The sequence below is a fragment of the Kitasatospora xanthocidica genome, assembly GCF_014656195.1.
In the GTDB taxonomy this organism is placed as follows: Bacteria; Actinomycetota; Actinomycetes; order Streptomycetales; family Streptomycetaceae; genus Kitasatospora; species Kitasatospora xanthocidica.
Window position 1 is genome coordinate 360,067 of sequence record NZ_BNBY01000006.1, and the last position, 97,648, is coordinate 457,714.

Consider the following 97,648-nt stretch of genomic DNA (forward strand, 5'->3'; position numbering starts at 1 on the left):
CCGAGGCCCTTGTTCACCTGGCGCACCAGCCGGAAGCGCGAGTCCTTGGCCGCGTACGCCTCGGCGAGGGCCGCGCTGTCGTCCTTCGAACCGTCGTCGACCATGACGCACTCGAAGTCCGTGAAGGTCTGGGCGGCGATCGAGTCGAGGCACTCGACGAGATAACGCTCGACGTTGTAGATCGGAACGACGATGGAGAGGCGGGGAGCCATCGGCTACGCAGGCCTTTCTGGGGAAGGAGCGTGGCAGCCCGGTGGGGGCCTGACCGCACTTCGTATCGGTGCGTACGTGCGACCCGATCCTACCTCCGGGCCGGAGGCCGCCCCCGGGGCCACTACGCTGGGCCGGGTGCCCCGCTTCAGCGTCATCGTCCCCGTGTACAAGGTCCAGGACTACCTCGCCGAGTGCCTCGACTCGGTGCTCCGCCAGGACGGCCCGGACCTCGAACTGATCGCGGTGGACGACCGCTCCCCGGACGGCTGCGGCGCGATGCTCGACGAGGCCGCCGCCGCCGACCCCCGGGTCCGGGTGCTGCACCTGCCGGAGAACGTCGGCCTCGGCCGGGCCCGCAACGCCGGCCTGGAGGTCGCCACCGGCGACTACGTGGTCTTCCTCGACAGCGACGACACCCTCACCCCCGGCCTGCTCGACGCCGTCGACCGGCGGCTCGCCGCCACCGGCGACCCGGACGTCCTGGTCTACGACTACGCCCGCACCTACGTCGACGGGCGGATCACCCGGGCCGCCTCCGCGCACGTCTTCGGCGCCGACTCCCCGGACGTGTTCGACCTCACCGCCCGCCCCGACCTGCTCGACCTCCTCCAGGTCGTCTGGAACAAGGCCTACCGCCGCGACTTCGTCACCGAGCAGCGGCTGGTCTTCCCGGCCGGCTACTACGAGGACACCCCCTGGACGTACCCGGCGCTGCTCGCCGCCGCCCGGATCACCCTGCTCGACCGGGTCGGCGTGCACTACCGCCAGCGCCAGGAGGGCGGCAACATCCTGGCCACCGCCAGCCGCAAGCACTTCGACGTCTTCGACCAGTACGACCTGGTCTTCGCCTTCCTCGACGGCCGCCCCGACCTGGACCGCTGGCGCCCGGTCGTCTACGGCCGGATGCTGCACCACCTCAACACCGTGGTCTCCAAGCCCGGCCGGGTCCCGCCCGGCGACCGCCGCGAGTACTTCCGCCGCGCCGCCGCGCACTGCGCCCGGCTGCGCCCGGCCGGCTACCGCCCGCCGGCCGGCGTGGACGGCGTGCGCACCGAGCTGCTCAGCCACGGCCGCTACGGCGCCTACCAGGCCGTCCGCGCCCTCGCGAAGGCCCGCCGGCTCGTCAAGCGCTGAACCCGGTCCTTCGGGGGCCGCGAGCAGGGGCCCGCGCGCAGGGTCCCGCGGGCCGGATCCGGCCCGAACGGCCCGCGCCTGACGGCCGTTCGGGGGACGGGCCGGTATAACCGGTCGGGTGGACTTCCTGACCCGCCTCCCGGTCATCGGCCCGCTCGTCTCCCGGGTGCTGCGCAGCCGCCCGTACCGGGTCTACGAGTACTTCAGCGCCGCCCGCGGCAACCGGCTGGCCGGCGCCGTCACCTTCTTCGGCTTCCTGGCCCTGTTCCCGCTGCTCACCGTCGGCCTGGCGGTCGCCGTCGCGGCCCTCAGCGACAGCCAGGTGAACGACCTCCAGAAACGCATCTCCGACCAGCTGCCGGGCCTCTCGGACGCGCTGAACCTGCCCTCCCTGGTGTCCAGCGCGGGCGCGGTCGGGCTGGTCGGCGGGGCGCTGCTGCTGGTCTCCGGCCTCGGCTGGGTGGACACCATGCGCACCTCGATCCGGGACCTGTGGCAGCTGCCCCAGGAGGACGGCAACCCGGTGCTGCGCAAGGCCTGGGACGTCGTGGTGCTGGGGGGCCTCGGCCTGGTGTCGCTGTTCTCGCTCGGCGCCTCCGCCGCCGGGACGACCCTGGCCGGACGGATCGCCGACGCGATCGGCCTCGGCAGCGGCTACCTGCTGACCGGGGTCGGCGTGCTGATCGCCATAGGGTGCGACACCCTGCTCTTCGCCTACCTGCTGGCGCCGTTCCCCGGGATCACCGGCCAGCGCCGCCGGGACGTCCTGCGGGGCGCGCTGATCGGCGCCGTCGGCTTCGAACTGCTGAAGGTCCTGCTCGCCTCCTACCTCGGCTCGGTCGCCGGGCGCAGCCTGTACGGGGCCTTCGCCACGCCGGTGGCGCTGCTGCTGTGGATCAACTTCGTCTGCCGGCTGCTGATGTACTGCGTGGCCTGGACGGCGACGGCCGACCCGGCGGCCGCCCGGGAGCGGACCAGGGCGCACGGACGGGCGCTGCTGGAGGCGGCCGACAAGGCGGAGGCGCTGGCCGAGCAGGCGGCCGCGGAGGCTACGGGGAAGGCCGCGCCGAAGGCCGACGGCAAGGCCGGGAACGGCGGGGCCCGGCCCCAGGACTGAGGCCGGGCCCGCCCGCTCGACCGGCGGTCAGTCGGCCGAACGGCGCCGCCGCAGGACCAGCGCGCCCGCTCCGGCCCCGCCGCCGGCCAGCACGACCGCCGACCAGCCGACGGGCCCCAGCCCGTCGTCCCCGTCGCCCCCGGCGGCGGGCGCCGCGGCGGGCCCGGCCGTGGCGGGGGAGGGGTGCGGCGGCGGTGCGGGCGTCCCCGCCGCGCCACCGGCCTGCCCGGTCGGCTCGGCCTCGCCGCCCGCGACCTCGTCGACCAGCCTGCCCACCGGCTGGACCTTCCCGGCCGCGGCGAAGCCCCAGTCCAGCAGGGCCGCCGTCTCGTCGTACACCTTCTGGTAGCTCGTCGGGTGCATCACCGTGACCAGCAGGGTGCGCCCGTCGCGCTCGGCGGCGCCGACGAAGGTCGAGCCGGCGTTGGTGGTGGTGCCGTTCTTCACCCCGATCAGGCCCGGGTACTTGCCCAGCAGCCGGTCGGTGTTGGCGATGCCGAAGCTGCCGCGCTGGCCGGTGTTCTTGTCGACCGCGCCCGGGAACATCGCGTCCCGGGTGGCGCAGTACATCCGGAAGTCCGCGTTGCGCAGGCCGGCCCGGGCGAACAGCGACAGGTCGTAGGCCGAGGAGAGCTGGCCGTCCATGTCGTAGCCGTCCGGGGAGACCACCTTGGTGTCCCTCGCCTGCAGCGCCTCGGCGCGGGCCTGCATCTCGGCGACGGTCTGCGGGACGCCGCCGTTCATGTGCGCCAGGACGTGCACCGCGTCGTTGCCCGAGCTCAGGAACACCCCGCGCCACAGGTCCTCGACCCGGTACTCCAGGTTCTCCTTGATGCCGACCAGGCTGCTGCCCGGACCGATCCCCTGGATCTCCTCGTCGGCGACCCGGTGCACCGCGTTGCGGTCGAACTTGGGCAGCACGGTGTCCGCGAAGAGGATCTTCAGGGTGCTGGCCGGAGGCAGCCGGAGGTGCGGGTTGTAGGCCGCCAGCACCTCTCCTGACATCGCGTCGGAGACTATCCAGGACTGGCCGGTGAGGTCCGCCGGCAGTGCCGGGGCGCCCGCCAGCGGGGCGACCTGGACCCCGGGGCTCCCCAGCCGCTCGCCGCCGACCGCGGTCGGCGGCGGCTGCCGCGGGGCCGCGACCGCAGTCGGGGCGACGAGCAGGAGCGGGAGGGCCGCGGTGACCGCGGCGCACAGGCGGGCGAACGTGTGACGGGGTGTGGGCACCAGCAGACCGTACCCATTCCCGGCCCCGGCCGTCCGCCGCACCGGGCCCGTCCTCCGCAGGAGGGGCCCGCCGTACGCCGATCGGCGGCCCGCGCATACTGGGGACGCACACCGCCTTCACACCCCCCCCGCCGAGGACCACCCATGAAGCTCAGCCGCCGCACCTCCTGGTTCCTGACCGCCTTCGGGGTCTGGTCGATGATCATCTGGACCACCTTCGTCAAGAACCTGTGGAAGGACTCCGGCGGCCAGGCCTTCACCAACGGCGACCACTCCCAGCCCACCGCCTTCTTCTGGGTCCACCTCCTGCTCGCCGTCACCTCCTTCGCCCTCGGCATCGCCGTCGGCACCATCGGCCTCCGCGGCCTGCGCGCCACCCGCCGCACCCCGGCCACCGACTGAATCCCGTTGCCCCTGTCAGTCCCCCCTGGCAGGTCCGGGCGACGCCGAAGGCCCCCGGCCGATCCGAGGATCGGGCGGGGGCCTTCGGGCTGTCAGGCGGGGGTCAGAAGCGGCGGGTGACCAGCGCCCGCTTCACTTCCTGGATCGCCTTGGTGACCTCGATGCCACGGGGGCAGGCCTCGGAGCAGTTGAAGGTGGTGCGGCAGCGCCACACGCCCTCGCGGTCGTTGAGGATCTCCAGGCGCTGCTCGGCACCCTCGTCGCGCGAGTCGAAGATGAAGCGGTGCGCGTTGACGATGGCGGCCGGGCCGAAGTACTGGCCGTCGTTCCAGAAGACCGGGCAGGACGACGTGCACGCGGCGCACAGGATGCACTTGGTGGTGTCGTCGAAGCGCTCGCGGTCCTCGGCGGACTGCAGGCGCTCGCGGGTCGGCTCGTTCCCCTTGGTGATGAGGAACGGCATGACGTCCTTGTACGCCTGGAAGAACGGGTCCATGTCCACGACCAGGTCCTTGAGGACCGTGAGGCCCTTGATGGCCTCGATCGTGATCGGCTTCTCCGGGTCGACGTCCTTGATCAGGGTCTTGCACGCCAGCCGGTTGCGGCCGTTGATCCGCATGGCGTCGGAGCCGCAGATGCCGTGGGCGCAGGAACGGCGGTAGGTGAGGGTGCCGTCCTGCTCCCACTTGATCTTGTTGAGCGCGTCCAGGACGCGCTCCTTCGGGTCCATCTCCAGCTGGTAGTCGACCCACACCGGGTCCGGGTGCTCCTCCGGGTTGAACCGGCGGATCCGGAAGGTGACGGTGATCAGCTGGGTACCGCCGGCCTCGGCCGCGTCCAGAGCGGCCGAGTGCTTCTCCATGGTCGGAGTGCTCATCAGTACTTACGCTCCATCGGCTGGTAGCGGGTCGTGACGACCGGCTTGTAGTCGAGGCGGATGGAGGTGCTGCCGTCGGCGGCGACCTCCTGGTACGCCATGGTGTGCTGCATGAACTTCACGTCGTCACGGGTCGGGAAGTCCTCGCGGTAGTGGCCGCCGCGGGACTCCTCGCGGGCCAGCGCGGAGACGGCGAGCACCTCGGCCAGGTCGAGCAGGTTGCCCAGCTCGATGGCCTCCAGGAGGTCCGTGTTGTAGCGGAAGCCCTTGTCCTGGATGGAGACGTTCTTGAAGCGCGCCCGCAGTGCGGCGATGTCCTCGACCGCCTGCTTCAGGGTGGCGCCGGTGCGGTACACCATCGCGTTGGCGTCCATGGTCTCCTGCAGCTCCTTGCGGATCTGCCCCACGGACTCGGTGCCGGTGGACTCGCGCAGCTGGTCGACCATGTCCTGGACGAGCCGCTCCGGGTTCTCCGGCAGCTCCACGAACTCGTTGGCGTTGGCGTAGTCGGCGGCGGCGATGCCCGCGCGCTTGCCGAACACGTTGATGTCCAGGAGCGAGTTGGTGCCCAGGCGGTTGGCGCCGTGCACGGAGACGCAGGCGACCTCGCCGGCCGCGTACAGGCCCGGGACGATGTCCGTGTTGTTGCGCAGGACCTCACCCTCGACGTTGGTCGGGATGCCGCCCATGGCGTAGTGCGCGGTGGGCTGGATCGGGATCGGGTCCGTGTAGGGCTCGATGCCGAGGTAGGTGCGCGCGAACTCGGTGATGTCCGGGAGCTTGGCGTCCAGCTGCTCCGGCGGCAGGTGGGTGAGGTCCAGGTAGACGTGGTCGCCGTCCGGACCGCAGCCGCGGCCTTCGCGGATCTCGGTGTAGATCGCGCGGGAGCAGACGTCACGGGACGCGAGGTCCTTCATGACGGGGGCGTAGCGCTCCATGAAGCGCTCGCCGTCCTTGTTGCGCAGGATGCCGCCCTCGCCGCGGGCGCCCTCGGTGAGCAGGATGCCCATGCGCCAGATGCCCGTCGGGTGGAACTGGAAGAACTCCATGTCCTCCAGGGGCAGGCCGCGGCGGTAGGCGACCGCCTGGCCGTCACCGGTGAGGGTGTGGGCGTTCGAGGAGACCTTGAACATCTTGCCGGTGCCGCCGGAGGCGAACACGACCGACTTGGCCTGGAAGACGTGGATCTCGCCGGTGGCCAGCTCGTAGGCGACGACGCCGGCGGTCTTGCCCTCGTTGATCAGCAGGTCGAGGACGTAGAACTCGTTGAAGAACTCGACGCCGTGCTTGACGCAGTTCTGGAACAGCGTCTGGAGGATCATGTGGCCGGTGCGGTCGGCCGCGTAGCACGAGCGGCGGACCGGGGCCTCGCCGTGGTTGCGGGAGTGACCGCCGAAGCGGCGCTGGTCGATGCGGCCCTGCTCGGTGCGGGAGAAGGGCAGGCCCATCTTCTCCAGGTCGAGGACGGCGTCGATGGCCTCCTTGCACATGATCTCGGCGGCGTCCTGGTCGACCAGGTAGTCACCGCCCTTGACCGTGTCGAAGGTGTGCCACTCCCAGTTGTCCTCCTCGACGTTGGCGAGGGCGGCGCACATGCCGCCCTGGGCCGCGCCGGTGTGGGACCGGGTGGGGTAGAGCTTGGTCAGGACGGCGGTGCGGCTGCGCTGCGTGGACTCGATGGCCGCGCGCATGCCGGCGCCGCCGGCGCCGACGATGACGGTGTCGTACTGGTGAATCTGCATGGGGGGTTAACTCGCCTCTGGCCTCTGCCGATGGTCGATGGTGCTCGCGGCTCAGATGTTGGGGTCGAAGGTGAAGATCACCAGGGTGCCCAGCAGCACGGTGAAGACCGTGGCGGTACCCATGAGCCCCTTGAGCCAGAGCCGGGTCGAGTCCTTCTCGGCGTAGTCGTTGATGACCTGACGCATGCCGTTGGCGCCGTGCAGCATGGCGAGCCACAGCATCAGGAGGTCCCAGCCCTGCCAGAACGGCGAGGCCCAGCGGCCGGCCACGAAGGCGAAGCCGATCTTGGAGACGCCACCGTCGAGGATCAGCATGATGATCAGGTGGCCGAGGATCAGGGCGACCAGGACGACACCGGACAGGCGCATGAAGAGCCAGGCCAGCATCTCGAAGTTGGTGCGGGTGCGGCGCGGGGTCTTGGCCGTCCGCTTGCGCGGCGGCTCGATGACGAACGCGTCGGCCGGGTTGCCGGTGCCGAGGCCCTTGCCGGTGTGCGCCTGCTTCGACGGCACGACGATGGCGTCGGAGTATTCCGTGGTCATGTCTCGACTCACTTCCCGAACCAGGAGATCAGCGTGTGCTGCAGGATCCCGTAGAAGGAGCCGGCCATCAGGAGGACCCAGACGCCGACGACGGTCCAGAGCATCTGCTTCTGGTACTTCGGGCCCTTGGACCAGAAGTCCACCGCGACGACCCGCAGGCCGTTCAGCGCGTGGAACAGGATGGCGGCCACGAGGCCGTACTCCATCAGGTTCACGAGAGGAGTCTTGTACGTCTGGATGACGGTGTCGTAGGACTCCGGCGACACTCGGACGAGGGCGGTGTCAAGGACGTGGGCGAACAGGAAGAAGAAGATGAGGACGCCGGTGACTCGATGAGCCACCCAGCTCCACATGCCTTCCCGGCCGCGGTACAGCGTTCCAGCCGGCACGGAAAAACCCTCCGGAAGCGATTGGGGGCTCGGCCGGCTTCGGTGTCGGTCAGCCCGGCCGGGTACGGTCCACCGGCCGCGAGCATCCTATCGACGCCTTCTCGCGTGCCGCCTCCGGGGGCCCCAGGTGTGATCAATCAGGCACTTCTGGCCTAGTGCGGCGGGAACCGGGGCGGATCAGGTCACTCTGGGTGAGCAAATGACCGCGCCCCGCGCCGGAGGGTGCGGGGCGCGGCGGGTCGGCCTCACCCGTACGGGCGACTCGTTCACTCGGACGGCGTGGGCGCGCGACGCGGGGTCAGTGCGCCCCGGCCTCCGAGTGGGTGGCGACCAGGTGCTCCAGTCGGGTGAGGGCGATCCGGCGGAGTTCGTCGGCCGCGATCAGCCGCTCCTCGTCCGGGTCGTTGGCCAGCCGGGTGCGGATGGAGGAGAGCACGGTGTCGAGCATCTCCTCCGGGGCGACGCCCTCCAGGCAGACCACGAACACGTGGCCGAACCGGGCCTCGTACGCGGCGTGCGCCGCCCGCAGGGCGGTGTGCGCGGCCTGGCTGCCGGGAGCGCGCATGCCGAGCAGCGGCTGCGGCATCCAGCTCTCGTCCGCCAGCGCCTCGGCGAGGTCGGCCGGGCGGAGGTCGTAGGAGGCCTCGCTGGCGGCGGCCAGCAGGGACTCTATGTCGGGGTACGGCCGGTGCGCGGTGAGCCGCAGGGCCCAGCGGTGACTGCCGCAGCAGGCCAGCAGGGCCTCCTCGGCGGCGCCGGCGTCGGCTTCGTTGAAGCGGTGCAACCCGAGGAGGGTCGGCTCTGTTCTGACGTCGAGCCGCTGTGACGGGATGTCGCTGGCCAGCGGGTCCTCCTCGTGAGGGCGGGAAGGTGCCGGTGATGTGGGGTGGTGAAGCACGTGAAGTATGGGGCTGCGGCGGGGCGCTCGGCGCCGGTGGGGCAGCGTCTCCAAGGTAGTTGAGCTGTCATCAGTTGGGGAGGGCGCGCGCCGAATTCATCCGGACGAGCTATCAAGTTGTGACGTTGACACCTGCGTGTCAGCGCCCTCCCCACCTTCTTCTGCTAATCGGCCCAGGTCGGCTCGGCGCCCGGCCCGGCGGTCGGCTCAGTCGCAGCGGGTGCCCGTGGCCGGCATGGTGCCCTCGGTCAGGTAGTCCTCCAGGGCCCGGTCGATGCAGGTGTTGCCCTTGCCGAAGGCGCCGTGGCCCTCGCCGACCCGGGTGAGCAGGGTGGCGTTCGCGAAGCCCTTGGCCAGCGACTCGGCGGAGGCGTACGGAGTGGCCGGGTCGCCGGTGGAGCCGACCACCAGGATCGGGGCGCTGCCCTCGGCCCGGATCGGGTGCGGCTTCTCCTGCGTCTTGAACGGCCAGTAGGCGCAGCCGGGCTCGCTGTAGTCGTCCACCGTGACGCCCCTGGAGAGCAGCGGCGCCTCGGCGAGCAGCCGGTCCACCGCGGCCTTGGCGTGCTCGGGGGTGGGGGCGGGGCGGGCGGCGTCGGCGCAGCCGATCGCGCCGTTGGCCTCCTCCATCGGGCTGTAGTGGCCGTTCTCGTCGCGGCCGTTGTAGTCGTCGGCGAAGGCCAGCAGCAGGTCGGCGCGCTTCATCTGCATCGCCATGCCGAGGCCGACCCGCAGGTACTGCCAGGAGGACTTCTCGTCGCCGTAGAGCATCTGGATGGTTCCGGTCCAGGCCAGGTCGCGGCCGAGCTTGCGGCCGTCCTTGGCGGTCAGCGGGTTGTCGTGGAGGCCGTCGAGGAAGTCGGCGGCCTTCTTGGCGGCCGTGGCCTTGTCCTTGCCGAGCGGGCACTCGGCGGCGTGGTTCTCCACGCAGTCGGCGGCGAAGCGCTCGAAGGACTTCTCGAAGCCGACCTGCTGGTCGACGCCGTGGTCCAGGGTGTCCTGGGCGGGGTCGACGGCGCCGTCCAGGACCAGTCGGCCGGTGTTCTTCGGGAACTCCTCGGCGTAGAGGGCGCCGAGGTAGGTGCCGTAGGAGATGCCCAGGTAGTTGAGCTTCTTGTCGCCCACGACGGCGCGCAGCACGTCGAGGTCGCGGGCGGTGTTGCGGGTGCCGACGAAGGGCAGCAGCCGGCCGGACCTGGCCTGGCAGGCGGCGGCGTGGTCGGTGGACTGCTTGACGTGGGCGGCCTTGCGCTCGGCCGGGTCCAGCGGCTCGTCCTCCTGCTCGGCGGCGTCGTGCTGCTTGTCGTCGTAGCAGACGATCGGGGCGCTCTGGCCGGTGCCGCGCGGGTCGAAGCCGATCACGTCGAAGCGGTTGTGCAGGGTGCCGATGAAGTCCTTGGCGCCGTACTCGACCATCTCGATGCCGGAGCCGCCGGGACCGCCGGGGTTGACCATCAGCGAGCCGACCCGCTGGCTCGGCTTGGCGGCCGGGTACTTGATCAGCGCGAGGTCGATCGCGTCGGTGGCCGGGTTGGCGTAGTCGAGCGGGACGTGCAGCTTGCCGCACTGCAGCTCGGAGGTGTCGATCTTGATCTTCGCGGCCTTGGGGTCGGCCGGGCAGGCGGCCCAGGCGATCTGCTGGCCGTAGAAGGGCTTGAGAGCCGGGTCGGCCTCGCCGGTGGCCTTGGCGGTGGCCGGGGCGGTCGGCGCCGGGGTGGCCGCGGGGCTCGCGGCGGCGGGCGCGGAGGTGCCGGCGGCCCGGTCCTGGGCGGGCTGGGCGGCGCCGTCGCAGGCGGCGGTGAGGAGGAGGGTGCCCGCCGCCACCGCGGTCAGCAGGACTCGTGGGCGGGCGGCCCGGAAGGTTCTCATCGCACGTGTGTACCACTGGGTGGTGACGCGTTCGATCATCGCCCCCGGCCCGCCCGCCGGCCCGGATCAGCCGCGGTGGACCTTGTGGTTGGCGGCCTGCGCCCGGGGGCGGACCACCAGCAGGTCGATGTTCACGTGCGACGGCCGGGTGACCGTCCACGCCACGGTGTCCGCGATGTCCTCGGCGGTCAGTGGCTCGGCCACGCCCGCGTACACGGCGGCCGCCTTGGACTCGTCGCCGCGGAAGCGGGTGATCGCGAAGCCCTCGGACTTCACCATCCCGGGCGCGATCTCGATCACCCGGATCGGCTCCCCGCACAGCTCCAGCCGCAGCGTCGCCGCGATGGTGTGCGCGGCGTGCTTGGCGGCGACGTAGCCGCCGCCGCCCTCGTACGCGGTCAGCGCGGCGGTCGAGGAGAGCACCAGCACCGTGCCGTCGCCGGTGGCCCGCAGGGCCGGCAGCAGCGCCTGCGTCATGTGCAGCACGCCGAGCACGTTCACCTCGTACATCGCCCGCCAGTCGGCCGGGTCGCCGTGCTCCACCGTCTCGGCGCCGATCGCGCCGCCGGCGTTGTTCACCAGGACGTCCACCCGGCCGACCTCGGCGGCGAAGGCGTCCACGGCGGCCCGGTCGGTGACGTCCACGGTGTGGGCGCGGCCGCCGATCTCCTTGGCCAGTGCCTCGATCCGCTCGGTGCGGCGGGCGGTCAGCACCACGTCGAAGCCCTCGGCCGCCAGCCGGCGGGCGGTAGCCGCGCCGATTCCGCTGCTGGCACCGGTGACCACGGCCACCTTCTGCTCGGTCATTGCCACTCCCTGGGGCTCATCGGTCGTTCACCCGATCATCTCAACCGCCTCGGCGTCCCGGCGGGCGGGCCGGGACCCTGGAGCGCGAGGACCAGTGCCCGCCGACCCCGTGGAGGGACCCATGGCCGCCGCGCCCCGCCGGGCCGAGTCGGGATTCGACGTCGAGCCGCTGTACGGCCCCGGGGATCCGGCCGGCTGGGACCCGGCGGTCCGGCTGGGGCGGCCGGGGGAGTACCCCTTCACCCGGGGCGTCCACCCGACCATGTACACCGGCCGGCTCTGGACGATGCGCCAGTACGCGGGCTTCGGCACCGCCGCCGAGTCCAACGCCCGCTACCGGCAGCTGATCGCGGGCGGCGGCACCGGCCTGTCGGTCGCCTTCGACCTGCCCACCCAGATGGGCCACGACTCGGACGCCCCGCTCGCGGCCGGGGAGGTCGGCAGGGTGGGGGTGGCGGTGGACAGCGTCGAGGACATGGCGGTGCTGTTCGACGGCATCCCGCTCGGCGAGGTCTCCACCTCGATGACGATCAACGCGCCGGCCGCGCCGCTCCTGCTCCTCTACCGGCTGGTCGGCGAGGCCCAGGGGGTGGCGCCGGCGGCGCTCACCGGGACGGTCCAGAACGACGTGCTGAAGGAGTACATCGCCCGCGGCACGTACATCTTCCCGCCGCAGCCCTCGCTGCGGCTGGTCGCCGACGTGTTCCGGTACTGCCGGGCCGAGATGCCGCGCTGGAACACCATCTCCGTCTCCGGCTACCACATGGCCGAGGCCGGGGCCGATCCCGCGCAGGAGATCGCCTTCACCCTGGCCAACGGCATCGCCTACGTCCGCACCGCGATCGCCGCCGGGATGGCCGTGGACGACTTCGCGCCGCGGCTCTCGTTCTTCTTCGTGGCCCGCACGACGCTTCTGGAGGAAGTGGCCAAGTTCCGTGCCGCGCGCAGGATTTGGGCCAGAGTCATGCGCGATGGCTTCGGTGCGGAGGATCCCCGCTCGCAGATGCTGCGCTTCCACACCCAGACCGCCGGGGTGCAGCTCACCGCGCAGCAGCCCGAGGTCAACCTGGCCAGGGTCACCGTGCAGGCGCTCGCCGCGGTGTTCGGCGGCACCCAGTCTCTGCACACGAACAGCTACGACGAGGCGATCGCCCTGCCCACCGAGAAGGCCGCCCGGCTCGCCCTGCGGACCCAGCAGGTGCTCGCCCACGAGACCGACGTGACCGCCACCGTCGACCCGTTCGCGGGTTCGTACGCCGTCGAGTCGCTCACCGACGAGGTGGAGGCCGCCGTCCTGGCGCTGATGGACCGGATCGAGGACCAGGGCGGCGCGGTGGCCGCGATCGAACGGGGCTTCCAGAAGGGCGAGATCGAACGCACCGCCTACCGGGTCCAGCAGGAGACCGACTCCGGCGAGCGGACCGTGGTCGGCGTCAACCGCTTCCGGTCGGACACGGAGGAGCCGTACCGGCCGTTGCGGGTGGACCCGGCGGTCGAACGGCAGCAGGCCGACCGGCTGGCCCGGCTGCGGGCCGGGCGCTCGGCCGGCGCCGTCACCCGGACGCTGGACGCGTTGCGCCGGACGGCCGAGGGGCCGGAGAACGTGCTGTACCCGATGAAGGAGGCGCTGGCCGCCCGGGCGACCGTCGGCGAGGTGTGCGACGCGCTGCGGGAGGTGTGGGGGACGTACGTCCCGGTGGAGCGCTTCTGAGATTCGCCTGAACGGCCGTCAACGTCCGGGAGTCGTCAAGACGATGGCGGCCGTGACCGCCGGCCCGGGTGATCGTTGCACAGGGCAAGCAATCCGGGGAAGGCGGCTGAAACGAGATGTCATACCCACCTGTCCGGCCGGTATGCGCCCATCCGGGGACTGATTTTCCGGAAGTCGGGCCAAATCCCCCCAACAGGCCTACGATTGGGGAGATGAACCGTCCTGAGCCCGCTCAGCCGGGCGCCACCCTCGCCGCCGCACGCCCCGTTGTCGAACTGCGCGACCGGGTCAGGGGGCTGGAGCCCGAGCTGATCGCCTTCCGCCGTGATCTGCACCGGCATCCGGAGCTGGGCCGCCAGGAGTTCCGCACCACCGGGTTGCTGCGCGACCGGCTGGTCGCCGCCGGCCTCGAACCCCGGGTGCTGCCCGGCGGCACCGGGCTGATCGTCGACATCGTCCCGGCCGGCACCGCCCCGGGCGCCGAGTTCCTGGCCTTCCGCGCCGACATCGATGCGCTGCCCATCGACGACGCCAAGACCGACGTGCCGTACCGCTCGACCGTCCCCGGCCGGGCCCACGCCTGCGGGCACGACGTGCACACCTCGGTGGTGCTCGGCACCGGCCTGGTGCTGGCCGAGGCCGCCCGCAGCGGCGAGCTGCGCCGCCCGGTCCGGCTGGTCTTCCAGCCGGCCGAGGAGGTCATGCCCGGCGGCGCGCTGGACGTGATCAAGGCCGGCGGGATGGACGGCGTGGGCCGGATCTTCGCGGTGCACTGCGACCCGAAGGTGGAGGTCGGCCGGATCGCCCTGCGCACCGGCGCGATCACCTCGGCCTGCGACCGCCTGGTGCTGCACCTGGACGGCCCCGGCGGGCACACCGCCCGCCCGCACCTGACCACCGACCTGGTGACCGCGGTGGCCCGGATGGCCGCCGAGCTCCCCGGCGCGCTCGCCCGCCGGATGGACCCGCGCTGGGGCGTCAGCCTGGTCTGGGGCCGGATCGCCTCCGGCTCCGCGCCCAACGTCATCCCGCAGCACGCCGAGCTGGAGGGCACCGTCCGCTGCCTGGAGCTGGACGGCTGGCGGGAGGCGCCGGACCTGCTGCACGAGCTGATCGCCAAGCTCGCCGAGACCTACCGGGCCAAGTGGACGCTGGACTACCACCGCGGCGTGCCGCCGGTGGTCAACGAGGCGGTCTCGGTCGCGCTGCTGGACGCGGCGATGCACGCCCGGTTCGGGCTGACCGATCGACACGAGCCCGCGACGGTCGTGGAGGGCACCGAGCAGAGCCTGGGCGGCGAGGACTTCTCCTGGTACCTGGAGCACGCCCCGGGCGCGCTGGCCCGGCTGGGTGTCCGCGCCCCCGGCGACACCGCCGTGCGCGACCTGCACCAGGGCCGGTTCGACGTGGACGAGCGGGCGATCGGCATCGGCACCGAGCTGTTCGCGGCGCTGGCCCTGGAGGTGGAAGGCGACTGACCGGGCGCCGCCCACGGGTCGGGGAGCCGACACGTGGGCGGTTTGTCGGATTCGGGGTTCGGTGGCGGTTCCGTAAACTGGGCCGAACCAACCTCGGACCACCATCCGTGCAGGGGTGTAGAGCCTCGGGACAGGCTTCAGACCACGGTTTGATAACAACCCGAATGCTCTGGCACCCCGTAACACAACCGTGTTCTACGCGCGTTACGGTGGCGTCCGACCACGCCAAACGGTTGCGTGTCAGAAGGAGAAACTCCCTTGCGCCGTTCAATGAAGCTCGCCGCGGTTGTGCTCTCGGGTTCCCTGGGCATGGCCTCGCTCGCCGCTTGCGGCGCAAAGAGCACCGACAACACCTCTTCTTCCGCCTCGGGCGACGGCTCGCTCAAGGTCGGCATGGCCTACGACATCGGTGGCCGCGGCGACCAGTCGTTCAACGACTCCGCCGCGCGTGGTCTCGACAAGGCCAAGTCCGACCTGGGCGCCTCGGTGACCGAGGCCGAGGCCAAGTCCGGTGAGGCCGAGGCCGACAAGGAGACCCGCCTCAAGAACCTGGTCGACGCCGGCTACAAGACCATCATCGCGGTCGGCTTCGTCTACCAGCCGGCGGTCAACAAGGTCGCCAAGGACAACCCGAACGTCAAGTTCGCGATCATCGACTCGAACGACAAGGACCAGCCGTCCAACGTCACCTCGCTGCTCTTCGCCGAGCAGGAGGGTTCGTACCTGGCCGGTGTCGCCGCCGCCAACAAGTCGAAGGCCAAGCACGTCGGCTTCATCGGCGGTGTGCAGTCCGAGCTGATCAAGAAGTTCGAGGCCGGTTACAAGGCGGGTGTGAAGTCCGTCGACCCGAACATCGTGGTCGAGACCACCTACCTGACCACGCCTCCGGACTTCACCGGCTTCAACTCGCCCGACAAGGGCAAGGAGGCCGCGCAGGGCCAGCTCGACAAGGGCGCGGACATCATCTACACCGCCGCCGGCTCCTCCGGCAACGGCGCCATCGAGGCCGTCGCCAACAAGCAGGGCGCCCTGGCCATCGGTGTCGACTCCGACCAGGCCAGCCAGCCGGCCCTGGCGAAGTACAAGAACAGCATCATGACCTCGATGGTCAAGAACGTCGACAACGCGGTCTTCGCGTACATCGACTCGGTCAAGAAGGGCAGCGCCTTCACCGGCATCAAGCTCTTCGACCTGAAGGCCGACGGTGTCTCGCTCGCCACCACCGGTGGCAAGATCGACGACATCCAGGACAAGCTGAAGGCCGCCGCCGACGCCATCAAGAGCGGCGCCACCACCATCCCGACCGCGCCGGTCCAGTAGGACCGCGCGTCTCGGACGCGACAGCGCCTGCCGCCTGCCCGGCAGCGCGATGATCGACACAGTTCACGGGAGGGGCCCGGCAGGGTGCGCTCAAGGCGTACCCCCGGGCCCCGTTCCGTCTCCCCGTTTCCCCCCTTGGCCCTCCGAGCGCAACGACGCGCCTCCAGACCACCAGGAGACCGCCATCACCGCATCCGACCCCGTCCCCCTGCGCAAGGACGGAACCCCCAGCGCGGGGACGGCGACACCGGCCGTCGAACTGCGCGGCATCACCAAGCGCTTCCCCGGTGTCGTGGCCAACCACGACATCAACCTCACCGTCCGCACCGGCACCGTGCACGCCCTGATGGGCGAGAACGGCGCCGGCAAGTCGACGCTGATGAAGATCCTCTACGGCATGCAGAAGCCGGACGAGGGCACCATCGCGATCAACGGCGAGCAGTGCGAGTTCAACACCCCCGGCGACGCGATCTCGCGCGGCATCGGCATGGTGCACCAGCACTTCATGCTGGCCGACAACCTCACGGTGCTGGAGAACGTCGTCCTCGGCGGCGAGAAGATCCACGGCATCGGCGCCAAGGCGAAGGCGAAGATCAAGGAGATCTCCGACCAGTACGGCCTGGGCGTCCGCCCGGACGCCCTGGTCGAGGACCTCGGCGTCGCCGACCGCCAGCGCGTCGAGATCCTCAAGGTGCTGTACCGCGGCGCCAAGATCCTGATCCTCGACGAGCCCACGGCCGTCCTCGTCCCGCAGGAGGTCGACGCGCTGTTCGACAACCTGCGCGAGCTCAAGTCCGAGGGCGTCACGGTCATCTTCATCTCGCACAAGCTGCACGAGGTGCTGGCGGTCGCCGACGCGATCAGCGTCATCCGGCGCGGCACCACGGTGGGCGACGCCGACCCCAAGGCCGTCACCGCCCGCCAGCTCGCCGAGATGATGGTCGGCGCCGAGCTGCCCTCCCCGGAGAGCCGCGAGTCGACCGTCACCGCGACCGAGATGCTCGACGTCAAGGACCTGCGGATCGCCAAGACCGACGCCGAGGGCATCGAGCGCGTCGTCCTGGACGACATCTCGCTGCGCATCCACAAGGGCGAGATCCTCGGCATCGCGGGTGTCGAGGGCAACGGTCAGGCCGAGCTGGTCGAGGCCATCATGGGCATGCTGCCGCTGGACGGCGGCACCGTCACCCTGGACGGCAAGGACCTCTCCGGCACCCTCACCCGGGCCCGCCGCGAGGCCGGCATCGGGTACATCCCCGAGGACCGCCACAAGCACGGCCTGCTGCTGGAGGCCCCGCTCTGGGAGAACCGCATCCTCGGCCACGTCACCGAGGAGCCCAACTCCAAGGGCGTGCTGCTCGACCCCGGCGCGGCCCGGACGGACACCCTGCGGATCGTCGAGGAGTTCGACGTCCGCACCCCCGGCATCGAGGTCACCGCGGCCTCCCTCTCCGGCGGCAACCAGCAGAAGCTGATCATCGGCCGCGAGATGAGCCACCAGCCCAAGCTGCTGATCGCCGCGCACCCCACCCGCGGCGTCGACGTCGGCGCGCAGGCCCAGATCTGGGAGCACATCCGGGTCGCCCAGCGGGCCGGCCTGGCCGTCCTGCTGATCTCCGCCGACCTGGACGAGCTGATCGGGCTCTCCGACACCATCCGGGTCATCTACCGCGGCCGCCTGGTCGCCGACGCAGACCCGGCCACCGTGACCGCCGAGGACCTGGGCACCGCGATGACCGGTGCGGCCAGCGGCCACATCGAGTCCGAGCCGGAGGCCGTCGCCGAGGCGCAGGCCGTCGCCGCCGAGGGCACCGAGGCCGAGCACCCGCCCACCGACACCGCCGACGACTCGCAGGCGGGGGAGTAGCCACATGACCAGTCCCAACCCCGCCGCCAAGGCCGCCAAGCCCGGCCTCGCGCAGCGGATCAGCGGCGAGCGGATCGTGCTCGCACTGGCGGCGCCGGTGCTCGCGGTCGTGCTCTCCGTCGCGATCTGCTCCGTCCTGCTGGCGACCTCGGGCAAGAACCCGTTCGACGCGTGGAACGTGATGATCACGTACGCCACCAAGTCGGACGGCCAGGTGAACATCCTCAACCGGTCCACCACGTACTACCTGGCCGCCGCGGCCGCCGCGTTCGGGTTCCGGATGAACCTGTTCAACATCGGCGTCGAGGGCCAGTACAAGGTCGCGGCGCTGTTCGCGGCCTACGTCGGCGGGCAGGTCGACCTGCCGTCGTTCATCCAGATCCCGCTGCTGCTGGTCACCGCCATGCTGGTCGGCGGCCTGTACGCGAGCATCGCCGGTCTGCTGAAGGTCTACCGCGGCGTCAGCGAGGTCATCGCGACCATCATGCTGAACTCGATCGCGGTCGCGATCGTCGGCCTGCTGCTCGTCCCGGGCATCTTCGCGCCGAAGGTGAGCGGCACCAGCAACTCGATCCAGACCGCGCCGCTCTCGGAGTCCAGCCACTTCTTCGCGCTCGACACGGCCGGCGGCCCGCTCTGGGGCTTCATCTTCATCGCCATCCTGGTCGGCGTGGTCTTCCAGTTCACCCTGACCCGCACCCGCTTCGGCTTCGACCTGCGCGCCACCGGCCGCTCGGAGTCCGCCGCGACCGCGTCCGGCGTGAACGTCAAGAAGATGGTGATCATCTCGATGGCCGTCTCCGGCGCGATCGCCGGTCTGATCGGCCTGCCCGAGTTGATGCAGAACTCCTTCAACTACGGCCAGAGCTTCCAGCCCGGCCTGGGCTTCCTGGGCATCTCGATCGCCCTGCTGGGCCGCAACAGCCCGTTCGGCATGGTCTTCGCGGCCGTGCTGTTCGCCTTCCTGGACGCCACCGGTTCGCAGCTCCCGCTGCAGGGCGGCTTCCCGTCCGAGATCGTCGCGGTCATGCAGGGCACCATCGTCATCTGCGTCGTCGTCGCGTACGAGCTGGTGCGCCGCTACGGCCTGAAGCGCCAGCAGCAGAAGGTCGGCGCCCAGCTCGCCGCCCAGATCGCGGCCACTGAGAAGAAGGAGGTGTCCGCGTGAGTACGGCGACTGCCGCTCGTCCGAAGGCGCCGGGCGCGCCCGCGAAGAAGCGCAAGCTGTCCTGGCCGGTGGTCCTGCTCCTGATCGCGGGCGCCCTGGTCCTGTTCTCCGCCGTGGGCATGGCCACCGGCAACCACTCGCTGACCTCCTCCGGTCAGGTCACCGCCGCGCTCAGCGCCGCCGTGCCGATCGGCATGGCCGGCCTCGGCGGTCTCTGGTCCGAGCGGGCCGGTGTGGTCAACATCGGTCTCGAAGGCATGATGGTCGCCGGCACCTTCTGCGGTGCCTGGGCCGGTTACCTGGTCAACCCGTGGGTCGGCCTGCTGGCCGGCATGCTCGGCGGCGCGCTCGGCGGTCTGCTGCACGCGGTCGTCACCGTCACCTTCGGCGTCGACCACATCGTCTCCGGCGTCGGCATCAACCTGCTGATCCCCGGCATCTGCGCGTACGTCAACCGGATCTACTACAAGGACTACATCTCGGCCGGTGCCGGGGCGAACCAGTCCCCGCCGGCGGATCCGCTGCCGTACATCACCATCCCCGGACTGTCCTCGGGCCTGAAGAGCATCGAGAACCACCACTGGTTCCTGGTCTCGGACATCGCGGGCGTGCTCGGCGGCCTGGTCACCAACATCTCGGTGGTCGTGCTCCTGGCGGGCGCGCTGATCGTGGTCAGCTACTTCGCGCTCTGGCGCACGGTGTTCGGCCTGCGGCTGCGCTCCTGCGGTGAGAACCCGACCGCCGCCGAGTCGCTGGGCGTCAACGTCTACAAGTACAAGTACCTGGCGGTCATCGCCTCCGGCGCCTTCGCGGGCCTCGGCGGCGCGTACCTCTCGCTGGTCGCCGCGCACTTCTACAAGGACGGCCAGACCCTGGGCCGCGGCTTCATCGGCCTCGCCGCGATGATCTTCGGCAACTGGATGCCCGGCGGTCTCGCCATGGGCGCCGGCCTGTTCGGCTTCACCGACAGCCTCCAGCTGCGCGACCCGGAGTCGGTGCACGTGCTGATCCTGATCGTCGGCATCGCGATGATCCTGCTCGCCCTGTGGCACCTGTACCGGCGCAAGTACACCTCGACGGTGATCTCCTTCGTCGTCGCCGGCGGCCTGATCGCCTGGTACTCGCTGACCGACGAGGTGCAGCGTCCGCTGATCGTCGCCACGCCGTACCTGATCACCCTGGTGGTGCTCTCGCTGGCCTCGCAGCGGCTGCGGATGCCCAAGGCGGACGGTCAGATCTACCGCAAGGGCCAGGGCAAGTGACGGCCCCCGTGATCGACTGGGAGCGGCTGCGCGAGGCGGCGCGCGAGGCGATGGGCCACGCGTACGCCCCGTACAGCAAGTTCCCGGTCGGCGCGGCCGCGCTGGTGGACGACGGACGGGTGGTCACCGGCTGCAACGTCGAGAACGCCTCGTACGGCCTCGCGCTGTGCGCCGAGTGCGGGCTGGTGTCCGCGCTGCACGCCACCGGCGGCGGGCGGCTGACCGCGTTCACCTGCGTGGACGGCGCCGGTGAGCTGCTGATGCCGTGCGGGCGCTGCCGCCAGCTGCTGTACGAGCACGGCGGGCCCGAGCTGCTGGTCGACCTGGCCTCCGGCGTGAAGCCGATGAGCGAGGTCCTGCCCGAGGCGTTCGGGCCGGAGCGGCTGTAAGGGCCCATCGGGTGACTCGGGCCGGGCGCGTCGATCCACCCGATGGGCCCTAGCATCTGCATTTGTTACGCGCGTAGAGTGTCGCGAGTGGGCCGGAACCCGGTCATCTCGCGGCACTCTTCGCATTTCACGCTGCATTTCACGTTTTTGGAAACCCCACTGGGAGCACGCATGGACGCCATCTCCGTCATCAGGACCAAGCGCGACCGCGGAGAGCTGAGCGACGCTCAGATCGACTGGGTCATCGACGCCTACACCCGCGGCGAGGTCGCCGACGAGCAGATGTCCGCGCTGGCCATGGCGATCCTGCTGAACGGCATGAAGCCGCGCGAGATCAGCCGCTGGACCGACGCCATGATCCGCTCCGGCGTCCGGATGGACTTCTCCTCGCTGCCGCTGCCCACCAGCGACAAGCACTCCACCGGCGGCGTCGGCGACAAGATCACCCTCCCGCTCGCCCCGCTGGTCGCCGCCTGCGGCGCCGCCGTTCCGCAGCTCTCCGGCCGCGGCCTCGGCCACACCGGCGGCACCCTGGACAAGCTGGAGTCCATCCCCGGCTGGCGCGCCCTGCTCTCCAACGACGAGATGATGGACGTCCTGCGCGGCGCCGGCGCGGTCATCTGCGCGGCCGGCGACGGCCTGGCGCCCGCCGACAAGAAGCTGTACGCGCTGCGCGACGTCACCGGCACCGTCGAGGCCATCCCGCTGATCGCCTCCTCGATCATGTCCAAGAAGATCGCCGAGGGCACCGGCGCGCTCGTCCTCGACGTCAAGGTCGGCTCCGGCGCGTTCATGAAGAACCTCGACGACGCCCGCGAGCTCGCCCGCACCATGGTCGGCCTCGGCACCACCGCCGGGGTCAACACCGTCGCACTGCTCACCGACATGTCCACCCCGCTCGGCCTCACCGCCGGCAACGCGCTGGAGGTCCGGGAGTCCGTCGAGGTGCTGGCCGGCGGCGGCCCCGCCGACGTCGTCGAGCTCACCCTCGCGCTGGCCCGCGAGATGCTCGCCGCGGCCGGCGTGCACGGCAAGGACCCGGCGGACGCGCTGCGCGACGGCTCCGCGATGGACCACTGGCGCCGCATGATCGCCGCCCAGGGCGGCGACGTCGACGCCCCGCTCCCGGTCGCCCGCGAGCAGCACGTCATCCCCGCGCCCGCCTCCGGCGTGCTCACCGAGCTCGACGCCTACGCCGTCGGCGTCTGCGCCTGGCGCCTGGGCGCCGGCCGCGCCCGCAAGGAGGACCCGGTCCAGGCCGGCGCCGGCGTCGAGATGCACGCCAAGCCCGGCGACACCGTGGTGGCCGGCCAGCCCCTGCTGACCCTCCACACCGACACCCCCGAGCGCTACGACTACGCCATCGAGGCCCTCGCCGGCGGCATCACCGTCGCCCCGGCCGGCACGGCGTTCACCCCGAACCCGATCGTGCTGGACCGCATCGCCTGATCACGCCCGGCTCCTGCGGACGTGCGCTCAGGCGTACGTCCGCAGGACGCCGGTGTCGAGGGTCCAGGGCCCGACGGTGATCGTGTCGCCGAACTTGAACTTCTCGCGGGAGGTGTAGCCAGGGCCGTCGTGGATGATTCCGGTGCCCTTGCGGGGGTCGACGAGGAGATACATCGGAATACCCATGGCCGAGTAGTCGCGGACCTTGCCGTGGTAGTCGTTCTCGGGATTGGACTTGGAGACGATCTCCACGACCAGGAGGATCTCGTGGGGTAGGAGGGCGGGCTTGTCGTCGTCCAGATCCGCCTCGGGGAACACCATCAGGTCCGGGTTCCGGAGGCGGCCGAGGCCGACGTCCTCCAAGTCCGCGCCGCCGTGGGCGATGTAGCCGGGATGAGTCTGGGGCAATTGGGAGTTGAGCTGCCGGGCCAGGCGGATGACCGCGAGCTCGTGGCGCTTCACCGGCGACATCATCATGACGATCTCGCCATCGGCGATCTCGACCTTCCCTACGCCCGGCACCTGCGGTAGCTGTTCCGCGATCTCGCGCAGCCGGGCGTACACAGCAGGATCGATGCTCATGTTCCGGAGTGTATCGGCGGGGCCTGACACGCGATGTCAGCTTCAGGTGACCGTCCGTTGCGCCGTGGCATGGGCGCGGTGGGTGGCGTAGAGGGTGACTCCGGCGGCGAGGGTCATGGCGGTGAGGCCGACGGTGGCGGCGCCGGGCCAGCCGGTGGCGTGGTAGGCGTCGGCGCCGAGGGTGCCGCCGAGGCTGTTGCCGAGGTAGTAGGCGATCAGGTAGAGGGCGGAGGCCTGGGCGCGGCCCTCGGTGGCGGTGCGGCCGACCGCGGCGGAGGCGGTGGCGTGGCCGGCGAAGAAGCCGGCGGTGATCAGGACCAGGCCGAGCAGGGCGCAGGCCAGGGACTCGGCGAGGGAGAGCAGCAGGCCGGCCGAGGTCACCCCGATGGCGACGTAGAGGGCGCCGCGGCGGCCGAGGCGGGCGGAGAGGCGTCCGGCCGCGGCGGAGGTGCCGGTGCCGACCAGGTAGACCGCGAAGATCGAGGCGGCGACCGACTCCGGCAGGTGGAACGGCGCGGAGATCAGCCGGTACCCGACGGTGTTGTAGACCGCGCCGAACACGGCCATGAAGAGCAGCCCGAGCGCGTACAGCCGGACCAGCAGCGGGTTGCGCAGGTGCCCTCCGACGGTGCGGGCGAGGGCGCGGGGGTCCACCGGGGCGGGGCTGAAGTGCCGGGCGGCGGGGATCAGCAGCCGGAAGACGAGCGTGGCGAGCAGCGCGAGGGCGGCGGAGGCGGCGAGGCCCCAGCGCCAGCCGAGGGCGGCGGCGGTCCAGCCGGAGAGCAGCCGGCCGCCCATGCCGCCGATGCTGTTGCCGGCCACGTACAGGCCCATCGCGGAGGCCAGCGCGCTGGGGTGGACCTCCTCGGCGAGGTAGGCCATGGCGGTGGCCGGGAGCCCGGCGAGGGCGGCGCCCTGGACGACCCGCAGCACGACGAGGGTGGTCAGGTCCGGGGCGAGGGGCAGGGCGAGGGCGAGGACGGAGGCGGCGAGGGTGGAGGCCGTCATCACCGCGGTGCGGCCGTACCGGTCGGAGAGCGCGCTGGCGGGGAGCAGGCCGAGGGCGAGTCCGAGGGTGGCGGCGGAGGCCGTCCAGCTGGCCTGGCCGGGGGTGAGGTCGAGGTCGGCCGAGAGGACCGGCAGCAGGCCCTGGGTGGAGTAGAGCAGGACGAAGGTGGCGACCCCGGCGGCGAACAGCGCGAGGTTGGCGCGGCGGAAGCCGGGCCGGCCGGGGCGGTGGCGGTCGTCCTCGGCGGGGCGGCCGGCGGGATCGGTGGCGGCGGCATCCGGGGCGGGGACGGATGCCCTGGTACTGGAGGGCTGCATGGCGTCGACCGTAGGCCTGCCCCCGTTGATGCGTCCAATGCATGAAGTGGGGATGATCGATGCACTGGCGTATGAGTCGAGGTGGTGGCGGAATGGCGGGTACGGAACCGGCGGACGGCGGGGACCAGCCTTACCGGGCGGCCGAGTTGGGGCCGGAGGAGCCGGCCGTCCTGCTGGCGCCGCGGCTGGCGCAGTTCGCCGCGGTGGCCCGGCTCGAGCACGTGACGCAGGCGGCCGCGGTGCTCGGGGTGCCGCAGCCGACGCTGTCGCGCGCGGTGGCCCGGCTGGAGGCGGAGCTGGGGGTGGACCTGCTGGCCCGTCAGGGCCGTACGGTCCGGCTGACCAGGGCGGGGCGGCTGCTGCTGGCCTCGGTGGAGCGGGCGCTGGCGGAGGTCGAGCGCGGCGCGCGGGCGGCCCGGGCGGAGGCGGACCCGGAGGTGGGGCTGGTGGCCTTCGGCTTCCTGCACACGATGGGGCCGGACGCGGTGCCGGCGCTGCTGCGGGGGTTCCGCGCGGCGCACCCGAGGGTGCGGTTCCAGCTGGTGCAGGACTACGGCGCGGCGATGCTGGAGCGGCTGCGGGCGGGCGAGTTGGACCTCTGCCTGGTGGCGCCGCCGCCGGACGATCCGGCGTTCGTGGCCCGCCCGCTGGAGGAGCAACGTCTGCACCTGGTCGTCCCGGCGGACCACCGGCTGGCCGGGCGGCGGCGGATCCGGCTGGCGGAGGTGGCCGAGGAGCCGTTCGTCGGGCTGGAGCAGGGGTACGGGCTGCGGGTGATCACGGACGGCTTCTGCGCGGAGGCCGGGTTCGTGCCGCGGCTGGCGTTCGAGGGCGAGGAGGCGGAGACGCTGCGCGGGCTGGTGGCGGCCGGGCTGGGGGTGGCGCTGCTGCCGCCGGCCCTGGTGCCCCGGCCGGGGGTGGTGGAGCTGGAGGTGACGGCGCCGCGCACCCGGCGGGCGGTCGGGCTGGCCTGGGCGGCGGGGCGGCCGCTGACCCCGCCGGCGGCGGCGTTCCGGGACTTCGTGCTGTCCCGGCGCGGCCGGCTGCTCCAGCACGACTGATCCGGGCGGCACGGGCGGCACAGGCGGTGCGGGCGGCCGTTTGGCGGATCGTATGGCCCGGGAGGTGGAATCCGGGGTGGAGTTTGGACCATCCGGCCCTGTGCCCGGTGGTCGGTCTACGCGCGTAGGGGCTATATTTCCGCAATGGAGAAGCAGATCCCCGTCACCACCGCGGGCACCGGCCCGCGCATTCCCACCGCCGACCAGATCCGCCGCGCACCGAAGGTCCTGCTGCACGACCACCTCGACGGCGGACTGCGCCCGGAGACCGTGGTCGAGCTGGCCGCCGCCGTCGGCTACCAGGGCCTCCCCACCACCGACCCCAAGGAGCTCGGCGAGTGGTTCCGCGAGGCCGCCGACTCCGGCTCGCTGGTCCGCTACCTGGAGACCTTCGCGCACACCTGCGCCGTGATGCAGACCCGTGAGGCCCTGATCAAGGTCGCCGCCGACTGCGCCGAGGACCTGGCCGCCGACGGCGTCGTGTACGCCGAGGTCCGCTACGCCCCCGAGCAGCACCTGGAGGCCGGCCTGACCCTGGACGAGGTCGTCGAGGCCGTCCAGGAGGGCTTCCGGCTCGGCGAGGCCAACGCCCGCGCGGCCGGCCACCGGATCCGCATCGGCACGCTGATCACCGCGATGCGGCACGCCGCCCGCTCGCAGGAGATCGCGGAGCTGGCCAACCGCCACCGCGACCAGGGCGTCGTCGGCTTCGACATCGCGGGCGCCGAGGCGGGCTACCCCCCCACCCGCCACCAGGCCGCCTTCGACTACCTCAAGGGCGAGAACAACCACTTCACCATCCACGCCGGCGAGGCCTTCGGCCTGCCGTCGATCTGGGAGGCCCTGCAGTGCTGCGGCGCCGACCGGCTCGGCCACGGCGTGCGGATCGTCGACGACATCACCGTGGGCGAGGACGGCTCGGTCCAGCTCGGCCGGCTGGCCGCGTACGTGCGCGACAAGCGCATCCCGCTGGAGATGTGCCCCACCTCCAACATCCAGACCGGTGCGGCGACTTCGTACGCCGAGCACCCGATCGGCCTGCTCAGCCGGCTGAAGTTCCGGATCACCGTGAACACCGACAACCGGCTGATGAGCGGCACCAGCATGAGCCAGGAGTTCGGCCACGTGGTGGAGGCCTTCGGCTACACGCTGGCGGACCTGGAGTGGTTCACGGTGAACGCGATGAAGTCCGCGTTCCTGCCGTTCGACGAGCGGCTGGCGATGATCAACGACGTGATCAAGCCGGGCTACGCCGAGCTGAAGGCGGAGTGGCTGTTCAGCGCGGGCACCGGCGGCAACTGAGCCGCCGGGCGAACACGTTCCCGGTGGTCGGATGAACGTCCAACTCTGCTACGGAAGTTGGCGTTCATCCGACTACTCACTCCAGTGAGTGAACGGCCTTTGGTTCTCACGCGACCGGCTCACTACGGTGTGCCAGTCATTACCGACCAGGCGCGATGGCGGCCGCCCGGCCGTCGCTCCCGCGCACGTGGCCGGCCACCGACGAGGACCCAAGGGGACGAACCATGAAGCAGGCTCTCAAGGCCGCAGGCACCGCGGCGCTCGGCATCGCCATCGCGGCGGTCGGCGCCGGCACCGCCTCCGCCGACGCCGCCCCGGCGGCCGGCGGCCTCGGGCTGCCCACCGGCGCGGTGACGAACCCCGCGGTGACCGGGGCGGTCACCGACACCGCGGCCAAGCTGCCCGGCGGCGACAAGGTCACCGGCACGCTGGGCACCCTCGCCCCGAGCGTCGGTCACGCCGCCCCGGTCGAGGCGGCCCCGGTCGCCGGCGTCACCCAGCAGCGCGGCGCCGTCCCGAGCGTTCCGGGTCTCGACAAGACCCCGATCGGCGGGCTCACCGGCGCGCTGCCCCTGCCCGGCCTGGGTGGCTGATCAGCGGCAAGCGGCACCACGACGGGCCGCCCGCCCCCGGGATGAACCGGGGGCGGGCGGCCCGTCGTCATGGCGCCCTCCGCAGCTCACGGCTCCTGGGGGAGGAGCAGCCAGAGGGCGAGGTAGAGCAGGAACTGCGGGCCGGGCAGCAGGCAGGAGAGCAGGAAGATCAGCCGGACGGTCCACGGGGTCAGGCCGAAGCGCTCGGCGATCCCGGCGCAGACGCCGGCGATGACGCGGTTGCGGCGGGGACGGGCGAGGCGCGCGCTCATGCCCCCACCTCGCTGCGCTCGGCAGGGGCATTCGCCCATGCGCGCCTTCTGACGACTCGCTCGCTTCGCTCGCTCATGATGGTCTCCTGATCTGTCCGCACGGTGGCGGCCCGGTCCGGCCGGTCCGGCGGGCGTACGTCCATACTCCGCCGTCGACGCCCGGGAATCCTCCGCCCGCCAGGTGATTCCGTACCCCGACGGGTCACCGGGGAGGCGTAGCCGGACGTCGGGGTCCCCCTCAGGGTCACCCTGAGGACGATCGTCCCCGGCGCCCGGGACGAAGGCCTCCACCCTCCCGTCACGGGCACGTGGAAACGGCTCGGTATGATGCCGCAGTCGCTGTTGGTCGGGGGGCAGAACATCGGCGCGCCATCGCCAGGAAATGGCCTCTCTCGCAAGCGATTTCACGTTCCGTTGGGCTCTGTCCGAATTCTCTCGTGGGGTTGAAATTGCGCACTCGGCATCGCAGATTCCTGGCCGCGACCGCCGCCGTCACACTGGCCTCCGGTGTGGCCGTCGTCGAGGCCCCGGCCGTCTCCGCCGCCTCGGGGGCCGTCGCGACGCCCCAGGGCGGCCAGGCCCAGCCCTCGCCGGTCACGGTCGCGCTCGCGGGCCTGCCCGGCACCGTGAAGACGGGCGGCGCGCCGGTGGAGTTCACCGGGACGCTCAAGAACACCGCCGACCACCCGGTGGACGTGGCGGCGGCCACCTTCGTCATCGCGGACACCGGCACCGGCACCAAGCAGAGCCAGTTCAAGCTGGAGTACCAGGCGCCCGGCGGTACGCAGTGGCAGGACGCCAAGGTGAACGCCGCGAGCGTCGGCGGCGTCTGGGAGCTCGGCCGGCCCGCCGTGCCGCACCTGGCGGCCGGTGCCGAGGCCGTCTACCGGCTCCGGCTCACCGTCGCCGCCGACGCCCCGGCCGGGCGGGTGACGCCGGGCTTCACCGCCGTCGTCTCGGACCCCACGCTGCCGCCGGAACAGCGCGTCTCCACCGCGCTGAGCGGCTACCCGGACCTGGTCATCACCCCGGCGGTCGCGCCGACCACCCCGGCCCCCACGCCCGCCGCCACCCCCGACGCCAGGCTCGACGGACTGCCCGCCGCCTTCACCGCGGGCGGCGAGCCGAAGCCGTTCAAGCTGGTCTTCGTGAACAACAGCGGCCGGGACCTCCGGATCCTGCCCGCGATCGTGTTCCAGGGAGCCACCGAACTCCCCTCCGAAGCCGTCAGGTTCGACTTCCGGATGGTCGGCGGGGAGTGGCTGGAGGGCACCCCCGGCGGCAACTCGGAGCACCCGGGCTGGCTCTACTACGGGCTGCGGACCGGGGACAAGAGCACCGACGTGATCCTCCTGGCGAAGGGCGAGACCCGCACGATCGACGTCCGGCTGTCCTTCACCAAGGACGCCCCGGCCGGCGCCCAGTCCCTGGCGGCGCTGGCGGGCAGCCTGCCCGGCGCCGGCGAGAGCGGCGCCGAGGCGTCCAGCCCGAAGGCCGGCTTCACGATCGAGGCCGCGGCGACCACCGCCCCGCCGGCCCCCACCTCCCCGGCCGCCCCGACGCCGACCACCGCCCGGCCGTCCATCGCCCCGGTGGTCCCGGTCACCCAAGCCACCAGCGCGGAGCCCAGCCCGGTGGCGATCGGCATGCCGGTGGTCGCCGCCCCTGCCCCGGCCCAGGCCCCGGCAGCGGGCCCCCGGCTGGCCTCCACCGGCGGCGGCTCCGCCTCGGAGCCGATGGCGATCACCGGCGCGGTCGCGATCGCCCTCGGCGTGGGCACGCTGGTCGTGGCGCGCCGCCGCAAGCACATCTGAGCCCGGACACGCCGGAAGGCCCGTCCGTCCCCGCTGCGTGAGCGGGTGACGGACGGGCCTTCCGGCGTTCGTACGGCGGGCGCGGGCCTGGGCCCTGCCGTCAGCCCGCCTGCGGCGGCTGCGGCTGCCCGGGCTGGGCCGGCGGCGCGGGCTGCGCGTACGGGTTGTCCGCCACCGGCTGCGGCGGGACGGCCGGCTGGTAGGCCGCGGCGCCCTGCGGCGGCACGGGCGGAGCCGCCTGGGGCGCGGCCGGCGGGACGGGCGCGCCCGGCTGGTACGGCGCCTGCGGGGCGTTGGGGTTGTACGGCGCGTTCGGGTTGTACGGCGCCTGGGGGGCGTTGGGGTCGAACGCGGCGGCCTGCGGGGCCGGCAGCTGCTTGGCGTTGCTGCGCTCCACGAGCGCCTTCACCGAGCCGACGATGATCGCGACCGGCAGGATGAACACCTTGAAGAAGATGTAGTACGTGCCGCCCTCGAAGACGAACACGAGGTAGTAGGCGTACCCCAGGAAACCGAGGCCGACCACGACGTTGAGGATCCGCAGGCCGACCTTCAGGCCGCCGGCGACGGCGCCGAGGCCCAGCATGAGCACGCCGCTGACCGCCAGCAGGACGGCGTACCAGGAGAAGAGCGGTTCGGCGCTGAAATCGAGATTGTTCAAGGGGGGTTTCCTGTGAGAGGGAAGAAACAACGGCAGAACCGTTTCGGGGACGAGAGCGCACAGTACTGGAGACGGCCGACATCCGTCGTCGCCTTTACATCACGGTGTCGTTGCGCTCTGCCGCCGCGGCAATTGACGAGGTGGGAAATGACTGATTATGAGGTGCTGCGGGTCTTTTGCGGGCCTGACGGGCGGTACGGGAACGAGCTCGGCGTCGTGCGCGACGGCGCCGCCGTGCCCGAGCGCGCGGACCGGCAGTGGATCGCGGGCGAACTCGGCTTCAGCGAGACGGTGTTCGTCGACGACCCGGAGCGCGGGGAGATCGACATCTACACCCCGACGCTGCGCCTGCCCTTCGCCGGCCACCCGTGCGTGGGCGCGGCCTGGCTGCTCGGCGTGGACCGGCTGGTCACGGCCGCCGGCGTGGTGGGCGTACGGCGCGCGGACGGGCTGACGCTGATCGAGGCCCGGCCGGAGTGGGCCCCGCCGCGGACGCTGCGGGAGTACGGCTCGGCGGCCGAGGTGGAGGCGCTGGAGGTGCCGCCGCCCGGGGAGTGGGTCTACGCCTGGGCCTGGCAGGACGAGGCGGCGGGCACCGTCCGGGCGCGGGGCTTCCCCGGGCGGGGGGACGGCATCGACGAGGACGAGGCGACCGGTGCGGCCGCCCTGTTGCTGACCGCGCGGCTCGGGCGGGCGCTGACCGTCACGCAGGGCCGCGGCTCGCTGCTGCTGACCGGGCCGCGCCCGGGCGGGCTGATCGAGGTCGGCGGCCGGGTGGTGCCGGGGCCGGCTCAGCGTCCGGGCGGCGTCGGCTCCGCGTAGGCGCGCGGGCGGGCGGCGGGCGCGACGGCCGCCACCCTGGCGACGGCGGACACCGGCGGGACGCCCGGCACGGCCGCCCGGGGGGCCCGCGGCCGCCGCTCCCGCAGCAGGTGCCGCAGGCCGGGGACCAGGGCGAGGTGGGCGCCGCCCACGCCGATCACGGCGAACAGTATGTGGTCCACGTTGAGGACGTGCCCGGGCGTCCAGGAGGAGAGGAACTCCAGCCCGGTCGCCAGCAGCGCGGACACGCCGGTGGTGCGCAGGAAGGACGGCAGCCAGGGGGCCCGGAGGCGGCCGCCGGCCAGCGGCAGGAGGACGCCGAGCGGGGCCAGCAGCAGGAACTCGCCGAACACCTGCCAGGCGCTGGAGGAGCGGAGCGAGGCGAACGGGGTCAGGTTGGCGTCGTACACCCAGGCCACCGGCAGCGGTCTCAGGACCAGCCAGAGCACCAGCGCCAGGTGGCAGGCCAGGCCCGCCAGTCCGGCCGACCGGAGGGATCGGTGCACGACCGCCGCCGGGCTGCTCTCGGTCCCCGCGCCGGAACGCTCGTCGCGTGTCCTGGTGCCATCTCGCTGCACGGGGGGAAGGACGTGAGCCGGTGGCGCGGCGGTTCCACGCCGGGCGTGAACATTCCAGGCCGCGCCCCCGGCGCTCGCCGCGCCGGCCCGGGCTACTTGCAGGGGGCGGCCGTCGGCACCGCGCCGAAGACGTTGTCCGGCGGCGGGCTGCCCGGTGTCACCGGGGTGGGCGAGGGGCTCGGGCTCGCGGTGCCCTTGACGGCGCCGCGGGCCGGGGTCACCAGCGGTGCGGGGCCGGGCGGGGTGACCAGGGCCGTCGGTATGTGCGGGGCGGTCGGGCAGGCCGTGCGGCTGGCCGGGGCGCCCGCGTCGACCGGTACGGCGGTCGGCCGGATGCCGCAGCCGGAGGCCAGCGCGAGCAGGAACAGCACGCCGGCGGCGCGGCGCAGGGTGGTGCGGGTGGGGGCGGTCACGTGGCGTCCTTGTCCTCGGCGGCGTCGCGCGCGGGGCCGCCCTCGGCCACGCCCGCGGACGGCGGAGGCGGCGGGGTCAGCGGCAGCGTCAGGGTGAACACCGCGCCGACCTCCCCGTTCGCCGCCGTGATCGTCCCCCCGTGTATCTGCGCGTTGGCCATCGCGATGGACAGGCCCAGACCGCTGCCCTCCGAGCGGGCCCGCCCCCGGTCCGCCTTGTAGAACCGGTCGAAGACGTGCGGCAGCACGTCCTCGGGGATGCCCGGGCCGCTGTCGGAGACCTCGATCACGACCGACTCCCCGGTCTGCCGGACCTTCACCCGCACCGGCGAGCCGCCGTGCTTGAGCGCGTTGCCGATCAGGTTGGCGAAGACCACGTCGAGCCGGCGCGGGTCGACCACGGCGAGGACCCCGCGCGGGGCGTCCAGTTCGACGGCGTCGTACCAGGCCCGGCCGTCGATGCAGGACATGATCAGGTCGGCGACGTCCACCTCGTCGGCGACCAGCTTGGCGGTGCCCGCGTCGAAGCGGGTCACCTCCATCAGGTTCTCGACCAGGTCGGACAGCCGCCGGGTCTCGCTGACCACCAGCCGGACGGCCGGCTCGATCATCGGGTCCAGCGACTCGGCCTCGTCCTCCAGGATGTCGGTGACCGCCGTCATCGCGGTCAGCGGGGTGCGCAGCTCGTGCGACATGTCGGCGACGAACCGCCGGCTCTGCGCCTCGCGCGCGCTCAGCTCCTCGACCTGCTCGTGCAGCTGCTCGGCGGTGCGGTTGAAGGTCCGCGCCAGGTCGGCGAGTTCGTCCGAGCCGTCGACTTCGAGCCGGGTGTCCAGGTGTCCCTCGCCGAGTCGCCGGGCGGCGTCGCCGAGCCGCTTGACCGGCCGCAGCACGGTGGCCGAGGCGGCCTGGGCGAGCAGCGCCGAACCGATCAGCGCGAGCAGGGTGGCGATGGCCAGCGACCAGCCCAGGGTGTTGAGGTCGGCCCGCTCGTTCTCCAGCGACTTGAACATGTACGCCGTCGGGCCGCCCGGCACCACCTTGGTGCCGCCGATCACGAACGGCCGGCCGCCCAGGTTCTGCCGCTGCCAGTACAGGTGGTACGGGTACGGGTTGCTCTCGGAGACCTCGCGCGGCTTGGCGACCGTGGACTGCAGCGCGGCCGGTACGTCGGCGAGCGTGAAGCGGGTCGGGTCGGAGGAGGCCGCGGCGCACTCCGGGTGCGCCGGGTCGACCACCACCACGTCGTAACTCAGGCCGGAGCTGGCGACGTTGGAGGCCAGTGCGGCCAGCTCCGGGCAGGCGGCGTTCAGCGGCAGCTCGGAGACGTTGCGGCTGAGCGAGACCCGGAAGTCGTTCAGCGCGGTGTCCTGGGCGCGCTTGAGCACCGCGTCGCGGTTCAGCCAGTACGCGATGCCGGAGGCCGAGACGGCGGCGAGCAGCGCGACCGCCGCGAACACCGCGATCAGCCGGACCCGCAGGGAGCGCAGCCGGCGCCACCGGGCCGCCGGGAAGCGCCGGGCAGTCGTCTGATGGTCAGTCACAGGAGCCTGTCGTGATGCGGGCGGTCAGGAGTCGGACGGGTCGGGCCGGACGGGTCGGGCCGGGTCGGTCGGCGCCGGTCAGGCCGGCGGGTCCAGCCGGTAGCCGACCCCGCGCACGGTGCGGATCAGGGTCGGCGCGGACGGCACGTCCTCGACCTTGGCCCGGAGCCGCTGCACGCAGGCGTCCACCAGGCGGGAGTCGCCCAGGTAGTCGTGCTCCCAGACCAGCCGCAGCAGCTGCTGGCGGGAGAGCGCCTGCCCGGGGCGCCGGCTGAGCTCCAGCAGCAGCCGCAGCTCGGTCGGGGTGAGCTGGAGGTCCTGCCCGTCCTTGGTGACGGTCATCGCGGCCCGGTCGATCACCACGCTGCCGTACGCGGAGGAGTCGGAGCTCTCCCGCTCGCCGCGGCGCAGCACCGCCCGGATCCTGGCATCCAGCACGCGCGGCTGCACCGGCTTCACCACGTAGTCGTCCGCGCCGGACTCCAGGCCGACCACCACGTCGATGTCGTCCGAGCGGGCGGTCAGCAGGATGATCGGCAGCTGGTCGGTGCGGCGGATCCGGCGGCAGACCTCGAAGCCGTCGATTCCGGGCAGCATCACGTCCAGGACGATCAGGTCGGGCCGCTGCTCCTTGAAGAGCCTCAGGCCGTCCTCGCCGGAGGCGGCGGTGGCCACGCGGTGGCCCTGGCGGGTGAGAGCGAGTTCGAGGCCGGTCCGGATGGCGTCGTCGTCCTCGATCAATAGGAGGAAAGGCACGGCCCCATTTTGGCCCACCCGCAGCCCCGAATCACCCCCCGGGCCGATCACGTCCCGCACGGGAACCGGAAGCACCGCCACCGGCGTCCGGTTCGGAGGGAGGCGGACCGGGACGAAAGGCCCCCGCCTGTGACACCCCTGTGACAGTCGGCGGACAGCGCCATCACAACCGGCGGGCAGGATTTTCCATGTCGCCGCAGGACAGCGGGCCGAAGAGGCCGGCTGGAGGGCGGCTACCGGAACCGCTCGTACCGACCCAGGGGGCGCACGATGAACGCCACGCTTCAGACCCGGACCAACCCGGCTGTCCGCACCGCGCGTTCGTCAGCCACCGCCCACCGGACCCGCTACGAGGTCAGGACCGACGAGAACTCCGGTGCCGTGACCGTACGGGGGTGCGCGCACAGCACCGGTGGAAACCCTGCCGCTCACCGGGTGAGCGGAGGCGGCAGGACGGGGGAGCTGTACGGGATCGGCCGGCTGGGGAGTTCGGCCGACTCCGCCAGCACCCTCACGCTGCGGGGGATCCTCCCCGTGCGCGGTGAGGGCAAGGACACCCCGGGGGGGAACCGGGGGACCGGGGGGAACGGTCTGCGCGCGGTCGGTTCGGGGGAACCGTCCGGGCGCGAGGCCGCCGGTGCGACGCTGCTGCGGCTGAACCCCGCGGCGGCCCGCACCACCGAGGCCGGACAGGGAGGCGCGCAGGGGGAGCACTCGGCCGCCGCGGAGGACCACATCACGGAGTTCACCGCGTACGTGCGCGAGCGCCGCGCCTCCCTGTACGCCACGGCCTACCACCTCACCGGTGACCGCTACGAGGCCGAGGACCTGCTGCAGAGCGCGCTCTTCAGCACCTACCGGGCCTGGGGCCGGATCACCGACAAGGCCGCGGTCGGGGGCTACCTCCGCCGCACCATGACCAACCTGCACATCTCCGCCTGGCGGCGCCGCAAGGTCAACGAGTACCCGACCGAGGAGCTGCCGGAGACGGCCGGCGACACCGACGCGATGGGCGGCACCGAGCTGCGCACCGTGCTCTGGCAGGCGCTGGCGAAGCTGCCGGAGAACCAGCGGACCATGCTGGTGCTGCGGTACTACGAGGGCAAGACCGACCCGGAGATCGCCGACGTGCTGGGGATCAGCGTCGGCACGGTCAAGAGCAGCATCTGGCGCGCCCTGCGCCGGCTGCGCGACGACGAGCACCTGAACAAGTCGGGCGACACCGTCCGGGCGTTCGGCGAGCTGGTCGCGTAACGCGGCCGGACGGCGCGCGGGCGAGGACTCCCGTCGGGGGACGGGAAGCGGACGGTCACGGTCCGGGGGCAGCGGCTCGGGGGAGCATGCCCGTGGGGGAGCCGAGGATCGTTCGGGAAGGCGACGGGCCCGGTGCGGGGGAGACGCACCGGGCCCGTCGTCGTGCCGTGCCGGAGCCGTGCCGGAGCCGCGGCGGCTCGGGCCGACGGGGGATCAGGCCGCGGAGAGCTCCGTCGAGCGGGACGCGGCGCGGATCCGCCGCTCGGCCTCCGGGCCGGCGCACGCGTACGAGCCGAGCTCGACCTGCCGCCCGACGATGGACCGCTCGGCCCGCATCAGCCGCAGGCCCCGGCGCAGCAGCACCGGCAGCGACTTGCGGCCCTCCCGGACGTCCCGGCGCAGCCGGCGCCAGGCCGTGGTGAGCGCGCCGTTGCGCAGGCACAGGGCGTCGCCGAGCAGGCCCTCCGCGGCGCACTCGGCGGTGATCTCGGCGGCGAAGATGCCCTCCGCGATGAACGCGTCGGCGCCGTCCAGCTCCAGGGTGCGGGTGCCGATCCGGCCGTTGTCCGGGATGGAGTACACCGGGACGTCCGCGCGGCCGCACTCGTGCAGGGCGCGGATGGCGGCGACGGCCTGGTCGCGGTGCCAGGCCAGCGGGGTGTCCCAGTCGACGGCGCCGTCCGGCAGCCGCGGCAGCGTGGGGTCGTCCCCGTCCTTGTAGAAGTCGTCGAGCTGGAGCACCGGCAGGCCGCTGCGCTCGGCGAGCGAGGACTTCCCCGACCCGGAGGGCCCGGAGAGCAGGATCACCCGGGCGCGCGCGGCCGGTGCGGGGTTCATGGGGGAGTCACTCACGGGACACCAGTCTGACGCATCCGGGCCCGATGCCGAAACCGTTCGGCACGACTTCGGCGGTGACTCAGGCCACCTGCCGCGAGCGGGGGTCGGCGAGGGCGACATGGACCATCGGGAGGTAGCGGCTGTCCACCTGGAGGTGGACCGGCTGCTCGGCGCCGGGCGGCAGGTAGGCGGTGGCGGCCCAGTCCTGGCTGTGCCAGGTGTCGGGCTCGGGCTCGTGGAAGGTGCCCCCGGCGGGCAGGTCGAGCCGGTCGGTGCCGCGGGCGCGGAAGGCCGCGGCCCGGGCGCCCGGCGTGATGTGCAGGCTGCCGTTGACGTACTCCGGCCGCGGCCCGGACCGGGCGGAGCAGGGAATCCGCACCGGACGGCCGGCGGCCAGCCTGCGCCGGGTGCGGGCCACGTGCCACCTGCGGTGGAAGCCGTCCGCGAACAGTGCGATCAGCTCGCCGATGAACTCGCCCATGCGTCCCCCTCGATCGTCCCCGTCTCCGTCTCCGGCGATTCTGGCCCGGCCGGGCGGGCCCGCGGGATCGTCGAAAGTCGGCGGCGGGGGTGACGAAAGTCGACGGAACGCGGCCGGGGCGGAACGCACCGGAACGCCGACGGACCCGCGCCAGGGGGGGAGAGGCGCGGGTCCGTCCAATGACCGTCCGGGCCCTGGGGGGGAGAGGGCACTGGGGACGGCCAGCTTGTGGAGTTGTGACTGCCGTTCCGCCGGGCGGAACGGGTGGAGCGGTGGAGCTTCGGCGGGTCAGATACCCATCGGGTGCCAGACCGTCTTCGTCTCCAGGAACGAGAGTAGCCGGTCCGTACCGGGCGCATTCGTCCAGTCCTGGGCGAACGGGTCCAGCTCCGGACGGACCACCCTCTTCAGGGTATCCGCGGCGGCCGCTTCCAGCGCCTGCGCCGCGCCGGGGCCGTCGGCGGCGATGGCACCGGTGAGGTCCACCGCGTTGACGTCCTGGTGCGAGGCCAGGGTGGGGGCGATGTCCGCGGTCCGGCCCGAGAGGATGTTGACCACGCCGCCCGGGACGTCCGAGGTGGCGAGCACCTCGCCCAGCGACAGCGCGGGCAGCGGGGCGTCCGCGGCGGCCGCGACCACGACCGTGTTGCCGGTGGCGATCGCCGGGGCGATCACCGAGACCAGGCCGAGCAGCGAGTGCCCGTACCCGGCCTGCGGGGCGACGATCCCGACCACGCCGGTCGGCTCCGGGGTCGACAGGTTGAAGTACGGACCGGCGACCGGGTTGGCGCCGCCCGCGATCTGGGCGACCTTGTCCGTCCAGCCCGCGTACCAGACCCAGCGGTCGATCGCGGCGTCCACCAGCGCGGCGGCCTTCTTCGGGCCGACGCCCTCGGAGAGCGCCACCTCGGCGGCGAACTGCTCGCGTCGGCCCTGCAGCATCTCGGCCACCCGGTACAGCACCTGGCCGCGGTTGTACGCGGTGGTGCCGGCCCAGCCCTTGACCGCGGCGCGGGCGGCCACGACGGCGTCCCGGGCGTCCTTGCGGGTGCCCAGCGGGGCGTTGGCGAGCCACTCGCCCTTTGAGTCGGTCACCTCGTACACCCGCCCGCTCTCGGAGCGCGGGAACTTCCCGCCGACGTACAGCTTGTAGGTCTTGAGGACGTCAAGACGCGCGAAGGTCGTGTCAGACATCGAGGTAGGCCTCCAGACCGTGGCGGCCACCCTCGCGGCCGTAACCCGACTCCTTGTAGCCGCCGAACGGCGAGGTCGGGTCGAACTTGTTGAAGGTGTTGGCCCAGACCACGCCGGCCTTGAGCCGGTTGGCCGTCCAGAGGATGCGCGAGCCCTTCTCCGTCCAGATGCCGGCGGAGAGGCCGAACGGGGTGTTGTTGGCCTTCTGGACCGCCTCGTCGGGGGTGCGGAAGGTCAGCACCGACAGCACCGGGCCGAAGATCTCCTCCTGGGCGATCCGGTGGGCCTGGCTGACGCCGGTGAAGATGGTCGGCTTGAACCAGAAGCCGGTGCCCGGGAGCTCGCACTCGGGGGACCAGCGGTCCGCGCCCTCGGCCTCGCCTGCGTCGGTCAGCTCGGTGATCCGGGCCAGCTGGGCGGCCGAGTTGATGGCGCCGATGTCGGTGTTCTTGTCCAGCGGGTCGCCGACCCGCAGGGTGGACATCCGGCGCTTCAGGGCGTCCAGCAGCTCGTCCTGGACCGACTCCTGCACCAGCAGGCGCGAGCCCGCGCAGCAGACGTGGCCCTGGTTGAAGAAGATGCCGTTGACGATGCCCTCGACCGCCTGGTCGATCGGCGCGTCGTCGAAGACGATGTTCGCGGCCTTGCCGCCCAGCTCCAGCGACAGCTTCTTGCGGCTGCCGGCCAGCTGCTTGGCGATCGCCCGGCCGACCGGGGTGGAGCCGGTGAAGGCCACCTTGTTGACGTCCGGGTGCGCGGTCAGCGCGGCGCCGGTGCGGCCGTCGCCGGTGACGATGTTGACGACGCCCTTCGGCAGACCGGCCTGGCGGCAGATCTCGGCGAAGCGCAGCGCGGTCAGCGGGGTGGTCTCGGCCGGCTTCAGGACGACCGTGTTGCCGGTCGCCAGCGCGGGCGCGATCTTCCAGGCCAGCATCATCAGCGGGAAGTTCCACGGGATGACCTGGCCGGCCACGCCCAGCGGGCGCGGGTTGGCGCCGAAGCCCGCGTAGTCCAGCTTGTCCGCCCAGCCCGCGTAGTAGAAGAACCACGCGGCGACGGTCGGGATGTCGAAGTCGCGGGTCTCGCGGATCGGCTTGCCGTTGTCGATCGACTCCAGCACGGCCAGCTCGCGGCCGCGCTCCTGGATGATCCGGGCGATCCGGAACAGGTACTTGGCGCGCTCGCTGCCCGGCAGCGTCGACCAGTCGGCGAAGGCCTTGCGGGCGGCGGCGACGGCGCGGTCGACGTCCTCGTCGGTGCCCTGGGCGAACTCGGCGAGCACCTGCTCGGTGGCCGGGTTGACCGTCTTCAGCGCCTCGCTGCCGGAGGAGTCGACGAACTCGCCGCCGATGAAGTGGCCGTACGAGGACGCGATGTCGCCCGCGGCGGCGGGGGACTCGGGGGCGGGCGCGTACGTGAAGAGGCCTCCGGCGGGCTTGGCCGCGGGCTCCTCGATGTTCTTCTTCTTGGCCATGGTGATCAGTCCACCGTCACGTAGTCGGGGCCGGAGTAGCGGCCGGTGGCCAGCTTCTGGCGCTGCATCAGCAGGTCGTTGAGCAGGCTGGACGCGCCGAAGCGGAACCAGTGCGGGGAGAGCCAGTCGTCGCCCAGGGTCTCGTTGACCATCACCAGGTACTTCATGGCGTCCTTGGTGGTCTTGATGCCACCGGCGGGCTTCACGCCGATCTGGACGCCGGTCGCCGCGCGGAAGTCGCGGACCGCCTCCAGCATCAGCAGGGTGACCGGCGGGGTCGCGTTGACGGCGACCTTGCCGGTCGAGGTCTTGATGAAGTCGGCGCCGGCCAGCATCGCCAGCCAGGAGACCCGGCGGACGTTGTCGTAGGTCTGCAGCTCGCCGGTCTCGAAGATCACCTTGAGGTGGGCGTAGCTGCCGTCGGGGCGCTTGCACGCCTCCTTGACGGCGACGATCTCGTTGTAGACGTCGAAGTAGCGGCCGGACAGGAAGGCACCGCGGTCGATCACCATGTCGATCTCGTCGGCGCCCGCGGCCACCGCGTCGGCGGTGTCGGCGAGCTTGACCGGGAGGGCCGCGCGGCCGGCCGGGAAGGCGGTGGCCACCGAGGCGACCTGGATGTCGGTGCCCTTCAGGGCGTCCTTGGCGGTGGCGACCATGTCCGGGTAGACGCAGATCGCGGCGACACGGGGGGTGGTCGGGTCGGTCGGGTCGGGGGTCCTGCCCTTGGCGCACAGTGCGCGCACCTTGCCGACCGTGTCCGCGCCTTCCAGCGTGGTCAGGTCGATCATCGAGATGGCCAGGTCGATGGCGTACGCCTTCGCCGTGGTCTTGATGGAGCGGGTACCGAGAGCGGCGGCACGCGCCTCCAGGCCGACCTGGTCGACGCCGGGCAGGCCGTGCAGAAAGCGGCGGAGCGAGGCCTCGGACGCCGCAACGTCCTGAAGGCCGCTGCCCGCAACGCCGGGGGCATTGGCTGCAACAGTGGACATAGTCACCAGACCAGCATATCTACGCGCGTAGTGGGCCGCCAGGGCACCCGCCTTTCGTGGCCGGACCGAGACCTCGGGGTGAGGGCCATGGGGCAGAATCGACGCCATGACCGATTCCGACGGCAAGCCCACCCCGGGCCCGGCCGCCCCTGGCGGGGACCCCGAGTACGCGGACCGCGTGTACCGCTCCGTCCCCGGCGTGATCTCCGGCGTGTTCCTGCTGGCCGTCGCCGCCTGGCTGATCGGCGACGCGGTGGTGACCGGCACCGGGAAGACCCCGTACGTCGCGCTCGCCGCGGCGCCGGTGTTCGCCTTCCCGGTGATCGCCTACACGCTGCGCCCGGTGGTGCGCGCCTCAGCCGACCGACTGGTGGTGCGCAACCCGTGGCGGACCGTCACCGCGCCGTGGGCCTCGGTGGACGCGCTGCGCGCCGGCTACTCGGTCGAACTCCTCGCCGGCGGCAAGAAGTACCAGGTCTGGGCGGTCCCGGTGTCGCTGCGCCAGCGCAAGCGCGCCAACCGGGCGCGGAGCCGGAGCAACGCCGAGCACGCCTCCCGCACCGGGCTGGGGATGGGCCTCGCGGCCCGGACCAACCCGGTCGTCCAGGGCTCCTCGGACCCCACCCGGGCCTGGTCCGACCAGGTGACCGAGGTGCTGACGAGGACGGCCGAGCGCAACGCCGGGCGCCCCGAGGCGGCCGGCCCGGTCGTGGTGCGCTGGTGCTGGTGGGTGATCGCCCCCGCGCTGGCCGGTCTGATCGCCCTGATCGCGGTCATCGCCGCCTGAGACCCGTGACGTGATCGGTGGCCCGCCGGACTCCCCGGCGGGCCACCGTCGTGTTCGGCGCGGGAAGCGGCGGGTCAGTGCCCCAGCTGGGCGGCCAGGAGATCGATGGCCTTCTTCGCGTGGGCCAGGCCGGCTCCGGTCCGCTCGCGGTAGGCCTTGATCGCGTGGATCTGCTTGCCGCGCCGCACGTACTCGACCACCTCCGGCATCGTGCGGGGGTCGAGGGACGCCACGGCCGGGGGCAGGCCTTCGGGGCGGGGGTAGGGGATGCCGAAGTGGCTGATGACGGCGTCGAGCTTGGCCTCGATCGCCGCGAGGCGCTGCTCGGTGCTCACCTGGTCGGAGTAGTCCATGGGCCGAGCCTATGACAGCCGGCCGGCCCGGACACGGCACGAGCGCCCCCCAGGCGGGAGGCGCTCGTGCGACCGGCGGACGAAGCGTCAGCCGTCGATGCCGGCGGCCGCGGCGAGGTCCCGCTTGACGGTGGCCAGGAGCTCGGCGGCGCGGTCGCGGGTGGCGGCCAGGTCGGCGGCCGAGGCGACCGGCAGGACGACCTCCAGGTAGCACTTGAGCTTGGGCTCGGTGCCGGAGGGGCGGACCACGATGCGGGCCGAGCGGACGGCCTCGCCGGCCAGGTAGTAGCGCAGGCCGTCGGTGGGCGGCAGCTCGGCGGAGCCGGCCGCGAGGTCGTCGGCGCGGGTGACGGTCAGGCCGGCCAGGACGGTCGGGGGCTGCTCGCGCAGGCGGCGCATGGCGTCGGCGATCAGCGAGAGGTCCTGCACCCGGACGGAGAGCTGGTCGGTGGCGTGCAGGCCGTGCTCCAGCGCCAGGTCGTCCAGCAGGTCGGAGAGGGTGCGGCCGGACTTCTTGAGGGTGGCGGCGAGCTCGGCGACCAGCAGGGCGGCGGTGATGCCGTCCTTGTCCCGGACGCCCTCCGGGTCGACGCAGTAGCCGAGCGCCTCCTCGTAGCCGTAGCGCAGGCCCTCGGCGCGGGAGATCCACTTGAAGCCGGTCAGCGTCTCGGCGTAGCCCAGGCCCGCCGCCTCGGCGATCCGGCCGAGCAGGGTGGCGGAGACGATGGTGGTGGCGAAGGTGCCCTCGGCCTTCTTCGCGACCAGGGCCGAGCCGAGCAGCGCACCGACCTCGTCACCGCGCAGCATCCGCCAGCCGGAGGTGCCGTTGCCGCTGCCGGCCGCGTTGCCGTTGGTGGGGACGGCCACCGCGCAGCGGTCGGCGTCCGGGTCGTTGGCGATCACGATGTCCGGGCCGACCGAGGCGGCGGTGCGGAAGGCGAGGTCCATCGCCCCCGGCTCCTCCGGGTTGGGGAAGGCCACGGTCGGGAAGTCCGGGTCGGGCTCGGCCTGCTCGGCGACCACGGTCGGCGCGGGGAAGCCGGCCCGGCGGAAGGCGGCGACCAGGGTGTCGCGGCCGACGCCGTGCATCGGGGTGTAGACGACGTCGAGCTCGCGCGGGCTGTGCGGGTCCACGATGGACACGGCGCGGGCGAGGTAGGCCTCGACCACGTCCTCGCCGAGCACCTCCCAGCCGTCCTCGGCGCGCGGGACCTCGTCCAGCGAGCCGATCGCGTCGATCTCGGCGGCGATCCCGGCGTCGGCCGGCGGGACGATCTGCGAGCCGTCGCCCAGGTAGACCTTGTAGCCGTTGTCCTGCGGCGGGTTGTGGCTGGCGGTGACGGTGACGCCGGCGGCCGCGCCCAGGTGGCGCACGGCGAAGGCGAGCACCGGGGTGGGCAGCGGGCGCGGCAGCAGCGCGGCGCGCAGGCCGGCGCCGACCACCACGGCGGCGGTGTCGCGGGCGAAGTCGTACGACTTGTGGCGGGCGTCGTACCCGATGACGACCAGGTCGCCCAGGCCCTGCTGCTTGACGTACGCGACCAGGCCGGCGGCGGCCCGGATCACCACGGAGCGGTTCATCCGCATCGGGCCGGCGCCGATCTCGCCGCGCAGGCCGGCGGTGCCGAACTGGAGCCGGTCGGCGAAGCGCTCGGCCAGCTCGGACCAGGCGATCTTGCTGTCCGACTCGGCCTGCGGGCCCTCGGCCCTGGCCAGCAGGGCGGTGAGCTCCTCACGGGTCTGCGGGTCGGGGTCCTCGGCCAGCCAGGTCCGGGCCCGGGCGAGGAGGTCGGTGGTGGGTGCCTGCGTCATGCCAGCTCCATCGGGAGTGCGTCGGTGTGTCGGCCGGAGGGTTCGCTGAGACCGGGGAATCGCTGAGACCGGGGGTTCGCCGGAACCGGGGTCCGCCGGGACGAGGGTTCCGCCGGGAAGGGGTCGGGCACGCGGACGGGGCCCACGGGACGGTGTGATCAGCGGATCACGCCGCCCCGTGGGCCCCGTCACTCATGCATTCTGCGCCTGGTGGGCGTCAGATCCGCTCAAGGACCTTCGCCAGCAGCTCGCCCATGCGCTCGGCGGAGGCCTTGCCGGCCTCCAGCACCTCTTCGTGGTTGAGCGGCTCGCCGGTCATGCCGGCGGCCAGGTTGGTGACCAGCGAGATGCCGAGCACCTCGGAGCCGGCCTCGCGGGCGGCGATGGCCTCCAGCGTGGTGGACATGCCGACCAGCTCGCCGCCGATCACCCGGGCCATGTTGACCTCGGCCGGGGTCTCGTAGTGCGGGCCGCGGAACTGCACGTAGACGGCCTCGTCCAGGGACGGGTCGACCTCGTGGCAGAGCGCGCGCAGCCGCTTGGAGTACAGGTCGGTGAGGTCGACGAAGTTCGCGCCGACGATCGGGGAGTCCGCCGTCAGGTTGATGTGGTCGCTGATCAGCACCGGCTGGCCGGGGGTCCAGCCCTGGCGCAGACCGCCACAGCCGTTGGTCAGCACGATGATGCCGCAGCCGGCCGCGGCGGCGGTGCGCACGCCGTGGACGACGGTGGCCACGCCGTGGCCCTCGTAGTAGTGGTTCCGGCCGAGGAAGATCAGGGCGCGCTTGTCGCCGATCTTCACCGAGCGGATCTTGCCGGCGTGGCCGGCGACGGCGGGGGCGGGGAAGCCCGGGAGGTCGGTGACCGGGAACTCGGCCACGGTCTCGCCCAGGGCGTCGGCGGCCGGCACCCAGCCGGAGCCCATCACCAGGGCGACGTCGTGCCGCTCGGCACCGGTCAGCTCGCGCAGGCGCTCGGCGGCGGCCTGGGCGGCGGCGTAGGGGTCGGCGGAGACGACCGACTGAGGAGAAGCGTTCACGGGTCCGAGGATAGACGGGAATCGACTACGCGCGTAGAAAATCCAGCGCGGCGTGCCGGATCGTTACCCGGTTGACCCGAAAGCACAGCTCGGTGGCGCTTTCCGGGTGACCCGCCTTGTCGATTTCCACACACCCGCGGTTCTACACCCCGGCGTTCCACACCCCCGGGGTTCCACACCTCCGGGACGCGCACGGACCACGGACGGCTCAGAGCCGCTTCGCGCTGCGCAGCCCCTTCGCGTACATGCCGTTGTCGTCCAGCCGTGCCGTGCCGCCCTTGTCGCCGAAGGTCGGGCCGTCCGCCTCCTCCCGGCTGGAGATGTACCGGGGGTGGCCGTCGGTGTCCAGGCCCAGGAAGATGCCGGTGTGGTCGAGCCGGGCGCCGGTGCGGGCGTCGATCTCGAAGAACACCAGGTCGCCGGGTTGCAGCGGGTCGATCGAGGCCGGGCGCAGGGTGGTGTCGGAGCCGGCGGCGGTGGTCAGCGGGATCACCGGGACGCCGGGGCCGAGCCGGGCCAGGCCGTTGGCGGTGCGCGGCAGACCGGGGCCGGCCGCGTCCTTGGAGAGCAGCGGGTAGCCGGAGCGGTAGCCGTACACCATCCGGACGAAGCCCGAGCAGTCGAAGGCGCCGTAGCGGGCCTTGTCGGGCTGCCGGGTCACCTTGTCGGCGAAGGTGTACGGAACGCCGAGGTAGTCGAAGAAGTCGGTCTGCTCCAGCCGCAGGTCGTTGCCGGCCGAACCGTTGGGGTTGAGCGGGCCGAAGGAGGCGTCGCCCTTGAAGCGCACGCCCTTGGCGTCCTTCTCGGCGGGCGCGCCGGCCACGTACTGGCCGGCCGCCGCCAGGACGTCGTCGGCGGTGGAGCCCAGCGACTGCTGGAACCAGGTGCGGAACCAGCCCTCCTGCTCGGCGCCCGGCTTCCAGGGCTGCGGCATCAGCCGGACCCAGCTGTCGGTCACCACGGTGGCGGTGGTGGTGCCCGGCTCGGCGAAGGTGCGGCTGGGGCCGGCCAGGACGGCGGTGCGGGCGTTGTCGGTCAGCGTGGCGACCACGCCGCCGCGGGCGTCCCGGACCACCGTGCGGTCCGGCCCGGCCAGCCGCTCGTAGCGGTACCGGGCGGGCGCGGCGGCGGCCGCGGCCGTGGCCGAGTCGGGCGCGGCGGCAGCGGTGATCAGCGGCGCCGAACTGCCGGCCGCGGGCTGCCGGTCGCGGTCCCGCAGCTGCACGGTGAGGTAGCCGCTGGCGGCCAGCAGGGTCACGGCGAGGCCGCCGCTGAGCAGGGACTTGCGGGTCACTGGCATGGGGGTTCCCGTCGGGATCAGGTGCCGGGCAGGGCGCCGAGCAGGACGCCGGCGGTGAGGACGACGTAGTTGGCGAGCGTCACCGTGCTGGTGGCCATCAGGGTGGCCGCCCGGGGCTGGCGGACCAGCTGGTAGGCGATCAGGCCGGGGACGATGAAGCCGAGCGTCTGGTTGGCGTACAGGGTGGGCAGCTCGCGCTGCAGGACCAGCATCACGGTGGCCTGCAGCAGCACCCCGATCAGCACCACGGCGGCGAACAGCCGCTTGCCGTACAGGATCACCAGCTTCTGGACCACCCGGATGGCGAGGTAGGTCAGCACCGTCACGCCGATCACGATGGCCACCCGCTGGAGCGACTCGACCAGGGTGAGGGCCAGCCAGCCGGGGGTGATCATGCCGCCGGGGGAGAGGTTGGTGGTCAGGTAGCAGACCAGCGAGAAGACCAGGCCGAGCGCGATGCCGATGGCGGCGATCTCGGGGGTGAGCTCGGTGGGGATCACGGCTGGTCTCCGTAGGGGGCGGCGGTGCGGTGGTGGGGGTCGTACCAGGACTCGGGGAGCGGCTCGGGGCGGTACACGGGCTCGGGGCGGTACACGGGCTCGGCGTACGGGGCCTGCGCGGCGTACGGTGTCGGCTCCGCGTACCGGGCCGGCTCGGGGTACGGCACCGCCTCGGCGTAGTACCCGGGCCAGGGGTGGTCCTCCGGCTCCGGGTAGAGCGGCTCGGGCTCGTGGTACGCGTACTCGGGCGTCTCCGGCGCGTCCGCGGCCTCGTCGGGTTCGAGCCGGGCGAGCTCCTCCAGGAACAGCTCGCCCTGGCCGTGGATGTTGCCGACGGCCACCAGCGAGGAGTCCGGCCCGAGTTCGGCCAGCAGCTCGGCGGTGAGCCGTGCCGGGTCGCGCTTGTCGCCGCCGAGGTCGACCACCCGGCCCGGCCAGCCGGCCGGGATGCCGTCGCGGGCGCTCTTGGTGGGGTGGCCGATCAGGAAGACCGTGTCGGGGTCGAGGTCCGGGACGATCTGGCCCATCTGGCCGTTGCGCTCGACCCGGTCCGGGCGGCAGTTGACCACCACGCTGAGCGGGCGGTGGATCGCGCCGAGGTCCTCCAGCTGGCGGACGTTCATCAGCGTGGACTCGGGGTCGTTGGCGGCGAAGACGTTGGCGAAGCGCAGCCGCTTGCCGTCCTCGGTGCGGTAGCGCTCGACCGAGAGCACGCCCGGGTCCGGCGGGGCCGCCCACATGCCCCGCAGCGCGGTCTCCCGCTCCACGCCGAGGAGTTCGGCGACGGCGAGGGCGATCGCGACGTTCTCCTTGAAGGTGAACCAGCTGAACCCGCGCAGCTCCTCGTCGGTGACCGTCTCCGGGTCCACCACGATCAGCCGGCAGTCCCGCTTCGCCGCCTCCGCGCGCAGGATGTGGGCGCGCTCCCGCTCGGCGGTGACGCACACCCCGCCGACCGGCATCGAACGGGACAGCGAGCGGGCGACGTCGTCCAGGGTCGGGCCCATCTCGGCCAGGTGGTCCTCGCGGACGTTGCACAGCACGCCGACGGTGGAGCGGATCAGCTTGGTCTGGTTGACCTCCTGGAGCGCCGGCATGACGGCCATGCACTCGATCACCAGGGCGTCCGGCCGGTAGGTGGCGGCGCGGCGGACGATGCCGATCTGCTCCACCACGTTGGCGATGCCGAACTTGCGGTAGACCGGCTCCTCGGTGGCGTCGGGGTGGATGAACCGGGCCGCGGTGCCGGTGGTCTTGGCGACCGTCACCAGCCCGCCGCCGCGCAGCGCGCCCGCGCACAGCCGGGTGATCGAGCTCTTGCCGCGGATGCCGTTGACCAGGACCCGGGTCGGGATCTGCTCCAGCGCGGTGAAGTGCCGGCGCTGCTCGACGATGCCGGCCACCAGCAGCACGGTGCAGCACACCAGCAGCACGACGTAGAGGAAGAGCACGGGAAGTCCTTCGGGCGGGGCTCAGCGGGTGGCGGCGGCGGAATCAGTGGCGGAGGTGGAGGCGGCGGCGGTGGGGGTGCGGCGCACGGCGCGCTCGGCGAGGTCGGCGCGCACCAGCTCCTGGCGGATCAGCTCCAGGCTGCGGGCGACGGCGCCGACCTCGTCGTGGTGGACGGGGTAGAGCACGGTGCGGCGGTCCCCGGCGGCCAGCGCCTCGGCGCTCGCGGCGAGGCGGCGCAGCGGCAGGCCGACGGCGATGTACAGCCAGCCGAGGCAGAGCGCGGCGGCGGCCAGGCCGAGCATGCCGGCCAGGACCGCGCGCCGGTCGGCCCGGTTCTGGTCGAGGTGCAGCCAGGCCACCGGGTGGTCGGTGACCACGGACCAGCCGAGCTTGGCGACGCTGCCGTTGCCGCCGAGCGGGGCGGCGGCGAGCAGGGCCGGGTCGCCGCCGTCGCGGAGCACGTCGGCGGCGGCGGACTTCTTGGCGTCGGTGAGGATCTTCCGGGCCCGGCCGTCCGGCAGGTCGCCGAAGGAGCTGTAGCCCTCGTTGGCGGCGAGCACCCGCTGCCGGTCGTCGACCAGCCAGACCCGGCCGAGGCCCGGCCGGACCAGCAGGCCGCCGAGGAAGTCGGTCTTGAACTCGCCCACCAGGACCGGCCCCTTGGCCTCCTGGGCGCCCTCCGCCTCGGCGTCGGGCGGGGCGGCGGTCAGGGCCGCGCGGGCGGCGATCCGGGGCTCCTTGCCGGAGCTGTTGAGCAGCAGCACGCCGCTCGGGCCGAGGGCCTCCGGGCCGGTGCGGTGCGGGGAGTCGCCGGCGTGGGCGAGCACCGCGCCGTCGGCGCCGAGGACGTAGAGCGAGCGGTAGCGGTCGTGCTCGGCGAGGGTGTCGCGCAGCAGGTTCTCGGCCTTGCCGACGGAGGCGTCGGTGAGCGAGGGGGCGAGTGAACGCAGGTCCGCGTAGCCCTCGTTGAGCGCCTGGCGGACCCGGTCGGCGGCGGTGTCGGTGCGGTCGCGCTGGCCGGCCACGACCTGGCCGGGCACCCGTACGGTCGGGTCGTTGCCGCCGAGGAACAGCAGCGGGCCGGACCAGCCGAGCACCAGGACGGCGCAGAGCGCGAGCGGCAGCGCGGTGCCGGGGCGGCGCCGGCGGGCGGGGGCCGCGGCCGGCGGACGGGCCGGGTCGAGGAGCTGGCGGCGCAGCTCCTCCAGGGCGCGGGCGATCCGGGCGGGCTCGCCGCGCTTCGGGCCCCGCACCCGGTCCGTCAAACGGTCGCCGCGGGTGAGTCGGCGGGACTCCAGGAAGAGGGCCAGCAGCGGGCGTTGCAGGCCGCGGTTCAGGTACCAGGCGAGCAGCAGGGCCAGCGCGAGCAGGGCACCGGCGGCGGCCAGGCCGAGCATCGGGTGGCGCAGGTTGCCGGGCTTGCCGTCGACGGTGCTGGTGGAGACCACGGTCAGGCCGAGCGGGGCGGCCTGGTCGTGCCCGCCGGGGGCGGCGACGGCGGCCCAGCCGGCGACCCGGCGCAGGCCCTTGTCGTCCGGGGTGCCGGCCAGGCTGCCGGAGGCCGTCTCGCCGGGCGCCGGGCGCTGCCGGGCGGCGCGCTCGCGGGCGGTGGTGACCACCGTGCGGTCGCCCTCGGCGGTGAGCTCGGCGCCGGTGGTGTCCAGGACGGCGCCGGCGGCGTCGAGGACCTGGATGGTCTGTTCCTTGCGGGTGGCGATGCCGGGCAGCCGCAGGTTGTCGGAGGCGACCAGCAGGGCGCGGCCGTCGGCCTTGGTGGAGACCAGCGCGAAGGTGAGCAGCCGGGTGCCGGCGGCGGAGGGCACCAGGACGGGGGCGGGCGCGGTGTCGGTGACCTTGGTGAGGTCCAGGCCGGCCAGCGGGACGGTCTCGCCGCGGGCGGCCAGCAGCCGGCCGGTGTCGGGACGGACGACCACGGTGCCGCGCCACTTGCGGTACGCCTGGCCGAGCGCGGTGAGGACGGCGGCGGGCTCGGCGGGCGCGTTCTCGTAGCGGGCGGCGGCCCGGCGCAGGTCGGTGGCGCTCTCGTGCAGTCCGGCGCGCAGCGAGGCGGCGGTGTCCTCGGCGGCGTACTGGTGGGACTCGCGGACGGCCTGCGGGGTGTCGTCGACGCGCAGTCCGCCGACGGCCAGGGCGGTGATCGCGGCGACCGCGAGCAGCAGGACCAGCAGCAGCGCGATGGGCGGGCGGATGCCTCCGAGCAGCGGCATGTCGGCCCGACGGCGGTAGCGGTGCTGCCGCGGCGGGGTCGGTGCCGTGCTCACGAGGGGCCTCGTTCTCCTCCGGGCTCACCGTGCCGGCTTCGGGAGGGCGACGCGGCCGTCCCGGTCAAGCGATGATCAAGAAAGGGTCAAGCCGGACCAGCGTACGAAGAGGTTTCGAAAAAGTTGTCACATATCGGTTGCGATCAGGTGCCGCTTGGGTGTCGATTCGCCTCTCCTCGGCATGGATCATGGCGCCACCGGCAGGCACGGTAGGTTCGACCGCCATGGAGACTCGGGGTTCGCGACGCTCGCCACTGCTGCCGGTGGCGGTGCTGCTGGTGCTGGCGGCGCTCGCGGGGGCGCTGACCCTCGCCGCGCGCGGCCGGGCCGAGCGGCCGCGGGTGGTCCCGGCGACCTCCTCCGGCCCGGCCCCGGTGGACCTGGCGGCCCGGGTCGACGACTACACGGCCGACTTCGCGGCGGGCGGCCCGTACACCGGGCCGGACGCGACGCAGCGCCGGGCGGTGGCCGACGGCGTGCTCGGCGCGCTGGACGGGCAGCCCGAGCAGGCGGGCCGGGAGCTGGCCAGGGCCGGCTACCGGCTCACCGAGTTCACCGAGGCCGCGACCGGCCGCCGGGTCGCCGAGATCGCCGACGGGGACGAGGACCGGGGCCGCGGCTGGGGCCGGGTCTACCTGGACCTCTCGGCCCGGGCGAACTGGTCCGTGCAGGTGCCCCACCCGGTGTCGGACGCCCGTACCGAGGCGCTCGGCGTGGAGCTGTTCCGCGCCGCGCCCGGCGGCGTGCTGGTGCTCGCCGGGGCGCACCGCCGGGCCGGGGCGGACGGCTCCTCGGACGTCGCGCACCGCTCGGACACCGTCTTCGCCGCCGTGGTCGAGGCGCTCACCGGGCGCGGGCTGCCCGGCATCCAGGTGCACGGCTTCGACGAGGGCAGCCTGCCCGGGCAGGACGCGGTGGTCTCCAGCGGCGCCGGGCAGGCCGGACCGGCCGCCGAGCTCACGGCGGCCGGGCTGGGCCGGGCCGGGTACGCGGTCTGCCGGGCCTGGCGGGAGAAGTGCGGGCAGCTGGAGGGCACCACGAACGTCGAGGGCCGGTTCGCGGCCGGCGTCGGGGTGCCGTGGCTGCACGTCGAGCTGGGCAACGGGCTGCGCACCGAGCCGGCCCGGCGCGCGGTGGTGGCCGGGGTGCTGGCGGAGACGGCGCGCAGCTGGGGCGCCAGGCCCTGACCGGGGCCTGACGAGGGGCTAGGGCGTGTCTGACAATTCGCGTCGGATCAGCGCGCGGCGTTGGGGTGCGTGCATCGCAAGGCGGAGGAGGGAGTCCATGCGGAGCATCGGCGACCGACGACAACGCGGCGAGGTGCGTGCCCCGGCGTCGCGCGCCCGGCGGGAATTGTCAGACACGCCCTAGCAGGGCCGGCGGCGCAGGTCCATGACGTAGTCGTGCGGGGCGCCGGCGCTCTCGGCGGCGTCGGCGATCAGGCCGAGGTAGCGGGCCGCGGGCAGGCCGCCCTCGTAGTCGTTGAGCACGTACGTCCAGACCGGGATGGACCCGTCCAGGGTCTGCGCGCGCAGCTTGATCTTGCGGTAGATGCCGAGCTGGACGCCCTCCCAGCGGTCCAGCCCGTCCTCGTCCATCGGCGAGACGTCGTACAGCGAGACGAAGACCTGGTCCTTCTCGTCCTCGACGACGGTGGCCAGCGAGCCCTCCCAGCCGAGCTGCTCGCCGCCGAAGGTGAGCCGCCAGCCGTCCAGCCACCCCGTGCCGCGCAGTGGGGAGTGCGGGGCGCGGCGGGTCATCTGCCGGGCATCGAGGTTGGTGGCATACGCGGCGTAAAGGGGCATGGGGGCCAGGGTAGCCCGGTCGGCGGGCGGTCCGGGCCCCCGGATTCGCACAGAGCGCCGACCCCGGCGTGGCGGCGCTCCCGGCGTGCGGGACAATGGTGAGCGTGACTCGGATCGTGATCATCGGTGGCGGACCCGGCGGCTACGAGGCGGCCCTGGTCGCCGCACAGCTCGGCGCGGAGGTGACCGTCGTCGACCGCGACGGTCTGGGCGGATCGGCGGTGCTCACGGACTGCGTTCCGTCGAAGACCCTGATCGCGACCGCGGAGGTGATGACCACCTTCGACAGCTCGTACGAGGAGCTCGGCATCCTCGTCGCGGACGACACCCCGCCGCTGGAGCAGGCGGCCCGGGTCATCGGCGTGGACCTGGGCAAAGTCAACCGCCGTGTGAAGCGACTGGCGATCGCCCAGTCCCACGACATCACCCAGTCCGTCACCCGGGCCGGCGTCACCGTGCTGCGCGGCCGCGGCCGGCTCGGCTCCGGCGGGCAGGACGTGGACGGCTCCCGCGAGGTCCTGGTGGACGCGCCCGACGGCACCGTGCAGTCGCTGCGCGCCGACGCGGTGCTGATCGCCACCGGCGCGCACCCGCGCGAGCTGCCGGACGCCCAGCCGGACGGCGAGCGGATCCTGACCTGGACCCAGGTGTACGACCTGGAGGAGCTGCCCCGCGAGCTGATCGTGGTCGGCTCCGGCGTGACCGGCGCCGAGTTCGCCGGCGCGTACCAGGCGCTCGGCTCCAAGGTCACCCTGGTGTCCAGCCGCGACCGGGTGCTGCCGGGCGAGGACCCGGACGCCGCCGAGGTGCTGGAGGACGTCTTCCGGCGCCGCGGCATGAACGTGATGGGCCGTTCGCGGGCCGAGAGCGTCAAGCGGATCGGCGACCGGGTCGAGGTGACCCTGGCCGACGGCAAGGTGATCGAGGGCTCGCACTGCCTGATGGCCGTCGGCTCGGTCCCCAACACCTCCGAGATGGGCCTGGAGGAGGCCGGGATCAAGCTGAACGACTGGGGCCAGATCCAGGTCGACCGGGTCTCCCGCACCACCGCCCCCGGCGTGTACGCGGCCGGCGACTGCACCGGCGTCTTCATGCTCGCCTCGGTGGCGGCCATGCAGGGCCGGATCGCGATGTACCACGCGCTCGGCGACGCGGTGCAGCCGCTGAACCTCAAGACCGTGGCCTCCAACGTCTTCACCGACCCGGAGATCGCCACCGTCGGCTACACGGCGGCCGACGTGGAGTGCGGCAAGATGGACGCCGTCGTGGTCAAGCTCCCGCTGCGCGGCAACCCGCGGGCGAAGATGCAGGGCATCAGGGACGGCTTCGTGAAGCTGTTCTGCCGCCCGGGCACCGGCATCGTGGTCGGCGGCGTGGTGGTCGCCCCGCGGGCCAGCGAGCTGATCCACCCGATCTCGCTCGCGGTGGACGCCAATCTGACGGTCGAACAGGTGGCCAGCGCCTTCACCGTCTACCCGTCGGTCTCCGGCTCGACCGCCGAGGCCGCCCGGCAGCTGCACATCCGCAAGCGGGCCGACGGCGAATCCTGAGCTCAAGGCGTGAAGTTGGGGGCGGCTGCCGGTCGGTGGCCGCCCTTCGCGTACGGGTGATCGTCACCCGTACGGCGGGCGCAGTCCAGGGCTATTGACGGCGCGTATTGTACGGTCACGCGCCGCTCGTGCGTGAGCAATTCCCGCTACGAGCTGCAAACGCCTGAAAGCAGACGGTCACGCAGGTTACCGTCGGTTCTGTGTTTGCTGCAGAACGTCGCCAGTTGATCCTCGAAATGGTGCGCGCCAACGGAGCCGTCTCGCTCCGGGAGTTGGCCCGCGTCGTCCAGACCTCCGAAGTGACCGTGCGCCGGGACGTGCGGGCGCTGGAGGCAGAAGGGCTCCTCGACCGCCGCCACGGCGGCGCGGTGCTCCCCGGCGGCTTCAGCCGCGAACCCGGATACCCGCAGAAGACCCACCTCTCCGCGGCGGAGAAGAGCGCCATCGCGGACCTCGCCGCCGGCCTGGTGGAGGAGGGGGACGCGGTGGTGGTCGGGGCCGGCACCACCACCCAGGAGCTGGCCCGCCGGCTGGCCCGGGTACCCGGTCTGACGGTGGTCACCAACTCGCTGCTGGTCGCCCAGGCGCTGGCGCACGCCAACCGGGTCGAGGTGGTGATGACCGGTGGCACCCTGCGCGGCTCCAACTACGCCCTGGTGGGCAGCGGCGCCGAGCAGTCGCTGCAGGGGCTGAGGGTCACCAAGGCCTTCATCTCCGGCAGCGGGCTGACCGCCGAGCGCGGGCTGTCGACCGCGAACATGCTGTCCGCGAGCGTGGACCGGGCACTGGTGCAGTCGGCCGCCGAGGTCATCGTCCTCGCCGACCACACCAAGCTCGGCACGGACAGCATGTTCCCGACCGTCGCCACCGAGACGATCACCCGGCTGGTCACCGACGAGCAGGCCACCTCGGAGGACGGCACCGCCCGCGAGCTGGACGCGCTGGCCGACTGCGGGGTGCAGATCGACCTGGCGCCGATCGGGGCCGCCCCGAGCGGCGACGCCCCGGTGCACGGCACCGGCAGCGGGCCCGTCCACCAGACCCAGCCCGGCCCGCTGGCCCGCCGCACCGCCCCGCCCTCCGGCGGCGCCCCGCTGCCCGGCCAGCGCCGCCCCGGCGCCCACGGCGGACCGGGCGGGCCGGTCGGCCACGGCGGGATGCCGGTCCGGCTGGCCGAACTGGGCCTGCCGCGCGGCCGCTGAGCCCGGCGGGCCGCCGCCGCTCCGAAACGCGACCGCTCCGAAACGCGATCGCTCCGCCCCTTCCGAAACGCGACCGCTCCGAAACAAGACGCTCCGAAACGCGACCGGTCCGCACGCCCCGAGGGCGTACGGACCGGTCGGAGCTTCCGGACGGGTCAGTCCTTGATCTCGCAGAGCGCGGCGCCGCTGCTGACGCTCGCGCCCACCTCGGCCTTGAGGCCGACGACGGTGCCCGCCTTGTGGGCGTTCAGCGGCTGCTCCATCTTCATCGCCTCCAGGACCACGATCAGCTCGCCCTCGGCGACGACCTGGCCCTCCTCCACGGCGACCTTGACGATGGTGCCCTGCATCGGCGAGGCCAGGGTGTCACCGCTGACGGCCGAGCCGGCCTTCTTGGCGCCCACCCGGCGCTTGGCCTTGGCGGCACCCGCCGCACCGGCGGCCGGGGCCGCGGCGACGCCCAGCGAGGACGGCAGCGAGACCTCGATCCGCTTGCCGCCGACCTCGACCACGACGGTCTCCCGGCCCTCGGCCTCCTCGCCCTCACCGGCGCCGCCGGCGAACGGCGGGATGGTGTTGGCGAACTCGGTCTCGATCCACCGGGTGAAGACCGTGAACGGCTCGTCGCTGCCGTGCACCTCGGGCGCGAACGCCGGGTCGGTGACGACCGCCTGGTGGAACGGGATGGCGGTGGCCATGCCCTCCACCTTGAACTCGCTCAGCGCGCGGCGGGCCCGCTCCAGGGCCTGCTTGCGGTCGCGGCCGGAGACGATCAGCTTGGCCAGCAGCGAGTCCCAGGCGGGGCCGATGACCGAGCCGGTCTCCACGCCGGAGTCCAGGCGCACGCCCGGGCCCGACGGCGGGGCGAACAGCGTCACGGTGCCGGGCGCGGGCAGGAAGTTGCGGCCCGGGTCCTCGCCGTTGATGCGGAACTCGAAGGAGTGGCCGCGCACCTCGGGGTCGCCGTAGCCCAGCTCCTCGCCGTCGGCGATCCGGAACATCTCGCGGACCAGGTCGAGGCCGGTGACCTCCTCGGTGACCGGGTGCTCGACCTGCAGACGGGTGTTGACCTCCAGGAAGGAGATCGTGCCGTCCACCGCCACCAGGAACTCGCAGGTCCCGGCGCCCTCGTAGCCGGCCTCCTTCAGGATGGCCTTGGACGCCCGGTACAGCTCGGCGTTCTGCTCGGGGGTCAGGAACGGCGCGGGGGCCTCCTCCACCAGCTTCTGGTGGCGGCGCTGCAGCGAGCAGTCACGGGTGGAGACGACGACCACGTTGCCGTGCTTGTCGGCGAGGCACTGGGTCTCCACGTGCCGCGGGTTGTCCAGGTAGCGCTCGACGAAGCATTCGCCGCGACCGAAGGCGGCGACCGCCTCGCGCACCGCGGACTCGTACAGCTCCGGGATCTCCTCCAGGGTGCGGGCGACCTTGAGGCCGCGGCCGCCGCCGCCGAAGGCCGCCTTGATGGCGACCGGCAGGCCGTGCTCCTGCGCGAACGTGACGACCTCGTCGGCGCCCGAGACCGGGTCCGGCGTGCCGGCGACCAGCGGGGCACCGGCGCGCTGCGCGACGTGCCGGGCGGTGACCTTGTCACCGAGGTCGCGGATGGCCTGCGGGGGCGGGCCGATCCAGATCAGACCCGCGTCGAGGACGGCCTGGGCGAAGTCGGCGTTCTCCGACAGGAACCCGTAGCCGGGGTGGACGGCGTCCGCGCCGGAGTCGGCGGCCGCCTTCAGGACCTTGGAGATGTCCAGGTAGCTGGTAGCGGGGGTGTCACCACCCAGCGCGTAAGCCTCGTCGGCCGCGCGGACGTGCAGCGCATCCCGGTCCGGCTCGGCGTAGACGGCGACGCTGGCGATACCGGCGTCCGAGCAGGCCCGGGCGACGCGGACGGCGATTTCCCCGCGGTTGGCGATGAGCACCTTGCGCACTGTGGCTCCCTTCTTGAACCTCGTTGAGTTTATGGATTCCTGGGCAGTACCGGCGAGTAGCCCCGGGTTGTGAACTATCCCACACGCTCGGTGATGGGATTCAGGGGTCGGAACCGGCCGGTAGGAAGACTCCGCAGCTCGTAGGGGTGGGGCCGCGGCGGCAGGGGGCCACAGGGGGTGACGGAGCGGCGGCGTGGCGGGACGGTGGCATGGACCACACTCTCGCCCGGACCGCTCAAGCGGCGCCGGAGCGGGCGGCGGGCCGCTGCACCGCCTCGGCCGTCACGTCGGCCACCAGCTCCACCATGTCCGGCCCGTACGCCTCCGGGTTGACGACCCGGAGCACCAGCGCGAAGGTGCCGTTGCGGCCGTGCCGGCGGGCGAGTTCGCGGTGGTGGGCGACCAGGTAGCGCACCCCGGCCTGGTTGGCGGTGCCGGTCTGGCCGGAGATCAGGAACACCGGACGGCCGCCGTCCGGGGTGGCGATCCGGGCCAGCAGGGTGTGCGCCTGGTCCTGGTCGGCCGTGTAGTCGCGCTCGCCCACCACCAGCACGTTGCTGCCCGGGCCGGGGCCCGAGGTGACCAGCACGCCCGGCAGGCCCCAGGCCAGGTGGGCGGCCATCCGCTCGTTGCTGACCGGGCCGCCCAGGCAGAGCTCGGTCTTGGCGCCCAGGCCCCGGTGCGCGGCGTCGTGCGCGACCAGCTCGGGCCGCGCGCCGCACTCCTCGACCAGCCCGGCCAGCCACATCAGGGCGTAGGCGTCCCGGCGGGTCACGGTGTTCGCGTGCGAGCCCGCGCCGACGCTGCGCGGCACCACTATCAGGCACTCGCTGTCGGCCGGCAGCCCGAGGAACTCCCGCACCCGTTCGACCCGGCGGCGCCGCCGCACGGCCTGGGCGAGCCAGCCGAGGCCGGCGCTGATGGCGCTGGCCACCAGCCCCAGCACCACGTTGAGCACGCTGTCGGTCATCGCCGCTCCCTCCCCCGTCCGGACGGCGGTCAGCTTAGAGGGAGGGACACCGGGTGCGGGAGGTCACGTCGTCCACAGATCGACGATGCGCACGTCGAGGTCGGCGAGCAGCCGGCGCAGCAGCGGCAGGGACAGGCCGATGACGTTGCCCGGGTCGCCGTCGATGCCCTCGACGAACGGTGCCGAGCGGCCGTCCAGGGTGAACGCCCCGGCCACGTACAGCGGTTCGCCGGAGGCCACGTACGCGGCGATCTCCTCGTCGTCCGGGGTGCCGAAGCGGACGGTGGTGGAGGCGGTGGCCGAGGACTGCCGGCCGGTCGCCGTGTCGATGACGCAGTGGCCGGTGCGCAGCACCCCGGCGCGGCCGCGCATCGACTGCCAGCGGGCGACGGCCTCGGCGGCGTCGGCGGGCTTGCCGAGCGCCAGCCCGTCCAGCTCCAGGACGGAGTCGCAGCCGATCACCAGCTCGCCGTCGGCGAGTTCGGCGGCGACGGCCTTCGCCTTGGCCTCGGCCAGCACGAGCGCGAGCTCGGCGGGGGAGGCGGCGGTGATCGCGTCCTCGTCGACGCCGCTGACCACCACGCGCGGGTCGAGACCCGCCTGGCGGAGCAGCCCGAGGCGGGCGGGGGAGGCGGAGGCGAGGACGAGGGAGCGCTGGTCGGTCATGGCCACCAGCGTAGGGGGTGCCGGTATCCCCCGTTCAGGTGAACGACCGGGAGATCATGATCAGGACGGAGCCCACCAGCACGATGGCGAAGAGCACCTTGCCGGCCCGCTGCATCCGCTCCTGCATCCGACGGGCCTCGGGCGAGGGCTCGTCGCGGGGGTCTGACCAGAGCACCCGTCCAGAGTGCGCCGTGCCCGGGGGCGGGCGCCTGAGTATCCGTACTCAGGTTTCCGGCGATCCGGACGGAAGGGCCCCGCGGTGCGGGACGTCCCGCACCGCAGGGCCTCGGTGTTCTCGTAAGGCTCCCGTACCGGTTTCAGCGTGCCCAGCCCGAGGTCCGCCAGGCGTCGGCGGCCGGGCGGAGGGCGGGGCGGAGCAGGCGGGAGCGGTCGTTCCAGGGGGAGGCCGGGCCGGCGCCGGCCTGACGCGCCGCCTCGGCGGCGGCCTGCGCGGCGGCGGCCCGGGCCTGGACCACCGCCAGAACGGTGGCCAGCTCCTCGGGGGTCGGCTGCCCGTGCAGCACGTGGATCGGGGACATGGCTGGTTCTCTCCCGACAGGGGTGGGGCCTACAGGGGGATGTTGCCGTGCTTCTTCGGCGGCAGCACCTCGCGCTTGCCGCGCAGCGCCCGCAGGCCCCGGACGATGTGCCGGCGGGTCTCGCTGGGCGCGATGACCGCGTCCACGTAGCCGCGCTCGGCCGCCAGGTACGGGTTGAGCAGGGTGTCCTCGTACGAGGCGATCAGCTCGGCCCGCTTCTCCTCGACGGTGCCGGCCGCCTCGGCCTCGGCGATCTCCCGGCGGTGCAGGATGTTGACCGCGCCCTGCGCGCCCATGACGGCGATCTGGGCGGTCGGCCAGGCCAGGTTGAGGTCGGCGCCCAGGTGCTTGGAGCCCATGACGTCGTACGCGCCGCCGAAGGCCTTGCGGGTGATCACGGTGATCAGCGGGACGGTGGCCTCGGCGTAGGCGTAGATCAGCTTGGCGCCGCGGCGGATGATGCCGTCCCACTCCTGCTCGGTGCCGGGCAGGAAGCCGGGCACGTCGACGAAGGTCAGCACCGGGACGTTGAACGAGTCGCAGGTGCGGATGAAGCGGGCGGCCTTCTCGCTGGCGTTGATGTCCAGGCAGCCGGCCAGGTCCATCGGCTGGTTGCCGACGATGCCCACCGACTGGCCCTCGACCCGGCCGAAGCCGGTGATGATGTTGCCCGCGTACAGCGGCTGGGTCTCCAGGAACTCGCCGTCGTCGACGATGTGCTCGATCACCTTGCGCATGTCGTACGGCTGGTTCGCCGAGTCCGGCACGATGGTGTCGAGTTCGAGGTCCTCGTCGGTGACCGTGAGGTCGGCCTGCTCCGGGTAGGACGGCGGGTCGCTCAGGTTGTTGGACGGCAGGTACGAGAGCAGGCTCTTGACGTACTCGACCGCCTCCTTCTCGTCCGCGGCCAGGTAGTGCGCGTTGCCGGACTTGGTGTTGTGGGTGCGCGCGCCGCCCAGCTCCTCCATGCCCACGTCCTCGCCGGTGACGGTCTTGATCACGTCCGGGCCGGTGATGAACATGTGCGAGGTCCGGTCGGCCATCACCACGAAGTCGGTGATCGCGGGGGAGTAGACCGCGCCGCCCGCGCAGGGGCCCATGATCAGCGAGATCTGCGGGATGACGCCCGAGGCGTGCACGTTGCGGCGGAAGATCTCGCCGTACAGGCCGAGCGAGACCACGCCCTCCTGGATCCGGGCGCCGCCGGAGTCGTTGATGCCGATGACCGGGCAGCCGGTCTTCAGCGCGAAGTCCATCACCTTGACGATCTTCTCGCCGAAGACCTCGCCGAGGGAGCCGCCGAAGACGGTGAAGTCCTGGGCGAAGACCGCGACCTGGCGGCCGTCGACGGTGCCGTAGCCGGTCACCACGCCGTCGCCGTAGGGGCGGTTCTTCTCCTGGCCGAAGTTGGTCGAGCGGTGCCGGGCGAACTCGTCGAACTCCACGAAGGAGTCCTCGTCCAGCAGTTCCACGACCCGTTCGCGGGCGGTCAGCTTGCCCTTGGCGTGCTGCTTCTCCACGGCCTTGGACGAGCCGGAGTGCACCGCCTCGTCCAGCCTGCGGCGCAGGTCGGCGAGCTTGCCCGCGGTGGTGTGGGGGTCGTACGGCGCCTCGGTCATCCGGTGGCTCTCCCTGATCCTTGGCCGCGACCTGTTCGAGTGCGAGCGGACCGGGTGGTGGGGGTCCGCGCAAGAGGGCAGGGCGGCGCTACGAACTACCGCTGGGTAGCGTAGCCAGCGCGGAGGGCGATCCGGCACGTCCTGGCGTTATGGCCATCGACACAGTTTTGTTGACGGCCGTTCTGCGGGACGATGGGGCGGCCTACGCCCCGCGGCCGTGCCCACGTCCTAGGGTTTCCCGCATGAACGCCTCCGACACCCCCCGCCGCAGCGGACTGCGCGGCTTCGGCCACTCCGGACCGTCCCCCTGGACCGACCTGGACCGCCCGCCGCTGGACGCGGAGGCGCTGCGCCACGACCTGCTCGTCCCGGGCGGTCTCTGGACCTCCCTGGACGTCGTCGCCGAGACCGGCTCCACCAACAGCGACCTGGCCGCCCGCGCCAGGGCCGGCGCCGCCCAGGGCGCCGTGCTGGTGGCCGAGGCGCAGAGCGCCGCGCGCGGCCGGCTGGACCGGCAGTGGACCGCCCCGGCCCGCTCCGGGCTGTTCCTGTCCGTCCTGCTGCGCCCCGAGGAGGTGCCGGTCGAGCGCTACGGCTGGCTGCCGATCCTGGTCGGGGTGGCCGCGGCCAGCACGCTCGGCCGGATCGCCGAGGTCGAGGTCGGGCTGAAGTGGCCCAACGACCTGCAGATGGAGATCGACGGCGCGGAGCGCAAGCTGGGCGGCATCCTCACAGAGCTGTCCGGCGGCGCCGTGGTCGTCGGCCTCGGCATCAACGTCACGCTGCGGGCCGAGGAACTGCCGGTACCCACCGCCGGCTCCCTCGCGCTGGCCGGGGCCGCCACCACCGACCGCGGCACCCTGCTGCGGGCGCTGCTGCGCGAACTCGCCGGGCTGTACCGGGAGTGGACGGCCGCCGCCGGCGACCCGCACGCCAGCGACCTGATGCGCGCCTACACCGACCGCTGCACCACGCTGGGCCGCCCGGTGAAGGTCCACCTGCCCGGTGACACCGAGCTGGCCGGCGAGGCGGTGGCGATCGACAGGGACGGCCGGCTGGTGGTCCGTACACCCGACGGCGCACGCCGGGCGGTCGGTGCGGGTGACGTCGTCCACGTGCGCCCCGAACCCCGCTGAACGGCAGTCTTCACCTCTCCTTGACCCGGGCTGATGCCCCGGATCCGGCGATTCCGTGCGAACATTCCACCTGGCAACGGTGTGAGGCGCGCCACTGCCCGCCCGGGTGGCGGGCGGTGCGCCCGGACAGGTAGGACACGAGGCGAGTGCGGCGACCGCACGGGGACGGACCGGTGGCAGAGGACGGCGGCAACGGCGCGACGGCGGGCAGCCACGACCCCACGGTCGCGCTCGAACTGGAACGCCTGATCCTGGACGCGCCACGCCGCTACACCCCGTACCAGGCCGCGCGCGCCGCCGACGTCCCGATGGAGCTGGCCACCCGGTTCTGGCGGGCCATGGGCTTCCCCGACATCGGCCAGTCCCGGGCCCTCACCGACGGTGACGTGATCGCGCTGCGGCGGCTGGCCGGTCTGGTCGAGTCCGGCCTGCTGAGCGAGTCGATGGCGATCCAGGTGGCCCGCTCCACGGGGCAGACCACGGCCCGGCTGGCCGGCTGGCAGATGGACACCTTCCTGGAGAACCTCACCCAGTCCGTCGAGCCCGGGCTGACCCGCGCCGACGTCGCCTACCCGCTGGTCGAGCTGCTGCTGCCGGAGCTGGAGCAGTTCCTGGTGTACGTCTGGCGGCGCCAGCTGGCCGCCGTCACCGGCCGGGTGGTGCAGGCCGCCGAGGATCACGAGATCACCAGCGGCCGGCTCGCCGTCGGCTTCGCCGACCTGGTCGGCTTCACCCGGCTGTCCCGGCGGCTGGAGGAGGAGGAGCTCGGCGAGCTCGTCGAGACCTTCGAGAACACCTGCTCCGACCTGATCGCCGGACAGGGCGGCCGGGTGATCAAGACCCTCGGCGACGAGATCCTCTACGTCTCCGAGGACCCGGCGACCGCCGCCGAGATCGCGCTGAGCCTGATCGAGGCGCTGGCCGGGGACGAGGCCATCCCGCCGCTGCGGGTCGGCATGGCCTTCGGCACGGTCACCTCCCGGATGGGCGACGTCTTCGGCACCACCGTCAACCTGGCCAGCCGGCTCACCTCGATCGCGCCCAAGGACGCGGTGCTGATCGACGGCGAGTTCGCCGCCGCGCTGGAGCAGAACGGCAGCGTCGCCCCGGCCGACTCGGAGGGGCCGGGCCTGGCCGAGGCGCTGTCGGCGGCCGCCGGGATGCCCGCCTCCGGGCTGCCGATGCCGGGGCCGGACGCCGGTGCCCGGTTCCACCTGCAGCCGATGTGGCGGCGGCCGGTGCGCGGGCTCGGGCTGGTCGAGCCGTGGCTGCTGACCCGGCGCCTGAGGGCGGAGTAGCCGGCCGCGAACGGGGTAGCCGCGAGGGTGCGGCCACTCCGGCGGCCTCCGGGTGCCTCTGACGGCCTCCGACGGTCTCCGGATGCCTCCGGGGGCTGCCGGGTGCCGAACGGTTGAAACCCGTACGGTCCGGCGCGGGTCCGTCCGGGCAAACGGGGCATAACCGAACGAAACCGCCATAGTCTTGGTGCAAGCGGCCGGTCGGGTGTGACCGGCCGACGGGGGTCCGGGCCGACCGGAGCCCCGGCAGGACCGAGCACAGGAGCGGGGCGAGCCGGTGAGCAGTGAGGCGATCATGACGGACCGCGGCTCGCGGCACCCGGACCCGCTGCCCGACCTGAGGCTGCAGTCCGTGGTCGAGCTGGCCCAGGACATGGCCGGCGCGCTCACCCCGCTGGAGGCCGTCCGGGCCGCCGCCGCCCGGGCCACCGAGGCGCTCGGCGCCACCATGGCCGCCGTCTCGGTCTGGGACCGCGAATCCGGCCGGCTGCGGGTCCTGGTCAACCACGGCGACCTCGCCCCCGGCGAGGAGGAACTGCCCGAGGACGAGTCCTACCCCGTCGCCGACTTCCCCGAGATCGTCACGTACCTGGAGGAGCGCTGGACCACCGGGCGGCTGCCGCGCGCCTGGCTGCAGTCCGCCGAGAACGTCGAACCGCACGCCGGCCACACCCACCCGACCGCCGGCGCGTACTGCCGGGAACGCGCCGCCGCGCTGCGCCGGCGCGGGCGGGCCTGCTGCGTGGTCGCGCCGATCGTGCTGCACGGGCAGGCCTGGGGCGAGCTCTACCTCGCCCGGGCCGTCGGGATGCCCGAGTTCACCGAGGCCGACGCCGACTACGCGACCCTGCTCGCCGCCCAGGTCTCGGCCGGACTCGCCCAGACCGAACGCCTCGCCGACCTGCGCAAGCTCGCCTTCTCCGACCCGCTCACCGGCCTCGCCAACCGGCGGGCCGTCGACGCCCGGCTGGAGAGCGCGCTGGAGGCGCACAACCGGGACAATACCGTGGTCTCGCTGGTCGTCTGCGACGTCAACGGACTGAAGCGGGTCAACGACCAGCTCGGCCACGAGATGGGCGACCGGCTGCTGGAACGGTTCGCCCACCAGCTCTCGCTGGCCGCCGCCAAACTCCCCGGCAGCCTCGCCGCCCGGCTCGGCGGCGACGAGTTCTGCCTGCTCGTCGAGGGCCAGAAGGCCGACGAGGTGGTCGCCGTCGCCGAGGAGCTCTGCGCCCGGGCCCTCGCGCTCTCCGAGGGCGAGGGCGTGGCCTGCGGCGTCGCCTCCACCGGCGACTCCATCGGGCCCGTCACCACCCCCGACCGGCTCTTCCGGCTCGCCGACGCCGCCCAGTACCGGGCCAAGGCCGCCCGGGCCGCCCACCCCGTCGTCGCCGGCCGCAGCCACGGCCCCGGCTTCGCACCCGACCCCACGGTGCTGCTCGCCGACGCCGCCGACCCGCACCACCGGGCCGACGGGCGGCGCGGAACGAACGGCCGGGCCGGCTCCGGCGACCGGCGGCGGTTCCGCGGCGCGGCCCACAGCGCCGACCCCGGCCAACTGCTCGCCGCCGTCCTCTCCGCCCTCGACCAGGCCGCCGCCGCCCGGGCCGTCCACCCCGCCGACACCCTCGGCAAGCTCGTCGTCGTCGCCGAGGCCTCCGCCCGGCTGCTCGACGCCGTCGGCTGGTGGATCTCGTACGTGCCGCCCGGCTCCCACCTCATGCGCACCGCCCAGCACGCCGTCTACCGGATGACCAGCGGGCCCAGCAGCTCCCGCGCGGAGACCCAGCGCGCCCAGATCGAGGCCCCCGACGCCGTCTTCGACCTGCGCCACTACCCGCTGACCCGCCGTGCCGTCCGCGGCGGCGCCTTCGCCCTCCGGGCCGGCGCGGCCGGCAACGACCCGGCGGAGGAGGCGATGCTCGTCGTCTCCGGCTACCGCGGCATGGTCGCCGCCGGCGGCCAGAACCCGGCCGGCGGCTGGCTCGTGGAACTCTTCGCCGACGACGCGACGCTGCCCCTCGGCCAGGCCGCCTGCGCCATGCGGGCCCTGGTCGCCGTCGCCCTGTCGGGCGCGGCCTCCCCGCCGGCGGTGTGAGGGGGCGGTGTTGCTGCTGGGGGCGGTCGGCCCGTGGAACTGGCCCTTCCCTCCGGTCGGGCCGCCTGCGCGATACGGCCCCTGGGCGCCGTAGCTGGCCGGAGTTCCGCGCGCGGGCGGCCTGTGGAGCCCTCCGTCGACGGTGCGGCGCTCCGCTCGGTCGGGCGGCGGCGCCGTCGTGTGTCGATTCGGTGACCGCCGCGTCGCGGGTGGGTCGCGGTCGGGGTCGGAGGGTGCCGTGGGTGGGTGGGGCGGTGGGATGGTGGACCGCCGGTCGGTCGGTCGGTCGGTCGGCCGGACGGGAACGGGGGCGGGTCATGGGCAGACGGTTGGTGGGCGCGGCGGTCGCCGGGGTGCTGGTGCTCGGCGGCGGGGTGGCGATGGCCGCTCCGGCGTCGGCGGCCGCGGTGGTGCGGCCGGCGGGTGTGGCGCGGACGGCTCCGGCACGGACGGCACCGGAGCGGGCGCCGCTGGCGCGGGACGGCGTCCGGGCGCACCGGATCAGCCAGCTCGCCGGGTCGAAGTCGAAGTCCAAGACGAAGAAGAAGGTCAAGCGCGGCTTCTTCCACGGGTTCTTCCACGGCTTCCTCGGCTGGCTGGCCGTGGTCCTGCTGGTCGGCCTGCTGGCCACGGTCCTGGTCGTGCTCTGGGTCAGGAGCCGGAACCGCCGCTAGGGCCCGTCCTGGCCGCGGGCGGGGTGAGGGCCAGCATCGCGGCGTCGACGAGCCGGTCCGCGTGGTCGTGGCTGAGCGGGCCGAGCCGGTACTGCCAGCGGTAGGCGAGCGGGCCGTAGAAGAGTTCGACGGCCAGGTCGAGGTCGGCGTCGGGGGCGATCTGGCCGGCCTCGCGGGCGGTGCGCAGCCGGTCGCGGGTGATCTCCAGCAGCGGGTCCAGCAGGCGGGTGCGGTACTCGGCGTGCAGCGCGGGGTCGTTGAGGATCTCGGCGGCGAGGCCCCGGAAGGTGCGGTCGGTGGCCGGGTCGGCGAGTTCGTCGGAGCTGGCGCGCAGGACGGTCCGGAGGTCGGCGGCGAGGTCGCCGGTGTCGGGAAGGGCGAGGCTGCCCTCGTGCTCGCTGGCGGCGAGGAAGGCGTCGAAGACGACCGCCCCCTTCGAGGGCCACCAGCGGTAGATGGTCTGCTTGCCGACTCCGGCGCGGGCGGCGATCGCCTCGATGGTGACCTTGCCGTAGCCGACCTCGGCGACGAGTTCGGTGGCGGCGGTGAGGACGGCGGCGCGGGAGCGCTCGCTGCGGCGGGCGGGGTCGGGAGCGGTTCTGGAGGTCATGGAGGAAAAGTCTAGGCGAAATGGCGAGACGAGACGTATTGTCTCCTCAAGACCTCGCGAGACGGATCGTCTCGCGAGCAGTGCGAGACGATCCGTCTCGTCTCATCCGCTACCCCCGGAGGTGCCCGTGTTCCGCCCCGCACACATCCTGATGGTCTCCGTCCCGGCCCACGGGCACGTCAACCCGAGCCTCGCCGTGATCACCGAGCTGGTCGCCCGGGGCCACCGGGTCAGCTACGTCAACGACCCCTCCTTCCGGGAGACCGTCGAGTCCACCGGCGCCACCTTCGTCCCCTATCCGACGAAGCTGCCGCTCGCCGACGACCCCAACGGCTGGATGGAGGACCCGGTGGCGATCCAGGAGCTGTTCCTGGACGACGCGCTCTCCATGTGGCCCGTCCTGCTGGAGGCCTTCACCGAGGACCGGCCCGACCTGGTGCTCTGCGACATCGCGGGCTACGCGGGCCGGGCGCTCGGCGAGCGGCTGGGGGTGCCGGTGGTGCAGCTGTCGCCGACCTTCGTCGGCTGGGAGGGCTTCGAGCAGGACCTGGCCGAGATGTTCGAGGCCATCCGCACCGGCCCGGGTGGCGCCGAGCACTACCGCCGGTTCGCCGACTGGCTGGCCGAGGCCGGCGCGGTGCGGCGCGACGTGGACGCCTTCAAGAACGTGGACATCTTCAAGAACCGTCCGGAGCGGGCGGTCGCGCTGGTCCCGCGGGCCCTGCAGCCCAACGCCGACCGGGTCGACGACCGGCGGATCAGCTTCGTCGGCCCCTGCTTCGGCGACCGGGCCCACCAGGGGCGGTGGCAGCGGCCGGCCGGCGCCGAGAAGGTGCTGCTGGTCTCGCTGGGCTCCGCGTTCACCCACCACCCGGCGTTCTACCGGGCCTGCGTCCAGGCCTTCGGGGACCTGCCGGGCTGGCACACGGTGCTGCAGATCGGCGCGCACACCGACCCGGCCGAGCTCGGCGAGGTGCCGGACACCGTCGAGGTGCGCCGCTGGGTGCCGCAGCTGTCGGTGCTCGCCCAGGCGGACGCCTTCGTCACCCACGCGGGCATGGGCGGCTCCAGCGAGGGGCTGTTCCACGCGGTGCCGATGATCGCGGTGCCGCAGGCCACCGACCAGTTCGCCAACGCGGACGCGCTGGTGGGCCTGGGCGTCGCCCGCCGGCTGGACACCGAGGAGGCGACCCCGGAGGCGCTGCGCGCCGCGCTGCTGGAGCTGGTCGGTGATCCGGCGGTGGCCGGGCGGCTGCGGGAGCTGTCCGCTGCCGGCCGGGCCGAGGGCGGCACCGCCCGGGCGGCCGACCTGATCGAGGCGGAACTCGGGCGGCGGTGAGACCCGGGCGGCCTCGGGGCGGGGGCGTACGGGGGCGGCTGCGGGGCGGGGGGCGTACGGGGGGCGCGGCGTGCGGCGCGGGGCCGGACGGCGGAGAATCCGGACGAAGGTGAATCCGGATGGCGAACACCTGTTGTCATATCTTCATTCACCTGATGTGATGGTGTATATGGATATGCACAGTGCTGTGGCCCCCGACGCTCCGCTGGTCCTGGTCGGCAAGGCCGACGTCAGCGCCGAGGACGTTCTGGCCGTCGCCCGGGGCAACGCCCGGGTCGAGATCGGTCCCGACGCGCTGGCCGAGATGGCCGCCGCCCGTGCGCGGATCGACGCCCTCGCGGCCGAGCCGCGTCCCGTCTACGGCGTGTCGACCGGCTTCGGCGCGCTCGCCGTACGGCACATCAGCCCCGAGCTGCGCGCGCAGCTGCAGCGGTCGCTGGTGCGCTCGCACGCCGCCGGCATGGGCCCGGCGGTCGAGCGCGAGGTGGTCCGCGCGCTGGTGTTCCTGCGGATGAAGACCCTGGCCTCCGGCCGTACCGGCGTGCGCCCGCTCGTCGCGCAGACCATGGCCGCCCTGCTCAACGCCGGCATCACCCCGGTGGTCCGCGAGTTCGGCTCGCTCGGCTGCTCCGGCGACCTCGCGCCGCTCTCGCACTGCGCGCTGGTCCTGATGGGCGAGGGCACCGCCACCGGCCCGGACGGCGTGGAGAAGCCCGCCGCCGAGCTGCTCGCCGCCGCCGGCATCGAGCCGGTCGAGCTGCTGGAGAAGGAGGGCCTGGCCCTCATCAACGGCACCGACGGCATGCTCGGCATGCTGGTCATGGCCATCGCCGACCTGCAGCGGCTGTTCACCACCGCCGACATCACCGCCGCGATGTCCCTGGAGGCGCTGCTCGGCACCGACAAGGTGCTCGCCCCCGAGCTGCACGCCCCGATCCGCCCGCACCCGGGCCAGGCGCTGAGCGCCGCCAACATGCTCGCCGTCCTCAAGGACTCCGGCCTCACCGGCCACCACCAGGACGACGCGCCGCGGGTCCAGGACGCGTACTCGATCCGCTGCGCCCCGCAGGTCGCCGGGGCCGGCCGGGACACCCTGGCCCACGCCCAGCTGGTCGCCTCCCGCGAGCTGGCCGCCTCGGTGGACAACCCGGTCGTGCTGCCGGACGGCCGGGTCGAGTCCAACGGCAACTTCCACGGCGCCCCGGTCGCGTACGTGCTGGACTTCCTCGCCATCGCCGCCGCCGACCTCGGCTCGATCTCCGAGCGCCGCACCGACCGGCTGCTCGACAAGGCCCGCTCGCACGGCCTGCCGGCCTTCCTGGCCGACGACCCGGGCGTGGACTCCGGCCTGATGATCGCCCAGTACACCCAGGCGGCCCTGGTCAGCGAGAACAAGCGGCTCGCCGTCCCCGCCTCGGTCGACTCGATCCCGTCCTCCGCGATGCAGGAGGACCACGTGTCGATGGGCTGGTCGGCCGCGCGCAAGCTGCGCCAGGCCGTCGAGAACCTCGGCCGGATCCTCGCCGTCGAGCTCACCGCCTCCGCCCGCGCGCTGGAGATCCGCCAGCAGGCCGACACCACCGGCCGGATCGCCCCGGCGACCGCGGCCGCGCTGGCCGTCGCCCGGGAGGCTGGGGTCGGCGGCGCCGGCCGCGACCGCTTCCTCTCGCCGGACCTGGAGGCGGCGGCGGCGCTGGTCGCCTCCGGCGAGCTGGTGCGCGCGGTGGAGAAGGTCACCGGCCCGCTGGCCTGACGCCCCCTCGCCGCGGGGCGGCCGGGACCAGGGCCGGGCAAGGATCCACGAGCCAGGCCCTAGTCCCAGTCGCTCCGCGGCCGGCGCTCCTCGCGGTTGCGGCGCTCGCCGAACGCGGCGGCGACGTTGACCCCGACGATGCCCGCCCAGCAGACCATCAGGCCGGCGAAGCCGCCGCTCCCCGGACTGGTGGCGATCGCGGTCAGTGGGATGCCGAGCACCATCGAGACCACCGCGAGTCCGTTGCCGGAGCGCTTGCCCCAGCCCTGGCGGCGGGGGCGCTGGTCCCGGTGGTGGTAGGGGCGCTCGTAGTCGTCCATCCGCTGGGCCACGGAGCGCTCGACCCGCGCGTCCAGGCGGGCGTCGAGACGCTTCATGAAGGAGTCGACGAGCTCGTCCTCGTACTCCTTGCCGAGCTCCTTGCGGGCCTGCAGGGTGGCGTCGAGGTCGCGCCGCAGATCGTCCTGGCGAGTGTCCATGGAGAACAGCGTGGGCCCGCCGGGACGTCCGGTCCATCCGTTCGCGGGGAGAATCCGGGCGGGCTCAGGGACAAATCAGGGTTACCCCTAGCCGGGGGCCGGCCACCGTCCGGATGCCGCCTCCCTCCGTCCGCTCCCCGGGACGTCTCCCCGGACGTCCCGCCGGGACGTCTCCCCGAACGCCCCATCGGACGTCTCACCCGACGTCCCGCCGTACGAGACGTCTTTGCCAGGCGCGACGCGCTGCTGCACAGTCGTCGTCCGACCCGCTCGCATCCGGAGGTACCGCTGATGACCGCCATCGACGAGACCGGCAGCGTCGGCCCCTCCGCCCGACTGCTCCAGCTGTTCGAGGGGCACCGGCTGACGCCGACCCAGCGCCGGATCGCCCACTCGCTGGTGCGGCACGCCACCGAGGCGCCGTTCCTGTCCAGTGTCGAGGTCGCCGAACTCGCCGGCGTCAGCCAGCCCTCCGTCACCCGCTTCGCGGTCGCGCTCGGGTACGACGGCTACCCGGCGCTGCGCAAGCAGCTGCGCGAGCTCGGGGGCGGGGAACCCGCCGCGCCGGAGAGCCCGGACGACGCCGTGCGCAACGAGCACCAGCAGGCCGTGCTCGCCGAGATCGCCCACCTGCGCCACCTCGCCGAACTGCTCGCCGACCCGGAGCCGATCATCCGGGCCGCCCGGCTGCTCGCCGCCTCCCGCCCGCTGCCGGTGCTCGGCCTGCGGGCCGCCTCGGCGCAGGCGCGCGGCTTCGCGTACTTCGCCGCCAAGGTGCACCCGGACATCCGGCTGCTGGACGAGGGCGGCAGCATGCTCGCCGACCGGCTGGAACAGGCCACCGCGGCCGGCGCCAGCGCACTGCTCTGCTTCGCCCTGCCGCGCTACCCGCGCGAGCTGATGGACGCTCTGGCGGTGGCCCGGGAGTGCGGGCTGACGGTGCTCACCGTCGCGGACAGCGCCTTCGCCCCGGTCGCCAAGCTGTCCGACCTGATGCTGCCGGCCGCCGTCGGCACCGGCCTGGTCTTCGACACCGCCTGCGCGCCGATGATGCTCGGCCGGGTGCTGCTGCAGGCCATGTGCGACGAACTCCCGGGCGCCGAGGCGCGCCTGGAGGCGATCGAGCAGTCGGCGACGGCACGCGGGCTCTTCTTGGAATAAGCACAGCCTGGAATAAGCGCGGGCCGGAATAGGCGCAGCCAGGAACAAGCACAGGCCGGAGCGGCGGCGGGAGAGTAGTCGTCACGAACCCGGGCATCCCCTACTGCAGGGGGTGCCGCCCATGCGCGTGATCCACGAGATGAAGTTCGTCGCCCGCCTCTCCTCGGGCGCCGACGAATGGTCCTGCCCCGCCTGCGGACGCCGCGTCACCCTGCGGCGGCTGCCCGAACCCGAACTGACCGTCCTCGATCCGGGCGACGAGTCCGCCGTCCACGTCGGCGTCATCGAACCCGACGCCGCCGCCGTGGCGGCCGAGAAGTACGGCCTCGGCCCCGTCCAGAACGTCCCCCGCCCGCCGTCCCCGCCCGCCCCGGACGCCGCCGACCGCCGCTGGCTGGCCGAGATCGGCATCGACTGGGACGGCGGCGCGGCGGCCTGAGCCCTGCCCGCACCGCCCGTACGGCACTGCCGGACGGGCGCTTCGGCGTGCCTGGGGGCCGGTGGGGCTCCCGGCTGATCGGATTGTTCCGGGGTCTGGTCGAAACCCAGCTGTTTAGTTATATTCAGTCGAAGAGAACATGAATGAATCCATCCGCAGAGAGGCCGGGACCATGGTGCAGCAGCAGACGAGCGGACCGCGTGAGGTGCGCGCCGCGCGGGGGACGGGGCTCACGACGCAGGGGTGGCAGCAGGAGGCCGCCCTGCGGATGCTGATGAACAACCTCGACCCCGAGGTGGCGGAGCACCCGTCGAAGCTGGTCGTCTACGGCGGCACCGGCAAGGCCGCCCGGGACTGGCGCTCCTTCGACGCGATGGTGAAGACGCTGCAGGGCCTGAAGCAGGACGAGACCATGCTGGTCCAGTCCGGCCGCCCGGTCGGCGTGATGCAGACCCACGAGTGGGCGCCGCGCGTGCTGATCGCCAACTCCAACCTGGTCGGCGACTGGGCCAACTGGGAGGAGTTCCGCCGCCTGGAGAGCCTCGGGCTCACCATGTACGGCCAGATGACCGCCGGCTCCTGGATCTACATCGGCACCCAGGGCATCCTCCAGGGCACCTACGAGACCTTCGCGGCCGTCGCCAACAAGCGGTTCAACGGCACGCTGGAGGGCACCATCACCCTCACCGCGGGCCTCGGCGGCATGGGCGGGGCCCAGCCGCTGGCCGTCACCATGAACGGCGGCGTGGCGATCTGTATCGACTGCGACCCGTCCCGCATCTCCCGCCGGATCGAGCACCGCTACCTCGACGTCGAGGCCAAGAACCTCGACCACGCCCTGCAGCTGGCCACCGAGGCCCGCGACAAGAAGCAGCCGCTCTCCATCGGCCTGCTGGGCAACGCCGCCGAGCTCTTCCCGCAGCTGCTCGCGATGGACGCGCCGATCGACATCGTCACCGACCAGACCAGCGCCCACGACCCGCTGAGCTACCTGCCGGTCGGCGTCTCCTTCGACGACATGGCGACCTACGCGGCCGAGAAGCCCGCCGAGTTCACCCAGCGCTCGCGCGAGTCGATGGCCCGGCACGTCGAGGCGATGGTCGGCTTCCAGGACCGCGGCGCCGAGGTCTTCGACTACGGCAACTCGATCCGCGGCGAGGCCCAGCTGGCCGGCTACGACCGCGCCTTCGCCTTCCCCGGCTTCGTCCCCGCGTACATCCGCCCGCTGTTCTGCGAGGGCAAGGGCCCGTTCCGCTGGGCCGCGCTGTCCGGTGACCCGCAGGACATCGCCAAGACCGACAAGGCCGTCCTCGACCTGTTCCCGGAGAACGAGTCGCTGCACCGCTGGATCAAGATGGCCCAGGAGAAGGTGCACTTCCAGGGCCTCCCGGCGCGCATCTGCTGGCTCGGCTACGGCGAGCGCGACAAGGCCGGCGAGCGCTTCAACGACATGGTCGCCTCGGGCGAGCTGGCCGCGCCGATCGTCATCGGCCGTGACCACCTGGACTGCGGCTCGGTCGCCTCCCCGTACCGGGAGACCGAGGCGATGCTGGACGGCTCGGACGCGATCGCCGACTGGCCGCTGCTCAACGCCATGGTCAACGTGGCCTCCGGCGCCTCCTGGGTCTCCATCCACCACGGCGGCGGCGTCGGCATCGGCCGCTCGATCCACGCCGGCCAGGTCACTGTCGCCGACGGCACCGCGCTGGCCGGGGAGAAGATCCGCCGGGTGCTCACCAACGACCCGGGCATGGGCGTCATCCGGCACGTGGACGCCGGCTACGACCGCGCCGACGAGGTCGCCGCCGAGCGCGGGGTCCGCATCCCGATGGGTGAGCTGTGAACGAGCGCAGCGAGCGAACCAATCGGAGGGGCGACTCGCGGAACGCGGTTGCCGAGCGCAGCGAGGCGGGCGCGTGACGGCTTCGTTCGAAGAGATGTGGGCGGAGCTGCTCCCCGTGGGCCGCTCCGCCTCCTCCGGCGGCTACCGCCGCTTCGCCTGGAACTCCGCCGACGCCGAGTGCCGCGCCTGGTTCGAGCAGCAGGCCCGCGACCGCGGCCTGGCGTACGAGCTGGACCGCAACGGCAACCAGTGGGCCTGGCTGGGCGACCCGCAGGCCGGCGGGGCCGTCGTCACCGGCTCGCACCTGGACTCGGTGCCGGACGGCGGCGCCTTCGACGGCCCGCTCGGGGTGGTCTCCTCCTTCGCCGCGCTGGACGAACTCCGCGCCCGGGGAGCCGAGTTCACCCGGCCGCTGGCGATCGTCAACTTCGGTGACGAGGAGGGCGCCCGGTTCGGCGTGGCCTGCATCGGCTCCCGGCTCACCGCCGGTGTGCTCTCGCCCGAGGCCGCGTACGAGCTGCGCGACGCCGGCGGCGTCCGGCTGCCCGACGCGATGGAGAAGGCCGGCTACGACCCGACCGGGATCGGCGCGGACGACGACCGGCTGGCCCGGATCGGCGCCTTCGTCGAACTCCACGTCGAGCAGGGCCGCTACCTCGCCGAGGGGCAGCCGGTCGGCGTGGCCGGGGCGATCTGGCCGCACGGCCGCTGGCGGTTCGACTTCCACGGTGAGGCCAACCACGCCGGCACCACCCGGATCGAGGACCGCCGGGACCCGATGCTGACCTACGCCAACACCGTGCTCGCCGCCCGCAAGAAGGCGAAGCAGGCGGGCGCGCTGGCCACCTTCGGCAAGGTCGCGGTCGAGCCCAACGGCACCAACGCCATCGCCTCGCTGGTGCGCGGCTGGCTGGACTCCCGGGCGGCCGACGAGCGCACCCTGACCGCGCTGGTCGCCGAGATCGAGCAGGCCGCGGCCGAGCGCGGTGAGCGCGACGGCGTCCGGGTCGAGCTGGTCCGCGAGTCCTACACCCCGGTGGTGGACTTCGACGGCCCGCTGCGCGACCGGCTCGCCAAGCTGCTGGACGCCCCGGTGCTGCCCACCGGCGCGGGACACGACGCCGGGATCCTGGCGTCCGCCATCCCGACGGCCATGCTGTTCGTGCGCAACCCCACCGGTGTCTCGCACTCCCCGGCCGAACACGCCGAGGTGGCCGACTGCCTGGCCGGGGTGACCGCCCTCGCCGACGTACTGGAGGACCTGGCGTGTCAGTGACCGCAGCGACCGCAGTGAGCTACTGGGCGCAGTACGCCTGGCTGCCGCACCCCAACGGTCCGGTGGTCGAGCGGGACGTGCTGATCGCCACCGGCCCGGGCGGGCTGATCACCGCGGTGACGCCGGACAGCGGGCCCTGCCCGTCCGGCGCCGTCCGCCTCGACGGGCTGCTGCTGCCCGGCCAGGCGAACGCCCACTCGCACGCCTTCCACCGGGCGCTGCGCGGGCACGTGCAGGTCGGCTCCGGCACCTTCTGGACCTGGCGCGACACCATGTACCGGTTCGCCGGGGCGCTCGACCCGGACACCTACCTGGAGCTCGCCACCGCCGTCTACGCCGAGATGGCGCTGGCCGGGATCACCGCCGTCGGCGAGTTCCACTACCTGCACCACGCGCCCGGCGGGGCCCGCTACGACGACCCGAACGCGATGGGCGAGGCGCTGATCGAGGCCGCCGCCCGGGCCGGCATCCGGATCACCCTGCTGGACACCTGCTACCTGTCGGCCGGCTTCGGCGCCGAGCCGACCAAGCCGCAGCAGCGGTTCAGCGACGGCGACGCGCAGGCCTGGGCCGAGCGGGCGGACGCGCTGAAGCCGCGCGAGCACGCCCGGATCGGCGCCGCCATCCACTCCGTCCGGGCCGTCCCGGCGGAGCAGCTGGCCACCGTGGCGCACTGGACGGCGATGCGCCAAGCGCCGCTGCACGTCCACCTGTCCGAGCAGACCGCCGAGAACGACGCCTGCCTCGCCGCGCACGGCGTCACCCCGACCCGGCTGCTCGCCGACCACGGCGCGCTCGGCCCGCGCACCTCGGTCGTGCACGCCACCCACCTCACCGACGAGGACGTCCGGCTCCTCACCGACTCCTCCACGACCGTCTGCATGTGCCCCACCACCGAACGGGACCTCGCGGACGGCATCGGCCCGGCCCGCCGACTCGCCTCGGGGGGCAGCCCGATCACCCTGGGCAGCGACAGCCACGCGGTCATCGACCCGTTCGAGGAGGCCCGGGCGCTGGAGCTGGACGAGCGGCTGCGCACCCGCACCCGCGGGCACTGGACAGCGAACGCGCTGCTGCGGGCCGGCACCGAGGACGGGCACGCCTCGCTCGGCTGGCCGGAGGCCGGCCGGATCGAGGCCGGGGCGCTCGCCGACTTCACGGTCATCGCGCTGGACTCGGTGCGTACGGCCGGGCCGCCGCCCCGGCTCGGCGCCGAGATCGCCGTCTTCGCGGCCTCGGCGGCGGACGTGCGGCACCTGGTGGTCGGCGGTCGGCACGTCGTCCGGGACGGTGTGCACCAGCTGGTGGCCGACGTGCCGGGCGCGCTGCGGTCCGCCATCGGCGCGCTGAGCTGCTGATTCCCTTGTCTGACTCCCTTCGGAAGGCGTTGTCTTGAGCACCAGGACCACCTTGATCACGGGCATCGGCAGCCTGGTCACCAACGACCCCGGTCAGGGCACCGGGCCGCTCGGCCTGCTGGCCGACGCGGCCGTGGTGGTCGAGGGCGACACCGTCGCCTGGGTCGGCCCGGCCGCGCAGGCCCCGGCCGCCGACGAGCGCTTCGACGCCGAGGGTCGGGCCCTGCTGCCCGGCTTCGTCGACTCGCACGCCCACCTGGTGTTCGCGGGGGACCGTACGGCCGAGTTCAACGCCCGGATGTCCGGGCAGGCGTACACGGCGGGCGGTATCCGCACGACGGTGGCGGCCACCCGGGCGGCTTCGGACGCCGAGCTGGAGGCCAGGCTGGCCGGGTTCGTCCGGGAGGCGCTGCGGCAGGGCACCACCACCATCGAGTGCAAGTCCGGCTACGGGCTGACCGTCGAGGACGAGGCCCGGGCGCTGCGGATCGCGGCCAAGTACACCCCGGAGACGACGTACCTGGGCGCCCACGTGGTCGCCCCGGAGTACGCCGAGGACCCGGCGGGGTACGTCGACCTGGTCACCGGCGAGATGCTCGACGCCTGTGCCCCGCACGCCCGCTGGGTGGACGTGTTCTGCGAGAAGGGCGCGTTCGACGGCGACCAGGCGCGGGCCGTCCTCACTGCGGGGATCGAGAAGGGCCTCACGCCGCGGGTGCACGCCAACCAGCTCACGTACGGGCCGGGCGTGCAGCTCGCGGTGGAGCTGGGGGCCGCCTCGGCGGACCACTGCACCCACCTGACGGACGAGGACGTGGCGGCGCTGGCGGGATCGGCGACGGTCGCGACCCTGCTGCCGGGGGCGGAGTTCTCCACCCGGGCCGAGTACCCGAGCGGGCGGCGGCTGCTGGACGCGGGCGCCGTGGTGGCGCTCTCGACGGACTGCAACCCGGGCTCCAGCTTCACCAGTTCGATGGCGTTCTGCATCGCCGTGGCGGTGCGGGAGATGGGCATGACCCCGGACGAGGCCGTCTGGGCGGCCACGGCCGGCGGCGCCCACGCCCTGCGGCGCACGGACGTCGGGTCGGTCGCGGTCGGCTCCCGGGCGGACCTGCTGCTGCTCGACGCCCCCTCGCACGTCCACCTGGCCTACCGCCCGGGCGTCCCCCTGACGGCCGCGGTCTGGCGCGCGGGCGTCCGCGAGGTCTGAGTCCGCGACCATGGTCACGAGCGGCCCGCTCCCTGCGCGCAGGGAGCGGGCCGCTCCGGTGCGTCCGTCAGCCGAAGGGCAGGACCTGGGTGCTGCCACCGGCCAGGATGTGCTGATAATCGCTCCCGCCGTTGAGCTGGCGGTAGTTGAGCACCGGATCACCGGCTCGCACGAGGGCGGTCGCACAGCCGAGGCACCAGGGCTTCGGCGGCTGTGCGTCGAGGTCCTCGATCACCGCAGGAGCGGAGCACTGCGTGCAGGCCGCCATCGGGTCCTCCCCGGGGTCAGGCCCAGGTGGAGCCGCAAGCGGTGCAGCCCCATCGGCCGTCGATCGTCTGGTAGGTGGCGCCCGATCCACAGACCGGGCAGGCGCGGGCGCTGGGCTGGTCGGCCAGCTTCAGCAGCGTACTGGGAGACGTGGCGACCCTGCTGATGACCGCCGCCTACACGGCGGCATGTCCTGACGCCCCAAGACGGGCCGACTGCTTCTCGTCGCCCCGTTGCCCCGTCGAGCCGGTGCTCGACGGGGCAACGTGCTGCTCAGGGGCTGGTGGTGAGGTGGTCGAACTCGCCGGCCTTGGCGCCCCGGAGGAGAATCAGGCGAGGCAGAACTCGTTGCCCTCGATGTCCTGCATCGTGATGCACGACTCGTTGACGCCGTCGGCGCGCTGCGTCAGCACGTGCTTCGCACCGAGCGCCATCAGCCGCGCGCATTCGGCCTCAAGCGTGGCCAGGCGCTCCTCACCCACGAGCCCGGTGCCGGCCCGAACATCGAGATGCACCCGGTTCTTGACGACCTTGCCCTCGGGAACCCGCTGGAACAGCAGGCGCGGGGCCACACCGGAGGGATCGGTGCACGCGAAGTAGACCGCATCCTCGGGCGGCAGCGAGCGGTAGCACTCCTCCCACGTGGCAAAGCCCTCCGGGACAGTCGGCAGGACGTACCCCAGCACCTCGCACCAGAAGGCGGCGAGGCGAACAGGGTCCGCGCAGTCGAAGGTCACTTGGAACTGTCTGATCGTTGACATCGGCGCACGATAACAGGGGCCCTGCTCATCTTCCCAGGTCGGGAGGCCCGCACGTGGTCGGGAGGAGGCGCCTGCCACCCGTTAGCACTTAGCCACCGGCGGCCTCTTGCGGGGCGCAAGAGGCCGCCGGAACGATTCGCTCAGGGGTTGGTGACGAGGTGGTCGAACTCGCCGACCTTGGCACCCTGGAGGAAGGCGGCGAACCTGAGGCGGGTGGTCCGGACTATGACGTCCGCGTCGTCGGACTCCCGGAGTTCGACCACCTCTTCACGTGCGCGCACCTCAACGCAGTTGTTGTTCGCCTCGCTGAAACTGGACTTCTGCCACTCGGTGCTATTCATGCCTGTCGTTCATTTCCTTCATGATCGAGCGAATGTGATCCCGTGACTCGCTCTCTTGGAGCGCGACGGCCTCGATGCGCTCCAAGGTTGCGCGATAGCCCGCCAGCTGGGCGGGTGAGTCGAAGATGTGGGAGCCATGAGACGAGTCGGCCTGGACCGTGTCCAGCTCTGGTACCGGTCCCTCCGCATAGAGCAGGTTCTCACTGGGGCCGGGGAAGTTGGCTGTCGCAAAGGGCACGACTCGCAATGAGACGGCTGGGCGTTCGGAGTCCCGGATGAGGGATTCGAGCTGCTCCCTGAGCACCGTGGGCCCGCCGTACTGGATGCGCAACGCCGCTTCGTGGACGAGTGCTGTGTACGGCGTTTCGCCGGCCTGGATGATCTGCTGCCTCCGCAGCCGGAACTTCACTCGGCGATCGACCTCTCGCTCGGGGAGAGGGGTGAACCCTGTCGCGAACACCGCGGTCGCATACGAGTTCGTCTGCAGCAGTCCCGGGATGATGCCGATGGTGAAGCTCTTGAGCCGCTTCGCGCGTCCTTCGATCTCCGCGACATCGATCGGGGCGGCTGCGAGTGTCGTTCGATACTCATCCCACCAGGCCGAGTCCCGCTCCCTGGCCATGTCGGCGAGTGCTTCGACCAGAGGCGCGTTGGCGCACATGCAGGCTTCCGCGATCTCGTGCAGGCGAGCCACGCTGACGGCCGACTTTCCGATCTCCATCTGACTCACCAGTGCGGGAGTCACCCCGAGCAGCCTGGCGAGGTGGCTGCCGCCGAAGCCGGCCTGCTCTCTCATCCTTCGCAGTTCGGCGCCGAGACGTCGCTGGCGAAGGGTGGGGATTCGAAGGGCCATGGCGTCCTCTCTGCTGGTGCTGAGGCCAGTGTGCCGTGCAGGTCGCCAGCGGATCCATCTGGGAGCAGGGGGCGCGCGTTCCCCCATGGGGAGGAACCTTCTCCCATCCGGCTTTAATTAAAGAGTCGATCGGCTATCGTCATCCTCAGCTCGATCCGACGGATCGTCAGTAATGCCTGCATCCAGGGCAGTAGGCGCCTGCTGCCCTCGCGCGCCGCAGAGCAGCCATGCCCCGGCCTGGCTCACGGCGACGACCGTCATCCCTCCCTCTTCTCTCCCCACACCACAGCCTCACGGAGGTTCCCGTGTGCATCCGTAACACCCCCTCGCTCACCCTCTCCCGGCAGGCCCTCCGGGATGCCATGACTCGCAGCGGCGGCTGGGACGCCGAGGTTATCTTCAACGCCGAACTCGCCTTGATGGAGCTCATCTCCAACGCGTGGCGCCACGCCGACACCCCCGCGCCCGTCGTCTGGTTCTCCATCCTCGACCGCACCCTCCGCGTCACCGTCTCCGACGAGAGCGACGCCCTGCCCCAGCAGCGAACCCCCACCGACCTCGCCGAGCACGGGCGGGGCCTCCAGCTGGTGGAGGGCCTCACCCACCGCTGGGGCGTCGACCCCCAGAAGCGCGGCAAGACCACCTGGTACGAGCTGGACTCCCTCGCGTGACCCGCGACCCCATCGCGCCGGACGACCCCAGGACGCGCGACTACACCGAACCCCAGATCACCACGCTTCTCGGCGAGTTGCACCGGCGCGGCCTGCCGCACGGGCTCCTCTGGGGCTCCGCCGCGGCCGGCGAGACCACCCTCGACGGCCGCATCCTGGTCGACTTCGGCAACGCGCCGGTGAGCACTCTGCTCAACCTCCTCCACCTGCTCCGCGACCTGGAGCGGGACGAGCCGTGGCACCGGTGAAGTTCTTCGTCGGCGCGGTCCTGGTCGCCCTCCTCGCCCTCGCGATCGCCACCGTGGCCCTCGGCGCCATCGCGACCCTCAAGATGCCCCGCCCCGAAGACCGCGACGAGCAGCGCTGAACCATGCGAAGGCCCTCGCCCACCCCGGGCGAGGGCCTCGCGGGTGCCCTCTGTCAGCCGAGACACGGGATCGCCCTGTGCCCCAGGAACTGCTGAAGCCGGAGCCGCTGTGTGTGGTGCATGGGCAGCCCTTCAGGATCGCTCGGAATGACGAACTGAAGGTCGATGGACGCGTATCAACCCAGGCGGGCCAGGGCGTCCGTCACAAGCAAGCGTGCTGCTGCGCCCCGCGCTGCCCCCTGCGAGAGTCGGTCAAAGGCTCGGGCATACAGGTCGACCTGGCTGGGCTGCGTGAGCGTTGAGGCGGCATCCAGGGTGTCCGCGTGGACCCTGGTGTCGTCGAAGATCGTGAAGGTCGGCATGGGCCACACGGTTCGCTGTGTCGCGAACGGGATGATGCCCACGGCGACGTTCGGGAGATCCATGACTCCGAGCAGGTGGCCGAGCTGCGCCGCCATGGTCTCGGCGCTGCACACGCGATACCGCAGCACGGACTCCTCCAGCACGAAGGAGAAGCGGTGTGCGCCATTGCTCAACACCGCGTTGCGCTTCATGCGGGCCGCCACGGCGTCACTCACGTCGTCCGGGGTTCCCCGGAAGTCCGCGATGGACGAGAGCAAGGCGGCGGCGTACCTGGGTGTTTGGAGGAATCCGGGGATCACGTCGGAGACGTAGACCCGGAACACGTTGGTCTGTCCGTACAGGTCTCCGGTCGACTCTTGCAGGCGACGGAGCCCACTCCGTTGGAGTCGTTTCCACTGCACGTGGGCGTCGGAGGACTGCCTATTGGCGGCTATGAGGTCAGGGGCTTGATCGTCGGCGTCACAGGCCTGGCACCAAGCTCTGATATCGGAGTCGGAGGGAGGAGTCTTGGCGTTTTCGATCCGAGATGACTTCGACTCCGACCAGCCGCACCTGACGGCCAGCTCCCGCCCGCTGATCCCTGCGTCCTTCCGAATCTCGCCCAGTCGGCCGGCAAGGGATTCGCGGGCCTTCTGGACGTTCGAAGAGGGATGTGCGGGCAAGGAGCTGGCCTTCGTCAGATCTCGTACTGATGGTGCGGAAGCGCTAGCTCCCAGACTGCTTCGAACGCGGTGGCGCACAGCTTCACGGTGCCGGGGTCTGTCGTGATCTCATCTTCGACCACGGCGCCGTCTCCGGAGAAGTGGTGAACCCGGAGCAGGACACCATCGAACAGCCAGAAGTCGTTCCCCGGTAGGGGGAGACTCGTGGCCTGCCGCCGTGGCAGCCAGCGGACCTGCTCGCCCGCCGTGACGTTGGCGTGGGTGACGTAGTGCTCCCACCGGATGTACTCGGACACGGGTTCGGATACGACCCGAGCCCGACGGATGACCACACCCCGCGCCACGGCATCCGTGATCAACTGGTCATAGGGGTGCCACCAGGACTGCCGGTCCTCCCAGTTGATCCGCTCACCGCGCTGCCACGCCTCGAACCGTTCCGTCGGGGCGTAGGAGTCGCGCAGCTCCAGATGGACGGCGGATCGGTGGCACTGCTCAAGCAGCTCAGCGAAGCTGGGCACGCTCGATGGCATCACACGCCTCCCTGATCATGGGCACCATCCGGGCCGGAAGCCTGACGATGGCCTCATTGTCGGGTACCGGTCCGTTTGCGGGGCTGCTTCGCTCGCATTCCGCCTGGGTCTCGGGGTGCGGGTTCCACCCCTGGAAGAGGATCTCCTGAGCCTCCGGGTCCACCCACACGGTGGGGCAGTGGTCCCGATCGGTGTTGGGGTCGATGCCAACGAACTTTACGGCCATGGCCGGCTCCCTGGTCTAGGTGCTTGCTCGGGCTTGCACAAGCTTCTCCGAGCAGCGGATATGCAGTCAATACCGCTATACGGATGGGTAATTGATGTGCAAGCTCATGCAAGTTCGTAGAGATCGATGCCTGGTCGTCCATAGCCTCGCTTGCATCGGCGGGACAGCGGCGGAGGGAGTGTCCGTGTCGAACGTGGAGCCCGAGACGGAGAAGTTGAGACGGTACCGAGCCGAGGCGGAAGCGGCGGCGAGCGCCGTGGAGACCGCGTGGAAGCTTGCGGGCCTGCCGTCCACCCCCGACGTGATGGCCGTCGTGAGCGGGCGCGGGGTGCGTGAGGGGCCTCACGTCTCGCTCGGGGGCTGTCGCGCCAGCACCGCCAGGGCGCTGGCCGACGTACTCACCGAGTACGCCCGACTCTCGGGCCGCGTGATCAACGGCGAGTCCAACCGGATCACGGCTCGCATGCTCACCAAGTGCGACGTGGAGCCCGTTCTGTCGAGCGACGGGCTCCAGGTCTTGCGGCCGGAGTTGAACGCATGAGTGCCCCCGTGTAGGGCAAGGCTGCGGGGGCGTCAGCGAGGAACTGGCCGCTCCTGGGCCACTACAGACCCCTGCCCCGGCCGCCTGGGGAAGGACCCAGCCGGGGCGGGTCAGCAAGGTGCACGCCAGGCTGGGGGCCGCCTCAGCCTGACCGACGAAGAGGGGAATTACATGGGCAAGCGCGGCGGCGGGACCGGCGACGGCAAGGGCGGCGGGCAGCAGGACGACAGCAACAAGGGCGCCGGACACGGCGGCGGCGGGTCCGACGAGGGCGGCAACACCTCGGACGGTTCGGCCCCGGCGGGCGGCAACGGCAAGTGACCGGCGAGACGCACAGGGAGGCGGGCCCCCAGGGGCTCGCCTCCGCGCTGGTGGCCGGCGGCGCACTCTCCTCGGACTGGCTGCCCTCCTTCCGGGCCGTACCCCGCGAACTGTTCGTCCCGGATCGCATCTGGCCGGGGATTGCGGACGGCACCCGGCAGAACCCCGTGGTGTACCGATCGCAGGACCCGGAGGGGTGGCGGCGAGCGGTCTACTCGGACATCCCGCTGACCACGCAGTGGGACGACGGCGACCATGAGGGGGACGGACTCGGGACGACCCCGACCTCCTCCAACTCCATGCCCACGATGGTGTTCTCGATGCTCCAAGACCTCGACGTACACGCGGGCGGCAGGGCGCTGGAGATCGGAGCCGGAACGGGCTGGAACGCGGGCCTGCTGGCCCACCGCCTGGGCGACCTCAACGTGGTGACCGTCGAGTACGACTCGGACGTCGCTCGCGGCGCCCGGGCGAACCTGGACCGGGCCGGGCTCAAGCCGACCGTCGTCGAGGGCGACGGGCGGCAAGGCTGGTCGGAGGGCGCTCCCTATGACCGGATCATCGCCACCTGCTCGCTTCTCGCGATCCCTCCGGCATGGCTGGCACAGGCGGCGCCCGGCGGAATCATCGTGGCGCCGTTCGGCACGGAGTACGGCGGCGAGCAGATCGTCCGGCTGACCGTGAACGACGATGGCACCAGCGCCAGCGGCCGGTTCACCCGGAGCTCGGCGTTCATGCGGCTGCGCCAACAGCGCACCGACCGGCCGCCTTTCGAGGACTACCTGCACGGGCAGGAGTGGCCGGCCAATGGGGCGAGGAGCACCACCACTCTGGCTCCTCCGGACACGGGCGGGTGGTTCGAGCAGTTCGTCATCGGGGCGGGCGTGCCCGGGGCGTTCTGGCGAGCGGAGCGCTACGACGATGGCGCCTACACGCTGTGGCTCTACAGCCGGGACACCGAGTCGTGGGCATCGACCGACTACGTGCGGGGCCGCACGGAGTACGAGGTGTTCCAATCCGGCCCCCGGAACCTCTGGGACGAGGCGGAGGCCTGCTGGCGCTGGTGGGACAAGCACGGCCGCCCGGGCTTCGACCGGTTCGGCCTCACGGTCGGGCCCGAAGGCCACACCGTGTGGCTCGACTCCCCGGAGAACCTGGTGCCGCGCCGAGGCTGACGCAGATGCCCGCTGAGAATCGTCATGTCGCTTTGCCCTGTCGGCTCGACGGGGCAAAGCGGCATGAGTAGGGCCCGTTCGAGCTGCCGCCGCGTCTAGGCCTCGATTACGATGCAGGCCTCCCTGGCGAGGCGCAGGGACAGCTCCATGGATCCTGGGCCTCGCACAGTGGCGCCCTTGAGGTGCGAGGCGCCTCCGATGCCAAGCAGCGTGCAGTTGTCGAAGCTGACACCGGGCTGAATGACGACGTTGGCGAACTGGGCTCCGGTGAGATCGCACTTCTCGAACCGGACGTCGCGGAGTTCGGCAAACTGAAAATCAGCTTGGGAGAGATTGCACTCCCTGAGGATGACCGTCTTGAATTTCGCGTACCGGAACAGCGTGCTGTCTGTCCGAGTGCCCTCGATGAGGACGTCACGGAAACTGCCGCTGCGCTCGGGGGAGGACATCTGTCCGGAGTTTCCGGAACGGCAGGCGGGTGATCGGCTCACCAGGAGGATGGGTCAAGTCCCGGTCACAGTACGAATGTTCTTGATCTAGCGACGATCACCCGGCTTCCGGCTGCGATGCTGGAGTGCATCCCGCGACCGGAGGTCGGAAATGATGAAGTACCTCGTACGTGACGCCTTGGCTGGGGCGCACCGCTCCGCCGTGCACCTGGAGATGCGTGACACCTACACGCCGGATGATCCGGAGTTCGCGCGCTGGCGTGTCGGCCATCGGTACGACAATGATCCGGCCAAGCTGCCTGACTGGTGGGGCTCTTGGGCTGACCTGGTAGCCGACACAACCGGGCGTGGCGTGGTCATGCGACGGGCCCGGATCGTCTCGGAGCCGGTAACGGACTACATCCGGTACGAGCATGACCTCACATTCGCCAACGTCGCAGCGGGTGAGCTGGTCCGCTGGTTGCCCCGACGGGGGGCTGCCGACATCGCGCTGCCGGGAACGGACCTGTGGATGTTCGACAGGTCCGCCGTGCTGTTCACGTACTTTTCCGGCGTCGGGGAGGTCGTGGACAGGGAGTGGCGGACGGATCAGGCCGTTGTGGATCTGGTCAGTTCTGCCTTTGAGGCCGTGTGGGAGCGGGCTACGCCGCACGGCGACTACAAGCTGACCTGACCCATCTCCAAGGTGTCTCGGATCTCCACCGCCAAGACTTCCGTGCCCACTGCGGCGGCCCTGGCCACAGACAGGTCAGCCCGGTTGCCACGCGCAGGAAGTCGGCCGGGCCGACTTCCTGCGCGTTCGAGTTCTACGCGGGCAACGACCGGCGCAGGAAGTCCAGTTCGTGCAGGAGCAGGTTCTCGACCACCGCTTCATCCGTCGGGCGGTGGCCGGTGCCGCGTAGGGGCAGGACCTCGTGGGGGCGGCCGGCGGCGAGCAGGGCGGCTGAGAGGCGCAGGGTGTGGATGGGGAAGACGTTGTCATCTGCCAAGCCCTGGATCAGCAGGAGGGGGCGGGTCAGCTTCGGTGCCTCGGTGATCAGGTCGCAGGAGTCGTAGTGCTCGGGGTGCTCGTCCGGGTGGCCGAGGAAGCGTTCCTGCCAGTGGGTGTCGTAGAGCCGGTGGTCGGTCGGGGCGGCGCCGGCCGAGGCGGCGTGGAATATATCCGGGCGCCGGAGCACCGCGAGCGCCGCGAGGAACCCGCCGTAGGACCAGCCGCGGATTCCGACCCGCTCGAGGTCGAGCAGCCCCGGCCGCAGCAGGGCGGTCTCCCGCAGGCCCTCGATCTGGTCCTCCAGGGCCGGCCCGGCCTTGTCGCCCCAGATGGTCTTCTCCCAGCGCGGCCCGCGCCCCGGGGTGCCGCGGCCGTCCACCACCAGGACCGCGAAGCCCTGGTCGGCGAACCACTGGGACACCTGCTCGTACCAGGCACCGCCGGTGGTGACCTTCTGCATGGCCGGCCCCGCGTACGGGTCGAGCAGCACGGGCAGTGGGCTGTCGTCCGGACGGTGGCCGGTGGGCAGGAAGAGATGGGCGCGCAGCTCGCGCGGGCCGAGGTGGAGCAGTTCGGGCCGGGCGGCGACGACGGGCGGCTCGCCGTAGGAGGTGAGCGGGAGCGGCGGACGGCCTTGGCGGAGGACGGTGGTGAGGGAGCCGGTGGTGAGCACCAGGGTGCCGCCTTGCTCGGCGCCGCTGTGTACGCCGGGTCCGTCGCTCAGCTGCCGGACGCCGGAGCCCGGTTCGTACGTCCAGAGGTGGGTCTCGGTGGGCTCGTCGGAGGCGGTGAACAGCACCCGCTCGCCGTCCGTCCCGACGACGGCCCGCAGTTGCAGCCCCGCAGGGGTGACCGGCTTGCCGTCGACGGTCAGGTGCCGGGTGTCGCCGCGATCGGCGGTGTCGACCAGCGCGCCGCCCGCCGTCCGGACCGGCACCCCGGGGAGCAGTTCCACCCAGTGCGGGTCGGACCGTTCGGCGAGTACGCGGGTGGCGCCGTCCGCCCCGATCGCCAACGTCCGTACGGTCCGCTGGTCGCGGCTCTGCACGGCGGCGTACGGGCCGTGGTCGTCCCAGCCGGCGGCGGTGACGTACTCGAAGGCGGCGCGGTCCCAGCGGACCTCCGTGCGAGTGCCGTGGCCGTCGAGGCCGAGCAGCCAGAGCGTGACGTCGGCGTTGGCGGTGCCGGCCAGCGGGTAGCGGATGGCGCGCGGGGGCTGCTGCGGGTCGGTGGGGTCGGCCAGGAACCACCGGGCAACGGCACGCTCGTCGACCCGGGCGACGAGCAGCGCGCTGCCGTCGGGGGACCACCAGTGGCCGCGGTCGCGGTACATCTCCCCGACCGCGACGTACTCGGCCAGGCCGTACGAGACGTCATCGGCCTCGGGCTCGGCGAGCGCCCGGTCGCCCGTACCGTCCGCGCCGACCGCCCGCAGCGCTCCGCCGCTGACGTAGGCGATCCGGCGGCCGGTCGGGTCGAGCCTCGGGTCCGCCACGGGGAGGCCGGAGGCGACCGCCCGCACCGAGCCCGTACGGGTGTCGGCCAGCCACAGCGCGCCGTCCAGCGCGAAGGCGGCCCATGAGCCCGAGGCGTCGGTGCTGTACGAGGCGATGCCACCGGAGGAGCCCAGGGCGGCCGGGTCGGCGACCAGCCGCTCCTCGCCGGTGGCGGTGTCCAGCGCCCAGAGGCAGCTGAGCGGGTCGGTGCCGCCGCGGCTGCGCAGGAAGAGCACGGTGGCGCCGTCGGCGGAGGGTTCCGGCCGAACAGGCACGCCCAGGGTGAACCGGCGGGTGCGGGCCAGCCGGCGCGGGAAGGAGTCGGTCGTCATGCCGGGAACGGTAGGCAGAAAACGGCCGGGGCCGCCGTGGATCTCAGGAATCCACGGCGGCCCCGGAGTCGTGACCCGGTCGTCGGTGCGTCAGTGCACGTCGCCCATGAGGGCCTGGACCTTCTTGCGGTAGGTGTAGACCGCGAAGCCCGCGAGGGCCGCGAGGGCCGCCTGGGCCGCGATGATCCCGATGCCGTCGAGGCTGATGCCGGCCAGCGAGAGGAGGCTGGTGGTGCAGTCACCGGCGGTGACGGCGAGGAACCAGACGCCCATCATCTGGGAGGCGTACTTCTGCGGCGCCATCTTGGTGGTGACCGAGAGGCCGACCGGGGAGACGCACAGCTCGCCGATGGTCTGGATCATGTAGATCGAGACCAGCCACATCGGGGAGACCTTGCCGCCGTCGCCCGCCATGTTCATCGGGACGACGAAGACGAAGAACGAGGCGCCGATCAGGACGAGGCCCATCGCGAACTTCGTGATGGTGTTGGGCTCCTTGTTGCGGCGGGACAGCCACAGCCACAGGAAGGCGAACACCGGCGCGAGCGCCATCACGAACAGCGGGTTCAGCGACTGGTACCAGGTGGCCGAGAAGCCGAAGCCGAACACGGAGTCCGCGGTGTTCTTGTCCGCGAACAGCGAGAGGGTCGAGCCGCCCTGGTCGTAGATCATCCAGAAGATGGCGGCCGCGGCGAAGAACCAGATGTAGGCGCTCATCTTGGACTGCTCGCCGGCGCTCAGGTCCTTGTCGCGCTTGATCCGGACCAGTACGGCGACGGGGATCAGCAGACCGGCAAGGGTCAGCGGGACGAGGGCCCAGTTCAGGGTGTAGACACCCATCGCGACGATGGCGACGTAGAAGACGGTGGCGGCGGCGAACACCGCGCCGGCCTTCACCAGCAGGCTCTTGCGCTCCGCGGGCTGCAGCGGGTTGGGGACCAGGCTGCTCTTGGGGCTCAGGTGGCGGGTGCCCAGCAGGAACTGGACCAGGCCCAGGCCCATGCCGACCGCGGCCAGGCCGAAGCCCAGGTGCCAGTTGTGCTCCTTGCCGATCGTCCCGATGACGAACGGCGCGACGAAGGCACCGAGGTTGATGCTCATGTAGAAGACGGTGAAGCCACCGTCGCGGCGCGGGTCCTCGGGGCCGTTGTACAGGTGGCCGACCATCGTGGAGATGTTGGCCTTCAGCAGCCCGGAGCCGAGCGCGACCAGGAGCAGGCCGAGGAAGAACGCCGCCTGACCCGGGACGGCCAGCGCGATGTGGCCGCCCATGATCACGAAGCCGGCGATCGCGACCGTCTTGCGGGCGCCCCAGACCCGGTCGCCGAACCAGCCTCCGGGGTAGGCCATGAGGTAGACCATCGAGACGTAGACGGAGTAGATCGCCGTCGCCGTCGCCGCCGTCATGGCGAGGCCGCCGCCCTGGCTGCCGGTGGCCGCATCCGCGCCGCCGGAGACCAGGTAGTAGATGAGCAGGGCACGCATGCCGTAGTAGGAGAAGCGCTCCCACATCTCGGTCATGAACAGCGTGGCGAGACCTCGGGGGTGGCCGAGGAAGGTCTTGCCGCTGGGAGGGGCCGACGCGAGGCCGGCGTCCCGGGTGGTAGACGCCATGTGTAGTGGTTCCTTGCCTGACAGCGTCCGCCTAGGGGGGTGGCGGCGGACGTGGACGAAACCACTCTACGTGGCGATATTTGGCTCTATCAGCTGACAAAAGTCATGAATCAGGTATCCGAATGGCAAAGAGATACACAGATCTTCCCAGTTGATCCATGGTAAACGAGGTCTTCTTCCTTCGGATTCAAGATCCGGGAGGGTTTTCTTCGCTGAACCGGCGGTCCGCAACGCCCCGTTGGGCCTAGTTGGATGCTTGTATAACGATCACGCTCTGTGAACTACCTCACAGGGCGTACGGGCATACCCCGGCGGACTACCATCACCACATGACCTGTGTGCTGCTTGCCGAGGACGATCCGGCGATCTCCGAACCGCTCGCCCGGGCCCTGCGACGCGAGGGCTATGAGGTACTCGTCCGCGAGGACGGTCCGACCGCGCTCGCCGCCGGCCTCACGGAGGAGGTCGACCTCGTCGTCCTGGACCTCGGCCTGCCCGAGATGGACGGCCTGGAGGTCTGCCGCCGACTGCGCGCCGACGGCAAGAGCTGCCCCGTCCTGGTGCTCACCGCCCGCGCCGACGAGGTGGACACCGTGGTCGGCCTGGACGCCGGTGCCGACGACTACGTCACCAAGCCCTTCCGCCTGGCCGAACTGCTCGCCCGGGTCCGGGCCCTGCTCCGGCGCGGCAACGTCGACCAGCTCACCACCGGCGCGCACGGGGTGAAGATCGACATCGAGTCCCACCGCGCCTGGCTCGGCGAGGAGGAGCTCACCCTCTCCGCCAAGGAGTTCGAGCTGCTGCGCGTGCTCGTCCGGGACGCCGGCCGGGTGGTGACCCGCGAGGAGATCATGCGCCAGGTCTGGGACACCACCTGGTGGACCTCCACCAAGACCCTGGACATGCACATCTCCTGGCTCCGCAAGAAGCTCGGCGACGACGCGGCCAACCCGCGCTACATCGCCACCGTGCGCGGCGTCGGCTTCCGGTTCGAGAAGAACTAGGGCGCGACTTGCGGGGATCGGGCCCTCGGCCCGCGTCAGCGGAAACACCTCGGGGAGCGGCAGCGTGAAACGCCGGATGATCAACTCGCTGCTGGGCGTCGTCCTGGTGGTGGTCGTGGTGTTCTGCGTGCCGCTCGCCCTGGTCGAGAAGCGCACCATCGTCAGCTCGGCCCAGGACCGGGTGGACGCCGCCGCCGTCCGGGTGCTCGCGCTGGTCGAGAGCCGGATCGCGGCGGGCGAGTCCGTCACCGAGGCGCGGGCCTTCGAGAGCCAGGTCACCGAGGGCAGCTACGTCGAGGTGCAGGTCCCCGGCCAGCAGGTCGTCTCGGCCGGCGAACGCCCGGCCGGCGACCACCTGCTGAAGGCCGTCGAACGCGGCAACAGCGGCGAGACCGTCACCGTCGAGCAGTCCCGCGAGGACGTCGACCACGAGATCGCCAACAACCTGCTGCTGCTCGGCGTGGTCGCCCTGCTCGCCGTCCAGGCCGCCGTGGCACTGGCCGTCTGGCAGGCCAAGCGGCTCGCCCGGCCGCTCACCGACCTCGCCGAGACCGCCGAACGGCTCGGCTCCGGCGACCCCCGCCCGCGCGACCGCCGCTACGGCGTGCCGGAACTCGACCGGGTCGCCGAGGTGCTGGACACCAGCGCCGAACGGATCGCCCGGATGCTCACCGCCGAGCGCCGGCTCGCCGCCGACGCCTCGCACCAGCTGCGCACCCCGCTCACCGCGCTCTCCATGCGGCTGGAGGAGATCACCGCCCTCGCCGAGGACCCGCGGACCGTCCGGGAGGAGGCCACCATCGCCCTCCAGCAGGTCGAGCGGCTCACCGACGTCGTCCAGCGGCTGCTCACCACTCAGCGCGACCCGCGCAGCCCCACGGCCGTCGCCTTCGACCTGGACGACGTGATCAAGCAGCAGGTGGAGGAGTGGGGCCCGACGCTGCGCGAGAAGAACCGGGTGCTGTCCCTGGAGGGGCTGCGCGGGGTCACCGCGGTCGGCACCCCGGGGACGGTCGCCCAGGTGCTGGCCACCTTGATCGAGAACTCCCTGATGCACGGCGCCGGGACGATCACCCTGCGGGTCCGGCCGTCCGGCACCTCGGTGGTCGTCGAGGTGCAGGACCAGGGCGCCGGGGTGCCGCCGGACCTCGGCAACCGGGTGTTCGAGCGGGCGGTCAGCGGCCGCAACTCCACCGGCATCGGCCTGGCCGTCGCCCGCGACCTCGCGGAGGCGGACGGCGGGCGGCTCGAACTGCTCTCGCTGAAGCCCCCGGTGTTCGCGATCTTCCTCGGGCGCAGCCAGACGCGCTGAGGACCGGCTCCGGCTCCCCCCGGGAAAGCGGTCTTCAGGAGCGCGGCGTCCAGGAGCCTGCGAGACGCGTCGTTCAGGAGCCCGGCAGGACGCCGAGCTGGCGCATCAGGCCCATCACGTCCCACTGCCACCAGCCCTCGCAGATCTTCCCGTCCCGGAAGCGGAAGGTGGTCGTGCCGCGGCCGACCACGGACTTGCCGCTGTTCGGCACGCCCATGAAGTCGGCCTTCTGGGTGGCGTGCCAGGTCCACCGGGTGGCGACCTCGTTGCCCTCGGCGATCTGGCTCTCGGTCTCGAAGGTGAAGTCGAAGGCGCCCACGTAGCCCGCGCAGCGCTCCCGGAACGCCCGGATGCCCGTCGCGTCGCCCTCGCTGCCGTAGTCGTGGTCGAGGTAGTCGGCGGTCATGCACTCGTCGATGACGTCGAGGTTGCCGCGGGACAGCCCGTCGAGGACCCGGCTCGCGGTGGCCTTGTCGAACCGGGCGTCGCGGACCACGTCGAGGTCGGTGAAGGTCGGCGGTACGTCGCAGAGTGCCACCATCTCGCGGAAGATCCGGTCGGTCTCCGGCAGGTGGGAGTTCTTCATCGCCTCCTCGTAGGAGGGGAACTCCACGATCTCCACCACGTGCTTGGTGTCGGAGCGGTCGGTGCCCACCACCGCGTGGGAGGCGGTCCGCCGGCCCCGGGAAGCCTCGACCCAGCTGTCCATCAGCCGGTTGAGGTCGTCGAGCCGGTCGGTCTTGCAGTCGATGATCTGGACGAAGGTCATGGCGAGCCTCCTGGACCCCCCTCGGCCACGATCGTCCGCGGGCCGTGCTCGCCCTCTGTCACCACTGTCCTCTCGGGGGGAGAGGTACGGCAAGCGGAAGGGCTACTCGGCCTTGGCGTACCGGATCTCCTCGGCCGCCAGCATCAGTTCGGCCTGCGCCGCCAGCCCGCTGCCGGGCTCCTCCGCGGTCGCGAGCCCGCTGCCGGGCTGCTCGGCGGCCGCCGGCTCGGGGAGCGCGGTGAACACCCAGGTCCGGTACGAGAAGAAGCGGAAGAGGGTGCCGAGGCCGGTGCCGAACGCCTTGGAGACGTTGTAGGCGAGCGGCCCGTGCAGGCCGAGGGTATAGGTCGCGAACCAGACCGTGCCGTTCTCGATCAGCATCCCGACACCGCTGAAGATCAGGAAGAGCGTGATCTCACGCCGGCGTGAGGCCGCGTCCGTGTCGCGGTAGACCCAGTAGCGGTACCCGAGGTAGTTGGCGGCGATGGCCACCGCCGTCCCGATCACCGAGCAGCGCACGGGCGCCCAGCCGGTCAGGTGCAGGACGGCGTTGGAGACGCCGAAGTTCACGAAGACGCCGACCAGGCCGACGATGCCGAACTTGAGGACCTCGCCGGAGACCCCGCGCAGCCGCTGGACCAGTGAGGTGCTCGATGGGGCGGTCGTCGTCATACCGGGCTGCCTCCATGTGCCTGCCGACGAGGGGGCCGGACCGGATGCGTGGCTGACCCCTGGAAGTCCTCCGTGCGCGCACATCATCTGACCGCGCGTACCAGGACCTAGCGGACCAGGCTACCCGCTTCCGCCGAACGGCTCAGCCCCGAGGGGCCGGGCCTGACATCTACGCGCGTCCGCCGTCGAGGCCCCACCGGCGGCTCCACCGCCCCCCACCGGCCCGGATATCCTGGCCGGGTGACTTCCCCGGGCAATGTGAATTTTCCAGTGGTGGGCATGATCGGTGGCGGGCAGCTGGCCCGCATGGCACACCAGGCGGGCATCCCGCTCGGGGTCAGGTTCAAACTCCTCGCCGACACGCCCCAGGACTCCGCCGCGCAGGTCGTCTCCGAGGTCGTCCTCGGTGACTACCGCGACCTCGACACCCTGCGGCGCTTCGCCGCCGGCTGCGACGTGATCACCTTCGACCACGAGCACGTCCCCACCGAGCACCTGCGGGCCCTGGAGGCCGACGGCATCGCCGTCCGCCCCGGCCCGGACGCGCTCGTCAACGCCCAGGACAAGGGCGTGATGCGGGCCAAGCTCGACTCCATCGGCGTGCCCTGCCCCCGCCACCGGATCGTCGCCGACCCGGCCGACGTCACCGCCTTCGCCGAGGAGGGCTCCGGATACCCGGTCGTCCTCAAGACCGTCCGCGGCGGCTACGACGGCAAGGGCGTCTGGGTCGTCGACGACGAGCGGGAGGCGCAGGCCCCGTTCCTGGCCGGCGTCCCCGTGCTGGCCGAGGAGAAGGTCGACTTCGTCCGCGAACTGGCCGCCAACGTGGTCCGCTCGCCCAGCGGCCAGGCCGTCGCCTACCCGGTCGTCGAGAGCGTCCAGGAGAACGGCGTCTGCGCCGAGGTCACCGCCCCCGCGCCGGACCTCGACCCGGCCCTGTCCGACGAGGCCCAGCAGCTCGCCCTGCGGATCGCCGGCGACCTCGGCATCACCGGCCACCTCGCCGTCGAACTGTTCCAGACCCGCGACGGCCGGATCCTGGTCAACGAACTGGCCATGCGCCCGCACAACTCCGGGCACTGGACCCAGGACGGCGCCGTCACCTCGCAGTTCGAGAACCACCTGCGGGCCGTCCTCGACCTCCCGCTCGGCGACCCCCGGCCGCGCGCCAAGTGGACCGTCATGGTCAACGTCCTCGGCGGCGACTACCCGGACATGTACCACGCCTTCCTGCACTGCATGGCCCGCGACCCCGGGCTGCGGATCCACATGTACGGGAAGGACGTGAAGCCCGGCCGCAAGGTCGGCCACGTCAACGTCTTCGGGGACGACCTCGAAGACGTCCGCGAGCGCGCCCGCCACGCGGCCGCCTACCTGCGAGGAACGATCACCGAATGACCTCCTCCCCTGTCGTTGGCATCGTCATGGGCTCGGACTCCGACTGGCCCGTCATGGAGGCCGCCGCCCAGGCCCTCGACGAGTTCGAGATCGCCTACGAGGTGGACGTCGTCTCCGCCCACCGGATGCCGCGCGAGATGGTCGCCTACGGCGAGAACGCCCACCGGCGCGGCCTGAAGGCGATCATCGCGGGCGCCGGCGGCGCGGCCCACCTCCCGGGCATGCTGGCCTCCGTCACCCCGCTGCCGGTCATCGGCGTGCCGGTGCCGCTGCGCTACCTGGACGGCATGGACAGCCTGCTGTCGATCGTCCAGATGCCGGCCGGCGTCCCGGTTGCGACCGTCTCGGTGGCCGGCGCGCGCAACGCCGGCCTGCTCGCCGTGCGGATGCTCGCCGCCTTCGACCCCGAGCTCACCGAGCGGATGACCGAGTTCCAGGCCGAGCTGAACAACCAGGCCACCGAGAAGGGCAAGAAGCTCCGGGCCAAGGTGGCCGGATCCTCCTCCTTCGGCTTCGGCAAGTAGTCCGGCCCTTCAGCTTCGGCAAGTAGTACGGCAGGTGGTTCGCCCCCGTGCGGGGGTGGGGTAGAACAGCTCGCATGACCTCTGCCCCGGACCCCCGCACCCCGCTGGACCGCGCCCGCGCCCTGCTCCGCACCGCCCCCGTGGTGGACGGCCACAACGACCTCCCCTGGGCGATGCGCGAGCAGGCCGGGTACGACCTCGGCGCGCTCGACCTCGCCGCCGACCAGAGCGACCGCCTCCACACCGACCTCGCCCGCCTCGCGGAGGGCGGGGTCGGCGCGCAGTTCTGGTCCGTCTACGTGCCCGCCTCGCTGGCCGGCGACCACGCGGTGAGCGCCACCCTGGAACAGGTCGACTTCGTCCACGCCCTCGTCGAGCGCTACCCCGACCGGCTCCGCCTGGCCCGCACCGCCGCCGACATGGAGGCCGCCCGCGCCGAGGGCCGGATCGCCTCCCTCATGGGCGCCGAGGGCGGCCACTCCATCGACTGCTCGCTCGCCACCCTGCGCGCCCTGTACGAGCTCGGCGTGCGCTACCTGACGCTCACCCACAACGACAACGTGCCGTGGGCCGACTCCGCGACCGACAAGCCGGTGGCCGGCGGGCTGACCCGCTTCGGCGAGGAGGTCGTCCGGGAGATGAACCGGCTCGGCATGCTCGTCGACCTCTCGCACGTCTCCGCCGACACCATGCGGGACGCCCTGCGGGTCACCGAGGCGCCGGTCGTCTTCTCGCACTCCTCCGCCCGCGCCGTCTGCGACCACCCGCGCAACATCCCGGACGACGTGCTCGCCCAGTTGCCCGCCAACGGCGGCGTGGCGATGGCCACCTTCGTCCCCAAGTTCATCCTGCCCGCGGCCATCGAATGGACCCTGGCCGCCGACGAGAACATGCGCGCCCACGGCTTCCACCCGCTGGACACCACCCCGCCGGCCATGGAACGCCAGCGCGCCTTCGAGGCCGGGCGCCCCCGCCCGATCGCCACCCCGGCCACCGTCGCCGACCACCTCGACCACATGCGCGAGGTCGCCGGCATCGACCACATCGGCATCGGCGGCGACTTCGACGGCACCGCCTTCCTCCCGGACGGCCTGGACTCGGTGGCCGGCTACCCCAACCTCGTCGCCGAACTCCTGCGCCGCCACTGGTCGGAGGCCGACCTCGCCAAGCTCACCTGGCACAACGCCGTCCGCGTCCTGCGCGACGCCGAATCCGCCGCCACCACCCTGCGCGCCACCCGCCGCCCCTCCATCGCCACCATCGCCCAGCTGGACGGCACCAAGCCCTGAGGCCGGCGCGCCCTAGGCCAGCAGCGGGATCTCGATCGCCGGGCACTTGTCCATCACCATGGCCAGCCCGGCCTCCCGGGTCCGCTCGTACGCGGCCTCGTCGATCACGCCGAGCTGGAACCAGACGGCCTTCGCCCCGGCGGCCACCGCCTGGTCGGCCACCTCCCCGGCCAGCGCGCTGTTCACGAACACGTCCACCACGTCGACCGGGAACGGGATCTCGGCGAGCGAGGCGTAGCCCTGCTCGCCGAGGACCGTCTCGGCCTTCGGGTGCACGGGCACCACGCGCTTGCCGTAGCGCTGGAGCACCCGGGCCACGCCGTGGGCGGCCCGGGCGGTGTTGGTGGAGAGGCCGACCACGGCCCAGGTGTCACCGGTGCCGGTGAGGATCTCGCGGACCGTCGCTTCGTCGCCGTAGCTAGTCATGCCGGTAGCAACGACGGGCGCGGGTGCGGGATTCCGGGGCGGGGGCAGGTGCCGGAGGCTCGTCCTCGGACCGGGGAACACGGAAGTGCCCGCCCCCGGGTACGGGGCGGGCGCTCGGAGCAGGGGGTCAGCTGGGGCGGCCGAGGGCGCGGTAGGTCCAGCCGGCGGCGCGCCAGGCGTCGGCGTCGAGGACGTTGCGGCCGTCGAGGAGGCGGCGTTCGGCGACGACGGCGCCGAGTTCGGCCGGGTCCAGCTCACGGAACTCGGCCCACTCGGTGAGGTGGAGGACGACGTGGGCGCCCTCGGCGGCCTCCAGTGCGGAGTCGGCGTAGGCGAGGGAGGGGAACATCTTGCGGGCGTTGTCCACGGCCTTCGGGTCGTAGACGGTGACCTGGGCGCCCTGGAGCTGGATCTGGGCGGCCACGTTGAGGGCGGGGGAGTCCCGGATGTCGTCCGAGTTGGGCTTGAAGGCGGCGCCGAGGACGGCGACCCGGCGGCCCAGGAAGCCGCCACCGCACTGTTCGCGGGCCAGCTCGACCATCCGGGAGCGGCGCCGCATGTTGATCGAGTCGACCTCGCGCAGGAAGGTCAGTGCCTGGTCGGCGCCGAGCTCGCCGGCCCTGGCCATGAACGCGCGGATGTCCTTGGGCAGGCAGCCGCCGCCGAAGCCGAGGCCGGAGTTGAGGAACTTGCGGCCGATCCGCTCGTCGTGGCCGAGCGCGGTGGAGAGCAGGGTGACGTCCGCGCCGGCCGCCTCGCAGACCTCGGCCATCGCGTTGATGAAGGAGATCTTGGTGGCCAGGAAGGAGTTGGCGGCCGCCTTGACCAGCTCGGCGGTCGCGTAGTCGGCGACCAGGAACGGCACCCCGGCCGCGATCGGCTCCGCGTACACCTCGCGCAGCAGCCGCTCGGCCCGCTCGCTCTGGGTGCCGACCACGATCCGGTCCGGCCGCAGGGTGTCCTGGACGGCGAAGCCCTCACGCAGGAACTCCGGGTTCCAGGCGAGTTCGGCGCCCTCGCCGGCCGGCGCCAGCGCGGCCAGCCGCTCGGCCAGCCGGGCCGCCGAGCCGACCGGGACGGTGGACTTGCCGACCACCAGGGCCGGGCGGGTCAGGTGCGGCGCCAGCTCGTCGATCGCGGTGTCGACGTAGGACATGTCGGCGGCGAACTCGCCCTTGCGCTGCGGAGTGTTGACGCAGACGAAGTGCACGTCGGCGAACTCGGCGACCTCCTGGACGGAGGTGGTGAAGCGCAGTCGCCCGGTCGATCCTCCCTCCTTGCCCGCCTTCGGCGAGGAGGGGCCCACGTGCCCGGCCACGTGCTTGAGCAGCAGCTCGGACAGTCCCGGCTCGTACATCGGGACGCGGCCCGCGGTGAGCATGGCGATCTTGTCGGGGTCGATGTCCAGACCCAGCACCTCGAAGCCGAACTCGGCCATCGCGGCGGCATGCGTGGCGCCGAGGTAGCCGGTGCCGATCACGGAGATGCGGAGGGTCACGGGTTCTCCCTGGAGGCGGACTCGACCGGTCCGGGTCGCGGACCCGACCGGTACGGATGCCCCTGATGCTATCCGCCCTGCCAGGGCGCACCGGGACCGGCCGCACGCCCGGAACGCTAGGCAGCCGCAGGTGGGAGCCCTAGGATCTCTACTGAACGGTAGTTAACACCGGATTCGACGGCGATCGGACCGGTTCGATCGGACCGGATCCGACTTCGGTCACTGGGACTCCGGTCACTGGACGACGAGGCAGGCATCATGGCTGGCAGCGCAGGGGCGGCTGACTTCGATCTCTTCCGTATCTCCGAGGAGCACGAGATGCTCCGTGAGGCGGTGCGTTCGCTGGCCGAGGCGAAGATCGCTCCGTTCGCGGCGGAGGTGGACGAGCAGGGGCGGTTCCCGCAGGAGGCGTTGGACGCGTTGCAGGGCAGTGACCTGCATGCGGTGCACGTGCCGGAGGTGTACGGCGGTGCGGGTGCGGACGCGTTGGCGAC

97 protein-coding genes and 1 pseudogene (1 of these 98 cut by a window edge) are annotated in these 97,648 nt (G+C 72.5%); 46 read left to right on the plus strand and 52 right to left on the minus strand.

All coding sequences use genetic code 11. The features are described 5' to 3' along the window. A protein-coding gene (locus tag IE332_RS14025; RefSeq protein WP_189916128.1) for a bifunctional glycosyltransferase/CDP-glycerol:glycerophosphate glycerophosphotransferase crosses the window boundary here: on the minus strand, window positions 1–212 show its 5' portion. 3,361 nt of this gene lie to the left of the window's left edge; the window shows 212 of its 3,573 coding nt (coding positions 1–212); the start codon lies at window positions 210–212; its stop codon lies beyond the left edge, outside the window. A gap of 136 nt (window positions 213–348) precedes the next feature. Here IE332_RS14025 and IE332_RS14030 point away from each other — a divergent pair, with 136 nt between their 5' ends. Continuing rightward, the gene (locus IE332_RS14030) at window positions 349–1,347 is read left to right on the plus strand and encodes a glycosyltransferase family 2 protein (protein ID WP_189916129.1); all 999 of its coding nucleotides are present in this window, start codon (window positions 349–351) and stop codon (window positions 1,345–1,347) included. Between the two features lie 118 nt (window positions 1,348–1,465). After that, a complete protein-coding gene (locus IE332_RS14035; protein ID WP_189916130.1) occupies window positions 1,466–2,464 on the plus strand; it encodes a YihY/virulence factor BrkB family protein in 999 nt (332 codons plus the stop codon). 27 nt (window positions 2,465–2,491) lie between these two features. Here the strand turns inward: IE332_RS14035 and IE332_RS14040 are convergent, their stop codons facing one another. Further along, window positions 2,492–3,694 (minus strand): D-alanyl-D-alanine carboxypeptidase family protein, encoded by a 1,203-nt coding sequence (locus IE332_RS14040; RefSeq protein ID WP_189916131.1) that lies wholly within the window; start codon window positions 3,692–3,694, stop codon window positions 2,492–2,494. 144 nt (window positions 3,695–3,838) lie between these two features. Between IE332_RS14040 and IE332_RS14045 the strand changes: the two genes are divergently transcribed. Next, window positions 3,839–4,096 (plus strand): SCO4848 family membrane protein, encoded by a 258-nt coding sequence (locus IE332_RS14045; protein WP_189916132.1) that lies wholly within the window; start codon window positions 3,839–3,841, stop codon window positions 4,094–4,096. Window positions 4,097–4,199: 103 nt separating this feature from the next. On the opposite strand, the gene IE332_RS14050 is transcribed toward IE332_RS14045, so the two are convergent. The 7 genes from IE332_RS14050 to IE332_RS14080 form a co-directional block, all read right to left on the minus strand. After that, window positions 4,200–4,973: a succinate dehydrogenase iron-sulfur subunit gene (locus IE332_RS14050; RefSeq protein WP_189916133.1), complete on the minus strand. Its 774-nt coding sequence runs from the start codon at window positions 4,971–4,973 to the stop codon at window positions 4,200–4,202. Next, window positions 4,973–6,715 (minus strand): succinate dehydrogenase flavoprotein subunit, encoded by a 1,743-nt coding sequence (gene sdhA, locus IE332_RS14055; protein WP_189916134.1) that lies wholly within the window; start codon window positions 6,713–6,715, stop codon window positions 4,973–4,975. Before sdhA ends, IE332_RS14050 begins: the two co-directional genes overlap by 1 nt. 51 nt (window positions 6,716–6,766) lie before the next feature. Further along, the gene (gene sdhD / locus IE332_RS14060) at window positions 6,767–7,258 is read right to left on the minus strand and encodes a succinate dehydrogenase, hydrophobic membrane anchor protein (RefSeq protein ID WP_189916135.1); all 492 of its coding nucleotides are present in this window, start codon (window positions 7,256–7,258) and stop codon (window positions 6,767–6,769) included. 8 nt (window positions 7,259–7,266) lie between these two features. Then, complete coding sequence (sdhC, locus tag IE332_RS14065; protein ID WP_189916136.1) at window positions 7,267–7,647, minus strand: succinate dehydrogenase, cytochrome b556 subunit; 381 nt, start codon at window positions 7,645–7,647, stop codon at window positions 7,267–7,269. Window positions 7,648–7,945: 298 nt separating this feature from the next. Then, entirely contained in the window at window positions 7,946–8,431 is a 486-nt protein-coding gene (locus tag IE332_RS14070) for a 2-oxo-4-hydroxy-4-carboxy-5-ureidoimidazoline decarboxylase (RefSeq protein ID WP_033332396.1), read from the minus strand. Between the two features lie 321 nt (window positions 8,432–8,752). Beyond that, the gene (locus IE332_RS14075; RefSeq protein ID WP_189916137.1) at window positions 8,753–10,414 is read right to left on the minus strand and encodes an alpha/beta hydrolase; all 1,662 of its coding nucleotides are present in this window, start codon (window positions 10,412–10,414) and stop codon (window positions 8,753–8,755) included. 66 nt (window positions 10,415–10,480) lie between these two features. Further along, window positions 10,481–11,221 (minus strand): SDR family oxidoreductase, encoded by a 741-nt coding sequence (locus IE332_RS14080; protein ID WP_189916138.1) that lies wholly within the window; start codon window positions 11,219–11,221, stop codon window positions 10,481–10,483. 121 nt (window positions 11,222–11,342) lie between these two features. On the opposite strand from IE332_RS14080, the gene IE332_RS14085 reads away from it, so the two are divergent. The 8 genes from IE332_RS14085 (at window position 11,343) to IE332_RS14115 (ending at window position 21,865) form a co-directional block, all read left to right on the plus strand. Further along, window positions 11,343–12,932: an acyl-CoA mutase large subunit family protein gene (locus IE332_RS14085; protein WP_189916139.1), complete on the plus strand. Its 1,590-nt coding sequence runs from the start codon at window positions 11,343–11,345 to the stop codon at window positions 12,930–12,932. 212 nt (window positions 12,933–13,144) lie between these two features. Continuing rightward, on the plus strand, window positions 13,145–14,410 hold the full coding sequence (locus IE332_RS14090) for an amidohydrolase (RefSeq protein ID WP_189916140.1): 1,266 nt from the start codon (window positions 13,145–13,147) through the stop codon (window positions 14,408–14,410). Between the two features lie 258 nt (window positions 14,411–14,668). Beyond that, window positions 14,669–15,730, plus strand: a complete 1,062-nt coding sequence (locus IE332_RS14095) for a BMP family lipoprotein (protein ID WP_189916141.1) — start codon at window positions 14,669–14,671, stop codon at window positions 15,728–15,730. 292 nt (window positions 15,731–16,022) lie between these two features. Continuing rightward, a complete protein-coding gene (locus tag IE332_RS14100; protein ID WP_189916142.1) occupies window positions 16,023–17,597 on the plus strand; it encodes an ABC transporter ATP-binding protein in 1,575 nt (524 codons plus the stop codon). Window positions 17,598–17,601: 4 nt separating this feature from the next. Then, window positions 17,602–18,765 (plus strand): ABC transporter permease, encoded by a 1,164-nt coding sequence (locus IE332_RS14105; protein ID WP_189916143.1) that lies wholly within the window; start codon window positions 17,602–17,604, stop codon window positions 18,763–18,765. Beyond that, a complete protein-coding gene (locus IE332_RS40920; RefSeq protein WP_229928579.1) occupies window positions 18,762–20,027 on the plus strand; it encodes an ABC transporter permease in 1,266 nt (421 codons plus the stop codon). The genes IE332_RS14105 and IE332_RS40920 overlap by 4 nt, the downstream gene beginning before the upstream one ends. Further along, window positions 20,024–20,416 carry a cytidine deaminase gene (locus tag IE332_RS40925; protein WP_268256565.1) on the plus strand — a complete coding sequence of 131 codons (393 nt, stop codon included), beginning with the start codon at window positions 20,024–20,026 and terminating at the stop codon, window positions 20,414–20,416. Before IE332_RS40920 ends, IE332_RS40925 begins: the two co-directional genes overlap by 4 nt. Window positions 20,417–20,587: 171 nt before the next feature. Next, the gene (locus IE332_RS14115) at window positions 20,588–21,865 is read left to right on the plus strand and encodes a thymidine phosphorylase (RefSeq protein WP_189916144.1); all 1,278 of its coding nucleotides are present in this window, start codon (window positions 20,588–20,590) and stop codon (window positions 21,863–21,865) included. Window positions 21,866–21,892: 27 nt separating this feature from the next. Here IE332_RS14115 and IE332_RS14120 read toward each other — a convergent pair whose 3' ends face one another. Beyond that, the gene (locus tag IE332_RS14120; RefSeq protein ID WP_189916145.1) at window positions 21,893–22,447 is read right to left on the minus strand and encodes a Uma2 family endonuclease; all 555 of its coding nucleotides are present in this window, start codon (window positions 22,445–22,447) and stop codon (window positions 21,893–21,895) included. 42 nt (window positions 22,448–22,489) lie between these two features. Then, window positions 22,490–23,773: an MFS transporter gene (locus tag IE332_RS14125; protein WP_189916146.1), complete on the minus strand. Its 1,284-nt coding sequence runs from the start codon at window positions 23,771–23,773 to the stop codon at window positions 22,490–22,492. Between the two features lie 92 nt (window positions 23,774–23,865). On the opposite strand from IE332_RS14125, the gene IE332_RS14130 reads away from it, so the two are divergent. From IE332_RS14130 to IE332_RS40930, 3 genes are all read left to right on the plus strand, one after another. After that, on the plus strand, window positions 23,866–24,834 hold the full coding sequence (locus IE332_RS14130) for a LysR family transcriptional regulator (protein WP_189916147.1): 969 nt from the start codon (window positions 23,866–23,868) through the stop codon (window positions 24,832–24,834). A 144-nt stretch (window positions 24,835–24,978) separates the two neighbouring features. Beyond that, window positions 24,979–26,136, plus strand: a complete 1,158-nt coding sequence (locus IE332_RS14135) for an adenosine deaminase (RefSeq protein ID WP_189916148.1) — start codon at window positions 24,979–24,981, stop codon at window positions 26,134–26,136. Window positions 26,137–26,360: 224 nt separating this feature from the next. Continuing rightward, window positions 26,361–26,729 carry an ATP-binding protein gene (locus IE332_RS40930; RefSeq protein WP_229928580.1) on the plus strand — a complete coding sequence of 123 codons (369 nt, stop codon included), beginning with the start codon at window positions 26,361–26,363 and terminating at the stop codon, window positions 26,727–26,729. A gap of 86 nt (window positions 26,730–26,815) precedes the next feature. Here IE332_RS40930 and IE332_RS14145 read toward each other — a convergent pair whose 3' ends face one another. Then, window positions 26,816–27,001 (minus strand): PspC domain-containing protein, encoded by a 186-nt coding sequence (locus IE332_RS14145; protein WP_189916149.1) that lies wholly within the window; start codon window positions 26,999–27,001, stop codon window positions 26,816–26,818. Between the two features lie 449 nt (window positions 27,002–27,450). Between IE332_RS14145 and IE332_RS14150 the strand changes: the two genes are divergently transcribed. Further along, window positions 27,451–28,815 (plus strand): hypothetical protein, encoded by a 1,365-nt coding sequence (locus IE332_RS14150; RefSeq protein WP_189916150.1) that lies wholly within the window; start codon window positions 27,451–27,453, stop codon window positions 28,813–28,815. 100 nt (window positions 28,816–28,915) lie between these two features. Here the strand turns inward: IE332_RS14150 and IE332_RS14155 are convergent, their stop codons facing one another. Further along, complete coding sequence (locus IE332_RS14155) at window positions 28,916–29,476, minus strand: hypothetical protein (protein ID WP_189916151.1); 561 nt, start codon at window positions 29,474–29,476, stop codon at window positions 28,916–28,918. A gap of 147 nt (window positions 29,477–29,623) precedes the next feature. Here IE332_RS14155 and IE332_RS14160 point away from each other — a divergent pair, with 147 nt between their 5' ends. Further along, the gene (locus IE332_RS14160) at window positions 29,624–30,298 is read left to right on the plus strand and encodes a PhzF family phenazine biosynthesis protein (RefSeq protein ID WP_189916152.1); all 675 of its coding nucleotides are present in this window, start codon (window positions 29,624–29,626) and stop codon (window positions 30,296–30,298) included. Here IE332_RS14160 and IE332_RS14165 read toward each other — a convergent pair. The 4 genes from IE332_RS14165 to IE332_RS14180 all read right to left on the minus strand — a co-directional run bounded on the left by IE332_RS14165 (window position 30,268) and on the right by IE332_RS14180 (window position 33,589). Beyond that, a complete protein-coding gene (locus IE332_RS14165) occupies window positions 30,268–30,804 on the minus strand; it encodes a VanZ family protein (RefSeq protein ID WP_189916153.1) in 537 nt (178 codons plus the stop codon). The genes IE332_RS14160 and IE332_RS14165 overlap by 31 nt on opposite strands. A gap of 164 nt (window positions 30,805–30,968) precedes the next feature. Further along, window positions 30,969–31,289: a hypothetical protein gene (locus tag IE332_RS14170; protein WP_189916154.1), complete on the minus strand. Its 321-nt coding sequence runs from the start codon at window positions 31,287–31,289 to the stop codon at window positions 30,969–30,971. Next, a complete protein-coding gene (locus IE332_RS14175; protein ID WP_189916155.1) occupies window positions 31,286–32,833 on the minus strand; it encodes an ATP-binding protein in 1,548 nt (515 codons plus the stop codon). Before IE332_RS14175 ends, IE332_RS14170 begins: the two co-directional genes overlap by 4 nt. A gap of 78 nt (window positions 32,834–32,911) precedes the next feature. Next, entirely contained in the window at window positions 32,912–33,589 is a 678-nt protein-coding gene (locus IE332_RS14180; RefSeq protein WP_030257458.1) for a response regulator, read from the minus strand. Window positions 33,590–34,180: 591 nt separating this feature from the next. On the opposite strand from IE332_RS14180, the gene IE332_RS14185 reads away from it, so the two are divergent. Further along, a complete protein-coding gene (locus tag IE332_RS14185; RefSeq protein ID WP_444542940.1) occupies window positions 34,181–34,843 on the plus strand; it encodes a SigE family RNA polymerase sigma factor in 663 nt (220 codons plus the stop codon). 213 nt (window positions 34,844–35,056) lie between these two features. Here the strand turns inward: IE332_RS14185 and IE332_RS14190 are convergent, their stop codons facing one another. The 5 genes from IE332_RS14190 to deoC form a co-directional block, all read right to left on the minus strand. Then, entirely contained in the window at window positions 35,057–35,695 is a 639-nt protein-coding gene (locus IE332_RS14190) for an ATP-binding protein (protein WP_189916156.1), read from the minus strand. Window positions 35,696–35,759: 64 nt separating this feature from the next. Next, window positions 35,760–36,161 (minus strand): hypothetical protein, encoded by a 402-nt coding sequence (locus IE332_RS14195; RefSeq protein WP_189916157.1) that lies wholly within the window; start codon window positions 36,159–36,161, stop codon window positions 35,760–35,762. Window positions 36,162–36,449: 288 nt separating this feature from the next. After that, entirely contained in the window at window positions 36,450–37,355 is a 906-nt protein-coding gene (locus IE332_RS14200) for an aldehyde dehydrogenase family protein (RefSeq protein ID WP_189916158.1), read from the minus strand. After that, entirely contained in the window at window positions 37,348–38,829 is a 1,482-nt protein-coding gene (locus tag IE332_RS14205) for an aldehyde dehydrogenase family protein (protein WP_189916159.1), read from the minus strand. Before IE332_RS14205 ends, IE332_RS14200 begins: the two co-directional genes overlap by 8 nt. Before the next feature lie 5 nt (window positions 38,830–38,834). After that, on the minus strand, window positions 38,835–39,821 hold the full coding sequence (deoC, locus tag IE332_RS14210) for a deoxyribose-phosphate aldolase (protein WP_189916160.1): 987 nt from the start codon (window positions 39,819–39,821) through the stop codon (window positions 38,835–38,837). A gap of 106 nt (window positions 39,822–39,927) precedes the next feature. Between deoC and IE332_RS14215 the strand changes: the two genes are divergently transcribed. Continuing rightward, a complete protein-coding gene (locus tag IE332_RS14215; RefSeq protein ID WP_189916161.1) occupies window positions 39,928–40,608 on the plus strand; it encodes a PH domain-containing protein in 681 nt (226 codons plus the stop codon). A 74-nt stretch (window positions 40,609–40,682) separates the two neighbouring features. Here IE332_RS14215 and IE332_RS14220 read toward each other — a convergent pair whose 3' ends face one another. The 7 genes from IE332_RS14220 to IE332_RS14250 form a co-directional block, all read right to left on the minus strand. Continuing rightward, window positions 40,683–40,961, minus strand: coding sequence for a hypothetical protein (locus tag IE332_RS14220; RefSeq protein ID WP_189916162.1), 279 nt, complete (start codon window positions 40,959–40,961; stop codon window positions 40,683–40,685). Between the two features lie 87 nt (window positions 40,962–41,048). Next, complete coding sequence (locus IE332_RS14225) at window positions 41,049–42,773, minus strand: phospho-sugar mutase (RefSeq protein ID WP_189916163.1); 1,725 nt, start codon at window positions 42,771–42,773, stop codon at window positions 41,049–41,051. Window positions 42,774–42,990: 217 nt separating this feature from the next. Next, window positions 42,991–43,812, minus strand: a complete 822-nt coding sequence (locus IE332_RS14230; protein ID WP_189916164.1) for a purine-nucleoside phosphorylase — start codon at window positions 43,810–43,812, stop codon at window positions 42,991–42,993. Window positions 43,813–44,020: 208 nt separating this feature from the next. Then, window positions 44,021–45,112: a C40 family peptidase gene (locus IE332_RS14235; RefSeq protein WP_189916165.1), complete on the minus strand. Its 1,092-nt coding sequence runs from the start codon at window positions 45,110–45,112 to the stop codon at window positions 44,021–44,023. A gap of 17 nt (window positions 45,113–45,129) precedes the next feature. Continuing rightward, window positions 45,130–45,612, minus strand: a complete 483-nt coding sequence (locus IE332_RS14240) for a poly-gamma-glutamate biosynthesis protein PgsC/CapC (RefSeq protein WP_189916166.1) — start codon at window positions 45,610–45,612, stop codon at window positions 45,130–45,132. Next, window positions 45,609–47,063, minus strand: coding sequence for a poly-gamma-glutamate synthase PgsB (pgsB, locus tag IE332_RS14245; protein ID WP_189916167.1), 1,455 nt, complete (start codon window positions 47,061–47,063; stop codon window positions 45,609–45,611). The genes IE332_RS14240 and pgsB overlap by 4 nt, the downstream gene beginning before the upstream one ends. A 21-nt stretch (window positions 47,064–47,084) precedes the next feature. Further along, window positions 47,085–49,346: a cache domain-containing protein gene (locus IE332_RS14250; protein ID WP_229928581.1), complete on the minus strand. Its 2,262-nt coding sequence runs from the start codon at window positions 49,344–49,346 to the stop codon at window positions 47,085–47,087. A gap of 224 nt (window positions 49,347–49,570) precedes the next feature. Here IE332_RS14250 and IE332_RS41875 point away from each other — a divergent pair, with 224 nt between their 5' ends. Then, complete coding sequence (locus tag IE332_RS41875; protein WP_189916168.1) at window positions 49,571–50,533, plus strand: hypothetical protein; 963 nt, start codon at window positions 49,571–49,573, stop codon at window positions 50,531–50,533. Between the two features lie 180 nt (window positions 50,534–50,713). Here IE332_RS41875 and IE332_RS14260 read toward each other — a convergent pair whose 3' ends face one another. Continuing rightward, window positions 50,714–51,151, minus strand: a complete 438-nt coding sequence (locus tag IE332_RS14260; protein ID WP_189916169.1) for a gamma-glutamylcyclotransferase family protein — start codon at window positions 51,149–51,151, stop codon at window positions 50,714–50,716. A 95-nt stretch (window positions 51,152–51,246) separates the two neighbouring features. On the opposite strand from IE332_RS14260, the gene IE332_RS14265 reads away from it, so the two are divergent. Then, a complete protein-coding gene (locus tag IE332_RS14265) occupies window positions 51,247–52,701 on the plus strand; it encodes an NAD(P)H-quinone dehydrogenase (RefSeq protein ID WP_189916170.1) in 1,455 nt (484 codons plus the stop codon). 236 nt (window positions 52,702–52,937) lie between these two features. Continuing rightward, window positions 52,938–53,903, plus strand: a complete 966-nt coding sequence (locus tag IE332_RS14270; protein ID WP_229928600.1) for a DeoR/GlpR family DNA-binding transcription regulator — start codon at window positions 52,938–52,940, stop codon at window positions 53,901–53,903. 155 nt (window positions 53,904–54,058) lie between these two features. Here IE332_RS14270 and IE332_RS14275 read toward each other — a convergent pair whose 3' ends face one another. The 6 genes from IE332_RS14275 to IE332_RS14300 form a co-directional block, all read right to left on the minus strand. Continuing rightward, the gene (locus IE332_RS14275; RefSeq protein ID WP_189916172.1) at window positions 54,059–55,834 is read right to left on the minus strand and encodes an acetyl/propionyl/methylcrotonyl-CoA carboxylase subunit alpha; all 1,776 of its coding nucleotides are present in this window, start codon (window positions 55,832–55,834) and stop codon (window positions 54,059–54,061) included. Window positions 55,835–56,069: 235 nt separating this feature from the next. Beyond that, window positions 56,070–56,804, minus strand: a complete 735-nt coding sequence (locus tag IE332_RS14280) for a hypothetical protein (protein ID WP_189916173.1) — start codon at window positions 56,802–56,804, stop codon at window positions 56,070–56,072. Window positions 56,805–56,867: 63 nt separating this feature from the next. Further along, entirely contained in the window at window positions 56,868–57,470 is a 603-nt protein-coding gene (locus tag IE332_RS14285) for a nucleoside triphosphate pyrophosphatase (RefSeq protein ID WP_189916174.1), read from the minus strand. A gap of 34 nt (window positions 57,471–57,504) precedes the next feature. Continuing rightward, window positions 57,505–57,645, minus strand: coding sequence for a morphogenic membrane protein MmpB (mmpB, locus tag IE332_RS14290; protein ID WP_189916175.1), 141 nt, complete (start codon window positions 57,643–57,645; stop codon window positions 57,505–57,507). 142 nt (window positions 57,646–57,787) lie between these two features. Beyond that, a complete protein-coding gene (locus IE332_RS14295) occupies window positions 57,788–58,009 on the minus strand; it encodes an acyl-CoA carboxylase epsilon subunit (RefSeq protein ID WP_189916176.1) in 222 nt (73 codons plus the stop codon). A 29-nt stretch (window positions 58,010–58,038) separates the two neighbouring features. Further along, on the minus strand, window positions 58,039–59,628 hold the full coding sequence (locus tag IE332_RS14300) for an acyl-CoA carboxylase subunit beta (RefSeq protein ID WP_189916177.1): 1,590 nt from the start codon (window positions 59,626–59,628) through the stop codon (window positions 58,039–58,041). Between the two features lie 242 nt (window positions 59,629–59,870). On the opposite strand from IE332_RS14300, the gene IE332_RS14305 reads away from it, so the two are divergent. The 4 genes and pseudogenes from IE332_RS14305 (at window position 59,871) to IE332_RS14320 (ending at window position 64,834) form a co-directional block, all read left to right on the plus strand. Continuing rightward, window positions 59,871–60,764 (plus strand): biotin--[acetyl-CoA-carboxylase] ligase, encoded by an 894-nt coding sequence (locus IE332_RS14305; RefSeq protein ID WP_189916178.1) that lies wholly within the window; start codon window positions 59,871–59,873, stop codon window positions 60,762–60,764. Between the two features lie 173 nt (window positions 60,765–60,937). Continuing rightward, on the plus strand, window positions 60,938–62,062 hold the full coding sequence (locus tag IE332_RS14310; RefSeq protein WP_229928582.1) for an adenylate/guanylate cyclase domain-containing protein: 1,125 nt from the start codon (window positions 60,938–60,940) through the stop codon (window positions 62,060–62,062). A gap of 295 nt (window positions 62,063–62,357) precedes the next feature. Further along, window positions 62,358–63,569: pseudogene (locus IE332_RS40940) on the plus strand (GGDEF domain-containing protein); the annotation flags it as partial. A gap of 908 nt (window positions 63,570–64,477) precedes the next feature. Next, the gene (locus IE332_RS14320) at window positions 64,478–64,834 is read left to right on the plus strand and encodes a hypothetical protein (protein ID WP_189916180.1); all 357 of its coding nucleotides are present in this window, start codon (window positions 64,478–64,480) and stop codon (window positions 64,832–64,834) included. On the opposite strand, the gene IE332_RS14325 is transcribed toward IE332_RS14320, so the two are convergent. After that, the gene (locus IE332_RS14325) at window positions 64,812–65,444 is read right to left on the minus strand and encodes a TetR/AcrR family transcriptional regulator (RefSeq protein ID WP_189916181.1); all 633 of its coding nucleotides are present in this window, start codon (window positions 65,442–65,444) and stop codon (window positions 64,812–64,814) included. The genes IE332_RS14320 and IE332_RS14325 overlap by 23 nt on opposite strands. 151 nt (window positions 65,445–65,595) lie before the next feature. Here IE332_RS14325 and IE332_RS14330 point away from each other — a divergent pair, with 151 nt between their 5' ends. Both IE332_RS14330 and hutH read left to right on the plus strand, forming a co-directional pair. Next, complete coding sequence (locus IE332_RS14330) at window positions 65,596–66,783, plus strand: macrolide family glycosyltransferase (protein WP_229928601.1); 1,188 nt, start codon at window positions 65,596–65,598, stop codon at window positions 66,781–66,783. A 175-nt stretch (window positions 66,784–66,958) separates the two neighbouring features. Further along, the gene (gene hutH / locus IE332_RS14335) at window positions 66,959–68,536 is read left to right on the plus strand and encodes a histidine ammonia-lyase (RefSeq protein WP_189916183.1); all 1,578 of its coding nucleotides are present in this window, start codon (window positions 66,959–66,961) and stop codon (window positions 68,534–68,536) included. A 59-nt stretch (window positions 68,537–68,595) separates the two neighbouring features. Here hutH and IE332_RS14340 read toward each other — a convergent pair whose 3' ends face one another. Beyond that, a complete protein-coding gene (locus IE332_RS14340; protein ID WP_189916184.1) occupies window positions 68,596–69,015 on the minus strand; it encodes a hypothetical protein in 420 nt (139 codons plus the stop codon). Window positions 69,016–69,306: 291 nt separating this feature from the next. Between IE332_RS14340 and IE332_RS14345 the strand changes: the two genes are divergently transcribed. The 6 genes from IE332_RS14345 (at window position 69,307) to hutI (ending at window position 76,302) form a co-directional block, all read left to right on the plus strand. Next, window positions 69,307–70,176 carry a MurR/RpiR family transcriptional regulator gene (locus IE332_RS14345; protein ID WP_189916185.1) on the plus strand — a complete coding sequence of 290 codons (870 nt, stop codon included), beginning with the start codon at window positions 69,307–69,309 and terminating at the stop codon, window positions 70,174–70,176. A gap of 121 nt (window positions 70,177–70,297) precedes the next feature. Continuing rightward, the gene (locus IE332_RS14350; RefSeq protein ID WP_189916186.1) at window positions 70,298–70,615 is read left to right on the plus strand and encodes a hypothetical protein; all 318 of its coding nucleotides are present in this window, start codon (window positions 70,298–70,300) and stop codon (window positions 70,613–70,615) included. A gap of 139 nt (window positions 70,616–70,754) precedes the next feature. Then, window positions 70,755–72,458: a urocanate hydratase gene (gene hutU, locus IE332_RS14355; RefSeq protein WP_229928583.1), complete on the plus strand. Its 1,704-nt coding sequence runs from the start codon at window positions 70,755–70,757 to the stop codon at window positions 72,456–72,458. Between the two features lie 94 nt (window positions 72,459–72,552). Further along, on the plus strand, window positions 72,553–73,734 hold the full coding sequence (locus IE332_RS14360; protein ID WP_189916251.1) for an allantoate amidohydrolase: 1,182 nt from the start codon (window positions 72,553–72,555) through the stop codon (window positions 73,732–73,734). After that, entirely contained in the window at window positions 73,725–75,092 is a 1,368-nt protein-coding gene (locus tag IE332_RS14365; RefSeq protein WP_189916187.1) for a formimidoylglutamate deiminase, read from the plus strand. Before IE332_RS14360 ends, IE332_RS14365 begins: the two co-directional genes overlap by 10 nt. A gap of 34 nt (window positions 75,093–75,126) precedes the next feature. Then, window positions 75,127–76,302 (plus strand): imidazolonepropionase, encoded by a 1,176-nt coding sequence (gene hutI, locus IE332_RS14370; protein WP_189916188.1) that lies wholly within the window; start codon window positions 75,127–75,129, stop codon window positions 76,300–76,302. 67 nt (window positions 76,303–76,369) lie between these two features. Here hutI and IE332_RS14375 read toward each other — a convergent pair whose 3' ends face one another. From IE332_RS14375 to IE332_RS14390, 4 genes are all read right to left on the minus strand, one after another. Beyond that, window positions 76,370–76,570 (minus strand): hypothetical protein, encoded by a 201-nt coding sequence (locus IE332_RS14375; protein WP_189916189.1) that lies wholly within the window; start codon window positions 76,568–76,570, stop codon window positions 76,370–76,372. Between the two features lie 328 nt (window positions 76,571–76,898). Beyond that, window positions 76,899–77,330, minus strand: a complete 432-nt coding sequence (locus IE332_RS14380) for a VOC family protein (protein WP_189916190.1) — start codon at window positions 77,328–77,330, stop codon at window positions 76,899–76,901. A gap of 140 nt (window positions 77,331–77,470) precedes the next feature. After that, on the minus strand, window positions 77,471–77,671 hold the full coding sequence (locus IE332_RS14385) for a DUF397 domain-containing protein (RefSeq protein ID WP_189916191.1): 201 nt from the start codon (window positions 77,669–77,671) through the stop codon (window positions 77,471–77,473). Continuing rightward, a complete protein-coding gene (locus IE332_RS14390; RefSeq protein WP_189916192.1) occupies window positions 77,664–78,524 on the minus strand; it encodes a helix-turn-helix domain-containing protein in 861 nt (286 codons plus the stop codon). The genes IE332_RS14385 and IE332_RS14390 overlap by 8 nt, the downstream gene beginning before the upstream one ends. Before the next feature lie 305 nt (window positions 78,525–78,829). Between IE332_RS14390 and IE332_RS14395 the strand changes: the two genes are divergently transcribed. From IE332_RS14395 to IE332_RS41880, 3 genes are read left to right on the plus strand one after another with little or no spacing between them, the layout of a single operon-like run. Next, window positions 78,830–79,195, plus strand: a complete 366-nt coding sequence (locus IE332_RS14395; protein ID WP_189916193.1) for an ATP-binding protein — start codon at window positions 78,830–78,832, stop codon at window positions 79,193–79,195. Further along, window positions 79,192–79,443 carry a hypothetical protein gene (locus IE332_RS14400; RefSeq protein ID WP_189916194.1) on the plus strand — a complete coding sequence of 84 codons (252 nt, stop codon included), beginning with the start codon at window positions 79,192–79,194 and terminating at the stop codon, window positions 79,441–79,443. Before IE332_RS14395 ends, IE332_RS14400 begins: the two co-directional genes overlap by 4 nt. After that, the gene (locus tag IE332_RS41880) at window positions 79,431–79,562 is read left to right on the plus strand and encodes a hypothetical protein (protein ID WP_268256568.1); all 132 of its coding nucleotides are present in this window, start codon (window positions 79,431–79,433) and stop codon (window positions 79,560–79,562) included. Before IE332_RS14400 ends, IE332_RS41880 begins: the two co-directional genes overlap by 13 nt. A gap of 176 nt (window positions 79,563–79,738) precedes the next feature. Here IE332_RS41880 and IE332_RS14405 read toward each other — a convergent pair whose 3' ends face one another. From IE332_RS14405 to IE332_RS14415, 3 genes are read right to left on the minus strand one after another with little or no spacing between them, the layout of a single operon-like run. Next, the gene (locus IE332_RS14405) at window positions 79,739–80,587 is read right to left on the minus strand and encodes a helix-turn-helix domain-containing protein (RefSeq protein WP_189916195.1); all 849 of its coding nucleotides are present in this window, start codon (window positions 80,585–80,587) and stop codon (window positions 79,739–79,741) included. Between the two features lie 14 nt (window positions 80,588–80,601). Continuing rightward, window positions 80,602–81,117 carry a DUF6879 family protein gene (locus IE332_RS14410; RefSeq protein WP_189916196.1) on the minus strand — a complete coding sequence of 172 codons (516 nt, stop codon included), beginning with the start codon at window positions 81,115–81,117 and terminating at the stop codon, window positions 80,602–80,604. After that, the gene (locus tag IE332_RS14415) at window positions 81,089–81,343 is read right to left on the minus strand and encodes a hypothetical protein (RefSeq protein ID WP_189916197.1); all 255 of its coding nucleotides are present in this window, start codon (window positions 81,341–81,343) and stop codon (window positions 81,089–81,091) included. Before IE332_RS14415 ends, IE332_RS14410 begins: the two co-directional genes overlap by 29 nt. A 184-nt stretch (window positions 81,344–81,527) precedes the next feature. Here IE332_RS14415 and IE332_RS14420 point away from each other — a divergent pair, with 184 nt between their 5' ends. The 3 genes from IE332_RS14420 (at window position 81,528) to IE332_RS14430 (ending at window position 83,380) form a co-directional block, all read left to right on the plus strand. Further along, window positions 81,528–81,884, plus strand: coding sequence for a hypothetical protein (locus tag IE332_RS14420; RefSeq protein WP_189916198.1), 357 nt, complete (start codon window positions 81,528–81,530; stop codon window positions 81,882–81,884). Window positions 81,885–82,055: 171 nt separating this feature from the next. After that, window positions 82,056–82,205, plus strand: a complete 150-nt coding sequence (locus tag IE332_RS14425) for a hypothetical protein (RefSeq protein WP_189916199.1) — start codon at window positions 82,056–82,058, stop codon at window positions 82,203–82,205. After that, window positions 82,202–83,380, plus strand: coding sequence for a methyltransferase domain-containing protein (locus IE332_RS14430; protein ID WP_189916200.1), 1,179 nt, complete (start codon window positions 82,202–82,204; stop codon window positions 83,378–83,380). The genes IE332_RS14425 and IE332_RS14430 overlap by 4 nt, the downstream gene beginning before the upstream one ends. Window positions 83,381–83,475: 95 nt before the next feature. On the opposite strand, the gene IE332_RS14435 is transcribed toward IE332_RS14430, so the two are convergent. After that, window positions 83,476–83,829, minus strand: a complete 354-nt coding sequence (locus IE332_RS14435) for a pentapeptide repeat-containing protein (RefSeq protein WP_189916201.1) — start codon at window positions 83,827–83,829, stop codon at window positions 83,476–83,478. Window positions 83,830–83,983: 154 nt separating this feature from the next. Between IE332_RS14435 and IE332_RS14440 the strand changes: the two genes are divergently transcribed. Further along, a complete protein-coding gene (locus IE332_RS14440; protein WP_189916252.1) occupies window positions 83,984–84,502 on the plus strand; it encodes a DUF6879 family protein in 519 nt (172 codons plus the stop codon). 133 nt (window positions 84,503–84,635) lie between these two features. Here IE332_RS14440 and IE332_RS14445 read toward each other — a convergent pair whose 3' ends face one another. Beyond that, window positions 84,636–86,648 carry a prolyl oligopeptidase family serine peptidase gene (locus IE332_RS14445; RefSeq protein ID WP_189916202.1) on the minus strand — a complete coding sequence of 671 codons (2,013 nt, stop codon included), beginning with the start codon at window positions 86,646–86,648 and terminating at the stop codon, window positions 84,636–84,638. Window positions 86,649–86,738: 90 nt separating this feature from the next. After that, a complete protein-coding gene (locus IE332_RS14450) occupies window positions 86,739–88,262 on the minus strand; it encodes a peptide MFS transporter (protein WP_189916203.1) in 1,524 nt (507 codons plus the stop codon). 329 nt (window positions 88,263–88,591) lie between these two features. Between IE332_RS14450 and IE332_RS14455 the strand changes: the two genes are divergently transcribed. Then, window positions 88,592–89,266, plus strand: coding sequence for a response regulator transcription factor (locus IE332_RS14455; RefSeq protein ID WP_030290974.1), 675 nt, complete (start codon window positions 88,592–88,594; stop codon window positions 89,264–89,266). Between the two features lie 64 nt (window positions 89,267–89,330). Next, window positions 89,331–90,578: a sensor histidine kinase gene (locus IE332_RS14460; RefSeq protein ID WP_189916204.1), complete on the plus strand. Its 1,248-nt coding sequence runs from the start codon at window positions 89,331–89,333 to the stop codon at window positions 90,576–90,578. Window positions 90,579–90,651: 73 nt separating this feature from the next. Here the strand turns inward: IE332_RS14460 and IE332_RS14465 are convergent, their stop codons facing one another. Both IE332_RS14465 and IE332_RS14470 read right to left on the minus strand, forming a co-directional pair. Beyond that, on the minus strand, window positions 90,652–91,347 hold the full coding sequence (locus IE332_RS14465) for an ester cyclase (RefSeq protein ID WP_189916205.1): 696 nt from the start codon (window positions 91,345–91,347) through the stop codon (window positions 90,652–90,654). A 102-nt stretch (window positions 91,348–91,449) separates the two neighbouring features. Further along, entirely contained in the window at window positions 91,450–92,019 is a 570-nt protein-coding gene (locus IE332_RS14470; protein WP_189916206.1) for a GtrA family protein, read from the minus strand. Window positions 92,020–92,277: 258 nt separating this feature from the next. Between IE332_RS14470 and IE332_RS14475 the strand changes: the two genes are divergently transcribed. The 3 genes from IE332_RS14475 (at window position 92,278) to IE332_RS14485 (ending at window position 95,230) form a co-directional block, all read left to right on the plus strand. Further along, window positions 92,278–93,417 (plus strand): 5-(carboxyamino)imidazole ribonucleotide synthase, encoded by a 1,140-nt coding sequence (locus IE332_RS14475; RefSeq protein ID WP_189916253.1) that lies wholly within the window; start codon window positions 92,278–92,280, stop codon window positions 93,415–93,417. After that, on the plus strand, window positions 93,414–93,941 hold the full coding sequence (gene purE / locus IE332_RS14480) for a 5-(carboxyamino)imidazole ribonucleotide mutase (RefSeq protein ID WP_189916207.1): 528 nt from the start codon (window positions 93,414–93,416) through the stop codon (window positions 93,939–93,941). Before IE332_RS14475 ends, purE begins: the two co-directional genes overlap by 4 nt. Window positions 93,942–94,015: 74 nt before the next feature. Further along, a complete protein-coding gene (locus tag IE332_RS14485; RefSeq protein WP_189916208.1) occupies window positions 94,016–95,230 on the plus strand; it encodes a dipeptidase in 1,215 nt (404 codons plus the stop codon). A 12-nt stretch (window positions 95,231–95,242) separates the two neighbouring features. Here IE332_RS14485 and IE332_RS14490 read toward each other — a convergent pair whose 3' ends face one another. Both IE332_RS14490 and IE332_RS14495 read right to left on the minus strand, forming a co-directional pair. After that, window positions 95,243–95,656: a CoA-binding protein gene (locus IE332_RS14490; protein ID WP_189916209.1), complete on the minus strand. Its 414-nt coding sequence runs from the start codon at window positions 95,654–95,656 to the stop codon at window positions 95,243–95,245. A 127-nt stretch (window positions 95,657–95,783) separates the two neighbouring features. After that, a complete protein-coding gene (locus IE332_RS14495; RefSeq protein WP_189916210.1) occupies window positions 95,784–97,154 on the minus strand; it encodes a UDP-glucose dehydrogenase family protein in 1,371 nt (456 codons plus the stop codon). Window positions 97,155–97,412: 258 nt separating this feature from the next. Here IE332_RS14495 and IE332_RS14500 point away from each other — a divergent pair. Then, the coding region (locus IE332_RS14500; RefSeq protein WP_189916211.1) for an acyl-CoA dehydrogenase family protein at window positions 97,413–97,648 on the plus strand (236 nt) is incomplete at its 3' end.

What these genes read in the sequence shown, in the direction of transcription:
- sdhA (WP_189916134.1), bottom strand. Translation starts at nt 6,715, where the DNA reads ATGCAGATTCACCAGTACGACACCGTCATCGTCGGCGCCGGCGGCGCC.
- IE332_RS14205 (WP_189916159.1), bottom strand. Translation starts at nt 38,829, where the DNA reads ATGGCCAAGAAGAAGAACATCGAGGAGCCCGCGGCCAAGCCCGCCGGA.
- IE332_RS14320 (WP_189916180.1), top strand. Translation starts at nt 64,478, where the DNA reads ATGGGCAGACGGTTGGTGGGCGCGGCGGTCGCCGGGGTGCTGGTGCTC.
- IE332_RS14445 (WP_189916202.1), bottom strand. Translation starts at nt 86,648, where the DNA reads ATGACGACCGACTCCTTCCCGCGCCGGCTGGCCCGCACCCGCCGGTTC.
- IE332_RS14270 (WP_229928600.1), top strand. Translation starts at nt 52,938, where the DNA reads ATGGTGCGCGCCAACGGAGCCGTCTCGCTCCGGGAGTTGGCCCGCGTC.
- IE332_RS14105 (WP_189916143.1), top strand. Translation starts at nt 17,602, where the DNA reads ATGACCAGTCCCAACCCCGCCGCCAAGGCCGCCAAGCCCGGCCTCGCG.
- IE332_RS14465 (WP_189916205.1), bottom strand. Translation starts at nt 91,347, where the DNA reads ATGACCTTCGTCCAGATCATCGACTGCAAGACCGACCGGCTCGACGAC.
- IE332_RS14280 (WP_189916173.1), bottom strand. Translation starts at nt 56,804, where the DNA reads ATGACCGACAGCGTGCTCAACGTGGTGCTGGGGCTGGTGGCCAGCGCC.
- IE332_RS14160 (WP_189916152.1), top strand. Translation starts at nt 29,624, where the DNA reads ATGACTGATTATGAGGTGCTGCGGGTCTTTTGCGGGCCTGACGGGCGG.
- IE332_RS14045 (WP_189916132.1), top strand. Translation starts at nt 3,839, where the DNA reads ATGAAGCTCAGCCGCCGCACCTCCTGGTTCCTGACCGCCTTCGGGGTC.
- IE332_RS14120 (WP_189916145.1), bottom strand. Translation starts at nt 22,447, where the DNA reads ATGAGCATCGATCCTGCTGTGTACGCCCGGCTGCGCGAGATCGCGGAA.
- IE332_RS14485 (WP_189916208.1), top strand. Translation starts at nt 94,016, where the DNA reads ATGACCTCTGCCCCGGACCCCCGCACCCCGCTGGACCGCGCCCGCGCC.
- IE332_RS14050 (WP_189916133.1), bottom strand. Translation starts at nt 4,973, where the DNA reads ATGAGCACTCCGACCATGGAGAAGCACTCGGCCGCTCTGGACGCGGCC.
- IE332_RS14090 (WP_189916140.1), top strand. Translation starts at nt 13,145, where the DNA reads ATGAACCGTCCTGAGCCCGCTCAGCCGGGCGCCACCCTCGCCGCCGCA.
- IE332_RS14115 (WP_189916144.1), top strand. Translation starts at nt 20,588, where the DNA reads ATGGACGCCATCTCCGTCATCAGGACCAAGCGCGACCGCGGAGAGCTG.
- IE332_RS41875 (WP_189916168.1), top strand. Translation starts at nt 49,571, where the DNA reads ATGGAGACTCGGGGTTCGCGACGCTCGCCACTGCTGCCGGTGGCGGTG.
- IE332_RS14130 (WP_189916147.1), top strand. Translation starts at nt 23,866, where the DNA reads ATGGCGGGTACGGAACCGGCGGACGGCGGGGACCAGCCTTACCGGGCG.
- IE332_RS14265 (WP_189916170.1), top strand. Translation starts at nt 51,247, where the DNA reads ATGGTGAGCGTGACTCGGATCGTGATCATCGGTGGCGGACCCGGCGGC.
- IE332_RS14450 (WP_189916203.1), bottom strand. Translation starts at nt 88,262, where the DNA reads ATGGCGTCTACCACCCGGGACGCCGGCCTCGCGTCGGCCCCTCCCAGC.
- IE332_RS14440 (WP_189916252.1), top strand. Translation starts at nt 83,984, where the DNA reads ATGAAGTACCTCGTACGTGACGCCTTGGCTGGGGCGCACCGCTCCGCC.
- IE332_RS14200 (WP_189916158.1), bottom strand. Translation starts at nt 37,355, where the DNA reads ATGTCTGACACGACCTTCGCGCGTCTTGACGTCCTCAAGACCTACAAG.
- hutH (WP_189916183.1), top strand. Translation starts at nt 66,959, where the DNA reads ATGCACAGTGCTGTGGCCCCCGACGCTCCGCTGGTCCTGGTCGGCAAG.
- IE332_RS14435 (WP_189916201.1), bottom strand. Translation starts at nt 83,829, where the DNA reads ATGTCCTCCCCCGAGCGCAGCGGCAGTTTCCGTGACGTCCTCATCGAG.
- IE332_RS14415 (WP_189916197.1), bottom strand. Translation starts at nt 81,343, where the DNA reads ATGGCCGTAAAGTTCGTTGGCATCGACCCCAACACCGATCGGGACCAC.
- IE332_RS14375 (WP_189916189.1), bottom strand. Translation starts at nt 76,570, where the DNA reads ATGGCGGCCTGCACGCAGTGCTCCGCTCCTGCGGTGATCGAGGACCTC.
- IE332_RS14225 (WP_189916163.1), bottom strand. Translation starts at nt 42,773, where the DNA reads ATGACGCAGGCACCCACCACCGACCTCCTCGCCCGGGCCCGGACCTGG.
- IE332_RS14345 (WP_189916185.1), top strand. Translation starts at nt 69,307, where the DNA reads ATGACCGCCATCGACGAGACCGGCAGCGTCGGCCCCTCCGCCCGACTG.
- IE332_RS14085 (WP_189916139.1), top strand. Translation starts at nt 11,343, where the DNA reads ATGGCCGCCGCGCCCCGCCGGGCCGAGTCGGGATTCGACGTCGAGCCG.
- IE332_RS14325 (WP_189916181.1), bottom strand. Translation starts at nt 65,444, where the DNA reads ATGACCTCCAGAACCGCTCCCGACCCCGCCCGCCGCAGCGAGCGCTCC.
- IE332_RS14330 (WP_229928601.1), top strand. Translation starts at nt 65,596, where the DNA reads ATGGTCTCCGTCCCGGCCCACGGGCACGTCAACCCGAGCCTCGCCGTG.
- IE332_RS14220 (WP_189916162.1), bottom strand. Translation starts at nt 40,961, where the DNA reads ATGGACTACTCCGACCAGGTGAGCACCGAGCAGCGCCTCGCGGCGATC.
- IE332_RS14075 (WP_189916137.1), bottom strand. Translation starts at nt 10,414, where the DNA reads ATGAGAACCTTCCGGGCCGCCCGCCCACGAGTCCTGCTGACCGCGGTG.
- IE332_RS14195 (WP_189916157.1), bottom strand. Translation starts at nt 36,161, where the DNA reads ATGGGCGAGTTCATCGGCGAGCTGATCGCACTGTTCGCGGACGGCTTC.
- IE332_RS14390 (WP_189916192.1), bottom strand. Translation starts at nt 78,524, where the DNA reads ATGGCCCTTCGAATCCCCACCCTTCGCCAGCGACGTCTCGGCGCCGAA.
- IE332_RS14235 (WP_189916165.1), bottom strand. Translation starts at nt 45,112, where the DNA reads ATGCCAGTGACCCGCAAGTCCCTGCTCAGCGGCGGCCTCGCCGTGACC.
- IE332_RS14260 (WP_189916169.1), bottom strand. Translation starts at nt 51,151, where the DNA reads ATGCCCCTTTACGCCGCGTATGCCACCAACCTCGATGCCCGGCAGATG.
- IE332_RS14425 (WP_189916199.1), top strand. Translation starts at nt 82,056, where the DNA reads ATGGGCAAGCGCGGCGGCGGGACCGGCGACGGCAAGGGCGGCGGGCAG.
- IE332_RS14380 (WP_189916190.1), bottom strand. Translation starts at nt 77,330, where the DNA reads ATGTCAACGATCAGACAGTTCCAAGTGACCTTCGACTGCGCGGACCCT.
- sdhD (WP_189916135.1), bottom strand. Translation starts at nt 7,258, where the DNA reads ATGACCACGGAATACTCCGACGCCATCGTCGTGCCGTCGAAGCAGGCG.
- purE (WP_189916207.1), top strand. Translation starts at nt 93,414, where the DNA reads ATGACCTCCTCCCCTGTCGTTGGCATCGTCATGGGCTCGGACTCCGAC.
- deoC (WP_189916160.1), bottom strand. Translation starts at nt 39,821, where the DNA reads ATGTCCACTGTTGCAGCCAATGCCCCCGGCGTTGCGGGCAGCGGCCTT.
- IE332_RS14080 (WP_189916138.1), bottom strand. Translation starts at nt 11,221, where the DNA reads ATGACCGAGCAGAAGGTGGCCGTGGTCACCGGTGCCAGCAGCGGAATC.
- IE332_RS14295 (WP_189916176.1), bottom strand. Translation starts at nt 58,009, where the DNA reads ATGTCCCCGATCCACGTGCTGCACGGGCAGCCGACCCCCGAGGAGCTG.
- hutU (WP_229928583.1), top strand. Translation starts at nt 70,755, where the DNA reads ATGAATGAATCCATCCGCAGAGAGGCCGGGACCATGGTGCAGCAGCAG.
- IE332_RS14490 (WP_189916209.1), bottom strand. Translation starts at nt 95,656, where the DNA reads ATGACTAGCTACGGCGACGAAGCGACGGTCCGCGAGATCCTCACCGGC.
- IE332_RS14135 (WP_189916148.1), top strand. Translation starts at nt 24,979, where the DNA reads ATGGAGAAGCAGATCCCCGTCACCACCGCGGGCACCGGCCCGCGCATT.
- IE332_RS14455 (WP_030290974.1), top strand. Translation starts at nt 88,592, where the DNA reads ATGACCTGTGTGCTGCTTGCCGAGGACGATCCGGCGATCTCCGAACCG.
- IE332_RS14300 (WP_189916177.1), bottom strand. Translation starts at nt 59,628, where the DNA reads ATGACCGAGGCGCCGTACGACCCCCACACCACCGCGGGCAAGCTCGCC.
- IE332_RS14410 (WP_189916196.1), bottom strand. Translation starts at nt 81,117, where the DNA reads ATGCCATCGAGCGTGCCCAGCTTCGCTGAGCTGCTTGAGCAGTGCCAC.
- IE332_RS14385 (WP_189916191.1), bottom strand. Translation starts at nt 77,671, where the DNA reads ATGAATAGCACCGAGTGGCAGAAGTCCAGTTTCAGCGAGGCGAACAAC.
- IE332_RS14305 (WP_189916178.1), top strand. Translation starts at nt 59,871, where the DNA reads ATGAACGCCTCCGACACCCCCCGCCGCAGCGGACTGCGCGGCTTCGGC.
- IE332_RS14340 (WP_189916184.1), bottom strand. Translation starts at nt 69,015, where the DNA reads ATGGACACTCGCCAGGACGATCTGCGGCGCGACCTCGACGCCACCCTG.
- IE332_RS14285 (WP_189916174.1), bottom strand. Translation starts at nt 57,470, where the DNA reads ATGACCGACCAGCGCTCCCTCGTCCTCGCCTCCGCCTCCCCCGCCCGC.
- IE332_RS14145 (WP_189916149.1), bottom strand. Translation starts at nt 27,001, where the DNA reads ATGAGCGCGCGCCTCGCCCGTCCCCGCCGCAACCGCGTCATCGCCGGC.
- IE332_RS40930 (WP_229928580.1), top strand. Translation starts at nt 26,361, where the DNA reads ATGAAGCAGGCTCTCAAGGCCGCAGGCACCGCGGCGCTCGGCATCGCC.
- IE332_RS14350 (WP_189916186.1), top strand. Translation starts at nt 70,298, where the DNA reads ATGCGCGTGATCCACGAGATGAAGTTCGTCGCCCGCCTCTCCTCGGGC.
- IE332_RS14215 (WP_189916161.1), top strand. Translation starts at nt 39,928, where the DNA reads ATGACCGATTCCGACGGCAAGCCCACCCCGGGCCCGGCCGCCCCTGGC.
- IE332_RS14125 (WP_189916146.1), bottom strand. Translation starts at nt 23,773, where the DNA reads ATGCAGCCCTCCAGTACCAGGGCATCCGTCCCCGCCCCGGATGCCGCC.
- IE332_RS14470 (WP_189916206.1), bottom strand. Translation starts at nt 92,019, where the DNA reads ATGACGACGACCGCCCCATCGAGCACCTCACTGGTCCAGCGGCTGCGC.
- IE332_RS14360 (WP_189916251.1), top strand. Translation starts at nt 72,553, where the DNA reads ATGTGGGCGGAGCTGCTCCCCGTGGGCCGCTCCGCCTCCTCCGGCGGC.